This window comes from Pseudomonas sp. NPDC090755 (genome assembly GCF_044769005.1).
Taxonomy (GTDB): domain Bacteria; phylum Pseudomonadota; class Gammaproteobacteria; order Pseudomonadales; family Pseudomonadaceae; genus Aquipseudomonas.
The window spans coordinates 111981-204138 of sequence record NZ_JBIVXC010000011.1 but is presented as its reverse complement, the minus strand read 5'-3'; the positions used below and the strand labels follow the sequence as shown (position 1 = coordinate 204138).

The following is a 92158-nucleotide window of genomic DNA, read 5'->3' as shown; positions in this document are numbered from 1 at the left end:
GTGTGTCAAGCGTTTATTTTGAAGTTTTTCGTTTAACTTCAACCACTTGACTCGCTGCGATCTCTCGTCAGCGGGAGGCGAATTCTACAGCGTTTAAAGTCGCTGTCAACTGCCTTTTCACCGCTGCCGATCTTTCGATCGAAGCCCTTCCGGCACCACCTGAAACATTCAACTCTTTGATTCTCAAGGAGTTTTCCGTTTCGACTACGCCGGAAGTGGGGCGAATTATAGAGAGATAAAACGGGGCGTCAACCACTTATTCTGGCTTTTGATGCAGAAGCTGTTTTCCGGCCCGATAACCGCGGAATCCGCTGCGACAACAGCGGAATCCGCAAGACCAGGAGAAACACACCAATAGCTGCATAAATCGCCCACTCCTTGAGGTCTGCCCGCACCACCCAGAGAAAGTGCAGCAAGCCCAGGGCGAGAATCGCATAGACCAACTTGTGCAGCTTCTTCCAGCGAGCACCCAGGCGACGCTGGCTATATCGGTTGGACGTTACAGCCAGCGTCAGCAAACCGGTCAGCCCCAGAGCTCCGACGATGATGTAGGGTCGCTTGCTCAACTCCACGCCCAACTGCCCCCAGTCCAGCCCGAGGACGAAGACCATGTAGGCAGTCATGTGCATCACTATATAAGCAAAGCACCACAACCCCAGCTGCCGACGGGAGACGATCCACCCCGCCCAACCGGTCAGGCGCTGCAGGGGCGTCATGCTCAAGGTGATGAGCAGGAAGATCAGCCCACCCAATCCAAGGCGATCGACCAGGATCTTGCCCGGGTCCGGACCCAGTGCATTCATGGCTGCCTCATACAGCCACCATAGGGGCCAGATACTCGCCAGGACGAAGATGCCGAGACGAAACAATGGGTAGCGCATCAGTAGTTCTTCCGCAGATCAAGGCCGTTGTATAGCCCCGCCACTTCTTCGGCGTAGCCGTTGAACATCTGGGTCGGCCGCACGTTGGGGCTGAACAGGCCGCTGGGTAACCGCCGCTCACGCGCCTGGGTCCAACGCGGGTGGTCGACCTCGGGATTGACGTTGGCATAGAAGCCATACTCTTCCGGCGCAATCGACTGCCAGGTGGTGCGCGGCTGCTCGGCCACCAGGCTGATGCGCACGATCGACTTGATACTCTTGAAGCCGTACTTCCATGGCACCACCAGACGCAGCGGCGCACCGTTCTGGTTGGGCAGCTCTCGCCCGTACATCCCCACTGCCAGAATCGCCAGTGGGTTCATTGCCTCGTCCAGACGCAGCCCCTCTATATAGGGCCAGTCGATCAAGGCAAAGCTGGAGCGTTGCCCGGGCATGCTCTTTGGGTCCTGCAGGGTTTCGAACCGAATGAAGCGGGCCTTCGAGGTCGGCTCCACCTGCTTGAGTACGGCGGCCAGGGGAAATCCGAGCCAGGGGATGACCATCGACCAGGCCTCGACACAGCGCAATCGGTAGATGCGTTCCTCGAGCTGGTAGGGTTTGACGAAGTCCTCCAGCGCATAGCGCCCGGGCTTGCCCACCTCGCCGTCGACCACCACCGTCCAGGGCTCGGTCTTCAGGCTGCCGGCATTCGCCGCCGGATCCCCCTTGTCGGCGCCGAACTCATAGAAATTGTTGTAGTGGGTTGCATCCTTGAACGGCGTGATCGCCTCACCGGGCGCCGTAACGGCCTGCCAGCGGGTGCCCCCCAGCTTTTCAGCGAACCAGGCCGGACTGGCGCCCGCCTCGACATCCGCATAGCGCGACATTTCGGCCGCACTGGCCCAACGCGGCAAAGCCGATACCGCCAATGCGGCAGCAGAACCACCGAGCAATGCTCGACGCGAGAAGTAAAGGGATTGGGGGGTGACGTCCGATTCGTGGCAATCGGAGGCTTTGGACAGCTTGATAAGCATGGGGGCTCCGTAGAACTGGAGGACTGATGCACCAGTAGACTACGGAGCCTGAGTGAAATTACATCACTCGACGCTTTTCCGCCGCCGGATGCGCAGCAGGTACTGCACGGGGCCGGAAGCCGCATAGCCGAGGAACACCAGCAGCAGGATGCGTGGTGGATCACTGAAGACTACCGCGAACACCAGCACCACCGCGAGGATCGCTACGAACGGTACGCGGCCCTTGAGGTCCAGCTCCTTGAAGCTGTTGTACTTGATGTTGCTGACCATCAGCATGCCCGCCGCAGCCACCAGCAGTGCCACTAGGAACGACAGCTTGGAACCCTGGATGCCGTAGTCGCTGAAGGCCCAGACGGTACCGGCCACCACACCCGCCGCTGCCGGACTGGCCAGGCCGATGAAGTAGCGCTTGTCGGCCTTGCCGACCTGGGTGTTGAATCGCGCCAGACGCAAGGCGGCGCCAGCAACATAGATGAAGGCAACCATCCAGCCGACCTTGCCCATGTCACCCAGGGCCCAGCCGAAGGCCAGCAGCGCAGGGGCAACGCCGAAGGCGACCATGTCGGACAGTGAGTCGTACTCGGCACCGAAGGCGCTCTGGGTATTGGTCATTCGCGCCACACGGCCGTCGAGGCCGTCGAGAACCATGGCGACGAAAATGGCGATGGCGGCAATGGCGAAATACTTGCTCGCTTCGCGTGGATCGCCCGCATTCAATGCCGCCTGGGCACTCATGGAGTTGATGATGGAGTAGAAACCGGCGAACAGGTTCGCGGTGGTGAACAGGTTGGGCAGCAGATAAATGCCGCGATGCCGAACCTTGCGTCCTTCGGCGTCATGCCCTTCTTCAACATGCTCATCGATCGGTAGCAGGCTTTCGGCGTCAGAGACCTTGTTCGGCTCTTCGGGACGTTCGCTCATTGACATTACCTTGCAACGGTGTGGAAAAGATTCGACAGAGGTCTGCGACGTGGGTTCGCCGACAGACGATGAAGCTTTATACCAGAAGCTGACCGTCTAAACGAAAAAACCCTGTAGGAACGGACTTGTCCCACTCAAGTTAGTTGCTCTTGGAGTACAGCCACAAAAAAACGCGGCCGAGGCCGCGTTCTTTTATCGCATCAGGACCCAATCAGTTCTTGGTCTTGTCAACGATCTTGTTGGCTGCGATCCAAGGCATCATCGAGCGCAGTTGCTCGCCGATGACTTCGATGCCGTGAGCGGCGTTGTTACGACGCTTGGCGGTCATCGATGGGTAGCCGGTAGCACCTTCGCTGATGAACATCTTGGCGTACTCGCCGTCCTGGATGCGCTTCAGGGCGTTGCGCATGGCCTGGCGGGATTCGGCGTTGATGACTTCCGGGCCGGTCACGTACTCGCCGTATTCGGCGTTGTTGGAGATCGAGTAGTTCATGTTGGCGATACCGCCTTCGTACATGAGGTCAACGATCAGCTTCAGTTCGTGCAAGCACTCGAAGTAGGCCATTTCTGGCGCATAGCCAGCTTCGACCAGGGTTTCGAAACCGGCTTTGACCAGCTCGACGGTACCGCCGCACAGAACGGCCTGCTCACCGAACAGGTCGGTTTCGGTCTCGTCCTTGAAGGTGGTTTCGATGATGCCGGTACGGCCGCCGCCGACGCCGGCAGCGTAGGACAGGGCGACGTTCTTGGCGTTGCCCGAAGCGTCCTGGTAAACGGCGATCAGGTCAGGGATGCCGCCGCCTTTGACGAACTCGGAACGTACAGTGTGACCCGGCGCTTTTGGCGCGATCATGATCACGTCCAGGTCAGCGCGTGGCACAACCTGGTTGTAGTGGATAGCGAAGCCGTGGGAGAAGGCCAGGGTAGCGCCCTTCTTGATGTTCGGCTCGATTTCGTTCTTGTACAGCTGGCCTTGGAACTCGTCCGGGGTCAGGATCATGACCAGGTCGGCGGCAGCAACGGCAGAAGCCACGTCGGCCACTTTCAGGCCATGGGCTTCGGCTTTGGCAACGGTAGCCGAACCTTTACGCAGACCGACAGTGACATCCACACCGGAGTCTTTCAGGTTGCACGCCTGAGCGTGGCCCTGGGAGCCGTAACCGATGATGGCAACTTTCTTGCCCTGGATGATCGAAAGATCGCAGTCTTTGTCGTAGAAAACTTTCATGAACTTACCCCTGTTATCTCGGCCCGTTGGGGCCATCGCTAATTTTTTGATTTAGATGCTGAGTACTTTGTCGCCACGGGCAATGCCGGTGACGCCGCTGCGTACTGTTTCGAGAATGGACGCGGTTCCGATAGCCTGAATGAAGCTGTCAAGCTTGTCGCTGGCGCCAGTCAGCTGGACGGTATAGACGCTGCTGCTGACATCGACGATCTGCCCACGATAGATATCGGTGGTGCGTTTGATCTCGGCACGCTGTGCGCCCGTGGCCTTGACCTTCACCAGCATCAGTTCACGTTCGATGTGCGCGCTTTCCGAGAGGTCGACCAGCTTGACGACTTCAACCAGCTTGTTCAGGTTTTTGGTGATCTGCTCGATCACCTCATCATGACCGACCGTGGTCAACGTCAGACGCGACAGGGTCGGGTCTTCGGTCGGCGCTACGGTCAGGCTTTCGATGTTGTAGTTACGCTGCGAGAACAGACCAACCACGCGAGACAAGGCACCGGGTTCGTTTTCCAACAGCAGGGAAATAATGTGCCGCATGATTAGGTACGCTCCGTCTTGCTCAGCCACATGTCGCGCATGGAACCGTCTTTGATCTGCATCGGGTAGACGTGCTCGCTGTTGTCGACCTGGATATCGATGAACACCAGGCGGTCTTTCATGGCGAACGCTTCCTCGAGCTTGGGCTTGAGGTCCTTCAGGCTGGTGATGCGAATACCTACGTGACCATAGGCTTCGGCCAGCTTGACGAAGTCAGGCAGCGATTCCATATAGGAATGCGAGTGACGGCTGTTGTAGGACATGTCCTGCCACTGGCGGACCATACCCAATACACCGTTGTTCAGGTTGACGATCTTCACCGGCAGGTCGTACTGCAGGCAGGTCGACAGTTCCTGGATGTTCATCTGGATGCTGCCCTCACCGGTGACACAGGCAACGTCCTGGTCCGGGAAGTTCAGCTTGACGCCCATGGCCGCCGGGAAACCGAAGCCCATGGTGCCCAGGCCACCGGAGTTGATCCAGCGATTGGGCTTGTTGAAGCGGTAGTACTGCGCCGCGAACATCTGGTGCTGGCCGACATCGGAGGTGATGAAGGCGTCGCCCTTGGTAACTTCGCACAGGGTCTCGATCACGGTCTGTGGCTTGATCACGTTACCGTCGCCCTTGTCGTACGGGAACATGTCGCGACCACCGCGCCATTCTTCGATCTGCTTCCACCAGGCATCCATCGCCGCTTTTTCCGGCTGTTCGCCGATTTCGCGCAAGGTGGCGAGCATTTCGGTCAGGACACTGTCGACCGGACCTACGATCGGTACGTCGGCCTTGATGGTCTTGGAGATCGAGGCCGGGTCGATGTCGATGTGGATGACCTTGGCGTTCGGGCAGAACTTGGCCGGGCCGTTGACCACGCGATCATCAAAGCGCGCGCCGACAGCGAAGATCACATCGGCATGGTGCATGGCCAGGTTGGCAGTGTAGCTGCCATGCATGCCGAGCATGCCAAGGAACTGGCGGTCGGTGCCCGGATAGCCGCCCAGGCCCATCAGGGTGTTGGTGACCGGCAGGTTGAGCATCTGGGCGATTTCGGTCAGGGCTGCGGAGCCGCCGCCGAGGATCACACCACCACCGGCGTAGACGACTGGACGCTTGGCGGCCAGGAGCATTTCGGCAGCCTTGCGGATCTGGCCCGAGTGACCACGCACAGCCGGGCTGTAGGAACGCATCTTGACCTTTTTGGGGTAGACGTATTCGAACTTTTCCGCCGGGTTGGTCATGTCTTTCGGGATATCGACAACGACCGGGCCTGGACGGCCGGATTGCGCAAGATAGAAGGCTTTTTTCAGGACTTCCGGGATTTCCGACGCATGTTTGATCATGAAGCTGTGTTTCACGATCGGCCGGGAAATACCGATCATGTCGGTTTCCTGGAAGGCATCGGTACCGACCATGGTGCTGGGCACCTGACCGGAGAGAATGACCATTGGAATGGAGTCCATGTACGCGGTGGCAATACCGGTGATGGCATTGGTCGCGCCGGGACCTGAGGTCACCAGTACCACGCCGGCCTTGCCGGTGGCACGGGCGTAACCGTCAGCCATATGGGTAGCGGCCTGCTCGTGACGAACCAGGATGTGACTGACTTCCGGTTCCTTGAACAAGGCATCGTAAACATGAAGGAGAGCACCGCCAGGGTACCCGTAAATGTGCTTAACGCCTTCGTCACGCAAAAAGCGGACGACCATCTCAGCGCCAGATAAAAGCTCCACGTTGTTCACCTCTAAAACGCCAGAATACCGCCCACGGTGGACGGGTCTTAATAGGTTTACTGCCAAGCAGAGCATGAGCGATTGAATCGCCGACTACGTCAGCACTGACTGAGCAAGTATTGGGAGCGCCCCAGAGTGTTGCGGGGTTTTCCCACCCAGCGCGAGGTAACGCGTTGCGGGGTGTAACAGGTCGGCGCGGGTGTGCGCCTCATGATCTGCTTAGCGGGTCTGCTTCTGGCAGTCCCTCTACAGCGGAATCTGGATTCTTCTGATTCGGCGCGCACAAGTCAAGAGAAATTATTGCCAATTTCTCGCAAGGACGCCCCGCTGCCACCACGATTCCTGTAAGCAGCAGCAGAAAAACGAAGAATACAAACAAAAAGAGCCACAATCTGTGGCTCCAAGAGGGAAAAGAGGGAAATTCAGGCAGATGGACTGATCAATTGGTCAAACTCTGCTAGCAGCCTGCGTAGCTCGCGACTTTCCTCCGGGCGATCGACGTATACCGTTTCAGCCATGACCAGGATGCCGGAGGCATTGGGCAGCGGCAGGCCCTTCTCGAGAATCTCTTTCATCTTCGGCAGGAAGATCCACTGCAGCCACTGATCGAAATTCATGCTGTCGACGGCAAAGGGCACGGTGCTGGCCAGCGCTTCGGCACTGGGTGCCGTGTCGCTCCACCAGCCCTGCACGTGCAGCTCACGCTCGATCAGCAGCAAGTGATCGGCGATTTCCAGAATGCGCGGCTCCATCACAGGTTGACCTGGGCTTTCTGCCGCGCCAGCGCCGCACCGGCGGCGTCGCCTTGTTTGTCGCGGGCCTGGGCGATGATATTCCACAGGCCTGCCTGCAGGTCAGGACGGCCGTTGGCATAGGTCAGGGCGCGCCGGGCCAGCTGTTCGGACTGGGCGGCATCGCCCTGGGCCAGGCGCACCTGGGCCAGGCGGTAGAGGACCTGCGGCTCACGTGGGGCGATGCGCTGGGCACGCTCCAGGCTCGACGAGGCGCCGTTGTAATCGCCACTGCCCTGCTGTTGCTGGGCAGTGGTCAGCAGTGCCAGTACCGGGCCGTCGAGTTGCTCGTCGGCCGACAGGCCACCCGTGGCGGCCGCGCTGCGCGGGATGCCGGTAGGAGCGCTCGAGGTGCTGCTGGGCATAGTGTAATTGCCGTTGTTCACCGGATTTACCGGCGCACTTTCAAACGGTGCCGAGCTGGTCGGGCCCGGGGTGATCGGACCGGTGCTGATCGGCGCCGCGCCGGTCGAGGCCGGGAAGGTCTGGATCGGTGCCGCGCCCGCCCCTTGCGGGACCATCACGGTCACACCGGAGTCCTGGGGCACCGCCTGGGCCTGGCGTGTGCCGGTATTGACCGTAGCGCCGCGACTGGCCGTGACCCGCTCGCTATTGGACACGCGGGTACTCGAGTCGACCACAGGGATTGAGCCACGCTGTACGCTGGCGCAACCGTTGAGCAAAGCCAGTGCCGTCACGGCAGGAATCCACCACTTGTTCACTTCACACCCTCTTGCCTAGTGCTTAATTCATCCAGCCCCGGACCCAGTCCATCACGGACTCGGCGGGGTCCTGTGTGCCGCCACAGGCGGCGCCGGCAGGCGGTTCACTGCCTCGAATATACGGCATCTGCACCGCACCCGGGCAACTGCCGTCAGAGCCTTGCCCGGTGTGCGAATCGACCCAGGCCTGGACCACGTTGTCCGGCTGCGGCATATCCAGCGGCAGCGGGTCGGCCTTGCGCATGAAACTGGTCCATACCTGCAAGGCACCGGTGGCGCCGGTGAACGGCGTCTTGCCGTTGTCGTCACGGCCCAGCCAGACCACCGCCAGCAAATCCTGGCTGAAGCCGGCGAACCAGCTGTCACGGGAATCGTTACTGGTACCGGTCTTGCCCGCCAGGTTCAGGGAGCTCGGCAACACGCTGTAGACCGAACGCCCGGTACCCTCGCGCATGACCCGCTGCATGGCGTTCTGTACCAGATAGATGGCCCCCGGATCGAAGGTCTGCTGGATCTGGAACGGATAACGCTTGAGCGGCTCGCCCTCGGCGGTCAGCACACTGCGGATGCCGCGCATCGGCGTATTGAAGCCACCGTTGGCCAGGGTCTGGTACATGGTCGCCACTTGCATCGGCGACATCCCGCCAGCACCCAGCAGCATCGACGGGAACGCCGGCCAGTCGACATTCACACCCAGGCGTCCAATGGTTTTGATTACATTGGGCACGCCCAGTTCCAGGCCGAGCTTGGCCGTCGACAGGTTGTAGGAGTTGGCCAGGCCCTGGTACAGGTAAATGGTGCCGTGGGAGCGACGGTCGTAGTTCTGTGGCCGCCACACCTGGCCATCCCCCCCCTTGACCGCAAACGGCTCATCCTGCACCCAGCTGGTCAGGGTGTACTTGCTCGGTTTTTCCAGGGCGGTCAGGTAGACCGCTGGCTTGACCAGCGAGCCGATTGGCCGCACCGCATCGATGGCCCGGTTGAAACCGGCAAAGCCTGCCTGGCGACTGCCGATCAGCGCTTGCACTTCACCGGTCTCCGGGTTGGTGACCACCATCGCGGCCTCGACCTCATCGGCACCCTTGCGACCGCCCAGGCGCTTGAAGGTCTCGGCCATGGCCGATTCGGACTTCATCTGCAGGATCGGGTCGAAGCTGGTGAAGATGCGCAGGCCTTCTTCGGTCAAGTCTTCGTCGCGGTAGTCCTGGCGAAGCTGACGCTTGACCAGGTCGAGGAAGCCGGGGAACGAGCTGTCGGCCAGGCTGCCGCGCTTGGTCACGCCCAGTGGCATTTTCTTCGCCGCGGCGACCGCCTCCGGCGTGGCGACACCCTGCTCGGCCAGCAGGTCGAGCACCAGGTTACGCCGCACGGTGGCGCGCTCCGGGTAACGACGCGGGTTGTAGTAGGACGGCCCCTTGACCATGCCCACCAGCAAGGCCACCTGATGCAGTTTCAGTTCCGACAGCGGCTGGCTGAAGAAGAACTGGCTGGCCAGGCCGAAACCATGCACTGCACGCTGGCCATCCTGACCGACGAAGACTTCGTTGAGGTAGGCCTCGAGAATCTCGCGCTTGTCGTAATGCAGCTCCAGCAGCACCGCCATCATGGCTTCGGTGAGTTTGCGGCTGAGGCTGCGCTCGTTGGTCAGGTAGAAGTTCTTGACCAACTGCTGGGTCAGGGTACTGCCACCCTGGCGCATGGCGCCCGCGGAGGTGTTGACCCAGACCGCACGGGCGATGGACTTGGGCGATACGCCGAAGTGGTTATAGAAGTCGCGGTCTTCCACGGCAACCAGGGTTTCCAGCAGGTACGGCGGCACTTGGTCGAGCTTGATCAGGATGCGGTCTTCCAGGTTCTTGGGGTACAGGCCGCCGATCAGCAAGGGCTCCAGGCGCACCACATCGAGCTTGCCGCCATTGGCCCCACTCAGGCCCGCCACATAGTCGCCGGAGAAGCGCACTCGCACTGCCTGCGCCTGTTCCATGCCTTCATAGAACTGGAAACCACGGGTATTGAGGTCGACCGTGTTGCCATTGACCGAGGCCGCGCCCGGTCCATTGGCAACGCTTTCGCGGCGATAGCCCAGGGCATCGAGCTCGATCAGGAAGTCGTTCTTGCTCAGCTTCTGGCCGACGAACAGCTCCAGCGGCCGGGCATAGACCTTGGCCGGAATGGTCCAGCGCTTGCCGGAGAACTTCTCCTGGACCACGGCATCGAGGTAAATGGCGAAGCCGGCCAGCACCACCAGGCCGACCAGGCTGAGCTTGATGGCCCAGCCAAGCCAGGCGCCAGAGCGGCCGGACGGGCGTTTATTCGGGGTGCGGGGGGATCGGGTACGAGTCATGGCGGCGGATTATACGCACTTTATCGATCATCGACAGGCGCCCTCCGGCGGTTTGCAGCCGCGTCGCTTGCCGCCATAATGGCCGATTCGAAACCATGTCCCAGAAGGACCGCCCGTGAGCCAAGCCTTGATCACCGCGCTGCAGAACCCCGCCCTGTTCCCTCACCCGGTGAAGGCGTTTCAACTCATCGAGACGCATATCTCCTGGGTCCTGTTGACCGGCGAATTCGCCTACAAAATCAAGAAGCCGATGAACTTCGGCTTCCTCGACTTCACCGAACTGTCCCAGCGCGGGCACTTCTGCGCCGAAGAGCTGCGCTTGAACCAGCGCCTGACCGACGGTTTGTACCTGGAGGTACTGCCGATCACCGGTACTGCCCAAGCACCGCAACTGGGCGGCGACGGCGAGCCGATCGAGTACGCCCTGAAAATGCGCCAGTTCCCGCAGGACCAGATGCTCAGCACCCTGCAGGCCAACGGTGAACTGACCGCCGAGCATATCGACCAGATGGCCCGGCAGATCGCCGGCTTCCACGTGCAGGCGCCCAAGGTCCCGGCGCAAAACCCGCTGGGCAGCCCGGACAGCGTCATGGCGCCGGTGGAGCAGAACTTCGAGCAGATCCGCCCGTTCCTCTCCGACAAGGCCGACCTGCAGCAACTCGATGCCCTGCAAGCCTGGGCCCAGGACAGCTTCAAGCGCCTGCACGGCCTGCTCGAAGCCCGCAAGGCCGAAGGTTTCATCCGCGAGTGCCATGGTGACATCCACCTGGGCAACGCCACCCTGATCGATGGCAAGGTAGTGATCTTCGACTGCATCGAGTTCAACGAACCCTTCCGCATGACCGACGTCTATGCCGACGCCGCGTTCCTGGCCATGGACCTGGAAGACCGTGGCCTGAAGTCGCTGTCGCGCCGCTTCATCAGCCAGTACCTTGAACTGACCGGCGACTACGCGGGCCTGGAACTGCTGAACTTCTACAAAGCCTATCGTGCCCTGGTACGGGCCAAGGTCGCCCTGTTCAGCATGCCGGCCAACGCCGATGCCGTGCAGCGTGCTACTACCCTGCGCACCTACCGCAACTACGCCAACCTGGCCGAAAGCTACAGCGCTATCCCCTCACACTTCCTGGCCATTACCCATGGTGTGTCCGCCGTGGGCAAAAGCCATGTGGCCATGCGTCTGGTCGAAGCCCTGGGCGCCATCCGCCTGCGTTCGGACGTGGAGCGCAAGCGCCTGTTCGGTGAGCAACAAGCGGCCACAGCCGGTCAGCTGGAGCAAGGCATCTACACCCAGGACGCCAGCCAGGCCACCTATGCCCGCCTGCACGAACTGGCCGGGGTCATCCTGCGTGCCGGCTTCCCGGTGGTGATCGATGCCACCTACCTCAAGCAGGCCCAGCGCCAGGTCGCCGCCAGCATTGCCGGCGAGACGGGCGTGCCCTTCCTGATCCTCGACTGCAATGCCCCGGATGCTGTCATCGCCAGCTGGCTGGCGCAGCGTCAGGCCGACCAGACCGATCCGTCGGATGCGACCCTGGAAGTGGTCAAGGCCCAGCAAGCCAGCCGTGAGCCGCTCAGCGCCGAAGAGCTGCTGCAGAGCAAGCGGGTGGAAACCAACGAAAGTGGCAGCCTGGACCAATTGGTCGAGCAGATCCGCAAGCGCCTGCCGAAGCTCTGATTACCCCGGGACGTGAAGCAGTCGACACTTCTGGCCTGAACCCGGACGCCCCACCATGATGGCACTATAGTGTCATCATGGATCTCACAGGGAGGCGCCTTCATGAATCAGCCACGGCAACTGGACAGCGCCCTCTATGCGCTGGTGCATGACGAACAGATCGCCAGCTTCAACCGCGAACGGCCCAAGGACACTGTCATCGATTTTCGTGGCGGGGATTTTCGCGGCCTGGACCTGCGCAACCTGGACACCACTGGCATCGACTTCACCGGCGCCTACTTTCGCGCCGCCGACCTGCGTGGCCTGGACCTGCGTGACAATGGACTGGAAGGTGCGAGCCTGGCCCATGCCCAGATTTCCGGCACCTGGTTCCCCAGCGAGCTGAGCGCCGACGAGATCCTCATGTCGGTGAATTTCGGCACCCGGCTGCGCTATCGCACGCGCTGAGTCCCCTGACCCAAGCCCCGCCAGCCGGGGCCTGGCGGGTGGTTCGCGGCTACCCGTCGGCACCCGATGGCAAATCGCCGCGTATTTCCCAAGTGCCGCTACACTGCTCATTGACCTGCCAGCGATTCCTAACTCAGACCCGTTCAGCCGTCGCAAGGAGGCTTGATGAACGATGAACTTCAGCATCTGAAAAACCTTGGCAAGACTTCTGCGCAGTGGCTGCATGCGGTCGGCATCCACAGTGCGTCGGACCTGCGTCGACTGGGGGCCGTGAACGCCTACCAGGCGGTACGCACCCGGGGCTTCCGGGCCTCCAAGGTGCTGCTGTATGCCATCGAGGGCGCCCTGCTCGACATGCACTGGAATGACATCCCCCCTGAGCGCAAGGAAGCACTCAACCAGCAACTGGATGCCAAGACCCTGCGCAAAAATAATTGAAATTAGTGTGTCACGGTGATTGACACCGTAATGAGAATCGTTATGATTATCACAACTGGTCGCGAGACTGGTTGGATAAACTGAAAGCCCCTGGTTCGGACTCTCAGATTATCTCCTCATCAGGCTAATCACGGTTATTGACCCGGCTCTTTGCCGGGTCTTTTTTTGCCTGGCGTTTTTACCACCGGGTGGTATAAATCGCTCGACAGGGCGTTTGCGTCCCATTCGATTCCTGCTGCATTCGAACGTCGCACTGCTGCTGCGACCTCAGGTAACCATCCGCCATGCACTTTCTTTGTTCGCCCGACCAACTGGCAGAAGGCCACAGCCGTGGCTTCATGGTCGGGGAGACTGCACTGTTCGCCGTACGCCGCGCCGGCAAGGTCTACCTGTACCGCAACCGCTGCCCGCATCGGGGTGTTCCTTTGAACTGGGAGCCCGATCAGTTCCTCGACGACAGTGCCAGCCTGATCAGCTGCGGCCGACACGGCGCACTGTTCCTGATCGAATCCGGCGAATGCGTGGCCGGCCCCTGCGAAGGTGAACAGCTGACAGCCCTGGACTGTCGGGAAGACGCCCAGGGCATCTGGCTCATCAGCTGAGCAATACCGGCAGCGGCCTGTCGATGTAGATCTGCTCGGCATCGATACGCGTGCCATAGGCCAGCACCTCGACGCCCTCCGCCACGGCCGCGCGCAACGCGCTCGCATAGGCCGCGTCGATCTCGTCGGCCGGGCGCACCGCTTCGATTGAACTGAGGTTCACACAGTACAACTGCACCGCCCGCACGCCCTGGCGCGCCAGCGCCGCCAGCTCGCGCAAGTGCTTGGCGCCGCGCTGGGTCACTGCATCCGGGAAAGCCGCCACGGTCGAGCCGGCATGGCCCAGGGTCACGCTTTTGACCTCGACATAGGCAGGCCCATGGGCAAAGTCCAGGCGAAAATCAACGCGGCTGCGCTCCTCACCATAGGGCACTTCGCGCTTGAGCCCGGTAAACCCGGCCAGCTCGGTAATGACACCGGCATGCAGGGCTTCCTCGACCAGGGCATTGGCTCGTCCGGTGTTCACACAGGCCAGCCGCCCCTGGGGGGTTTCGCTGATTTCCCAGGTGCCCGGCAACTTGCGCTTGGGGTCGTTGGATCGGCTGAACCAGACCTGCCCGCCTTCGACCATGCAATTGAGCATCGAGCCGGTATTGGGGCAGTGAATGGTGATCTGCTCACCGCTGGCCAACTCAATGTCGGCCAGAAAGCGCTTGTAACGGCGCAGCAGGCGCGCGCTTTCGAGTTCGGGAGAAAAACGCATCAGCCTTGCCAGCTCCGCAGGCCCCGGGCAATCCGATCGACCGCTTCCTGCAGGCGCGGCAAGCTCTGGGTGTAGGCAAAACGCACATGATGACCGGCCTGGTGGCGACCGAAATCCAGCCCGGGCGTGAAGGCGACATGCTCGGTTTCCAGGAAATGCCGACAGAAGGCGAAGGCATCCCCGCCAAAGGCGCTGATATCGGCGTACAGGTAGAACGCCCCCTGCGGCTCTACGGCGATGCGAAAACCCAGCTCGCGCAGGGCGGGCAACAGGAAGTCGCGGCGAAGGGCGAATTCAGCCCGGCGCTCCTCGAGGATGGCCAGGGTCTGTGGCTGGAAGCAGGCCAGCGCAGCGTGCTGGGCCATGCTCGGGGCGCTGATGTAGAGGTTTTGCGCCAACTTCTCCAGATCGCCCACCGCCGATGGCGGCGCCACCAGCCAACCCAGGCGCCAGCCGGTCATGCCGAAATACTTGGAAAAACTATTCAGGACGAAGGCCTGGTCGTCGACCTCCAGCACGCTGGGGGCGTCCATGCCATAGGTCAGTCCGTGGTAGATCTCGTCGACCACCAGGTGTCCGTTGTGGGCGCGGGTGGCCGCGGACAGGCTACTCAGTTCGCTGCGATCGAGCACGGTGCCGGTCGGGTTGGCCGGCGACGCGACCAGGGCGCCGACGGTGTCCTGGTCCCAATAGCGCTCGACCAGGTCGGCGGTCAGCTGGTAATTGACCTCGGGGCCTACAGGCACCAGTTGCGCACCGCCTTCGACCAGACGCAGGAAGTGCCGGTTGCACGGGTAGCCCGGATCGGCGAGCAGCCAGTGCTTGCCCGGGTCCACCAGCAAGCTGCTGGCCAGCAGCAAAGCGCCGGAGCCGCCCGGGGTGATGAGGATGCGCTGCGGGTCGATGTCCAGCCCGTAGCGCTGGCGGTAGAAGCCGGCAATCGCTTCACGCAGCGCCGGCAGGCCTCGCGCGGCGGTATAGCGGGTGTGCCCGGCGGCCAGCGCGGCCTGGCCGGCCTCGACGATCGGCGCGGCGGTGGTGAAATCCGGCTCGCCGATTTCCAGGTGAATCACGTCGCAGCCGCTGGCTTGCAGCTCATTGGCGCGGGCCAGCAGGGCCATGACGTGGAAGGGTTCTATGGCGCGGCTGCGCGCACTGTAGGACTGGGCCATCAGCCTTCTCTCAAATGGGTCTAGACTATTGATTCTACCTGCGTACCGTAGCGAACGTGTGGCTAAACCTGCGGTCAATAGCGAAGACACCCGGGAGTAGCGCGCCCCGATTCGATCTGGTAAGTTCGGCGGCTCGCAGTCGCAGGGCCGGCGGGCGCCGGAGATGGAGCAGCCTGCGCAATGGATTACAAGAGTGAGAGGCGGTCTATTCATGTCCACCCTAGAAAAGCAAAAAGCCATTCAGACCATGTACGGCGTCGAGCCCTATAAGGAAACCAAGGGCGAAGAGTACATGGGCGACCCCATGCGCAAGCACTTCGTCAAGCTTCTCGGGGCATGGAAGCAAGAGCTGATGACCAGTGTGGACCGGACTGTGGACCACATGAAGGACGAAGCGGCCAACTTCCCGGACCCAGCCGATCGCGCCAGCCAGGAAGAAGAGTTCGCCCTGGAGTTGCGTAACCGCGATCGCGAACGAAAGCTGATCAAGAAGATCGACAAGACGCTGCAGAAGATTCAAGACGAAGAGTACGGCTGGTGCGACGCCTGCGGCGTAGAGATCGGCCTGCGACGCCTTGAAGCCCGTCCGACCGCCGACCTGTGCTTCGACTGCAAGGAATTGGCGGAGAAGAAGGAAAAAACCGTCGGCAAAGGCTGATAGCCGACCGACCTGAACGGGGCGCCACGGGCGCCCCGTTTCATTTGTGCACTACTGACTTTCCGGCGTTGCCATGAACCCCACCAGCTATGTCGGGCGATTTGCCCCCACCCCCAGCGGTTTCCTGCATTTCGGCTCACTGGTCGCCGCCCTCGCCTCCTGGCTCGATGCCCGCGCCGTGGGCGGCCGGTGGTTGCTGCGCATGGAAGACATCGACCCGCCGCGTGAAGCCCCCGGCGCCCAGGCGGCGATTCTGCACACTCTGGAAAACTATGGCCTGGAATGGGACGGCGAGGTGGTCTATCAAAGCCAGCGCCATGGGGCCTATGCCGATGTGGTCGAGCACCTGTTCCGCCAGGGCCTGGCCTACACCTGCACCTGCTCGCGCAAGCAGCTGGAAGGGTACAACGGCATCTACCCCGGCCTGTGCCGCAACGCCGGGTATGCCCGCGATGAAGGCGCCATCCGCCTGCGCGTGCCGGAATTGACCTACCGTTTCGAGGATCGGGTCCAGGGCCTGTTCGAGCAACACCTGGGACGCGAGGTCGGTGATTTCGTCATTCGCCGCCGCGACGGGCTCTATGCCTACCAGTTGGCCGTGGTGCTGGACGACGCCTGGCAAGGGGTGACCGATATCGTGCGCGGCGCCGACCTGCTGGACAACACCCCGCGCCAGCTCTATCTGCAGGAGCTGCTCGGTCTGTCGCAACCACGCTACCTGCATGTGCCGCTGATCACCCAGCCCGATGGGCACAAGCTGGGCAAGAGCTACCGCTCCGCGCCACTGCCCACCGAGCAGGCCACACCGCTGCTGTTGCGTGCCCTGCGCGCCCTGGGCCAGGCTACCGATGGCGGCATGGCGCAGGGCTCGCCGGCCGAAGTACTGGCGCATGCCGCCAGACACTGGAACCCCGACGCCATCTCCCGGCGCCTGAGCGTGCCTGAAGCGGACCTTCACTGAACGGGTAGGAGCGGGCTTGCCCCGCGATTGCGTACAGTCAGCAGCACATATCGCGGGGCAAGCCCGCTCCTACAGCGCCAGGGAAAGCCCAATAAATTCAAAACTTTGGCTAAATTGCGCCAGCCCGTTTGCAGCCGTCAGCCCATCCGTTACCATCGCCGCAGCCATTTGCGCCAATAATAAGTTCAAGCCGCAGCGCCCTAACCTTTGAGGCCAGCATGTATATCTATCGTTTGGTCCTGCTTCTGGTCGTGGGGATCTACCTGTTCTCCCCGGCCATCATGGACTGGTGGATCGAGCCAACCGGTGCCTGGTATCGCCCTTACCTGCTCTGGCTGATCCTGATCGTCGTGACCTTTATCCTGCAGAGCCAACGTGATGCCGATGAGCTTTAGCCTGACCCAGATGATCCTGATCAGCGCCGCCTACCTGCTGGTGCTGTTCGGCGTGGCCTGGGTCAGCGAACGCGGCATGATCCCGCGCTCGATCATTCGCCACCCCCTGACCTACACCCTGTCGCTGGGTGTCTACGCCAGTGCCTGGGCCTTCTACGGCTCGGTGGGCCTGGCCTACCAGTACGGTTATGGCTTCCTGGCCTGTTACCTGGGTGTTTCCGGGGCCTTCCTGCTGGCGCCAGTGCTGCTCTACCCGATCCTCAAGATCACCCGCACCTACCAGCTTTCGTCACTGGCCGACCTGATCGCCTTCCGCTTCCGTAGTACCTGGGCCGGCGCCCTGACCACGGTGTTCATGCTGATCGGCGTGCTGCCGCTGCTGGCCCTGCAGATCCAGGCAGTGGCCGATTCGATCAGCATTCTCACCGGTGAACCGGTCAAGGCCCGGGTGGCCCTGGCCTTCTGCGCCCTGATCACCCTGTTCACCATCTTCTTCGGCTCCCGGCACATCGCCACCCGGGAAAAGCACGAGGGCCTGGTGTTCGCCATCGCCTTCGAATCGGTGATCAAGCTGCTGGCCCTGGGTGGCATCGGCCTGTATGCCCTGTACGGCGTGTTCGGCGGCCCGCATCAACTGGAGGTGTGGCTGCTGCAGAACCAGACGGCCCTGGCCGCCCTTCACACGCCCTTGCAGGAAGGCCCGTGGCGCACCCTGCTGCTGGTGTTCTTCGCCTCGGCCATCGTCATGCCGCACATGTACCACATGGCCTTCACCGAGAACCTCAACCCGCGCTCGCTGGTCAGCGCCAGCTGGGGCCTGCCGCTGTTCCTGCTGCTGATGAGCCTGGCCGTGCCGCTGATCCTCTGGGCCGGCCTGAAGATGGGCGCCAGCACCAGCCCGGAATACTTCACCCTGGGCCTGGGCATCGCCGCCAACAACCAGGCCCTGGCCCTGCTGGCCTACGTCGGCGGGCTTTCGGCCTCCAGTGGGCTGATCATCGTCACCACGCTCGCGCTGTCGGGCATGGCCCTGAACCACCTGGTGCTGCCGCTGTACCAGCCACCGGCCGAGGGCAACATCTACCGCTGGCTGAAATGGACCCGCCGCGCCCTGATCGTCGCCATCATCGCCGCCGGTTTCGGCTTCTACCTGACCCTGGAAAGCCAGCAGGACCTGGCCAACCTCGGCATCGTGGCGTTCGTCGCCACCCTGCAGTTCCTGCCGGGCGTGCTCTCAGTGCTGTACTGGCCGACCGCCAACCGCCGCGGCTTCATTGCCGGGCTGCTGGCCGGGATCCTGGTGTGGATGGTGACCATGCTGTTGCCACTGGTAGGCAACCTGCAAGGCTTCTACATCCCGCTGCTGAACATGATCTACGTGCTCGACGACACCAGCTGGCACATGGCGGCCATCGCCTCGCTGGCGGCGAACGTGCTGCTGTTCACCCTGATCTCGTTGTTCACCAACGCCAGCAGCGAGGAAGTCAGCGCCGCCGAAGCCTGTGCCGTGGATAACGTGCGTCGCCCGCAACGTCGCGAGCTGCACGCGGCCTCGCCCCAGGAGTTCGCCACGCAACTGGCCAAGCCGTTGGGCGCCAAGGCTGCACAGAAGGAAGTGGAGCAGGCCCTGCGCGATCTCTACCTGCCCTTCGACGAGCGCCGTCCCTACGCCCTGCGCCGCCTGCGCGACCGGATCGAAGCCAACCTCTCGGGCCTGATGGGGCCCAGCGTTGCCCAGGACATGGTGGAAACCTTCCTGCCCTACAAGTCGGGCAACGAAAACTACGTCACCGAAGACATCCACTTCATCGAAAGCCGCCTGGAAGACTACCACTCGCGCCTCACCGGCCTTGCCGCTGAACTCGATGCCCTGCGTCGCTACCACCGCCAAACCCTGCAGGAACTGCCCATGGGCGTCTGCTCGCTGGCCAAGGACCAGGAAATCCTGATGTGGAACAAGGCCATGGAAGAGCTCACCGGGATTGCCGCCAAGCGCGTGGTCGGCTCGCGCCTGACCACCATCGGCGAACCCTGGCGCGGGCTGTTGCTGGGCTTCATCAACGTGCCCGATGAACACTTGCACAAGCAGCGCCTGGGCCTGGACGGCCAGACCCGCTGGCTGAACCTGCACAAGGCGGCCATCGACGAACCCCTGGCGCCGGGTAACAGCGGCCTGGTGCTGCTGGTCGAAGACCTCACCGAAACCCAGGCCCTGGAAGACAAGCTGGTGCACTCCGAACGCCTGGCCAGCATCGGTCGCCTGGCCGCCGGGGTGGCCCACGAGATCGGCAACCCGGTCACCGGCATCGCCTGCCTGGCGCAGAACCTGCGCGAAGAGCGCGAGGAAGACGGCGAAATCACCGAACTGAGCAGCCAGATCCTCGAGCAGACCAAACGCATTTCGCGCATCGTCCAGTCACTGATGAGCTTCGCCCACGCCGGCAGCCACCAGCACAGCGACGAGCCGGTGTGCCTGGCCGAGGTGGCCCAGGACGCCATCGGTCTGCTGGCCTTGAACCGACGCAATTTCGAAGTACAGTTTTTCAACCTGTGCGACCCCGAGCACTGGGTCGAAGGCGACCCCCAGCGCTTGGCCCAGGTATTGATCAACCTGCTGTCCAACGCCCGCGATGCCTCGCCTCCCGGCAGTGCCGTGCGGGTCAAGAGCGAGGCCAGCGAACATACCGTCGACCTGATCGTCGAGGACGAAGGCAGCGGTATTCCGAAAAACATCATGGATCGTCTGTTCGAACCCTTCTTCACTACCAAGGACCCGGGCGAAGGTACCGGACTGGGGCTTGCTCTGGTCTATTCCATCGTGGAAGAGCATTATGGACAAATCACCATCGACAGCCCGGCCGATACCCAGAGCCAGCGTGGCACCCGGATCCGAGTGACCCTGCCGCGTCATGTCGTAGCGACGTCCGCTGTGAACTGAGACCGTCGAGAGAATTGAATCAATGCCTCACATTCTGATCGTCGAAGACGAAACCATCATCCGCTCGGCGCTGCGTCGACTGCTGGAGCGCAACCAGTACCAGGTCAGCGAAGCCGGCTCGGTCCAGGAAGCCCAGGAACGCTTCAGCATTGCCACCTTCGACCTGATCGTCAGCGACCTGCGCCTGCCTGGCGCCCCGGGCACTGAACTGATCAAGCTCGGCCAGGGCACCCCGGTGCTGATCATGACCAGCTACGCCAGCCTGCGCTCGGCCGTCGACTCGATGAAGATGGGCGCGGTGGACTACATCGCCAAGCCTTTCGACCACGACGAGATGCTCCAGGCCGTCGCGCGTATCTTGCGCGACCGCCAGAACGCCCCGGCCATGCCGACCGAGGCGCGCGGCAACGGCAAGACTGCCAGCGTCGACAAAGGTGCCAGCAACGCCGCCAATGGCGAGATCGGCATCATCGGCTCCTGCCCGCCGATGCAGGACCTGTACGGCAAGATCCGCAAGGTCGCCCCCACTGATTCCAATGTGCTGATCCAGGGCGAGTCGGGTACCGGCAAGGAACTGGTGGCCCGAGCCCTGCACAATCTTTCGCGCCGGGCCAAGGCACCGATGATCTCGGTGAACTGCGCGGCCATTCCAGAAACCCTGATCGAGTCGGAATTGTTCGGCCACGAAAAAGGTGCGTTCACCGGCGCCAGCGCCGGTCGTGCCGGCCTGGTCGAAGCAGCCGACGGCGGCACGCTGTTCCTCGATGAAATCGGCGAACTGCCCCTCGAAGCCCAGGCCCGCCTGCTGCGGGTGCTGCAAGAAGGCGAGATCCGCCGGGTGGGCTCGGTGCAGTCGCAGAAGGTCGATGTGCGCCTGATCGCCGCGACCCACCGTGACCTGAAGAACCTGGCCAAGCTCGGCCAGTTCCGTGAAGACCTTTATTACCGCCTGCACGTCATCGCCCTCAAGCTGCCCGCCCTGCGCGAGCGCGGCGCCGACGTCAACGAGATCGCCAACGCCTTCCTCGCTCGCCAAAGCGCGCGCATCGGCCGTAACGACCTGCGCTTCGGCCACGATGCCGAACAGGCCATTCGTCACTACTCCTGGCCAGGTAACGTGCGTGAGCTGGAGAACGCCGTGGAGCGTGCGGTGATCCTGTGCGAGAGCCCGGACATCTCCGCCGACCTGCTGGGTATCGATATCGAGCTGAGCGACCTGGACGACGACGAGCCGTTCGCCAGCCTGCCCGGCAACGGCAGCCCGGCCAACACCACCAGCCACGAACCGACCGAAGACCTGTCGCTGGAGGACTACTTCCAGCACTTCGTCCTCGAGCACCAGGATCACATGACCGAGACCGAGCTGGCACGCAAGCTCGGGGTCAGTCGCAAGTGCCTGTGGGAGCGCCGCCAGCGCCTGGGCATACCGCGGCGCAAGAGCGGTGCCACCAGCGACAGCTGATCCCTTTCAGCTGTCACCGGGGGGTGTCAGCGGTAACACCGTCGTTTCGCGACAAACTGTTACCCTGCCACAATCTCGTAACAAAAACCGGGGCTTACGGTAACGAAGCCCCGGTTTTTTTTCGCCCCAAATAGCCCCCAAAATCGTCGCAACCCCTTGTTTTGCTGGGGTTTGCAAAAGTTGGCACGGCACCTGCTATATGTTCGGTACAAGAACAATAACAAGCACTGCAAAAGACAATAAAAATAAGACGAATCGGCTCACGCACAATAAGAACAAGACGGCGGAGACGCAGCTAACTGATTCTTTTGGAGAGGAGTTGTTTTTGGGGCTTGCCCCACAACCAGGCAGAGAACAACAAAAACTGCACTCTAGCAGAGCCTGAACTGGTTGGATCGCATGATCATTGCAACCTCAGCGACCAAAGCAATCCGTTTGCTCTTGATCCCGGTTAGGGATACCGCCCACAAGCTTTCTTTGTGGGCAGGGCGCTCAACAAAAACAAGAAGCCCGGCAGAAAAACAATAAGAGCACGCAACTACTTCTTGGGGAGCTTCGGCTCCCCTTGTAGTTTCTCCCCCGCGCCCCTTGACGCGACCGCCTACACCATCTCCCCAGTAAATGCTAGAATCCCCGGCCATCATGCGGCCATTCCTGATTCCTTGGCCGAACATTCCTTCAAACAGTGCATCCCATGCTGAAGAAGCTGTTCCAGTCGTTCCGTCCTCCCGTACGTGGTCCGCACCACAAGCGCACCACGCCTGAAGTGATCAATAGCGGTCAACATTCGCTGCAACGTGGCCAGTTCAGTCGTCATGCGGTGAGCATCGTCGAGCGCCTGCAAAACGCTGGCTACCAGGCCTATCTGGTCGGTGGCTGCGTGCGCGACCAACTCCTGGGCATCACCCCCAAGGATTTCGACGTCGCCACCAGCGCCACCCCTGAACAAGTCCGCGCCGAGTTTCGCAATGCGCGCATCATCGGTCGCCGTTTCAAGCTGGTTCACATCCACTTCGGCCGTGAAATCATCGAAGTCGCCACCTTCCGTGCCAACCACCCGGAAAGCGAAGCAGAAGACAGCCACACCTCGTCGCGTAACGAGAGCGGGCGGATTCTGCGCGACAACGTCTATGGCACCCTGGAAGAAGACGCGCAACGCCGTGACTTCACCATCAATGCCCTCTACTACGATCCGGTCAGCGAGCGCATCCTCGACTACGCCAACGGCGTACACGACATCCGCAACCGCCTGATCCGCCTGATCGGCGACCCGACCCAGCGCTACCAGGAAGACCCGGTGCGGATGCTGCGTGCCGTGCGATTCGCCGCCAAGCTGAACTTCGGCATCGAGAAGCACACCGTGCAGCCGATCCGCCAGCTGGCACCGATGCTGCGCGAGATCCCGGCAGCCCGCCTGTTCGAGGAAACGCTCAAGTTGTTCCTGTCCGGCCAGGCTGCCGACACCTTCGAGATGCTGGTCGACCTGCAGTTGTTCGATCCGTTGTTCCCGGCCAGTGCCGAAGCCCTGGAAGAACACCCGACCTATACCCACACCCTGATCAGCCAGGCCTTGATCAATACCGACCTGCGCATCAAGCAGGGCAAGCCGGTGACCCCGGCCTTCCTGTTCGCTGCCCTGCTCTGGCCGGCCCTGCCGGGTCGTGCCCTGCGCCTGCAGAGCCGTGGCATGCCGCCGATCCCGGCGATGAACGAAGCCGCCCACGAGCTGATTGCCGAGCAGTGCCAGCGCATCGCGATCCCCAAGCGTTTCACCATGCCGATCCGCGAAATCTGGGACATGCAGGAGCGCCTGCCACGGCGCAGCGGCAAGCGTGCCGACCTGCTGCTGGACAACCCGCGCTTCCGTGCCGGCTACGACTTCCTCTTGCTGCGCGAAAGCGCAGGCGAGGAAACCGATGGCCTGGGCCAGTGGTGGACCGACTACCAGGACTGCAACGACAGCGAGCGCCGCGACATGATCCGCGACCTGGGCAGCCGTGACGAAGGCACCGGCGCCGCACCGCGCAAACGCAAGCGCAGCCCGAGCAAGCGCAAGCGCGCAGACGGCGCAGGCGAATAACCATGGAACGCGTGTACATCGGCCTGGGCAGCAACCTGGATGAACCGCAGGAGCAACTGCGCAGCGCCGTCGAGGCGCTGGGCGAGCTACACGCAACGACGGTGACGGCAGTTTCCGCGTTCTACAGCAGCGAATCGCTGTCGCCCGGCCAGCCGCGTTACACCAACGCCGTCGCCGCCCTGGACACCCACCTGGCGCCCCTGGACCTGCTCGACGGCCTGCAGACCATCGAAACGGCCCAGGGCCGCGTGCGCCTGGAGCGCTGGGGCCCGCGCACCCTTGACCTGGATATCCTCCTGTACGGCGACCAGGTCATCGACATCCCGCGCCTGAAGGTGCCGCATTACCACATGCAGGCACGACCGTTCGTCCTCTATCCCCTGGCCGAACTGGTCGCGCAAGACTTCGTCCTGGCCGACCAGCGCAGCCTTGCGCAGTTACTGGCAGATTGCCCGTTCGTCGGCCTGGAACGCCTGTAGCCGGGCGTTCGCCCACGCGGTAACGCCCGTAACGGCGTAATCGTAACAATGCGGTAACAGGGTAATTGACTTCAGCCCCCTCCCTCACGACTATAGGCGTCCCGTGGCGCCTGCGCGCCGCAAAAAGGCGTATATAGGCCTGGAACAGGTCGTAACCAAAACACCACGATCGATGATGTGCTGTTCCAGAAGATGAATACATGCGTTGTACGCAGTCGTTTTTCACAGCGCCTGAACGAGGATTCCTTTTCATGCCAGAAGTAACCCTGACCACCCTGCAGAGCCTCAAGGCCAAGGGTGAAAAAATCACCATGCTGACCTGCTACGACGCGACCTTCGCCCAGGCCGCCAGCCGCGCCGGCGTGGAAGTCCTGCTGGTGGGTGACTCCCTGGGCATGGTCCTGCAGGGCCATGACAGCACCTTGCCGGTCACCACCGCCGAGATGGCCTACCACACCGCGTGCGTCAAGCGCGGTAACGAAGGGGCCCTGATCCTCGCCGACCTGCCATTCATGGCCTATGCCACCGCCGACCAGGCCTTCGCCAACTGTGGCACCCTGATGCAGGCCGGTGCCCACATGATCAAGGTCGAAGGCGCGGCCTGGCTGGCCGAGACCATTCGCCTGCTGGCCGAGCGCGGCGTACCGGTTTGCGCCCACCTGGGCCTGACCCCGCAGGCGGTCAACATCCTCGGCGGCTACAAGGTCCAGGGTCGCCAGGAAAACCAGGCCCGGCAGATGCGCGCCGACGCCATAGCCCTGGAGCAGGCGGGCGCGGCCATGCTGCTGCTCGAATGCGTGCCGAGCGAACTGGCCGCCGAAATCACCCAGGCGGTGAGCATTCCGGTCATCGGTATCGGTGCTGGCAGTGCGACCGATGGTCAGGTACTGGTGCTGCACGACATGCTGGGGCTGTCGCTGACTGGTCGGGTGCCCAAGTTCGTGAAAAACTTCATGGTCGGCCAGAGCGACATCCAGGGTGCGCTCAAGGCCTATGTCACAGCCGTCAAGGACGTCAGCTTCCCAGGCAGCGAACACGGGTTCAGTGCATGAATACAGTCAAGACCGTCCGCGAACTGCGCGCCGCCGTAGCGCGTGCGCGCAGTGAGGGCAAACGCATCGGTTTCGTACCGACCATGGGCAACCTGCACAGCGGCCATGCCGCACTGGTGACCAAGGCGGCGCAACGCGTCGATTTCGTGGTGGCGAGCATCTTCGTCAACCCGCTGCAGTTCGGCCCGAGCGAAGACCTCGACAAATACCCGCGGACTCTCGCCGCCGATCAGGAGACACTGCTCCAGGCCGGTTGCCACCTGCTGTTCGCCCCGACTGTCGAAGAGATGTACCCCGACGGTATGGCCGGCCAGACACGGGTCAGCGTGCCACAGCTGTCCGAAGGACTCTGCGGCGCCAGCCGCCCGGGGCACTTCGAAGGTGTGGCGACCGTGGTCAGCAAGTTGTTCAACATGGTCCAGCCGGACCTGGCCGTGTTCGGCCAGAAGGACTTCCAGCAACTGGCGGTGATCCGCGCGCTGGTACGAGACCTGAACATGCCGATCCAGATCATTGGCGAGCCCACCGTGCGCGCTGAAGACGGCCTGGCGCTGTCGTCGCGCAATGGCTACCTGAGCCAGGAACAGCGCGATATCGCCCCGGCACTCTATCGGGTGCTCAAGGGGATGGCCCAGGCCATCGAACAGGGCGGGCGCGACTACCCGGCACTGATCGCCCAGGGCCAGGCGCAGCTGGTTGACGCCGGCTTGCGCCCGGACTACCTGGAAATCCGCCAGGCCCTGAGCCTGCGCGCGGCCACGGCCGAAGACCGCGATCTGGTGATCCTGGTGGCTGCCTTCCTCGGCGCCACCCGCCTGATCGACAACCTGCACCTTAATCTGGACGACAAGTAAGCGGGTCGTCAGCTGCCCCTCTCCCGGTAAATCAGGCTGCATGCCTATAATTGGCATCAGCCTGCTAACAGGTCGCTTTTTCCAGTGTCCAAGGCAGTTCAAGCAATAAGGAAACCTGCAGCGATGGCGTATTACCGCACCCCTCACGATGTCACGACCTTGCCCGCATGGCAGGCACTCGAACAGCACCGCGAAGCCATGCAGGACTTCAGCATGCGCGACGCGTTCAATGCCGAACCCAAACGCTTCGAACAGTTGTCCCTGAGTACTTGTGGGCTGTTCCTCGATTATTCGAAGAACCTGATCAACGACCAGACCCGCAGCCTGCTGGTCAACCTGGCCAATGAAGTCGGCCTGCAGGAGGCCATCAAGGCCCTGTTCGCCGGCGAGATCCTCAACGCCTCCGAAGGCCGCCCGGCCCTGCACACCGCCCTGCGCCGCCCGGTGGGCGACAAGCTGAGCGTGAACGGCGTCAACGTGATGCCCGAGGTGCACAAGGTCCTCAACCAGGTCACCGAACTGGTCGGCCGCATTCACGACGGGCTGTGGCGCGGCTACAGCGAGAAGCCGATCACCGACGTGGTGAATATCGGTATCGGCGGCTCGTTCCTGGGCCCCGAGCTGGTCTCCGAAGCACTGCTGCCTTACGCCCAGCGCGGCGTGCGCTGCCACTACCTGGCCAATATCGACGGCAGCGAGTTCCATGAGCTGTCGGCCAAACTGCGCGCCGAGACCACGCTGTTCATCGTTTCGTCGAAATCCTTCAACACCCTGGAAACCCTGAAGAACGCCCAGGCGGCGCGCGGCTGGTACCTGGCCCAGGGTGGCTCGGAAGCCGAGCTGTACAAGCACTTCATCGCCGTGTCCAGCAACAAGGCCGCCGCCGTGGCCTTCGGTATCCGTGAAGAGAACATCTTCCCGATGTGGGACTGGGTTGGCGGCCGCTATTCGCTGTGGTCGGCCATCGGCCTGCCGATCGCCCTGGCCATCGGCACCGCCAACTTCAAGGAACTGCTGTCCGGTGCCTACACCATGGACCAGCATTTCCAGAACGCCTCGTTCGAGCAGAACATGCCGGTCCTGCTGGCCCTGCTTGGGGTCTGGTACGGCAACTTCTGGGGCGCGCAGAGCCATGCGATCCTGCCGTACGATCACTACCTGCGCAACATCACCAAGCACCTGCAGCAGCTGGACATGGAGTCCAACGGCAAGAGCGTTCGCCAGGACGGCACGCCGGTCAACCACGACACCGGTCCCGTGATCTGGGGCGGCGTCGGCTGCAACGGCCAGCATGCCTACCACCAGTTGCTGCACCAGGGCACGCAATTGATCCCGGCGGACTTCATCGTCCCGGTGGTCAGCTTCAACCCGGTGGCCGACCACCACCAGTGGCTGTACGCCAACTGCCTGTCCCAGAGCCAGGCACTGATGCTCGGCAAGACCCGCGCCGAAGCTGAAGCCGAGCTGCGCGACAAAGGCATGAGCGAAGCCGATATCCAGAAACTGGCGCCGCACAAGGTGATCCCGGGCAACCGTCCGAGCAACACCCTGGTGGTCGAGCGCATCAGTCCGCGCCGCCTTGGCGCGCTGGTGGCGATGTACGAGCACAAGGTCTTCGTACAGAGCGTGATCTGGGGCATCAACGCCTTCGACCAGTGGGGCGTGGAACTGGGCAAGGAGCTCGGCAAGGGCGTCTACCAGCGCCTGACCGGTGGCATCGAGGAGCCGGCCGAAGACGCCTCGACCCAGGGCCTGATCAACTTCTTCCGCAGCCGTCACCGCGGCTAGCCAGATCGGCACATCGCGGGACAAGCCCGCTCCCACCGGTGGGAGCGGGCTTGCCCCGCGTTGAGGTCTACACTGTCCTGATGCTCACGACGCGACAGGACCCCGCCATGTTCGATATCAGCGACTACCCCCACGCCGCTGCCACCTGCAAGGCAGCGCAACTGAGCCAGGCCGACTATGAGCGCCTGTACCGCCAGTCGATAGACAACCCCGACGCCTTCTGGGCAGAGCAGGCCAAGCGCCTGGACTGGATCAAGCCTTGGAGCATCGTCCAGCGAAGTGACATGAAGACCGGCCAGGCCACCTGGTTCGAGGGCGCTCAACTCAACGTCAGCTACAACTGCATCGACCGCCACCTGGCCACCCGCGCCGATCAGACGGCGATCATTCGCGAAGGCGATGACCCCACCGACGCCGGCGTGATCACCTATCGGGAGCTGCACGACAAGGTCTGTCGCCTGGCCAATGTGCTCAAGCAGCGCGGGGTGAAGAAAGGCGACCGGGTATGCATCTACATGCCGATGATCCCCGAAGCCGCCTACGCCATGCTGGCCTGCAGCCGTATCGGCGCCATCCACTCGGTGGTGTTTGGTGGCTTCTCTCCCGATGCCCTGCGTGACCGCATCCTCGACGCCGACTGCCGCACGGTCATTACCGCCGACGAAGGTGTGCGTGGCGGCAAGACCATCGCCTTGAAGAACAACGTCGACAAGGCCCTGGCCAACTGCCCGAACGTCAGCAGCGTAGTGGTGATCAAGCGCACTGGCGGCACCATCGAATGGCGCCCGGGCCGCGACCTCTGGTATCACGAGGCGATCGACCAGGTCAGTGGCGATTGCCCACCCGAACCGATGGACGCCGAAGACCCGCTGTTCATCCTCTACACCTCCGGCAGCACCGGCAAGCCCAAGGGTGTGATGCACACCACCGCCGGCTACCTGCTGCAGGCGACCCTGACCTTCAAGACGGTGTTCGACTACCGTGACGGCGAAGTGTTCTGGTGCACGGCCGATGTCGGCTGGGTGACCGGGCACAGCTACATCGTCTACGGGCCGCTGGCCAATGGCGCCATCACCCTGATGTTCGAGGGCGTGCCCAACTACCCCGACGCCTCACGCTTCTGGCAAGTGGTCGACAAGCACCGGGTGAACATCTTCTACACCGCGCCGACCGCCCTGCGGGCCTTGATGCGCGAAGGCGCCGGGCCACTGAAGAACACCTCGCGCAAGAGCCTGCGCCTGCTCGGCAGCGTTGGCGAGCCGATCAACCCGGAAGCCTGGGAGTGGTACTTCGAAGCCGTGGGCGAGAAGCGTTGCCCCATCGTCGACACCTGGTGGCAGACCGAAACCGGCGGCATCATGATCAGCCCGCTGGTGGGCACCCGGCGGATCAAACCTGGTTGTGCGACGCAGCCCATGTTTGGCGTGCAACCGGTGCTGCTGGACGACAAGGGCAAACTGATCGAGGGCCCAGGCAGCGGGATGCTGGCCATCAAGGCCAGTTGGCCGGGGCAGATCCGCAGCGTGTACGGCGATCACCAGCGGATGATCGACACCTACTTCAAACCCCTGCCCGGTTACTACTTCACCGGTGACGGCGCCCGCCGCGACGCCGACGGCGACCTGTGGATAACCGGGCGCATCGATGATGTGATCAACGTCTCCGGGCACCGCATCGGCACCGCCGAAGTCGAGAGTGCACTGGTGCTGCACGATGACATCGCCGAAGCGGCCGTAGTCGGGTACCCTCACGACCTCAAGGGCCAGGGCATCTATGCCTTTGTCACGCCCATGAACGGCGTCACCCCGGATGACAGGCTAAGGCAGGAACTGCTGGCCCTGGTCAGCAAGGAAATTGGCAGCTTCGCCAAACCCGAACTGATCCAGTGGGCCCCGGCCCTGCCCAAGACCCGCTCAGGCAAGATCATGCGCCGCATCCTGCGCAAGATCGCCTGCAATGAACTCGACAACCTGGGCGACACCTCGACCCTGGCCGACCCCAGCGTGGTCCAGGGCCTGATCGACCAGCGTCTCAACCAGTAAGTGGCAGCCTTGCAGCGGCTGCCACCCGACAAGGTAGCCATGGAAGCGATTCGCCGCCGTATCGAAACCCAGGTGATGAGCCTCACCGGTTTGTCCCTGGGCCAGCTGGACCTGGAAAACCCCAAAGGCGATCCCGGGCTGTTCGGCCCGGACAGCATCAGCTGGCGCGTGCACGGGGATTTCCCCAGCATGCTGGTCGGCGGCATCAGTGCCCTGCTCCTGCAGCTGCTGCACCCGCTGGCGCTGTCCGGGGTCTGGGACCACTCCAACTTTCGCCAGGACCTGCTCGGGCGACTGCGCCGTACCAGCCAGTTCATCTCCGGCACCACCTTCGGCGCCACCGCCGATGCCCATTGGCTGATCGGCAAGGTCCGCACCATTCACCTGCAGGTGGTGGGTACGGCTGCCGACGGCCGTCCCTATGCCGCCAGCGATCCCGACCTGCTGACCTGGGTGCATGTGGCAGAGGTCAGCAGCTTCCTCGCCGCCCACCTGCGCTACCGCAACCCGGGCATGCCGGTTGCCGAGCAGGATGCCTATTACGACGAGATTGCCCTGATTGCCGAACGCCTGGGCGCCCGCAACGTCCCCCGCTCGCGCCAGCAGGTGACTGACTACCTGCACGCCATGCGGCCACAGCTGCGGTGTGATGAGCGCAGCCATGAAGTGGTGCAGGTGCTGCTCGATGCACCTGCCCCCAGTCGTCTGGCCCAACCGGTGGGAGCCTTGATGCTGCGCGCCGGTATCGACCTGCTGCCGGACTGGGCCAGCGCCCTGCTCGGCCTGGGCCAGCATCCACTGCAGCGTCGCTTGATCCGCCTGGGCATCAACAGCACCGCCCCGGTGCTGCGCTGGGCCATGCGCGACGGCTCGGCGCAACGGGCGCGACGGCGCATGGGTATCGGCTGATCCGTGCGCCAATAGCGGCCGGCCGATCAACTATGCCACCATGCGTGTCTAGCCAGGCCTTCGGGCCTGTACCGTTCTGACGCCAAATCCAATAAGAGTGAGGACCCGCGCCATGCAAGATGTCGTAATCGTTGCCGCCACCCGTACCGCCATCGGTAGCTACCAGGGGGCACTGGCCAATATTCCTGCCGTCGACCTGGGCGCCGCCGTGATTCGCCAACTGCTGGCCCAGACCGGTGTGGCCGGTGAGCTGGTCGATGAAGTCATCCTTGGCCAGGTACTGACCGCCGGTGCCGGGCAAAACCCTGCGCGCCAGGCCGCGATCAAGGCCGGCCTGCCCCATGCCGTGCCGGCCATGACCCTGAACAAGGTCTGCGGCTCCGGCCTCAAGGCCCTGCACCTGGCCTCCCAGGCCATCCGCTGCGGTGACGCCGAGGTGATCATCGCCGGCGGCCAGGAGAACATGAGCCTGGCCAACTACGTGATGCCGGGCGCCCGCACCGGTTTGCGCATGGGCCACAGCCCCCTGATCGACAGCATGATCAGCGACGGTCTGTGGGACGCCTTCAATGACTACCACATGGGTATCACTGCCGAGAACCTGGTGGAGAAGTACGGCATCAGCCGTGAAGACCAGGACGCCTTCGCCGCCGCCTCCCAGCAGAAAGCTGCCGCGGCCATCGAAGCCGGGCGCTTCGTCGATGAAATCACCCCGATCCTGATCCCCCAGCGCAAGGGCGACCCGCTGGCCTTCAGCACCGACGAGCAACCACGCGCCGGGACCACGGCCGAGTCCCTGGGCAAGCTCAAGGCGGCCTTCAAGAAGGACGGCTCCGTCACCGCCGGTAACGCCTCCTCGCTCAACGACGGCGCCGCCGCCGTGATGCTGATGAGCGCAGCCAAGGCCCAGCAGCTGGGCCTGCCGGTGCTGGCACGGATCAAGGCCTATGCCAACGCCGGCGTGGACCCGGCGATCATGGGCATCGGCCCGGTCAGCGCCACCCGTCGCTGCCTGGACAAGGCCGGCTGGCAACTGGCCGACCTGGACCTGATCGAAGCCAACGAAGCCTTCGCCGCCCAGGCCCTGTCGGTGGGCAAGGAACTGGGCTGGGATGCCGCCAAGGTCAACGTCAACGGCGGCGCCATTGCCCTGGGCCACCCGATCGGTGCCTCGGGTTGCCGGGTGCTGGTGACCCTGCTGCACGAAATGATCAAGCGCGACGCCAAGAAAGGCCTGGCCACCCTGTGCATCGGTGGCGGTCAGGGCGTGGCCCTGGCCATCGAGCGCTGATCGATGCGGGAGGGGCCGCAATGGCCCCTCCCCTGGCATCTGCTGGTAAACTGCACGTCCGCAAACCAAGGCCACGTGCATGTCCCTCTTGAATCAGGCGCTGCGCGCCGCCCTCGATGCCCGCCAGGGCCTTCTCAACGAACTGCATGCCCAGGGCACCGATTGCTATCGCCTGTTCCACGGCAGCCAGGAAGGCGCCGGTGGCCTGACCATCGACCGCTACGGCCCGCAATTGCTGGTGCAGAGTTTTCACCAGCCACTCGAGCGCGATACCCTGCTGGCCCTGCACGCGTGCATCGAAGCCGAACTCGGCCTTGAGCTGCTGCTGGTCTACAACGACCGCTCCCAGGGCAACAGCCGCATCGACCGCCGCGACCCGGTGTATGCCGCCAGCGAAGCGGCCCTGGCCGATCATGTCGGTCACGAGTGGGGCCTGAACTACCGAGTGCGTGGCCGCCACGCCGGGCAGGACCCGCTGCTGTTCCTCGACCTGCGCAACGCCCGCGGTTGGGTCAAGCAGCACAGTGCCGGCAAGCGTGTGCTGAACCTGTTCGCCTACACCTGCGGGGTCGGCTTGAGCGCCGCAGCCGGCGGCGCGAAGGAGGTTTGCAACCTCGATTTCGCCGAAGGCAACCTGGCGGTGGGCAAGGAAAACGGTGAGCTGAACCCACAGCTCAAGCCCATGGCGTTCATCCAGTCCGACTACTTCCCGGCGATCCGCCAGTTGGCCGGCCTGCCTGTCAGCCAGCGCCGCGGGCACAAGTTGCCGCCTTACCCGCGCCTGCAACCGCGTCAGTTCGACCTGGTGTTTCTCGACCCGCCAGCCTGGGCCAAGAGCGCCTTCGGTACCGTCGACCTGTTGCGCGACTACCAGAGCCTGCTCAAGCCGGCGTTGTTGAGCACGGCCGAGGATGGTGTGCTGATCTGCTGTAACAACCTGGCCAAGGTCAGTTTCGACGACTGGCGTGAACAGGTGCTGCGCTGCGCCGAGAAAAACGGTCGCCCGGTCCGCGATTGGCAGGTGCTCAAACCGGCCAGTGACTTTCCGTCGCAGGACGGCCAGCCCCCGCTGAAGACCTTGATCCTTCAGCTCTGAAACAATATTTGGCTATTTCGGGAGGTATCTTCGGAACCGTTTTTACGTGCCATACTCCAACCACTCCCGACCGAGACAGACGACGCCACACATGCCCAAAGGATTGAAACGCGCCCTCGGCGCCATGCTGGCCGCAGTAGCCCTGTACAGCCTGCTTGGCTTTCTGATTCTCCCAGGGGTGGCCCTGCGTATCGCCAACCAGCAGTTGGCCAACTACGCCACGGTGCCCGCCCACTTGCAGCGCATCGAGCTCAACCCGTTCAGCCTGGAACTGACCCTGTGGGGCCTGAAGATTGGCGAGCCGGGCAAGGAACAGGTCGGATTCGAGCGCCTGTACGCCAACCTCGAACTCGACAGCCTGTGGACTGGCGCCCTGAACCTGGCGAGCGTCGAGCTGGACAAGCCGCGTACCGAACTACTGTTCGCCAAGGACGGCGGCCTGAACCTCACCCAATTGTTCAAACTACCGCCCAGCGAACCCAAGCCTGAGACGCCGCCCAGCGACCCGTTTCCGGTACGCATCAGCAGCATCAAGCTTCATGAAGGCTACCTGCACTTCCAGGACCTGCGCCCCAGCGAGCCGATCGAGTTTCTCTACGACTCGATGAACCTGGAACTGAAAAACCTCAGCACCCTGCCCGACGACAGTTCCGACATGACCCTGGTAGCGATAGGCCCTCACGGTGGTCGCATCGACTGGAGCGGCACCTTCAGCCTGGTGCCCCTCGCGTCCGAAGGCACCCTGAAGGTTACCGACGGCAAGATGAAGGCCTTCTGGCCCTACGTCCGCGATGCCGTGCCACTGGTGCTGGAAGAAGGCGTGTTCAGCCTCGATACCCACTACAAGCTCAACCTGTCCAAAGAAACCGAACTGCTGCTCGACAACACCTCGGTGAGCATTGTGCCCTTTGCCATCAAGGCGCCGGATGGCCGTCAACTGGCGCGCCTGGCCCGCCTGGATGTCAGCGAAACCTCGGTGGACCTGGCCAAGCAATTGGTCACCGTCGGCAAGATCCGCAGCGAAAAGCTGGAAACCTGGGCCGCCCTGGAGTCCGATGGCCAACTCGACTGGCAAAAGCTGTTCGCCAGCCAGCCCGCCAAGGCTACGCCCAAGGAGAAAGCCGAGCCTGCTGCCGCTGAAGAGAAGGCTGCCACCGACGCGCCAGACAAACCCTGGCAGGTGCTGCTCAAGGACGTGCAACTGCGCAATTACCAGGTGCACCTGGCCGACCGCTCGCAGAAAGAGCCGGTGGCACTGGATGTCGGCCCGCTGAACCTCGACCTGCAGAACTTCGACAGCCTCAACCAGTCGCCCTTCACCCTCAAGCTCGATACCGGCGTGGGCAAGCAAGGCAAGCTGCAGGCCGCCGGTGAAGTCAACCTGGCGCCAGTGACCGCCAAGCTCAAAGTCAGCACCCAGGATATCGACCTGCGCGTGGCCCAGGCCTACATCAGCCCCTTCATCCGCCTGGAATTGCGCAGCGGCATGCTCGGCAGCGACCTCAATGTCGATCTCAAGAGCACCGAGCCGCTGGCCTTCACCGTCGACGGCAAGGCCCAGGTCAACCAGTTGCACACCCTGGACACCATCAAGGACCGTGACTTCGTCAAATGGCAGCAGTTGAACCTGGACGGTCTCTCCTACCGTCATGGCGACGCCCTGAGCATCGGTAAAGTCAGCTTCAAGCAACCCTATGCGCGCTTCATGATCAACGAAGACCGCACGACCAACATCGATGACCTGCTGATCCCCCAACCCGCCACTGCGCAGACCCAGGCCAAGAGCAGCGCCAAACCCGCGGCCAAGAGCAGTGACAAGCCGCTGGGCATCCGCATCGGCGCCATCGATATCGACGACGGCTCGGCCAACTTCGCCGACTTCAGCCTGACGCCCAACTTCGCCACGGCCATCCAGCAGCTCAACGGCCAGATCGGCACCATCGACAATCGCCAGCCCAAGCCGGCCAAAGTCGATATCAAGGGCAAGGTCGATCGCTATGCACCCGTGACCATCAAGGGCGCGCTGAATCCCTTCGACCCGATGGCCAGCCTGGACATCGCCACCAGCTTCAAACGCGTCGAGCTGACCACCCTGACGCCCTATTCGGGCAAATTTGCGGGCTTTCGTATCCGCAAGGGCCGGCTGAACATCGACCTGCACTACGTCATCACCCAGGGCCGCCTCAAGGCCGAGAACAAGGTGGTGGTCGAGCAGTTGCAGCTGGGTGAGAAAGTCGACAGCCCCGATGCGGTCGACCTGCCGATCCGCCTGGCGGTAGCACTGCTCAAGGACACCGAGGGCAAGATCTCCATCGAGTTGCCGGTCACTGGCGACTTGAACGATCCTCAGTTCAGCGTCATGCCGATCGTCTGGCAAACCCTGCGCAACCTGGTGCTGCGTGCCGCCCAGGCACCGTTCAAGTTCATTGGCGGCCTGGTCAGCGGCGGCGACGCCCAGGACCTGGGCAGCGTCGCCTTCGCACCCGGCTCCAGCGACCTGGCCCCCGATGCCCAGGGCGCCCTGGACAAACTGGCCGCCGCACTCAGGGAGCGCCCGGCCCTGCGCCTGGAAATCGAAGGCACCAGTGCCCAGACGAGTGACGGTCCGTTGATTGCCCAGCAGCGTCTGGAGCGCGAGTACCAGAGTACCTACTACAAGATCCTTCAGCGCCGCGGCGACAAAGTACCGGCACAAGCGTCGGATCTGAAGGTGCCCGACAGCGACAAACCCGCGATGCTCGAAGGTATCTACCGCACCCGACTCAAGCAGCAACCACCGGCCGCGTGGGAGCAGCTGGATCGTGAGCAACGTACCACCCAACTGCGCGAGGCAGTGCTCAAGTCCTGGGCTGAAAGCGCCCTGCTGCTGCGTCAGCTGGGGCAGGCGCGAGCCAGCAGCATCAAGGACTACCTGGTCGACAAGGCCAAGCTGGAAGATGAGCGGGTGTACTTCATTGATGCCAGCCTGGGACAGGCCGAGTCTGATGGCCGGGTGATCACCCCGCTGCACCTGGACGCGGAGTAACACGCTATCGCCGGCAACGCCGGCTCCCACAATGGTCTGTGAGTGACCTTAAACCCTGTGGGAGCTGGCATCGCCAGCGATTCAGGCGCCGCGCAGAACCTGACATGACGCAAACCCCGAAGCCCCGGCACAGGTGCCGGGGCTTCAAGGGTTTGTGCTTATTCGGCTTTCAAGCCATCAGCCGACACAGCCTGCACGCCTTTGATCTTCTTGGTGATCGCCACCGCAGTCTCTTTCTGCGTTTTGGTCAACATCACATTGGAAGACAGGGAAACCACGCCTTTGTTGGTCTCGACCTTGATGTCAGTGCCCGGAATACCTTTTTCGGTCATCAGGTCGGCTTTGACCTTGGTAGTGATCCAGGTATCGGAGGTCGCTTCTTTTGCCTCGGTCATTTCACCGGCCGCGAGGGTCAGTGGCGCCTGGGCAGGCTGTTGGGCGAATGCCGCGTGGGCCAGGGTCAGGCTCAGGGCGGTGGCAGTAGCGGCAGCAATAGCGAACTTCTTCATACGAGACACTCCTGTTTTTCGAAAAGTCTGCGCCTTCAGTCCTGGCAGCAGGGGTACAGATACTGTAGCAGGGCCTGTGCCAGCTTCCCCTTAACCGCGAATTCCTTTGAAATCAGTAAGTTACCTTCAAGTCAAAAAAACAGGGTCATGCATTTTGCAATGCCAGGGCGAAATCCTGCGTGCAAGATGCAAGTCTCCAAGGCATTTCCTGCCGGCATAAAAAAAGGACCCCGAAGGGTCCTTTTTCAACACATCGCGCTTAGACGCCGGATGCCTTGGCAGCAGCCACGTCCTTGATCGACAGCTTGATACGGCCGCGGTTGTCGACGTCCAGTACCAGTACTTCGACTTCCTGACCTTCCTTGAGGATGTCGGTCACTTTCTCGACGCGAGCATCGCTCAGCATGGAGATGTGAACCAGACCGTCCTTGCCCGGCAGGATGTTGACGAAGGCACCGAAGTCAACGATGCGCTCGACCTTGCCGACATAGATCTTGCCGATCTCGGCTTCTGCGGTAATGCTCAGAACGCGCTGGCGAGCAGCTTCAGCGGCGTCTTTGGTCTCACCGAAGATCTTGATCGAGCCGTCGTCTTCGATATCGATCGAAGCCTTGGTCTCTTCGCAGATGGCACGAATGGTCGCGCCGCCTTTACCGATGACGTCACGGATCTTGTCGGTGTCGATCTTCATGGCGATCATGGTCGGAGCGTTTTCCGACAGCTCGCTACGGGACTGACCGATGATCTGGTTCATCTGACCGAGGATGTTCAGGCGCGCTTCCAGGGCCTGGCCCAGGGCGATTTCCATGATCTCTTCGGTGATGCCGTTGATCTTGATGTCCATCTGCAGCGCGGTAACACCCTTGGCGGTACCGGCAACCTTGAAGTCCATGTCGCCCAGGTGGTCTTCGTCACCGAGGATGTCGGTCAGGACGGCGAACTTCTCGCCTTCTTTGACCAGACCCATGGCGATACCGGCAACTGGCGCCTTCATCGGTACACCGGCGTCCATCAGGGCCAGGGAAGCACCGCAGACCGAAGCCATGGAGCTGGAGCCGTTGGACTCGGTGATTTCCGATACGACGCGGATGGTGTACGGGAACAGGTCGGCGGCAGGCAGCATAGCCTGGACCGAACGACGGGCCAGACGGCCGTGACCGATTTCGCGACGGCCAGCGCCACCCATGCGGCCACACTCGCCCACCGAGAACGGCGGGAAATTGTAGTGCAGCATGAAGGGGTCTTTCTTCTCGCCTTCGAGGGTGTCCAGCAGCTGGGCGTCACGGGCAGTACCCAGGGTCGCAACGACCAGGGCCTGGGTTTCGCCACGGGTGAACAGCGCCGAACCGTGGGTCTTTGGCAGAACGCCGACTTCGATGTTCAGCGGACGTACGGTCTTGGTGTCGCGACCGTCGATACGCGGCTTGCCGTTGACGATGTTTTCGCGAACGGTGCGGTATTCGATTTCGCCGAAGATCTCTTTGACTTCGCCGGCCGATGGTTGGCCTTCTTCACCGGAGAACTTGGCAATCGCCTGATCGCGCAGTTCGCCCAGGCGAGCGTAACGGTCGGCCTTGACGGTGATGGTGTAGGCCTGGGAAACGGCTTCGCCGAGTTCGGCGCGGATGGCGTTCAGCAGTTCGGTGTTGGCAACGGCTGGTTTCCAGTCCCAGGTAGGCTTGGCAGCTTCGGCGGCCAGTTCCTTGACAGCCTGGATGACCGCCTGGAATTCGTCGTGGGCGAACAGTACGGCGCCCAGCATCTGGTCTTCGGTCAGCTCTTTGGCTTCCGATTCAACCATCAGAACGGCGTCGGAGGTACCGGCAACGACCATGTCCAGGCTCGAGGCAGCCAGTTGCTCGTAGGTCGGGTTCAGCAGGTAGCCGGTGCTTTCGTGGAAAGCGACACGGGCGGCGCCGATCGGGCCTTCGAACGGAATGCCGGAGATGGCCAGGGCAGCCGAGGTACCGATCATCGCAGCGATGTCCGGATCGGTCTTCTTGCTGGTGGAAACGACGGTGCAGACAACCTGCACTTCGTTCATGAAGCCTTCAGGGAACAGCGGACGGATCGGACGGTCGATCAGACGCGAGGTCAGGGTTTCTTTCTCGGAAGGACGGCCTTCACGCTTGAAGAAACCACCAGGAATCTTGCCGGCGGCGTAGGTCTTTTCCTGATAGTGAACGGACAGGGGGAAGAAGCCTTTGCCTGGATCAGCCTGCTTGGCACCGACCACGGTCACCAGCACGGTGACATCGTTGTCGACGGTGACCAGCACAGCGCCGGATGCTTGGCGGGCAATGCGGCCCGTCTCGAGGGTAACGGTCGATTGACCGAACTGGAACTTCTTGATTACCGGGTTCACGGTTTCCTACCTTCTTCAGTGGCTCTGGGGGAACGGGTTCTTGCGAATTCTTGGGCAGAACGGGGAATCGGCCCCATTGACCGTCCAGATAAAACTAGAGGTTGGTAGCCTGCCCTGCCCTTGCGGTAAACCGCTCAGGCGAGACAGACAGCCAACCTCATAGATACGCGCGGCGTGTTCATCGCTTTCAACGCCAGGCATCGAAAGCGAAGCATGCAACACGCCGTGCACACCACTGGCCAGGACGCTATTAGCGACGCAGACCCAGACGACCGATCAGGGCGCTGTAACGAGTGGTGTCTTTGCCTTTCAGGTAGTCCAGCAGCTTACGACGCTGGTTTACCATACGGATCAGGCCACGACGGGAGTGGTGGTCTTTACCGTTGGCCTTGAAGTGGCCTTGCAGTTTGTTGATGTTGGCGGTCAGCAGTGCAACTTGCACTTCCGGGCTACCGGTGTCACCAGCAGCTTGCTGGAATTCGCCAACGATCTTTGCTTTTTCTTCAACGCTGAGTGCCATCTGGCTTCTCCAAATCAAGGGAAACCGAACAAACGGTTTCCAATAGGCCAGGGACTGCTCCCTGTATTCATAAAGTGAGGCGTGACCGTGCCTATTAACAGCCATCCTCTTTGCCGCCAGCGCCAGGCCGGAGCCTGACGCCGAAGGTTTCGATCATTCCGACCGAATCAGACGACGTGGCGCAATGCGCCCGTCTTCGCTCACTTCACCGATACCGATGAAGCGACCGTTGTGATCCTGTACCCGCACCATGCCGAACTTCGGCGCGTCGGGAGCCCTTACCGGCTGGCCGTGCAGCCAGTAGAAGGCGCTGTGCTCGGAGAACTGCAGCAGAGGCCAGTCCTGCAGACCGCTGTCAGACGGCATCAGGAAGCGATCGACCGCTTCGTTGCCACCTTCGGCATGGACCTGCTCGAGTTCCTCGAGGGTCACAGTCTGGGCCAGCTCGAAGGGACCGGCGTGGGTCCGGCGCAGTTCGGCGACATACGCACCACAGCCCAGCAACTCGCCGATATCCTCGACCAGGGTGCGGATGTAGGTGCCTTTGCTGCAACCGACCGACAGGCGGACCCGGGTGCCTTCGCACTCGAGCAACTCCAAGCGGTTAATAGTAACAGAACGCGCCTCGCGCTCCACTACTTCCCCTGCACGTGCCAACTTGTACAACGGCTGGCCATCGCGCTTGAGGGCCGAGTACATCGGCGGTATCTGACTGATTTCACCACGAAATTGTGGCAGAACCGCTTCGATATCGGCGCGACCAACGGTCACCTCCCGGGCTTTGAGCACTTCACCTTCGGCATCGCCGGTGGTGGTGGTCTGGCCCAGTTGCATGACCGTCTCGTAGCCCTTGTCGGAATCGAGCAGGTATTGCGAGAACTTGGTCGCCTCACCGAAGCACAATGGCAGTACGCCGCTGGCCAGTGGGTCGAGGCTACCAGTGTGCCCGGCCTTTTCGGCGTTGAGCAGCCAGCGGACCTTCTGCAAGGCAGCGTTGGAGGTGAACCCCAACGGCTTGTCGAGCAGGATGATACCGCTGACGTTACGACGGATACGCTTGACCTGAGCCACCGCTTACTCCTTGGTGTCCAGGGGCGTGTCGGAAGGCTGGTGCAGCTTGTCTTCGGCGACGGCGCGTTCGATCAGGGCCGACAGGTGGGCGCCGCGACTGATGCTCTCGTCATAGTGGAAATGCAGTTGCGGCACGCTGCGCAGTTGCATTTCTTTGCCCAGGTGCACGCGCAGGAAACTGGCTGCGCCGTTGAGCACCTTGAGGGTCTGCTTGATGTCGTCCGCGCCTTCCTGGCCCATGGAGGTGATGAACACCTTGGCATGGCCGACGTCGCGGCTGACATCCACAGCGGTAATGGTGACCACGCCGACGCGCGGGTCTTTGACTTCACGACGGATCAACTGGGCCAGCTCGCGCTGAATCTGATCGCCAATGCGTTGGGTACGGCTATATTCTTTTGCCATTTTTGCTACCTGTAACTAAAGCGGCAAACGCCCGACCAGGCTTGAGCCTGACCGGGCGTTGCGTTCAGGGTCGCTGGCGACCGCCTTGCGGCGGGCGTTTCGCGCCTCCCATGCTCGATGCTTAGAGCGTACGAGCCACTTGGACTTTCTCGAAGACTTCGATCTTGTCGCCGACCTTGACGTCGTTGTAGCTCTTCACGCCGATACCGCACTCCATGCCGTTACGCACTTCGGAGGCATCGTCCTTGAAGCGGCGCAGCGATTCCAGTTCGCCTTCGAAGATCACCACGTCCTCGCGCAGTACGCGGATTGGACGGTTGCGGTACACGGTACCCTCGATGACCATACAGCCGGCGATGGCGCCGAACTTCGGCGAACGGAACACATCACGCACTTCGGCGACGCCCAGGATGTTCTCGCGAACATCGCTGCCGAGCATGCCGGTCAGGGCTTTCTTGACGTCTTCAATGATGTCGTAGATCACGTTGTAGTAACGCATATCCAGACCTTCCTGCTCGACGATCTTGCGCGCGCCGGCATCGGCACGCACGTTGAAGCCGAACAGTACTGCATTGGAGGCCAGCGCCAGGTTGGCGTCGCTCTCGGTGATACCACCGACGCCGCCACCGATCACACGAACCTGCACTTCGTCGTTGCCCAGGCCGCCCAGGGAGCCCTGCAGGGCCTCGAGGGAACCACGCACATCGGTCTTGAGGACGATGTTGAGGGTCTTCTTCTCTTCCTGGCCCATGCTCTCGAAGATGTTCTCGAGCTTGCCGGCATGTGCGCGAGCCAGTTTGACTTCGCGGAACTTGCCTTGGCGGAACAGCGCAACTTCACGGGCTTTCTTCTCGTCAGCCACTACCGACAGCTCGTCACCGGCATCCGGGGTGCCGTCCAGGCCGAGGATCTCGACCGGAATCGACGGACCGGCTTCCTTAACAGGCTTGCCGTTTTCGTCGAGCATGGCACGTACGCGGCCGTAGTTCGAACCGCACAGGACCATGTCGCCCTGACGCAGGGTACCGTCCTGGACCAGCACGGTGGCTACCGGGCCACGGCCCTTGTCCAGACGCGACTCGACCACCACGCCACGACCCGGGGCCGATGGAGTGGCCTTGAGCTCGAGGATCTCGGCCTGCAGCAGGACAGCTTCGAGCAGTTCGTCGACGCCGGTACCCATCTTCGCCGATACCTTGACGAACGGCGTGTCACCACCCCAGTCCTCGGAGGTAACGCCTTCGACAGACAGCTCGTTACGGATGCGATCGATGTCAGCACCTGGCTTGTCGATCTTGTTCACCGCGACAACCAGTGGAACGCCGGCAGCCTTGGCATGCTGGACCGCTTCACGGGTTTGCGGCATCACGCCGTCGTCCGCCGCGACCACCAGGATGACGATGTCGGTGGCCTTGGCACCACGGGCACGCATGGCGGTAAACGCAGCGTGACCAGGGGTGTCGAGGAAGGTGACCATGCCGCGGTCGGTTTCCACATGGTAGGCACCGATGTGCTGGGTGATACCACCGGCTTCGCCAGCGGCAACCTTGGCACGACGGATGTAGTCGAGCAGCGAGGTCTTACCGTGGTCAACGTGACCCATTACGGTCACGACCGGTGCACGGGTCTCGGTCTCGCCTTCAAACTTCAGCGATTCGGCCAGGGAGTCTTCCAGGGCGGTGTCGCTGATCAGGGTGACCTTGTGGCCCAGCTCTTCGGCGACCAGCTGAGCGGTCTCCTGATCGAGCACCTGGTTGATGGTCACCGGGGTGCCCAGCTTGAACATGAACTTGACGACTTCAGCAGCCTTGACCGACATCTGGTTGGCCAGGTCGGAAACGGTGATGGTCTCGCCGATCTGCACGTCGCGGATAACCGGACCGGTCGGGTTCTGGAAACCATGGGCGTTGCGCTTCTTCGGCTTGCCCTTGCCACGACCGCCACGACGGAAGCCATCGCTTTCTTCGTCGGTGGTACGTGGAGCGGCACGCGGAGTTGGCGCCTTTTCCTTTTCCTTGACCTTGACCGACACGCGTGGCGCTTCGTTGCGACGCTCGCCGCCACGACGCTCTTCGTCACGCGACTTGTCGTTGCGACGCACGTCGTCCTTCTTGCGCTCGGCAACCGGCGCCGGCGCGGCGTCGGCCACTTCGATCACTGGCGCAGGCGCAGGCGCTGCAGCAGCGACAGACGCAGGTGCGGCAGCGGCTGCAGGTGCAGCGGCTGGCTGGCGACGGGCTTCTTCCTCGGCACGCTGACGTGCTTCGGCCTCGGCCTTTTCACGCACAGCGTTTTCCGCTGCACGGCGCTCTTCCAGCTCGCGCTTCTGCTCGGCCTGGATCTCTTCCGGGCTGCGCTGAACGAATACTTTCTTCTTGCGTACTTCTACGCTGATGCTCTTGCTGCCGGCGACACGCAGGGTGCTGGTGGTCTTGCGCTGCAAGGTAATCTTGCGCGGCTCTTCCACCTTCGCCTTGTGGCTGCTCTTCAGATGAGCCAGCAAAGCCTGCTTCTCATTGTCGGTCACTACCTGACCGGCGTCGGTGTGCGGCAGACCTGCCTCACGCATCTGCTGCAGCAGGCGCTCTACCGGTGCAGCGACCTCTTGGGCCAATTCTTTCACCGTGACTTGCGTCATGCACTTCTCTCCTCAGGCCGCGCCTAATTACTCGAACCAGTGGGCTCGGGCGGCCATGATCAACTTGCCGGCACGCTCTTCGTCGATGCCGTCGATGTCGAGCAGGTCGTCAATCGACTGCTCGGCCAGGTCTTCGCGGGTAACTACGCCGCGCACCGCCAGTTCCATCGCCAGATCCTTGTCCATACCCTCAAGCGAGAGCAGGTCTTCGGCCGGATGGGCGTCTGCCAGCTTTTCCTCAGTAGCGATGGCTTTGGTCAACAGGCGATCCTTGGCACGAGCACGAAGCTCGTTGACGATGTCTTCGTCAAAGCCGTCGATGTTGAGCATCTCTTCCAGCGGTACGTAGGCAATCTCTTCCAGGCTGGTGAAGCCTTCATCGACCAGCACCTGAGCCAGCTCTTCGTCGACTTCCAGCTCGTCGATGAAGTTGCGCAGGATGTCACCGGTTTCAGCTTGCTGCTTGGCCTGGATGTCCGATTCGGTCATCACGTTCAGGGTCCAGCCGGTCAACTGGCTGGCCAGGCGCACGTTCTGGCCACCACGGCCGATCGCCTGGGCCAGGTTGTCGGCGCCGACGGCGATATCCATGGCATGGGCGTCTTCATCAACGATGATCGCCGCGACTTCAGCCGGCGACATGGCGTTGATGACGAACTGCGCAGGGTTGTCGTCCCACAGGACGATATCCACACGCTCACCACCCAGCTCACCCGATACAGCCTGGACACGCGAACCGCGCATGCCGATGCAGGCGCCTTGTGGATCAATGCGCTTGTCCTTGGAGCGTACGGCGATTTTGGCGCGCGAACCCGGATCACGGGACGCGGCCATGACTTCGATCAGGCCCTCGGCGATTTCCGGCACTTCGATGCGGAACAGTTCGATCAGCATCTGTGGCGCGGTACGCGACAGGATCAGCTGCGGGCCACGGTTCTCGGTGCGGATTTCCTTGAGCAGGGCACGCAGGCGCACACCGACGCGGAAAGTCTCGCGGGAGATGATGTCTTCGCGGGCCAGCAGCGCTTCGGCGTTGTTGCCCAGGTCGACGATGACGTTGTCACGGGTGACCTTCTTGACGGTACCGGAGATGATCTCGCCCAGACGCTCGCGATAGGCGTCCACCACTTGGGCGCGCTCGGCTTCACGGACCTTCTGCACGATGACCTGCTTGGCGGTCTGGGCAGCGATGCGGCCGAACTCGATCGATTCGATCTTCTCTTCGATGACGTCGCCGACCTTGGCATCAGGATGAGTGTCCTGAATCTTGGCCAGCCAGGTTTCGATTGCCGGATCGTCCAGATCCGCTTCGTCGACGACCGTCCAGCGACGGAAGGTTTCGTAGCTACCGGTGTGGCGGTTGATTTCCACACGCAGGTCGACTTCGTCGTCAAAACGTTTTTTGGTTGCAGTGGCCAGTGCCACTTCCAGCGCTTCAAAAATCACGCCGGCCGGTACGCCCTTTTCGTTGGATACCGACTCAACAACCAGCAGTACTTCTTTGCTCATCGTACGCCTCGCCTTTCGCAAGCCATTGGATCCGCGCGGTCCGCCGGACCCGGCACGTCTCAGTCAAAACTGGGAATAATGTTGGCCTTGTCGATCGAATCGATCGGCAACAGGAACTCGTGGTTGTCTACCTGGACAATCACATCCTGCTCCTCCACACCACGGAGAAGGCCCTGAAAGTTACGACGACCTTCAAAGGGCGTACGCAGCTTGATCTTCACTTGTTCGCCGGCATGCGAAGCAAACTGTTCCAACGTGAACAGTGGGCGATCCATGCCAGGAGAGGACACTTCAAGGGTGTATTCGGAACTGATCGGATCTTCGACGTCCAGAATGGCGCTGGCCTGACGACTGACGGCTTCGCAGTCGTCAACCAGGATGCCGCCTTCTTTGTCGATATAGATACGCAGTACCGAATGCTTGCCCTGAGAGATGAATTCGATCCCCCAGCATTGATAGCCAAGAGCCTCGACCACCGGGGCCAACAAGGCCTGCAACTGTTCTAGCTTGCTCGACACCTGAACCCCCTCGTGCATGCTGTGCAAATAAAAAATGGGCAAAGCGCCCATCCCTGATACGTCGTTGAATACCGACGCTATGACTGTTCAGCCAAGAAAAAGCCCCTGCAAAAGGGGCTCCGCTGAAACTGGTTGCGGGGGCTGGATTTGAACCAACGACCTTCGGGTTATGAGCCCGACGAGCTACCAGACTGCTCCACCCCGCGACAAAGCTGGGGCGAAAGTATACGACCGAACCCCAACAGGGGTCAATCTAACCTCCACCTACAAGAAAGCCCGCTGTAGCGGGCTGTCTTGTTTCAATTGGTACCGAGAAGGGGACTCGAACCCCTACACCCTATGGGCACAACCACCTCAAGGTTGCGTGTCTACCAATTCCACCACCTCGGCAATACTACTTTGAAACCCGTTACTTCTGCTCTTGAGCGGGAGGAACATCGCCAGTCTTAGTGGCTTCGCTCTTCTGCTCCTGGAGCACCGGTACATCATCTGTTGCCGGCTTTTGCTGCTTTACTTCCAATACCGCTGGATCTGGCAACCCTACTTGAGTCAGCTCGTGAGCTTTCTCCTTAGCAAAGTATCCTAACCCAAGAGCAGTTAAGAAGAAAGAGGCAGCTAGTATAGCAGTAAACTTACTCAGAAAGGTAGCAGAACCTTGGCTTCCGAACACAGTATTTGAAGCACCTGCGCCGAAAGATGCACCCGCTTCCGCACCTTTACCCTGTTGCAGCAACACCAGCACTACCAAACCCAGTGCGCCCAACAGATGAAACACAACAATCACTGTTTCCAGCATTTTTCAGTTTCCTGCGGCGCGACAAATTGCACCGAATTCGTCTGCGTTCAAGGAAGCCCCACCAATCAGGCCTCCATCGATATCCGGCATGCCGAACAGTTCAGCCGCATTGGCCGCCTTCACGCTGCCGCCGTATAGAAGCCGCACATTCTTCGCGACTTCAGCATTCTCTGCCGCCAACTGTGCGCGGATGGCTGCATGCACATCCTGCGCTTGCTGTGGCGTGGCCGTCAGACCCGTACCGATGGCCCAGACAGGCTCATAGGCAATCACCGCATTGGCGAAGGCTTCAACACCGAATGCTTCGATGATGCTGCCCAGCTGACGCCCGACAATCTCAAGCGTTTTACCCGCTTCGCGCTCTTCGAGGGTCTCCCCTACGCAGAGCACCGGCTTCAAACCACAAGCCTGTGCCGCAGCGAACTTGCGATTGAGGACTTCGTCGTTCTCGCCAATGATCTGGCGGCGCTCCGAGTGCCCAATCAGTACCAGCTCGCAACCTGCATCGACCAGCTGACTCGGTGCAATTTCACCGGTCAGTGCGCCTTGCTCAGGCTCTACCGCAGAATTCTGAGCGCCAACGGCGATCGACTTCCCTTGCACGCCATCAATCACCTGATTGATGTACAGCGAGGGTGGAAACACCGCGACCTCAACACCGCTCGGCAGGACTTGATCACTCAAGCCCTCGATCAGCTCAGCGACGCTGGCGCGGGTACCGTGCATCTTCCAGTTACCAGCTACCATAGGGCGACGCATGCTGTACCTCGTCGGTCAAAGTGGGCGCAGATGTTACCCAACCCGATCACTGCTGGCAAGCATATTTCAGACGCAAACTTCACTTACCAGTTTGGCCAGGGTTTCGGCATGGGCGCGCACCTGGTTTTCGTCATCGCCTTCGACCATGACCCGCACCAGAGGCTCTGTTCCGGACTTGCGCAGCAACACGCGACCACGACCGGCCATTTCCTCGGTGACCCGGGCACTGGCTTCCTTGACGGCCGGATGCTCCAGCGGATCGACCTTGCTGGCACCGAAGCGCACATTGATCAGCACCTGCGGGCACTTGCGCAGGGTCTGGCGGGCCTGGGCCAGGGTTTCGCCACGGCGCTTGAGGGCCATCAGCACCTGCAGCGCAGCGATGATCGCATCGCCCGTGGTGGTGTGGTTGCAGCACACGACGTGACCGGAGTTCTCGCCCCCGATCACCCAGTCGCGCTCCAGCAGCTCAGCCATCACGTAGCGGTCACCGACCTTGGCACGCACGAACGGAATATCGAGGTCCTTCAAAGCCAATTCCAGACCCAGGTTGCTCATCAGGGTGCCGACTACGCCACCCTGCAGCTTGTTCCGGTCCTTCAAGTCACGGGCGATAATGTACAACAGCTCGTCACCGTCGACGATGGCGCCGGTGTGATCGACCATCAGCACGCGATCACCGTCGCCGTCGAAAGCGATGCCCAGGTCGGCATGACCGACCAGCACGGCAGCCTGCAACGATTCGATATGAGTCGAACCGCAGTTTTCATTGATGTTCAGGCCATCGGGCTGGGCCGACAGTACCGTGACGTCGGCACCCAGCTCGCGGAACACGCTCGGCGCCACCTTGTAGGTCGCACCATGGGCGCAATCGATCACCAGCTTGAGACCGGCAAAGTCGGTGCTGGTCGGCACACTGCTCTTGCAGAATTCGATGTAGCGGCCGGCTGCGTCATTGATGCGCGATACCTTGCCCAGCTTGCTCGACTCGACCACGGTCATGGGCTGGTCGAGCAGCTCCTCGATCATCAGTTCCACTTCATCAGGCAGCTTGGTGCCCTGGCCGGAGAAGAACTTGATGCCGTTGTCGTCATGGGGGTTGTGCGAGGCACTGATGACGATGCCCGCTTCAGCATGGAAGGTGCGGGTCAGGTAGGCGATGGCCGGCGTCGGCATCGGCCCCAGCAGCATCACATCAGCGCCTGCGGCGGACAGGCCGGCCTCCAGGGCCGATTCGAACATGTACCCGGAAATACGGGTGTCCTTGCCTACCAGTACCCGGCAAGCGCCCATCTTGCGGAAGGCCATGCCCGCCGCCCAGCCGAGCTTGAGCATGAAGTCGGGGGTGATGGGGTATACGCCAACGCGGCCACGGATGCCGTCGGTACCAAAGTATTTTCTGCTCATAGGGGCTCCATCACTTATTATTCGGCGGCTTGCACCGCGGCAATCATCCGCACTACATCGGCGGTTTCGGCGACATCATGAACGCGCAATATGCTCGCGCCCTTGGTCATCGCCAGGGCAGCCAGTGCCAGGCTGCCATAAAGACGTTGGTCGACCGGGCGATCCAGGGTCTGCCCGACCATGCTCTTGCGCGACACCCCGACCAGCAATGGACGTCCCAGGCGATAGAGGTCCTCCATGTGCTTGAACAGGCTGAGGTTATGCGCCAGGTTCTTGGCAAAGCCGAAGCCCGGATCGAGGATGATGCGCCCAGCGTCGATACCCACTGCCGCACACGCCGCCATCCGTTGCTCAAGATAACTCGCCACCTCACGGGTGACATCTTCGTAATGCGGATTGTCCTGCATGTCGCCCGGCTCACCGCGCATGTGCATCAGGCACACCGGCAAACCGGTCGCAGCAGCGGCATCCAGGGCACCATCACGACTGAGCGAGCGCACATCGTTGATCAGCCCGGCGCCAAGCCTGGCCGACTCGCGGATAACTGCCGGTGTCGACGTATCGACCGAGATGATCACGTCCAGTTCGCGACTGATCGCCTCGACCATAGGCGCGACCCGCTCGAGCTCTTCGAGCGCAGAGACCGCCCTGGCTCCCGGCCGGGTGGACTCGCCACCGATATCGATCAGGGTAGCGCCGGCCGCGACCATCGCCTCGGCGTGGCGCAAGGCTGCGTCACGCTGATTGAAACGACCGCCGTCGGAGAAGGAATCGGGGGTGATATTGAGGATACCCATGACATGGGTACGGGACAAATCAAGAAGCCGGTTGCCGCAAGGCAACCGGGTTGGGTACTGCTGTGAGGTCATAGAAGCCCTTAGTGTTGCGCCGCCGGGCCGCCGATCGGCGATTCCGGACGATCACCCTGCTGCGCAGTGGTGCTGCCCGATCCACCTTCCCAGTCACGCGGTTCGCGCGGGGTACGACCGGCCATGATGTCGTCGATCTGCTCGGCATCGATGGTCTCGTACTTCATCAGCGCATCGGCCATGGCGTCGAGCTTGTCGCGGTTATCGGTGAGAATCTGCTTGGCGGTGGCATAGCATTGGTCGATGATGCTGCGCACCTCGGAGTCGATCAGCTTGGCCGTTTCGCCGGAGACGCTGGCGTGCTGGGAACCGGCACTGCGCCCCAGGAACACTTCGCCCTCTTCCTCTGCATACATCAGGGGGCCGAGTTTTTCCGACAGGCCCCACTTGGTGACCATGTTCCGGGCAATCTGGCTGGCACGCATGATGTCGTTGGAGGCACCGGTGGTCACGCCATCGAAGCCCAAGGTCATTTCCTCGGCGATTCGGCCGCCGTACAGCGAGCAGATCTGGCTGATCAGCGCACGCTTGGACAGACTGTAACGATCTTCCTCAGGCAAGAACATGGTGACACCCAGGGCACGACCACGGGGAATGATCGATACCTTGTAGACCGGATCGTGCTCAGGCACGACGCGACCGACGATGGCATGACCCGCTTCGTGGTAGGCGGTGTTCTGCTTCTCTTTCTCGGACATGACCATGGTCTTGCGCTCGGCGCCCATCATGATCTTGTCTTTGGCCAGCTCGAATTCCTTCATCTCGACGGTACGCTTGCCACCACGGGCAGCGAACAGCGAAGCCTCGTTGACCAGGTTGGCGAGGTCCGCACCGGAGAAGCCAGGGGTACCACGGGCAATGACCGCCGGGTTGACGTTCTCGCCGATCGGCACCTTGCGCATGTGGACCTTGAGGATCTGCTCACGACCACGGATGTCCGGCAGGCCAACCACCACCTGGCGGTCGAAACGACCGGGACGCAGCAGCGCCGGGTCGAGCACGTCCGGACGGTTGGTCGCGGCGATGACGATGATGCCGTCGTTCATTTCGAAGCCGTCCATCTCCACCAGCAACTGGTTGAGGGTCTGCTCGCGCTCGTCGTGACCGCCGCCCATGCCGGCGCCACGATGGCGACCGACGGCATCGATCTCGTCGATGAAGATAATGCACGGTGCGTGCTTCTTGGCCTGTTCGAACATGTCGCGAACGCGGCTGGCACCGACACCGACGAACATTTCGACGAAGTCGGAACCGGAAATGGTAAAGAACGGCACTTTGGCTTCGCCGGCAATGGCCTTGGCCAGCAGGGTCTTACCGGTACCGGGCGGGCCGACCATCAGCACACCACGAGGGATACGGCCACCCAGGCGCTGGAACTTGCCCGGATCGCGCAGGAACTCAACCAGCTCGCCCACTTCTTCCTTGGCTTCGTCGCAACCTGCGACGTCGGCCAGGGTGGTCTTGACCTGGTCTTCGGACAGCAGGCGCGCCTTGCTCTTGCCGAAGCTCATCGGCCCGCCCTTGCCACCGGCGCCACCTTGCATCTGGCGCATGAAGAACATGAACACGGCAATGATCACCAGGATCGGGAAGCTGGCAACCAGCAACTGGGTCCAGATCGACTGCTGCTCAGGCTGCTTGCCTTCGACCACGACGTGGTTGTCGACCAGATCGCCGATCAGGCCGTTGTCCTGGATCGCCGGACGGATGGTCTTGAAGCTGTCGCCATCGGTACGCTTGCCGGTGATGACATAGCCGTCGACCGCTACGCGCTCGACCTTGCCATCCTTGACCTGCTGAATGAAGTCAGAATAGTTGAGGGTCTGTGGCTCATTCGGGCTGGAGAAGTTGTTCATCACTGTCACCAGGACAGCCGCGATGATCAACCACAGGATCAAGTTCTTTGCCATGTCGTTCAATTAACTACCCTCTGAAGCCGGCTGACGGCGCAGCCGTGCCTCGCATGATATTCACCGGCTTAACTTACTACATTACCTACACATGTGCAGGCGCCGTCTGTAACCCTTTGTGAAACCTAGACTACACGATGTTCATCCAGGTCAGGCAAGGTGTCCCATTGGAAAAAACTATGGGACACCTCGAAAACCGCCGGTCTGGCGCCTGTCACTCGCCGCGATAGCCCCATGCCAACAGGTATTGTTCGCGAGAACTGTCACGTGAAGAGTCCGGCTTGATCATCTGGACTTTGTCGAATTTCTGACGAGCGTCCTTCAAATAGGCATCGAACCCTTCGCCCTGGAAAATCTTGATCAGGAAATTGCCACCCGGCTTGAGTACCCGGGTCGCCAGATCAAGGGCCAGTTCACAAAGGAACATGGCTTTTGGCATATCCACGGCAGGCGTACCACTCATATTGGGGGCCATATCGGAAATCACAAGGTCCACATGTGAATTACCCACGGCTTCGAGGATTTGCGCCAGCACTTCATCCTGGGTGAAGTCTCCCTGGATGAAGGTCACATCGGGAATGCTGTCCATTTCCAGGATATCGGAGGCAATCAGGCGACCCTGGCCGCCGATCAACCGACTGGTGACCTGCGACCAGCCACCGGGCGCCGCGCCCAGGTCGATTACGCTCATGCCGGGGCGGATCAGCTTGTATTTCTCCTGGACTTCCAGAAGCTTGTAGCTCGCACGCGAGCGGTAACCATCCTTCTGCGCCTGCTTCACATAGGGATCGTTGACATGTCTTTTCAGCCAGCCAAGGCTTGTCTTGGAACGCGCCACTGGGCACCTCGATGATAAGGGTCGTGATTAACTGGGCGGATCCACGGGCCCTCGGGTAAAATGGCCGCCATTTTTACAGAATCAGACAAAGGGTCAGATTATGCCGCTCAATAACGAGCAGAAGAAACAGTACAAATCCATTGGTCACGACCTTAAGCCGGTCCTGATCGTGGCGGGCAATGGTTTGACCGAAGGTGTCCTCGCCGAACTCGAGCGCGCTCTGGTCGATCATGAACTGATCAAGGTCCAGGTCAAGCTCGAAGACCGCGAAGAACGCAAGGCCGTGATGGACGAGCTGAGCAAGGTCGGTCGCGCGGAACAGGTGCAGATCATCGGCAAGATGGTGCTGCTGTACCGCAGGAACCCGCAGCCGAACAAGCAACTGTCCAACATCCACCGCTACAAGTAACGGTGACTCCGGTCAGCGGCGCGGCTAACGCGCCCTGGTCGGGACTGGCTGGGCCGCCAGTACGATACCGCTGATCCCCAGGATCACGAAGCAGAACATCTGCCAGCGCTCCCCGGCGGAAATACCGTAGCGCAGGGTGTAGTAGCCGACGCAGGCGGTGAAACCCACCAGCAGCATCTGGCCACTGAAGGTCCGCCACCAGGCCGCCGCTCCCTGCAATCTCGCCAATACGGCCAGCTGGGTCAGCAGGCCGACAGCCGCCACGCCGATCAACCAGCGGTCGATCTGCACGGCAACGTCCTGCACCAGCAACGGAGCCAGGCCACTGACCTTGAGCGCCGGCACCAACCCCACGTGAAACACCCACAGACCGCCAACCCAGAAGACCTGGGCCAGCTGCCAGAAGATCCCTTCGAGGGTTGGCGCCCGCAGGCGCCGGTCAGATGTGCTTGACTTCGACAATCTCGTACTCGACCGTGCCACTTGGCGTCTTGACGACGACAGTGTCACCTTCTTCCTTGCCGATGATGGCACGGGCAATCGGCGCACCGGCCGAAAGCTTGCCCTTCTTGATGTCCGCCTCGTCCTCGCCAACGATCTGATAGGTCACCTGATCGCCGGTCTCGGTGTTCTCCAGATCCACGGTAGTACCGAAGATCACCTTGCCGGTGTGGGCAATGGTGGTCACATCGATCACCACCGAGTTCTGCAGACGGCCTTCGATATCGCGGATACGCGCCTCGACCATGCCTTGCTCCTCACGGGCGGCATGGTATTCGGCATTTTCCTTGAGGTCGCCCAGTTCGCGGGCTTCACCGATTGCCTGACTCAAGCGCGGACGCTCGGTCTTGCTGAGGAAAAGGTGCTCTTCCTCCAGGGCGCGAGCGCCCTGGACGGTCATCGGGTACTTGGTAATGCTCATGCTTTGAGTCCTGCATGCAGATCCTGCAAGCGGCGAACGGTCTTTTCCGGACCAAACTTCAGCGCTTCGCAGATGGCTTCACCGGCCGCAATGGTGGTGGTGCAGTAGATCTTGTGCTGCAACGCATTGCGACGAATCGAGTAGGAGTCAGCGATCGACTGGCGACCTTCGGTGGTGTTGATGATCAGCGACACTTCGTCGTTCTTGATCATGTCGACCACGTGCGGACGACCTTCGGTCACCTTGTTCACGCGACGCACTTTCAGGCCAGCCGCTTCGATGACCTTGGCGGTACCGACGGTGGCGACCACTTCGAAGCCCAGGGCGATCAGGTCACGGGCAACGCCAGCCACTTGCGGCTTGTCGTCGTCACGCACGCTGATGAACGCGGTACCGCCGGTCGGCAGCACTTCGCTGGCACCCATCTGGGCCTTGGCGAAGGCTTCACCGAAGCTGTCGCCGACACCCATGACTTCACCGGTGGATTTCATCTCAGGGCCGAGGATCGGGTCAACACCCGGGAACTTGGCGAACGGGAAGACGGCTTCCTTGACGCTGTAGAAGTTCGGGATGATTTCCTTGGTGAAGCCCAGCTCTTTCAAGGATTTGCCGGCCATGACACGGGCTGCGATCATCGCCAGGGAGGTGCCGATGCACTTGGAGACGAACGGCACGGTACGCGAGGCGCGCGGGTTGACTTCGATCACGTAGATCTTGTCGCCCTGCAGGGCCAGCTGCACGTTCATCAGGCCGACAACGCCCAGTTCCAGGGCCATTTTCTTGACCTGCTCGCGCACTTCGTCCTGCACGTGGGCTGGCAGCGAGTACGGTGGCAGCGAGCACGCCGAGTCACCGGAGTGAACACCGGCCTGTTCGATGTGCTGCATGATCGCGCCGATCACCACGTCGGTGCCGTCACAGACCGCATCCACGTCCATCTCGATGGCGCAGTTGAGGAAGTGGTCGAGCAGTACCGGGCTGTCGTTGGACACCTGGACCGCTTCACGCAGGTAACGCTTGAGCTCGTCCAGCTCGTAGACGATCTCCATGGCGCGGCCGCCCAGTACGTAGGACGGGCGAACCACCAGCGGGTAGCCGATGCTGCCGGCGGCGCGGATGGCTTCGTCTTCGCTGCGCACGGTAGCGTTTGGCGGCTGCAGCAGGTTCAGGCGCTGGACCATCTGCTGGAAGCGCTCGCGGTCTTCGGCGCGGTCGATGGCGTCAGGGCTGGTACCGATGATCGGCACGCCGGCCTCTTCGAGGGCGCGAGCCAGTTTCAGCGGGGTCTGGCCGCCGTAGTGGACGATCACGCCTTTTGGCTTCTCGACGCGCACCACTTCCAGTACGTCTTCCAGGGTCAGCGGCTCGAAGTACAGGCGATCGGAGGTGTCGTAGTCGGTGGAGACGGTTTCCGGGTTGCAGTTGACCATGATGGTCTCGTAACCGTCTTCACGCAGGGCCAGCGCCGCGTGCACGCAGCAGTAGTCGAACTCGATGCCCTGGCCGATACGGTTAGGACCGCCGCCCAAGATCATGATCTTGTCGCGGGTCGACGGGCTGGCCTCGCACTCTTCCTCGTAGGTGGAGTACAGGTAGGCGGTGTCGGTGGCGAACTCGGCCGCGCAGGTGTCGACGCGCTTGTAGACCGGGAAGATTTCCAGCTTGTGGCGGTGACGACGCAGGTTCTTGTCGGTGATGCCCAGCAGCTTGGCCAGACGCTGGTCGGAGAAGCCCTTGCGCTTGAGGCGCAGCATCAGGTCCTTGTCGATGGCCGACAGGGCCAGGGTCTTGACCTTCTCTTCTTCCTTGATCAGGTCTTCCATCTGCACCAGGAACCAGTGGTCGATACCGGTCAGGGCGTAGATCTCGTCGCAGGTCATGCCCGAGCGCATGGCGTCGGCCACGTACCAGATACGCTCGGCGCCCGGTACGGTCAGCTCGCGCTTGAGGATGCTGGCAGCGTCAGGGCTGGCCAGGTCGACTTTCGGGTCCAGGCCGCAGACACCGACTTCCAGGCCGCGCAGGGCTTTCTGCAGCGACTCCTGGAAGGTCCGGCCGATGGCCATGACTTCACCCACGGACTTCATCTGGGTGGTCAGGCGGGCGTCGGCTTTCGGGAATTTCTCGAAGGCGAAGCGTGGCAGCTTGGTGACGACGTAGTCGATCGACGGCTCAAAGGACGCCGGGGTACGGCCGCCGGTGATGTCGTTCTGCAGCTCGTCCAGGGTATAGCCGACAGCCAGCTTGGCGGCGATCTTGGCGATCGGGAAGCCAGTGGCTTTCGATGCCAGCGCCGAGGAACGGGAAACGCGCGGGTTCATCTCGATCACGACCATGCGGCCGGTGTTCGGGCAGATACCGAACTGCACGTTGGAACCGCCAGTCTCGACACCGATTTCACGCAGCACCGCCAGGGAGGCGTTGCGCATGATCTGGTATTCCTTGTCGGTCAGGGTCTGTGCCGGAGCAACAGTGATCGAGTCACCGGTGTGCACGCCCATCGGGTCGAAGTTCTCGATCGAGCAGACGATGATGCAGTTGTCCTTTTTGTCGCGGACCACTTCCATCTCGTACTCTTTCCAGCCGATCAGCGATTCGTCGATCAGCAGTTCCTTGGTCGGCGACAGGTCCAGACCACGGGCGCAGATTTCTTCGAATTCTTCACGGTTGTAGGCGATACCGCCACCGGTGCCGCCCATGGTGAAGGACGGACGGATGATGCACGGGAAGCCGAGCTTCTCGAGCACCGCATTGGCCTCTTCCATGCTGTGGGCGATACCGGAGCGCGGGCACTCCAGGCCGATGGCCTTCATGGCGGTGTCGAAGCGCGAACGGTCTTCGGCCTTGTCGATGGTGTCGGCGTTGGCACCGATCATTTCCACGCCGAACTTTTCCAGGACGCCTTCGCGCTCCAGGTCCAGGGCGCAGTTCAGGGCAGTCTGGCCACCCATGGTCGGCAGCAGCGCGTCAGGACGCTCTTTCTCGATGATCTTGGCCACCGATTGCCACTTGATCGGCTCGATGTAGGTGGCGTCGGCCATGGCCGGGTCGGTCATGATGGTGGCCGGGTTGGAGTTCACCAGGATGACGCGGAAACCTTCCTCGCGCAGGGCTTTGCACGCCTGGGCGCCGGAGTAGTCGAATTCGCAGGCCTGGCCGATCACGATCGGGCCAGCGCCGAGAATCAGGATGCTTTTAATGTCTGTACGTTTTGGCATGGGTATCACTCAATTCCGCAGGTCAGTCGGCAAGCCGCTTTGAACAATCGTGGGGGCGGCACCTGAACGCGGCTTGCACCGGTCCAGGGCCTTCTCGCCAGGTGCTCAGCGGCGCTTGGCCATGGCATCGATGAAACGGTCGAACAGGGGCGCGACGTCGGTCGGACCCGGGCTGGCTTCAGGGTGACCCTGGAAGCTGAACGCGCACTTGTCGGTGCGCTCGATGCCTTGCAGGGTACCGTCGAACAGCGACTTGTGGATGGCACGGACGTTGGTCGGAAGGCTTGCTTCATCAACCGCAAAACCGTGGTTCTGGCTGGTGATCATCACCACGCCGGTATCCAGGTCCTGGACCGGGTGGTTGGCACCGTGGTGACCGTTGGCCATCTTGACGGTCTTGGCACCGGAGGCCAGGGCGAGCAACTGGTGGCCCAGGCAGATACCGAAGACCGGGATCTCGGTTTCGAGGATGTCCTTGATCGCCTGGATCGCGTAGTCGCAAGGCTCCGGATCGCCAGGGCCGTTGGACAGGAACACGCCATCAGGGTTGAGTGCCAGGACTTCGCTGGCCGGGGTTTGCGCCGGCACCACGGTCAGGCGGCAGCCGCGGGCAACCAGCATGCGCAGGATGTTCAGCTTGACGCCGTAGTCGTAGGCAACCACGTGGTACGGCAGCTCGGCGGCGGCGATGGTCGCATGGCTGTCGGTCTTCAGTTCCCAGACGCTGGAGTTCCACTCGTAGCTGTTCTTGGTGCTGACGACTTTCGCCAGGTCCATGCCCTTCAGGCCCGGGAAACCACGAGCGGCGGCGATTGCAGCCTCTTCGCTGATGTTGTCGCCGGCCAGGATGCAACCGTTCTGCGCGCCCTTCTCACGCAGGATGCGCGTCAGGCGGCGGGTGTCGATACCGGCGATCGCGACCACGTTGTTGGCCTTGAGGTAGTCAGGCAGGGACTGCTTGTTACGCCAGTTGCTCGCGATCAGGGGCAGGTCGCGAATCACCAGGCCGGCCGACCAGACGCGGTCGGATTCGGCGTCTTCCGGGGTGGTGCCGGTGTTGCCGATGTGTGGGTACGTCAGGGTAACGATTTGCTGCGCATAGGAAGGGTCAGTCAGGATTTCCTGATAGCCGGTCATTGCGGTGTTGAACACCACCTCACCAACGGTCTGACCGTCGGCTCCAATGGCTTCACCGCGAAAAATGCTGCCATCGGCAAGGGCGAGTATGGCTGGCTTAGTCAAGAAGACCTCCCGTAAATCAAGCCTGAAGGGGCGATCGCAGGTTGCAAAAAAGCGGAATGACGTATAGACACGTCACCCCGCTTTCTTCGTCGAATTATCTGCGCGCTTTTAGTGGACACACTAAAGCTGTAGCTTACAGAAAAACGCTTTTTTGGTCTACCACTGATGTGCCTGAAAGGCGCAGGAATGCGACAGAGCGCATCGGGAGGCGGGAAATCATTGGCCACCCCACAAGGATCGACAATGAACCCTGTGGGAGCTGGCGAAGCCTGCGATGGGCCGCAAAGCGGCCCCATGCAGCAATCAACGCAGGTCGAGCACGTCCTGCATGTCGTACAGGCCAGGCTCGCGCCCGTCCAGCCACAGCGCGGCACGCACCGCCCCCTTGGCAAAGGTCATGCGGCTGGAGGCCTTGTGGGTGATCTCCAGGCGCTCACCTTCGGCAGCGAACAGCACAGTGTGGTCACCGACCACATCGCCGGCGCGCACAGTGGCGAAACCAATGGTCTGGCGATCACGTGCGCCGGTCTGGCCTTCACGACCATAGACCGCCACTTCCTGCAGGTTGCGACCCAGCGCATTGGCAACCACCTCGCCCATGCGCAGCGCGGTACCCGACGGCGCATCGACCTTATGCCGGTGGTGGGCCTCGATGATCTCGATGTCCACGTCATCGCCAAGCACCCGCGCCGCCATGTCCAGCAGCTTCAGGCTGAGGTTGACGCCAACGCTGAAGTTGGCGGCGAAGACGATCGGGATCTCCTTGCCCGCCTCGGCCAGCAGCTGCTTCTCTTCGACACTGAACCCCGTGGTACCGATGACCATGGCCTTGCCCGCCTTGCGGCAGAACGCCAGGTTCTTCAGGGTCACCGAAGGGTGGGTGAAGTCGATCAGCACGTCGAACTCGTCGACCACCTTGGCCAGATCGTCGGACAACAGCACACCGATCCGACCCAGCGCCGCCAGCTCACCCGCATCGGCACCCACCAGGGTGCTGTCCGGACGATCGACCGCGGCCGTCAGGCCTGCGCCCGGCGCTTGCTGCACCGCTTCGATCAGGGTCTTGCCCATGCGCCCTGCCGCGCCCATTACCGCTATACGTCGCATGCCCTATTCCTTCTTACAAGTCGCCGAAGAAGCGTTTCACACCCTCGAACCAGCCACTGGCCTTGGGCGAATGGGAACTGTCACCTTCCAGCGAGTCACGCAGTTCTTCGAGCAGCTCGCGCTGGCGACGGCTGAGGTTGACCGGGGTTTCGACCGCCACCCGGCACATCAGGTCACCGGCACCACCACCGCGAACCGGAGCCACGCCTTTGCCACGCAGACGGAACTGCTTGCCGGTCTGGGTGCCTTCCGGAATCTTCAGCTTGACCCGACCGTCGAGGGTCGGCACTTCCAGCTCGCCACCCAGGGCGGCATCGGTGTAGCTGATCGGCACTTCGCAGTAAAGATGCTTACCGTCGCGCTGGAAGATCGGGTGTTCGCGCACGTTGATCACAACGTACAGGTCACCGGTCGGCCCGCCGTGGGAGCCCGCCTCGCCTTCACCGGACAGGCGAATGCGATCACCGGTATCGACGCCGGCCGGCACCTTGACCGACAGGGTCTTGTACTCTTCGACACGGCCTTCGCCATGGCAGGAGCCGCACGGGTCGGTGATGATCTTGCCCTGGCCGTGGCAACGCGGGCAGGTCTGCTGGACCGAGAAGAAACCCTGCTGCATGCGCACCTGGCCGATACCGCCACAGGTCGGACAGGTCGATGGCGACGAGCCCTGCTTGGCACCGGAACCGTCGCACGGCTTGCAATTGACCAGCGTCGGCACACGGATATTGACCGTGGTGCCACGCACGGCTTCTTCCAGGTTCAGCTCCAGGGTGTAGCGCAGGTCACTGCCCCGCTGGGCACCGCCGCGCGAACCACCACGGCCACCGCCGAAGAAGTCGCTGAAGACATCACCGAAAATATCGGAGAAGTTCGCACCACCAAAGCCCGCACCACCGCCGCCCATGCTCGGGTCGACGCCGGCATGGCCGTACTGGTCGTAAGCCGCACGCTTGCTGGCATCGGAGAGAACTTCGTAAGCCTCGTTGGCTTCCTTGAATTTCTCTTCCGACTCTTTGTCATCAGGATTACGGTCCGGGTGATGCTTCATCGCCAGGCGACGATAAGCCTTTTTCAGGTCCGATTCACTGGAGCCGCGCTCAACTCCCAGAACTTCGTAATAGTCACGCTTTGCCATAAGTCTTTGCACTCTTGAGGACGTTCGGCAAACCTCTGCGCATATCGCGCGGTGCCGCCAGCACCTGCCTCACCCCCTCCAGGAAGCACGACAAATGCTGTAAAAATTCGGGTATTCCAGACACGCCAACGCGGGAGCAAGCCCCCGCGCGGCGACATCCTACCAGCCAACCACTAGAAAGCAGTCAACCGGCCGACAACCTGTAGCAATTACTTGTTGTCTTTGACTTCTTCGAACTCGGCGTCGACGACGTCGTCGTGCTTCGCTTCCTCGGCGTGCTGCTGGGCACCACCCTGAGGCTGCTCGGCCTGCTGCTCGGCGTACATTTTCTGGGCAACCGGAGCCGATACTTTCGACAGCTCTTCGACCTTGGCGTCGATGACAGCCTTGTCGTCGCCTTTTACAGCAGCTTCCAGCGCAACGACGGCAGCTTCGATCGCGGTCTTCTCTTCGGCAGTGACCTTGTCACCGGCGTCAGCGACCATCTTGCGAGTCGAGTGAACCAGTGCGTCACCCTGGTTACGGGCAGCGGCCAGTTCTTCGAACTTGCGATCTTCTTCCGAGTTCGCTTCGGCGTCGCGGATCATCTGTTGAATTTCTTCGTCAGACAGACCGGAGTTGGCCTTGATCACGATCGACTGGGTCTTGCCAGTGGCCTTGTCCTTGGCGCCTACGTGCAGGATGCCGTTGGCGTCGATGTCGAAGGTCACTTCGATTTGTGGCACGCCACGTGGTGCTGGCGGAATCTCGGCCAGGTCGAACTTGCCCAGGGACTTGTTCTGCGAAGCCTGCTTGCGCTCACCCTGCAGCACGTGAATGGTCACGGCGCTCTGGTTGTCATCGGCAGTCGAGAACACCTGCGACTTCTTGGTCGGAATGGTGGTGTTTTTCTCGATCAGCGCGGTCATCACGCCACCCATGGTTTCGATACCCAGGGTCAGCGGGCTGACGTCCAGCAGCAGTACGTCTTTCACGTCACCGGCCAGTACCGCACCCTGGATGGCTGCACCCATGGCAACGGCTTCGTCCGGGTTGACGTCCTTGCGTGCTTCCTTGCCGAAGAAGTCGGCAACGGCCTTCTGCACCATTGGCATACGGGTCTGGCCACCAACCAGGATCACGTCGTCGATCTTGCTGACGTCGATACCGGCGTCTTTCATGGCGATGCGGCATGGCTCGATGGTGCGCTGAACCAAGTCTTCGACCAGCGATTCCAGCTTGGCGCGGGAAATCTTCACGTTCAGGTGCTTGGGACCGGTGGCATCTGCAGTGATGTACGGCAGGTTGACGTCGGTCTGCTGGCTCGAGGACAGCTCGATCTTGGCCTTTTCAGCAGCTTCTTTCAGGCGCTGCATAGCCAGCGGGTCACCCTTGAGGTTCATGCCGCTTTCTTTCTTGAACTCGTCGACGAGGTAGTCGATCAGACGGATGTCGAAGTCTTCACCACCGAGGAAGGTGTCGCCGTTGGTGGCCAGTACTTCGAACTGGTGCTCGCCGTCGACTTCAGCGATCTCGATCACCGACACGTCGAAGGTACCGCCGCCCAGGTCGTAAACGATCACGGTGTGATCGCCCTTGGCCTTGTCCATGCCGTAGGCCAGCGCAGCTGCGGTTGGCTCGTTGATGATACGTTTTACGTCCAGACCTGCGATGCGACCGGCATCCTTGGTAGCCTGGCGCTGGCTGTCGTTGAAGTAGGCCGGAACGGTGATGACCGCTTCGGTGACTGGCTCGCCGAGGTAGTCTTCGGCGGTCTTCTTCATCTTTTTCAGGATCTCGGCGGAGATCTGTGGCGGCGCCATTTTCTGGCCGTTGACTTCGACCCAGGCGTCGCTATTGTCAGCCTTGACGATCTTGTACGGAACCATCTGGATGTCTTTCTGCACGACGTCTTCGTCGAAGCGACGGCCGATCAGACGCTTTACCGCGTACAGGGTGTTGTGCGGGTTGGTAACGGCCTGACGCTTGGCCGACTGGCCGACCAGGATCTCGCCATCGTTGGCGTACGCGATGATCGACGGCGTGGTACGCGCGCCTTCGGCGTTTTCGATGACCTTGACGTTGCCGTTTTCCAGGATCGAGACGCAGGAGTTGGTAGTCCCCAGGTCGATACCGATGATTTTGCCCATGTTAACTCTCCCGAAACTTGAATTTGGTTGCCGCAGCAGTGGTGGCTAACTGCGGTAATACTTGAATGCTTGACACCTAGATGGGGACGCCTGAAGCGATTTCAAGCCTGCTCGTCAATCGACGGCGAAACCGCTGCAGGTGCCTTGCTGACCACGACCATCGCCGGGCGCAGCAGGCGTCCGTTGAGCTGGTAGCCCTTCTGGAACACCTTGAGCACGCTGTTGGGCTCGACCTCGGCGCTTTCCTGCATGGCCATGGCCTGGTGGTGCTCGGCATTGAAGGGCTCGCCGTGCGGGTCGATGGCCTCGAGGTTGTAGCGCTTGAGGGTGTCGTGGAACATCTTCAGGGTCAGCTCGATGCCTTCGCGCATCGGGCGGATGCTTTCGTCGTCGGCACTGGACAGCTCCAGGCCACGCTCCAGGCTGTCGATGACCGGCAGCAGGTCACCGGCGAATTTTTCCAGGGCGAACTTGTGTGCCTTCTCGACATCCTGTTCCGCACGACGACGCACGTTCTGCAGGTCAGCCGCAGTGCGCAGGGATTGATCCTGGGCCGCCGCCAGCTGCTCTTCGAGCACCTGCACGCGGGCGCTCAGCTCTTGCGCGCCAGTGGCTTCGGCGTTCAGATTCTGTTCATCCAGCTGTTCGTCAGCCATAAAATCTCTCCTCTCGAATAATGTCAGCGAGGCGTACTCGCGCTTCTGCCGGCTATATGGGGTCGCAAAACCCAGGTTCAAGGGGTAGAGCGCGCGGCGTGCAGATTCGTTCATAACCCATCGCGATCAACACCCCACCCTGATAACCAAATCGAACTAAGCGCAGCCATTGTCAGCGGATTTGAAAACACTGTATAAATAACCAGACTTCACGCCTGGGAGCCGCCCCAATGCTGGTGCACCTGTCCGTACACAACTACGCCATCGTCGAACACCTGGACCTCGAACTCGCCCGCGGGATGAGCGTCATCACCGGTGAAACCGGGGCCGGCAAATCGATCATGCTCGACGCCCTGGGCCTGACCCTGGGCGATCGCGCCGACAGCGGCGTGGTGCGCCCGGGCGCCGACAAGGCCGACATCCTCGCCACCTTCGACCTCGCCGACATTCCCGAGGCCCGCGCCTGGCTGGCCGAGCGCGACCTGGACACCGACGGCCCGTGCATCCTGCGCCGGGTGATCACCGCCGAAGGCCGCAGCCGCGGCTACATCAACGGCACGCCCTGCCCGCTCGGCGACCTCAAGGCCGTTGGTGAACTGCTCATCGATATCCACAGTCAGCACGAGCACCAGTCGCTGCTGAAAACCGACACCCACCGCCGCCTGCTCGACGAGTACGCCGGCGCCACCGACCTGGCCCGCCAGGTCCAGCTCGCGGCCCAGCGCTGGCGCCAGACCCGCCAGGAGCTGGAAAGACTGTCCAATTCCGGTGATGAGCAGCGGGCGCAGCATCAGTTGCTCAGCTACCAGCTCGAAGAACTCGACAACCTCGGCCTGGGCGAAAACGAACTTGAACACCTGGAGCAGGAACACAAGAGCCTGACCAACGCCGAGGCCCTGTTCGGCATCTGCCGCCAGGTGATCGACCACTGCAGCGAAAGTGACTCGGGCAATGTGCTCAACGCCCTGACCGCCAGCCTCAACCGCCTGACCGCGGTGCAGAATGCGCCCAAGGCACTGGGCGAGGCCGCCAACATGATCGCCACCGCGCAGATCCAGGTCGAAGAAGCCGTGGGCGAACTCAACCGCTTCCTCGATCACTTCGACGCCGACCCCGCGCGCCTTCAGCAACTCGAAGAGCGCCTCGACAGCATCTATACCCTGGCCCGCAAGCATCGCGTCCACCCGACCGAACTGGCCAACCTGCAACAGCGCCTGATGGAAGAACTCGAAGGCCTCAACGCCAATGACGAGTCCATCGAGCGCCTCGGTGAAGAACTGGCCGCCTTTGCCCGTCATTACCAGGACAAGGCCGGCGAACTCAGCGCCCTGCGCCAGCAGGCCGCCAGCCAGCTGGCCGGCGCGGTCGAGCAGGAGATCCAGCGCCTGGGCATGCCGGGCGGGCGCTTCAGCATCGAGCTGCACCGCCATGAGGGCGACGACCTGTCACCCAACGGCCTGGAGCAGGTGGAGTTGCTGGTCAGCGCCAACCCGGGCCAGCCGCTCAAGGGCCTGGCCAAGGTCGCCTCCGGTGGCGAGCTGTCACGCATCAGCCTGGCGATCCAGGTCATCACCGCCCAGACCTCGCGCATTCCGACCCTGGTCTTCGACGAAGTGGACGTAGGCATCGGCGGCCCTACCGCCGAGATCGTCGGCCAATTGCTGCGCCGCCTGGGCGAGCGCGGACAGGTACTGACGGTCACGCACCTGCCCCAGGTGGCTGCACAAGGCCATCACCACCTGTTCGTGCACAAGGTGCGCAACAGCGACGCCACCCACACGGCCGTGGCGAACCTGGGCAAGCGCGAGCGGGTAGAAGAAGTGGCACGCATGCTGGGTGGCATCGACCTGACCAAGGAATCCCTGGCCCACGCCCGCAAGATGGTTGTCACCAGCAGGGCCTGATCCCACCCCTATAAAGCACAAAGGCGACCCCAGGGTCGCCTTTGATGCTGCGCAGCAAGAAACTGTTGCTTACTTTTTCTTGCGTACGTACAGGACCAGATTATGGTCAACCAGTTCGAAACCGTGCTGGGCAACGATTTCCTTCTGACGCTTCTCAATTTCCACGTCGAAGAACTCGATGACCTCACCGGAGTCCACGTTGACCATATGGTCGTGGTGGCCGCCGTCGGCCAGTTCGAACACGGCGTGACCGCCGTCGAAGTTGTGACGCACGACCAGGCCTGCGGCTTCGAACTGGGTCAGAACACGGTAGACCGTGGCCAGACCTACGTCCTCGCCTGCCTCCATCAGCGCCTTGTAGACATCCTCGGCACTCATGTGACGCTGCTCGGTAGAGTCGAGCATCTGTAGAATCTTGACTCGAGGCAGGGTCACCTTGAGACCGGCTTTGCGCAGTTCGCTATTTTCAACCATGGTCAGCTTTCTCGCCGATGCTGCTTCGCAGCTTCTCTGAATACGGGTATGATCGGGGTTTACGTTGTCCAGCCAAGATAGTGGAAGTCGCCCACCGATGCAAAACACCAAGCTCTTGCTAACCAGCCTCACGCTCGTGGGACTGCTCGCACTCGCCGGTTGCTCGTTTCCCGGGGTTTACAAAATTGACATCCAGCAGGGCAATGTCGTTACGCAAGATATGATAGACCAATTACGCCCTGGAATGACCCGTCGGCAAGTACGGTTTATCATGGGCAACCCGCTGATTCAGGATACCTTCCACACCAATCGCTGGGATTACCTGTACAGCCTGCAGCCTGGTGGTGGCCAGCGCCAGCAGGAGCGCATGAGCATTTTCTTCAACGACAACGACCAGCTGGTCAGCCTGTCCGGCGACTTCATGCCGGGCGTCAGCCGCGACCAGGAAATCCTCGGCGGCAGTGGCGATACCAGCGTCAGCCCGGCCCAGCCTGGCACTGCCGAAGCGGTCCAGCCCGTCGAACCCGCCCCGGAAAAGCCGGCCAAGCCAGGCTCCCTGGAAGACAAGATCCAGAAAGAAGTCGATACCATCGAAGCCATTCCGGTACCGACCCCTGCCCCGCTGGAAACCTCGCCGTAACACGCCGGCGACAGGCAAAGAAAAGCCCGGATACTCCGGGCTTTTTTGTGTCTGCGCGCTACCGCTTGGCCTTCTTGAACACCCGCGCCACCTTGGCGGCGCGCTGCTTGCGTACCTCCTTCGGATCGACCAGCAAGGGCCGGTACAACTCGATCCGGTCACCTTCGCTGACCGCCTGTTGCTCGGCGTCGCTGACGACCCTGCCGAAAATCCCCAGGGGACAGCCCTCTACATCCAGGCCCGGCACCTGCCCGACAATTCCCGACAAGCGCACCGCTTCGCGCAGCGTGGTGCCCGGGGCAACATCAAGCGCCAGCAACCACTGCCGCTCGGCAGTGGCATAGACCACTTCGACCTGCACCCTGCTCTCAGCCATTGATTTGCTTGGCCCGCTGGCAGAAAGCGTCGACCAGGGTGTTGGCTGCCTGGTTGAACAGCGGCCCCAGGGTCGCCCGTACCAGTGGCCCGGCATAGTCGAAGGACAGGTCCAGGCTGATCTTGCAGGCTTTATCACCCAGGGGCTTGAAGATCCACAGGCCGTGCAACTGATTGAACGGCCCTTCTTCAAGGTTCATCTCGATGGATTGCCCAGCCACCAGCGCATTGCGGGTGACGAACTTCTGGCTCATGCCACCCTTGGCCACTTCCAGGCTGGCACGCATCTGCGTGTCACTGGTTTCCAGCACGGTACTGGATGAGCACCAGGGCAGGAACTCCGGGTACCGCGCAACATCGTTGACCAGGTCGTACAGCGCCTGGGCGGGATAAGGCAGCAGGGCCGAGCGTTGAATATGGGTAGTCATCCAGGCGTCACTTCCAAAGCTGAGCGGCAAACACAACCAGAATGCCGAGGGGCGCCACATAGCGCATCAAGAAAAAACAGCGCGCATTGTCCGGGATTCACTGCAAGGGCTCAAGCGCACGACTACCCCGTAGCCGACAGCGCGACGACTGCCTATAATGCCGCCCCTATGGCCAAACAAACGAAACATCCGACAGGGACCATCGCGCAGAATAAAAAGGCGCGTCACGATTACTTCATCGAGCACAAGTTCGAGGCCGGATTGGTCCTGTCCGGTTGGGAAGTAAAAAGTCTGCGTGCCGGCAAGGCGCACCTGACCGACAGTTACGTGGTGCTCAAGGACGGCGAGGCCTGGCTGATGGGTAGCCATATCACGCCGCTGACCACCGCCAGCACTCACGTCATCGCCGACCCGACACGTACCCGCAAACTGCTGCTCAATCGTCGTGAGCTGGAGCGCCTTCACGCGTCCGTCCAGCAGAAGGGCTACACCTGTGTGGCCTTGTCGATCTATTGGAGCAAGCACCTGATCAAGTGCGAAATCGCACTGGGCAAGGGCAAGAAGGAATACGACAAGCGCGATACCCAGCGCGAGCGTGATTCCGACCGCGAATTGCAGCGCGCCGTTCGCAACAAGGGCCGCGAAGACTGACTTCTGTCTGACGCGACATTATCGCGGGGCAAGCCCGCTCCCACGGGGTTATTGCGAGCCCTGTAGGAGCGGGCTTGCCCCGCGATCAGTTCAACGCCCGCTACGCCGCTCCGCCCGCGCTGTGCGCTGCACTTCCTCACGCACTTCATCGAGCACTTCCTGCACATACAGAATGTGCCGGCTGGAGACCTCCCGCGCGTCGTCGGCGCGACCTTCGACAATCGCCAGGTACAGCTCACGGTGCTGGCTGATCAGCATGTCGCGGGTTTCCGCACGCTGCTTGTACATGCCGCCGATGTTGGTCACCACATTGCGCTTGAGCAGGTCGAACAGCCCCCGGATGGTGTGCAGCAACACAGCGTTGTGGCTGGCCTCGGCAATTGCCAGGTGAAAGCGCGCATCGGCCGCCCCCTCCTCGGCCCGATCCACCTCGCCGGAGCGGGTGTAGCAGTCCTGCAAGGTATCGAACGCCGCCTTGAGCCGCACCCGGTCCGGCTCGGTGGCACGGATGGCTGCGTAGTAGGCGCAGGACGCTTCCAGGGTATGGCGAAACTCCAACAGGTCGCGCTGGGCTTCCGGGTTGCTTTCAAGCAGTTTCAGCAGCGGATCGCTGAAGGTCGAGCCCAGTGACTCGGCCACGTAGTTGCCGCCCCCCTGGCGACTGACCAGCAAGCCCTTGGCCACCAGCTTCTGGATCGCTTCGCGCAGCGACGGTCGCGACACTCCGAACTGTTCGGCCAGTGCCCGTTCGGCAGGCAGCCGCTGACCGGCGGTCAAGGTGCCCTCGAGAATCATCCCCTCAAGCCGCTCGACAATATCGTCAGACAAACGGCGTTGGCGGACCTGATCAAAAACCATCACATGCTCTCCACGATCCCGAGTGCGTTCGGGGCTGTCTATTCTGGCCTATCCGCACCCTGCCGACACCCATCAGTTGGCAAATTTCCCTGCCGCTCAGCCCCCTTCGCCCATCACGCGCCCGACGAAAGTTTTACCGAGACAAATTGACACACCCACAAAGAGGCTTTTAACCTAGCGCCTCGACATTGTAAATTGGTCTTACCAATTATCCAATGCCAGTGCTCTGACCAACAACAATTAGGGGCCACCCCATATGCAAACCTGGCAACAGCTCTACAGTCCGCTTGGCAGTCTTGGCCTGTCCGCCCTCGCGGCAGTCATCCCGATCGTCTTCTTCTTCCTCGCCCTAGCGGTGTTCCGCCTCAAGGGTCACGTCGCTGGCAGCATCACCCTCGGCTTGTCGATCCTGGTAGCGATCTTCGCGTTCCAGATGCCTGCCGACATGGCCTTCGCCGCCGCCGGTTACGGTTTTGCCTATGGCCTGTGGCCCATCGCCTGGATCATCGTTGCCGCGGTGTTCCTGTACAAACTCACGGTCAAGAGCGGTCAGTTCGAAGTGATCCGCAGCTCGGTGCTGTCGATCACCGATGACCAGCGCCTGCAAGTGCTGCTGATCGGCTTCTGCTTCGGCGCCTTCCTGGAAGGTGCGGCAGGTTTCGGTGCCCCGGTGGCCATCACCGCCGCCCTGCTGGTGGGCCTGGGCTTCAACCCGCTGTACGCCGCCGGCCTGTGCCTGATCGCCAACACCGCACCCGTGGCCTTCGGCGCCCTGGGCATCCCGATCATCGTCGCCGGTCAAGTGACCGGTATCGACGCCTTCCACATCGGCGCCATGACCGGCCGCCAGCTGCCGCTGCTGTCGCTGTTCGTGCCGTTCTGGCTGGTGTTCATGATGGACGGCCTGCGTGGCGTCAAAGAGACCTGGCCAGCGGCCCTGGTCGCCGGCCTGAGCTTTGCCGTGACCCAGTATTTCACCTCGAACTTCATCGGCCCGGAACTGCCGGACATCACCTCGGCCCTGGCCAGCCTGGTTTCCCTGACCCTGTTCCTCAAGGTCTGGCAGCCCAAGCGTTCGTTCGCCAGCGCCAAGGGCAGCGTCGGTGCCGCCGTGGTCAGCGGTGGTGGCAGCCAGCCTTCGCCGTACAGCTTCGGCCAGATCTTCAAGGCCTGGTCGCCGTTCCTGATCCTCACCGTGCTGGTCACCATCTGGACCCTCAAGCCGTTCAAGGCGATGTTCGCTGCCGGCGGTTCGATGTACAGCTGGGTGTTCAACTTTGCCATCCCGCACCTGGATCAACTGGTGATCAAGTCGGCGCCGATCGTCGCCACCCCGACCGCGATTCCGGCCGTGTTCAAGCTTGACCCGATTTCCGCCACCGGCACCGCGATTTTCTTCTCGGCGCTGCTGTCCATGCTGGTGCTGAAGATCAACCTCAAAACTGGTCTGACCACTTTGAAGGAGACCTTCTACGAGCTGCGCTGGCCGATCCTGTCCATTGGCATGGTCCTGGCTTTCGCCTTCGTCACCAACTACTCGGGCATGTCCTCGACCATGGCCCTGGTCCTGGCCGGCACCGGCGCCGCGTTCCCGTTCTTCTCGCCGTTCCTCGGCTGGCTGGGCGTGTTCCTGACCGGCTCCGACACCTCCTCCAACGCCCTGTTCAGCTCGCTGCAAGCCACCACTGCGCACCAGATCGGGGTCAACGACACCCTGCTGGTAGCCGCCAACACCAGCGGTGGCGTAACCGGCAAGATGATTTCGCCACAGTCGATTGCCGTAGCCTGCGCGGCCACCGGCCTGGTCGGCAAGGAATCGGACCTGTTCCGCTTCACCCTCAAGCACAGCCTGTTCTTCGCCACCATCGTCGGCTTGATCACCCTGATCCAGGCCTATTGGCTGACCGGCATGCTGGTTCACTAAAGTGACTGAGGCCGGGCGCGCAGCAGCGCGCCTGGCCACTGCCTCCTTTCACCCAACGCTGCGAGAGCACATGATCATTTCTGCCTCTACCGACTACCGCGCAGCAGCCCAACGCAAGCTGCCGCCGTTCCTGTTCCATTACGCCGACGGTGGCGCCTATGCCGAGTACACGCTGCGGCACAACGTCGAGGACCTGGCCGGCATCGCCCTGCGCCAGCGCGTGCTGAAGAACATGTCCGAGCTGAGCCTCGAGACCCAGCTGTTCAACGAAACCCTGAGCATGCCGGTGGCCCTGGCGCCGGTCGGCCTGACCGGCATGTACGCCCGCCGCGGCGAGGTCCAGGCCGCCCGCGCCGCTGCCGCCAAAGGCATTCCGTTCACGATGTCGACGGTGTCGGTGTGCCCGATCGAGGAAGTCGCCCCGGCCATCGACCGCCCCATGTGGTTCCAGCTCTATGTGCTCAAGGACCGCGGCTTCATGCGCAACGCCCTGGAACGCGCCAAGGCGGCCGGTGTCACCACCCTGGTGTTCACCGTCGATATGCCGGTGCCCGGCGCCCGCTACCGTGACGCCCACTCCGGCATGAGCGGCCCGAACGCGCCGCTGCGTCGCGCCTGGCAGGCCGTTACCCATCCACAGTGGGCGCTGGACGTCGGCCTGCTGGGCAGGCCCCATGACCTGGGCAACATCTCCAAATACCGCGGCAACCCCACCGGCCTTGCCGACTACATCGGCTGGTTGGGCGCCAACTTCGACCCGTCGATTTCCTGGAAGGACCTGGAGTGGATCCGCGAGTTCTGGGACGGTCCGATGGTGATCAAGGGCATCCTCGACCCGCAGGACGCCAAGGACGCCGTGAAGTTCGGTGCCGACGGCATCGTCGTGTCCAACCACGGCGGCCGCCAGCTCGACGGCGTGCTCTCCAGCGCCCGCGCCCTGCCCGCCATCGCCGATGCGGTCAAAGGTGACCTGAAGATCCTCGCCGACTCCGGTATCCGCAGTGGCCTGGATGTGGTGCGCATGATCGCCCTGGGCGCCGACACCGTCCTGATCGGCCGCGCCTTCCTCTACGCACTCGCCACCGCGGGCGAAGCCGGGGTGAAGAACCTGCTGGAATTGTTCGAGAAGGAAATGCGCGTGGCCATGGTGCTCACCGGCGCCAAGTCCATCAGCGAGATCACCCGCGATTCGCTGGTACGCGAACTGGGCGCCTGATAGCGCGCCCGCACGAACACCGCCTGATTGACCGGGGCCCACGGCGCGTCAGATGCCATGCCCCGCGAGGAGATTGCATGAGTCTGCCCGCCGCGTTCCTCGACACGGTTGAACACCTGATCCCCCGCGAGCGGCGTTTCGACGATCCGCTCTCGACCCTGGCCTTCGGCACCGACGCCAGCTTCTACCGCCTGATCCCCAAGCTGGTGATCCGCGTCGAGAGCGAAGAGGAAGTCGCCACCCTGCTCAAGGCAGCCCATGCCCAGCAGGTTGCCGTGACCTTCCGCGCCGCCGGTACCAGCCTGTCCGGCCAGGCCGTCAGCGATTCGGTGCTGCTGGTGCTGGGCGATAACTGGAACGGTCGCGACATCCGCGATGGCGGTGCGCAGATCCGTCTGCAGCCAGGTGTCATCGGTGCCCAGGCCAACGCCTGGCTGGCCCCCTTCGGGCGCAAGATTGGTCCGGACCCGGCCTCGATCAATGCCTGCAAGATCGGCGGCATCGTCGCCAACAATGCCAGCGGCATGTGCTGCGGCACCGCGCAGAACAGCTACCACACCCTGGCCGGCATGCGCCTCTTGCTGGCTGACGGCACCTTGCTCGACAGCGAACGCCCCGAGAGCATCAGCGCTTTTCGCCACAGCCACGGCGCACTGCTCGAACAGCTCGGCGAACTGGGCCGCCAGACCCGCGCCAACGCTGATCTGGCCACGAAGATCCGGCACAAGTACCGGCTGAAAAACACCACCGGGCTGTCCCTGAATGCGCTGGTCGACTACGACGAGCCCCTGGATATCCTCACCCACCTGATGGTCGGCTCCGAAGGCACCCTGGGCTTCATCAGCGCGGTGACCTACAACACCGTGCCGGACCATCCGCACAAGGCCAGTGCGCTGATTGTCTTCCCCGATGTCGAAACCTGCTGCAAGGCGGTGCCGGTACTCAAGCAGCAACCGGTCTCGGCGGTCGAGCTGCTCGACCGGCGCAGCCTGCGCTCGGTAGAGAACATGCAGGGCATGCCGGTGTGGGTGAAAAGCCTGTCCGCCGGTGCCTGCGCGCTGCTCATCGAATCCCGCGCTGCCACGCAATCGCTGCTGCATGAACAACTGGCACAGATCAGCGCGTCCATTGCCGGCTTCCCGGTGGAAAAGCAGGTGGACTTCAGTGAAGACCCGCTGGTGTACAACCAGCTCTGGCGCATCCGCAAGGACACCTTCCCGGCCGTCGGCGCCGTGCGCGAGACCGGCACCACAGTGATCATCGAAGACGTCACCTTCCCGGTGGAGAAACTGGCCGAGGGCGTCAACCGCCTGATCGCGCTGTTCGACAAGCATGGCTACGACGAGGCGATCCTGTTCGGCCATGCCCTGGAAGGCAACCTGCACTTCGTCTTCACCCAGGGCTTCGACTCGTCCGAGCAGGTGGCGCGCTACTCAGCCTTCATGGACGATGTCGCGCAACTGGTGGCCGTGGAATACGGCGGCTCGCTGAAGGCCGAGCACGGCACCGGGCGAAACATGGCCCCCTTCGTCGAACTGGAATGGGGCAGCGATGCCTATCAACTGATGTGGCAGCTCAAGCGCCTGCTCGACCCCGCCGGCATCCTCAACCCCGACGTGGTGCTGACCGACGATCCCCAACTGCACCTCAAGAACCTCAAGCCGTTGCCGGCCGCCGACGAGATCGTCGACAAGTGCATCGAGTGCGGCTTCTGCGAACCGGTGTGCCCCTCCAAGGGCCTGACCCTGAGCCCGCGCCAGCGCATCGTCATGTGGCGCGATATCCAGGCGAAGAAACGTGCCGGTAGCGATACCCGTGAGCTCGAACGTGACTACCAGTACCAGGGCATCGACACCTGTGCCGCCACCGGCTTGTGCGCCCAGCGCTGCCCGGTCGGCATCAACACCGGCGAGCTGGTGAAGAAGCTGCGAGGCCAGGCGGCCGCACATGTGAAAACCGCCGACTGGCTGGCAGAGAATTTCCACACCGCACTCAGTGGTGCGCGCTTGACCTTGAGTGCCGCCAATGGTGCGCGCAAGCTGCTCGGCGCACCGCGCCTGAGCCGTATCAGCGCCAGCGTCAGCCGCCTCAGCCACGGCCGCGTGCCGCAGTGGACGCCAGCCATGCCGCAACCTTTGAAGGCGCTGCATCTGCCGTCTGCCAGCAACGACGCACGCCCCCGCGTGGTCTACCTGGCCGCCTGCGTCTCACGGGTGATGGGTCCGGCCGCCGCCGACCACGAACAGACCTCGCTGCTGGACAAGACCCGCGCCCTGCTGGAAAAGGCCGGCTACCAGGTGGTGTTCCCGGACAACGCCGACAGCCTGTGCTGCGGCCAGCCGTTTGCCTCCAAGGGCTATGCCGAGCAGGCCGAACACAAGCGCCAGGAACTGATCAACGCCCTGCTCCATGCCAGCCGTGGCGGGCTTGATCCGATCTACTGCGACACCAGCCCCTGCACCTTGCGCCTGGTCCAGGACCTGGCCGAGACCCGCCTGGACCTCTACGACCCGGTACGCTTCATCCGCACCCACCTGCTCGACAAACTGGAGTTCACCCCCCAGGACGAACCCATCGCCGTGCACGTGACCTGCAGCACCCAGCACCTGGGCGAGAGCCAGGCGCTGATCGACCTGGCCCGGCGCTGCAGCAAGCAGGTGGTGATACCCGAAGGCATCCACTGCTGCGGTTTTGCCGGTGACAAGGGCTTTACCACTCCGCAGCTCAACGCCCATTCGCTGCGCAGCCTCAAGGACGCGGTGCAGCATTGCAGTGAAGGGATCTCCACCAGCCGCACCTGTGAAATCGGCCTGTCGAACCATGGCGGGATTGATTATCACGGTCTAGTTTATCTGGTGGACCGCGTGACCCGGCCTCGGAGCCTTTGAACGCTGATCGCGGGACAAGCCCCTTTTCCCAAGGCCATCGCGCCAAGGAGATTCACATGAAGCGAACTGCGATTTCCGGACTGTTCATTGCTGCCGCGTTGCTTGCCTCACCAGTGTTCGCGGCTGAAGACCTGTGTACCGCCAACCTGCAGAAGATCAACGACGCCATGGCCATGGCCGGCGCGACCTCCGAAGGCTTTGACAAGTCGATCACCGACGACGTTGAAAAAGCCAAGGCGGCACAAGCAAGCAAAAATGACAAAGATTGCATCGCTATCACCAGCAAGGTCCTGGAGCGCCTGGCCAATATCGAAAAAGGCGGCCAGTAACGAATTCATCGGGCGACGGGAACCGCAGTCGACGTCGCCCGACCGATGGCGTATACTGGGCTCAAGCGTTGAAAAACGCTGCTAGAGCTGCACATGGGGCCGATTAGGATTCGACGCCGGTAGTGAAACTCTAGGTGCATGCCGAGTTGGTAACAGAACTCGTAAATCCACTGTTGCAACTTTCTATAGTTGCCAATGACGAAAACTACGAGGGCTACGCTCTCGCTGCGTAAGCAGCTGAGCCCGCTCTTCTGGTAGCTTCGGCTCCAGCAATCATCAGGGGATGCCTGTAAACCCGAAATGATTGTCATACAGAACAGGATCGCCGCGTAGTACGTTGTGGACGAAGTGGCTAAAACTTACACAACTCGTCCAAAGCACCCTGCCCGTCGGGCGGCTGCGGATTAACTCAATAGACACGGCTAAGCATGTAGGACCGACAGCGGAGCACTGGCGGACGGGGGTTCAAATCCCCCCGGTTCCACCAAACACGCAATACAAAATAGGCACTTGGCGAATCTCGCAAGTGCCTTTTTTGTGCCTGTCCGAAAGGTTCGGACCGGGGGATGCCCGCTTTGTGGCAACCCCACGCCACGGGCAATGCATCTTCCCCGCCTGTCTATACCCTGTTACCAGAGTGCCAGGGTGTAGCTGAGGATCAGACGGTTTTCATCGATGTCGCTGGTGAAGCTGGTGCGGTAGGTCGCATTGCGCCATTTGATCCCGACGTTCTTCAGCGGGCCACTCTGGATCACGTAGCCGATGTCGGTGTTGCGTTCCCATTCCTTGCCGTCGCCTGGCGCGGCCCCCAGATTGACGTTGTCGCCCTTGACGTAACGGGTCATGAAGGTCAGGCCCGGAATACCGATACCGGCGAAGTTGAAGTCGTAACGCGCCTGCCAGGAGCGTTCGTCCTGGTTGGCGAAGTCGTTGATCTGCACCAGGTTGACCAAGTACGGATCGGCACCGTTGACGTTGGCAAAACCGGTATCGCCGCTCATTTTCTGGTAGGTGACGCCGAACGCATGGGCACCCAGCGAGTAGGTGAACATCGCGCCCAGCATCCGGTTGTCGACGTTACTGTTGCCGTCGTCGGTCGCGCTGGACCAGCGCAAATCGGACTTGAGCGACTGGCCCTCGGCGATCGGCCAGAGGTGGGTGAGTGTCAGGAAGTGCTGCTTGTACAGGTCGTCCAGGTGCGCATAGTGATAGCCGGTGGTCAGTGCGCTGGTCCACTTGTAATCGGCACCGATGAAATCGAACTGGTCGGTGGTGGCATTGGCTCCGGTGACGATGTTGCGCCGCGGGCCTTTCATCAGCGTCATGTCTTCGCGGTTCGATGAGTTGCGCTGGCTGACTTGCGTCAGGCGGCCTGCGTTGAAGTTCAGGTTGTCGAGCTCCATCGAATTCAATTGCCCGCCCTGGAACGTCTGCGGCAACAGGCGTGATTCGTTGGGCTGCAAGACCGGCAACTTGGGTATCAGGGTGCCCGCCTTGAGGGTCGACTTGGAAACCCGCAGCTTGCCGGTGAGACCCAGTTCACTGTAGTCATCCGGGGCACGCTTGGATTGCGGCCCTTGGGGCAAAAGGCCGGTTACCCCGGCGCGATCAGGGCTTGAGTCGAGCTTGATGCCCAATTGCCCCAGGGCATCGATGCCCACGCCCACCGGCCCCTCGGTGTACCCCGACTCCATGCGCAGAATGAAACCCTGCGCCCACTCCTCACCTTTGCTTTGCGGGGCGCCAGCCTGGCGGAAGTCACGGTTCATGTAGAAATTGCGCGCTTCCACACTGGCTTTGCTGTCGTCCACAAAGGCAGCCGACGCTGGCGCGCTGACCCCGATAACCCCGGCAATACCAGACCACTGAACAACACGGGCAAAACGAATAACGTCCATATAACTCTCTTTTTTATTGTTGTGGTGATGCGCACCCACGAAGTCCACGCGGGCCCCCGACAGCGATTGCAGCGAATCAGTTGTGGAAGTTGCGGCGACTGAGCTTGAGTACCCAGCCGACAATGCCGACCCGGAACAGCAATACGCAGAGGACGAAGATCATTCCCAGGATCACGTGCACCCATTCCCCCAGCGGGCCGTTGGACAGGTAGCTTTGCAACGTGACCACGACCGTGGCGCCCACCAGCGGCCCCAGTACCGTGCCCACACCACCGAGCAGCGTCATCAGGATCACTTCGCCGGACATGTGCCAGTGCGCATCGGTCAGCGACGCCAGCTGGAACACCACGGTCTTGGTCGAGCCGGCGAGGCCCGTCAGCGCCGCCGAGATGACGAACGCCAGCAGCTTGTGGGCATCGACGTTGTAGCCCAGGGAAATCGCCCGAGGTTCATTCTCACGGATCGCCTTGAGCACCTGGCCGTACGGCGAGTGGATGGTGCGCTGGATGACCGCGTAACCGAACACGAACACCGCCAGCACGAAGTAGTACAGCGTCAAGTTGTTGCTCAGGTCGAACACACCGAACAAGGTGCCGCGCGGTACGCCGTGCAGGCCGTTTTCGCCGCCGGTGAACGGGGCCTGGACGTAGATGAAGAACACCAGCTGGGCCAATGCCAGGGTGATCATGGCGAAGTAGATGCCCTGCCGGCGGATCGCCAGCAGCCCGAACACCAGGCCGAGCACGGCCGATGCCAGGGTGCCGGCGAGAATCCCGAGCTCCGTGCCAAGGCCCGTGTAGTGACTGAGCAAAAAGCCGGTGACATAGCCGCCGGTGGCCAGGAACGCCGCATGGCCGAAGGACAGCAGGCCGGCATACCCCAGCAGCAGGTTGAAGGCGCAGGCGAACAGGGCAAAACACAGCAACTTCATCAAAAACACCGGGTAGATCGCCATGGGCGCCACCAGGGCAACGGCAAACAATGCCAGGTAGAACCCGCGCTTGCGGCGGCTGGCCGCCTGTTGCCGCTCCAGAACGACCTGGGGTTGCAGGCGCGCAGCGGCCGGCTTGATCTGCAGACTCGTCATCTTCATGCCTCCTTTCCGAACAGCCCGGCCGGACGCACGAGCAGCACCAGTACCATGACCAGAAACACCACCGTGTTGGACGCTTCGGGGTAGAACACCTTGGTCAGCCCCTCGATCAGGCCCATGGCCAGCCCCGTGACGATGGCGCCCATGATCGACCCCATCCCGCCGATCACCACCACGGCAAACACCACGATCAGCAGGTTGGCGCCCATGGTCGGCGTGACCGAATAGACCGGCGCCGCCAGCACCCCGGCGAAGGCGGCCAGGGCGGCGCCGTAGCCATAGGTCAGGGTGACCAGCAGCGGTACGTTGATGCCGAAGGCCTGCATCAGCTTCGGGTTCTCGGTGCCGGCACGCAGGTAGGAACCCAGGCGGGTGCGTTCGATCATGAACCAGGTCAGCAGGCACACCGCGAGCGCGGCGACGATGACCCAGGCGCGATAGGTCGGCAGGAACATGAAGCCCAGGTTGAAGCCGCCCTTGAGCTGCTCCGGCATCGGGTAGGACGAACCGGACACCCCGAACAGTTTGACGAACGAGCCTTCAAGGATCAGGGCCAGGCCAAAGGTCAGCAACAAGCCATAGAGGTGGTCCTCACCGGCAATGCGGCGCAGCAGGAAGCGCTCGATGAACACCCCGACCACGCCCACCAGCAGCGGCGCCAGCACCAGCGCGGCCCAATAATTGACGCCCAGGTAGTTGAGCCCCATTACCGCGGCGAAAGCCCCCAGCATGTACTGCGCGCCATGGGCGAAGTTGATGATGCGCAAGAGGCCGAAAATGATCGCCAGGCCAAGGCTGAGCAAGGCGTAGAACGCACCGTTGATCAGCCCCAGGAGCAACTGCCCCGACATGACGCTCAGGGGAATACCGAATATCAAAGTCATGATTCACCACCCGCAGAAAGTCCGTGACGCCCGGCTGACACCAGCCGGGCCAGCAACATCAGTCACGCTTCGCCAATTCTTTGTTCAGCAACTGGCACTTGCTTTCCGAGGCCGGGCGGTACGCCTCGTCACCGGGGATGGTGCGTACGATCTTGTACAGGTCCCACTCGCCCTTGGACTCGGCGGGGGTCTTGACCTGGGCCAGGTACATGTCATGGACCATGCGGCCATCGGCGCGCACCTTGCCGTTCTTGGCGAACATGTCATTGACCGGTGTCGCCATCATCTGCGTGCGCACGGTCTGGGCCTCGTCACTGCCGGTGGCCTTGATCGCGTTGAGGTAGTTGGTGGTGGCCGAGTAGATGCCCGCCGGCACCATGCCCGGCATCTTGCCGAAGCGTTTATGGTAGCGCTGGGCCCAGGCGCGGCTCTCGTCATTCATGTCCCAGTACCAGCCGGTGGTCAGCATCAGGTTCTGCGTCACGTCCAGCCCCATGGCGTGGATATCGTTGAGAAACACCACCATGCCGGCCAGCTTCTGCCCGGACTGGGCCACGCCGAACTGGCTGGCGGTCATCAACGAGTTGACGGTATCGGAACCGGCGTTGGCAAAGGCGATCACGTCCGCCCCGGAGCCCTGGGCCTGGAGAATGTAGGAGGAGAAATCACTGCTCGGGAACGGGTGGCGGGCCTTGCCGACCACCTGGCCGCCATCGGCTTCGACGACCTTGGTGATGTCCGCTTCCATCGCGTGGCCGAAGGCGTAGTCGGCGGTGAGGATGAACCACTTCTTGCCGCCGTCGGCCAGTACCGACTTGGCGGTGCCGTTGGCCAGCGCGTAGGAGTCGTAGGTCCAGTGGATGTGGTTGGGCGAGCAGTATTCGTTGGTCAGGCTGGACGCGGCGGCACCGGAGATCAGCGCCAGTTTGCCAGACTGCTCGACCACCTTGCTCGCCGCCAGCACCACCGAGGAGGCGACCATGCCGGTGACCATGTCGACGTTACGTTCATCGACCCACTGGCGCACGGTGTTGGCACCGACATCCGGCTTGTTCAGGTCATCGGCGCTGAACACGACGATTTTCTTGCCATTGACCTGCCCGCCGAAATCCTCGATGGCCATGTTCAAGGCCTCAAGGCCTCCCGGGCCGGACAGATCGCGGTAGGTCCCCGACATGTCCGCCAGGTAACCGATGCGGATCTCGTCGTCACTGATCTGGGCCTGGGCCGCGCTGGCGATCAGGCTGGAAACGAGGATGGCGCTTGCTGTGTGCTGAAAAACCTTCATGTCATTCACCCACTGTCCAAAATTATTTTTATTGTTCCAGGCAAAGCGGCCCCGGGTCGTCGGGCCCAGGGACTCGGCGACATGCGTCATGCGCGGGGTAAAACGAGGTTCAGACGCCCAGGCAGCGGTGCAGAAGATCCTGCTTGGCGTCCAGTTCAGCGGCGCTGATTTGTTCCACGATCTGACCGTGCTCCATCACGTAATGGCGGTCAGCCAACGGCGCGGCGAAGCGGAAGTTCTGCTCCACCAGGACGATGGTCAGGCCCTTGTTCTTGAGCTTGATCAGCACCTGCGCCAGTTTCTGCACGATCACCGGGGCCAGGCCTTCGGTGATCTCGTCGAGCAGCAACAGGTTGGCGCCCGCGCGCAGGATCCGCGCCATGGCCAGCATCTGTTGCTCACCGCCAGACAGGCGCGTGCCCTGGCTGAAACGGCGCTCGTAGAGATTGGGGAACATCTCGTAGATTTCATCGAGGCTCATGCCGTCACTGCGAACCGTTGGCGGCAGCAGCAGGTTTTCCTCGACATTGAGACTGGCGAAAATGCCCCGTTCCTCCGGGCAAAAGCCGACGCCCAGGCGCGGGATCAGGTGGGCAGGCAGGCCGATGGTCTCGGTGCCGTTGACCACGATGGAGCCGGTACGGCGGCCCACCATGTTCATGATCGCGCGCAGCGTCGTGGATCGACCGGAACCGTTGCGCCCCAGCAAGGTCACCAGTTCGCCACGGCGCACTTGCAGGTCGATGCCGTGCAGGATGTGCGATTCGCCGTAAAAGGCATGCAGGTCGCAAACGCGCAGTTGTTCGAATTCAGGGGTGTGCAGACTGTTCATGCGTGCGCCCCTTCAGCCATCACCGCTTCACTGCCCAGGTAGGCCTCGCGCACCTGAGGGTCGGCGGAAACACTGGCGTAGTCGCCTTCGGCGAGAATCGCCCCGCGGGCCAGCACGGTGATGCGGTCGGACAGCTCGCTGACCACGCTCAGGTTGTGTTCGACCATCAACACCGTGCGCCCCACCGCTGCGCGGCGCACCAGTTCAATGACCATGTTCACGTCCTCGTGCCCCATGCCCTGGGTCGGTTCGTCGAGCAACAGGACACTGGGGTCCAGTGCCAGGGTGGTGGCCAGCTCCAGCGCGCGTTTACGACCGTAGGGCAGCTCGATGGTCTGGGTGTGGGCGTAATCGACCAGACCGACCTCCTCGAGCATCTGCAGGGCCCGCTCGTTGAGGGCGTCGAGGCCACGCTCGGGCTTCCAGAAATGGTACGAATTGCCCTGCTTGCGTTGCAGTGCCACGCGCACGTTTTCCAGCACGCTCATATGGCCGAACACCGCCGAAATCTGGAACGAGCGCACCAGGCCCTGGCGTGCCACTTCGTTGGGCTTGAGGTGGGTAATCGGTTTGCCGAGGTAGAGGATCTCGCCACGGGTTGGCGGGAGAAATTTGGTGAGAAGATTGAAAACGGTGGTCTTGCCGGCCCCATTGGGACCAATCAGTGCGTGGATGTGTCCCTTCTGAACACGCAGATTGACCGAATCAACGGCGGTAAAGCCGCGAAACTCCTTGGTCAGGCCGCGTGTTTCCAACACAAACTCTGGTGACATGTGGAGCCCTCTAACCCTGATTGTTTTTATTGGTTATGGCGCTGCTGACACACTTGCTTGGTTATTAACGTTTACGTAAACGTGACGAAATATACAAAAGTCCTACAGGGACTAAAGAGCCGACTTGTAACAGGATATTTCATTACTGGCATCTAGCCATGCGAAGCGCTCAAGCACGGGCATCCGCGGCCTTAAAGAGGGCTGGAAAACCTTCAAACACCTGTGTGAATCGCTCACTTTGCGGCCCTGGGCAGGCGACCCATGAGGTAAAACTCAGGGTTGGGCGGCGTCCCGGCCAGCGACACCAGGCGATTGGACAGGCTGAAGAACGCCGTCACCGCGCCGATGTCCCAGATATCGTCGAGGCTGAAGCCAACCGCCTGCAGTCGCTCACGCCACTCATCATCCAGCGCGCCACCGGCAAAGCTGAGGTGGAAGGCAAAATCGAGCATCACCCGCTGCCGCTCACCGATGGGGGCCGTGCGATGATTGATCGCCACCTGGTCGGCCAACAGCGGGTCCTTGCTGTAGATACGCAAAATGGCGCCATGGGCCACGACGCAGTACAGGCAGCCATGGCGCGCGCTGGTGGCGACCACGATCATCTCCTTCTCCGCGGCCGTCAGGCTGTCGGACTCGCGTTCCATCAGGGCATCGTGATAGTCGAAAAATGCCCTGAACTCCGCCGGCCGGTGCGCCAGCATCAGGAATACATTGGGGACGAACCCGGCCTTGTCCTGCACCGCCACGATGCGTTCGCGCAGGTCTACAGGCAAATTTTCAAGGGTTTCGGGAAGCGGGAAATGGCTGATGCTTGAACTCATGTGCACGTCCTTGAGCAAAGATCACGGAGGGGGTCGCGCGGGACCCGGTTAATGTTCAGCACCCGAGCTGGCGGATGCATATTTACGTTAACGTTAACGTAAGCACCAAACAGCAACAAGCCCTGTCAGCGGATAAAAGAAAAGGCATCGTGCGCCAGGCGCAGATGCCTTTTGTGGCCTTGATCCGTGATCAAGGTGCGCCAGACCCGCCGCAACGGCCTAGCTCAAGCCGGCATTACCAACCGCCCGGCAACCATCCCAGTGCGCTGGCAATGGCATAGGCCATGCTGCACAGGTGAAAAGCTCAGAACTCCAGACAGATCTTGCCGAAATGCTGGTTACTTTCCTGATAACGGAAGGCCTCGACGATCTGCTCCAGCGCGAAGGTCTTGTCGATCACCGGCTTCAGGCCGTTGGCATCGATCGCCCGGATCATCGCCTGCTGCTGCGCACGGCTACCGACCAGCACGCCCTGCAGACGGATCTGCCGCACCAGGGCCTGCACCAACGGCAGTTGCCCGGCGACGCCGGTCAGGATGCCGATCAGCGATATATGCCCGCCGATGCGCGCGGCGATCATCGATTGCTCCAGGGTGGCAGGTCCACCCACCTCGATCACATGGTCGACGCCGCGGTTGTTGGTGAGCTGGCGCACGGTTTCACCCCAGGCCGGGGTCTTGCGGTAGTTGATCAGGTGGTCGGCGCCCATGGCCTTGAGGCGTTCGAGCTTCTCGTCACTGGAGGAAGTGGCGATCACCGTTGCGCCGGCCAGCTTGGCGAACTGAAGGGCGAAAATCGACACGCCGCCGGTGCCTTGCACCAGCACGGTATCACCGGGCTTGAGCGCATCATCGGCCATCAGCGCCCGCCAGGCAGTGAGGCCTGCGGTGGTCAGGGTCGCCGCCTCGGCGTGACTGTAGCCCTTGGGGGCATGGGTAAAGGAGGTGGCACGGGCGGTCACCTGCTCGCGGGCATAGCCATCGATCCCATCGCCCGGCACCGTGGCAAAGCCTTCCACCTGCGCCTGGCCATCCAGCCAGTCGGGGAAGAAGGTACTGACCACGGTATCCCCCACGGCGAACTCGGTGACACCAGCGCCGACAGCGGTTACCACACCCGCCCCATCGGCCATGGGAATGCGCGCCTCGCTCGGCCCCCACATGCCGCTGACCACGGCAAAGTCGTGATAGTTGAGCGAGTTGGCGTGCAGGCGCACGGTGATTTCGCCGGCCTTGGGCGGCGCCGCATCACAGGTGCCGACCTGCACCTTGTCGTAACCACCGCCCGCCTGGACGTAGATAGCCTTGCTGGTCATGGGAATCTCCTGATTCGATCCGACAAATAGCTCATCAGTCTTTGCCGGGGCCGGGCGCAGGTCAAGCGACCCTACTTGCGAAACATCGGGACAAACCACAATAATGCGACTAATTATCAATTACCACACTGGTCGCACCGTTCATGCCCGCCCCCGATCACGCCGCCCTGCATGCGCTTTACAGTGAACACAACGGTTGGTTGAAGAACTGGCTGCGCGCTCGCCTGGGCAATGCCAGCGATGCCGCGGACCTGGCCCAGGACACCTTTATCCGGGTGCTGAGCGCACGTAATGTCGAGAGCATTCGTGAGCCGCGCAGCTACCTGGGCGCCATCGCCCATGCGCTGATGGTCGACAAATTCCGCCGCAAGGCGCTGGAGCAGGCCTACCTGGCGGAGCTTGCGAGCCGGCCGGAGCGCATGGCCGACTCGCCGGAAACCCGCTTGCTGATCCTTGAAACCCTGGTGGCCGTGGACACCCTGCTCGACGGACTTGGGGAGCGTACCCGACAGATCTTCCTGGCCGTACAGCTGGAAGGCCTGAGCTATGTGGCCACCGCCGAGCGCCTTGGGGTGTCGGTCACCACGGTGAAAAAGCACCTGATCCGCGCCATGACCCACTGCCTGCTGCTGACGGACGACTGAATGGCCCAGCCCCCGGATTACCGCACCCTGGAAGCGGCCGCCACCTGGTTCGTCCAGCTCAACGCCGCCAAGCCCAGCGACGCCCAGCTTCAGGCCTGGCAAGACTGGCTGGGCAAAAGCCAGGCGCATGCCCAGGCCTGGGCACGGGTGGAAAAACTGCAACGGCAACTGGGCAGCCTGCCCGCCGATGTCGCCCTGCCGACCCTGGCCGGCGTGCGCGCCCGTCGCCGTGCCGTGCTCAAGACCCTGGCCATGCTCCTGGCTGTCGGTGCCAGCGGCTGGGCAGTGCGTGACAGCAATCCGGCCCAGGCGTTGATGGCCGAGCTGCGTACCGGCAAGGGCCAGCGCCACAAGGTCATGCTCAGCGACGGCAGCCAGCTGGAGCTCAACACCGACAGCGCCGTGGATATCCACTTTGACGGCCAGCACCGTCGGTTGCGCCTGTACCGGGGCGAAATCATGGTGCAGACCGCCAGCGACCCGGCCACCCGTCCCTTCCTGGTACAAACGGCCGAAGGCAGCGTCCGCGCCCTGGGCACACGCTTCAGCGTGCACAGCGAAGACGGTGTGAGCCGGGTCAGCGTGCTGCAACATGCCGTGGAGATACGCCCGGTGGATCAACCGCAGCTGATGCTACGCCTGGATGCCGGTCAGGCGGTGCGCTTCGATCATCAACACATCGCCCCGGCAAGCGCGGTAGCCCCCGGTACCGGCGCCTGGACCCAGGGCATGCTGACCGTGATCGAGTGGCGCCTGGCCGACTTCATCAGTGAATTGCGCCGCTACCGTCCCGGCATGTTGCGCTGCGCCGAGGGCATCGCCGATCTGCGCCTGTCCGGTGCCTTTCGCATCGACGATACCGACACCATCCTGGAAAACCTCGCGGCGTCCCTGCCCGTCAAGGTCAAGTACCTGACGCGCTATTGGGTGAGCATCGAACCGGCCTGACTATTTTCAGCAAGAGGGTTGCCGATTTTCATTCTCATTCGGCTACGCAGGTAGAGCAGCCCATCCAGCTGCCCCCTCTGCCCAGCCAATCGAAGGAAAACCTGCATGACCCGCATTTGCCCACGGGCGCCCCGCCCCCTGGTTCGCGCCGTCCACCTGGCGTTGTTCGGCCTGACCCTGGCACCGGTGCCCCTGCTGGCATTGCTGCCCGGCCAGGCCATGGCCCAGAGCGCCAGCACCCATTTCCAGATTGCCCCGGGCCCGCTGGGCACCAACCTGAGCCTGTTCGCCACCCGTGCCAACATCACCCTGTCCTTCGATGCACGCCAGACCCAGGGCCGGCAATCGGCCGGCCTGCAGGGCAACTATTCGGTGGAAGAAGGCCTGGCACGCCTGCTCCAGGGCAGCGGCCTGCAGGCCCAGCGCCAAAGCAACGGCGGCTATGTGCTGGTGGCGACGGGCAGCGAAGGCGCGGTAGAACTGGGCGCGACCAGCATCAACGGCCAGCTGCTGGGTGAAACCACGGAGAACACCGGTTCCTACACCACCGGCGCGTCACGGACCGCAACCAAGCTACCGCTGTCGATCCGTGAAACACCGCAGTCGATCACCGTGGTTACCCGCCAACTGATGGACGACCAGGGCGCCCAGAGCATCTCCGATGTACTGCGCAATACCCCCGGTGTCTCGGCCCAGACCTATGACAGCGACCGCACCGAATTCTCCAGCCGTGGCCTGGTGATCACCAACTACCAGTACGACGGGGTCAACACCATCTATGACGGTGTCTATGGCGAAGGCACCGCCCATGTCGACATGGCCATCTATGACCGCGTCGAAGTCCTCAAGGGCGCGACCGGCCTGATGACCGGCTCCGGTGATCCGTCGGCCACCGTCAACCTGATCCGCAAGAAACCCACCGCGCAGTTCCAGGCTTCGCTCAGCGGCAGTGCCGGCAGCTGGGACGACTACCGTGGCGAAGGTGATGTGTCCGGGCCGCTGAACAGCAGTGGCACCCTGCGCGGGCGCTTCGTCGGCGCGCAACAGGACAGGCAGGGCTACCAGGACCACTACCAGCAGAAGAAAGAGGTGTACTACGGCATCCTTGAGGCCGACCTCACGCCCGATACCCTGCTGACCGTAGGCATGGACCAGCAGAACACCACCCCGCGCGGCACCTCCTGGACCGGCAACCCGGTGTACTACAGCGATGGTGGTCGCACCGACTTCTCCCGCTCGTTCAACCCGGGCGCCGACTGGAGCCGCCGCGACTTCCAGAACCGCACCTACTTCGCCTCCCTCGAGCAGGCACTGGCCAACGACTGGTCGCTCAAGCTCAGCCTCAACCAGTTGCAGAGCGACCACGACACCCGCCTGGCCTCGGCCAGCGGTGGCTCACCGGACCGCGCCGGCGAAGGCATGTTCTTCTACTGGGGCCGCTGGGAAGGCCATCGGGTGCAGAACAGCGCCGACCTGAACCTCTCCGGCCCGTTCAGTCTGTTCGGCCGCCAGCATGACCTGGTGGTCGGTTACAACGCTTCCTACTCGCGCCAGACCGGCAGCACCTGGGACACCAGCGAATTCGCCATGGTGCCAGGCAGCATCTTCGACTGGAACGGCCACATCGGCGTGCCGGACTTCCCGAAGAACGGCAAGTACGAACAGAAGAAGAGCCAGACCGGCGCCTACATCGCCACCCGTCTGCGACCTACCGACGAACTCTCGGTGATCCTCGGCAGCCGGGTCAGCACCTTCAAGTACCACGACGACTACGACTACGACGGCCTGAACCCGAACTTCCAGGACAACTCGGCCAGCTACAAACAGCACGGCGTGGTCACCCCCTATGCCGGCGTCGTGTATGACCTGGACGACACCTACTCGGTGTACACCAGCTACACCTCGATCTATCAGCCGCAAACCAACAAGGACGTCAACGGCGTCACCCTCGACCCGGTTGAAGGCGACAGCTACGAAGCCGGTCTGAAGGCGGCCTACTTCGACGGCCGGCTCAATGCCAGCCTGGCAGTGTTCCGCATCGAACAGGACAACGTGGCCGAATCGGTCGGCACCAATCCGGCGACCAACGAAGGCATCTACAAGGCTGTCAGCGGGGCGACCACCAAAGGCGTGGAACTGGAAATCGCCGGCGAGCTGCAAGAAGGCTGGAACCTCTCGGCCGGCTACACCTACGCCCGCACCCGCGATGCCGACGAGCAACGCATGTACGGCTTCCCGATGAGCACCAGCAAGCCTGAGCACCTGGTGCGGCTGTTCACCACCTACCGCCTGCCGGGCGTGCTCGACAAGGTTACGGTCGGTGGCGGCGTGAACTGGCAGAGCGCGTTCTACGGCAAGATCTACAGCGGTGCGGTGAATGATTACACCTACATCAAGCAAGGCGGCTACACCCTGGTCGACCTGATGAGCCGCTATCAGTATGACGAGCACCTGAGCTTCACCCTCAACGCCAACAACGTCTTCGACAAACGCTACCTGACCGGACTGGGCAACTTCGACACCACCTACTACGGCGAGCCGCGCAACCTGATGCTGACGACCCGCTGGGATTTCTGAGGATTGCGCTGTAGCCGCTGCCGCCAGGCTGCGAAGCGGTCGTAGAGGCATTGCGACTGCTGCGCAGTCGATCGCAGGCGGGCGGTGCGCAGCGAAGTCCTGTGGGAGCCGGCAGCGCCGGCGATGGCTTCTGAACGCCAACACCCTGTAGCCGCTGCCGAGGCACGAGGCTGCGGCTACAGATGCCAAGCCGCTACGACGTGAGCAACACCCGCAACGCCCGGCAATCCGCCGCATGCCAATCCGCCAGCTCCGGCCAGGGGTTGTCCGGCAGGTTGACCAGGATGGTCCTGGTACCCGCCGCCTTGCCGCAGTCGAGGTCGAAACGGTAGTCACCGACCATGACCATTTCCCCGGGCGCCACCGACCAGGCATCGGCCAGTTTCAGCAAGCCACCGGGGTGCGGCTTGGGCGGTGCTTCGTCGCGGCCCAGCACGTACTGCTCGGCAAAGCAGTCCGCAAGGCCAATGGCTTCAAGCGTGACATGCGCCAGCTCACGGGCATTGCGGGTGAGGATGCCCAGCTGGCAACCACGGGCAACCAGCTCGCGCACCAGCTCAACCGCCCCGACCGCTGCCGTCGAGCCGATCGCCAGATCGCGTTCGTGCTCCAGCAACCAGGCGTGCTTGGCCGCCGCCTCTGCCGCGGGCAAGGCGGCCAGATGGGTGAGGATGTCGTCGCCTGGCGGAATCTCCAGCGCCTCGCGGATGGCGGCAAAGTCATGCACGGCCACCGTCAGGGTGCCATCCATGTCGAAGACCCAGTGACGGATGTCCTGGAGGCTCATGCCCAGTCCTTGCGCTGACGGATCAGGCCTTCCTGGCAGGACGAGGCCACCAGTTGCCCGGCCTGGTTGTAGATGTTGCCGCGGGAAAAGCCGCGGGCATTGCCGGCCCAGGGGCTGTCCATGGCATACAGCAGCCATTCGTCGGCCCGCAGGTTGCCGTGGAACCACAGGGCATGGTCGAGGCTGGCGACCTGCATGTCCTTCTGCCACACCGATTTGCCGTGGGGTAGCAGCGAAGTGGTCAGCAGGCCGAAATCCGAGGCGTAGGCGAGCATGTACTTGTGCAGCGCCGGCACGTCCGGCAGGTTGCCATCGGCGCGGAACCAGATGTACTTCACCGGGTCGCCCACCTTGGGGTTGAAGGGGTCTTCCTCGGTCACCGGGCGCATCTCGATCGGCTTGGCGCACAGCATCTTGTCGCGGATCGACTCGGGCAGGCGGTCGGCCATGCGCTGGGCCAGTTCCACTTCCGACGGCAGGTTCTGCGGGCCAACCACGTTCGGCATCTGCGTCTGGTGTTCGAAACCTTCCTCGTCGTACTGGAACGAGGCGCTGCAGGTAAAGATCGGCTGGCCTTTCTGGATCGCCGTCACCCGCCGGGTACTGAAGCTGCCGCCGTCACGCACGCGATCAACCGAATAGACCACCGGCATCGTCGCATCGCCCGGGCGCAGGAAGTAGCCGTGCAGGGAATGCACGTGACGCGCCTCTTCGACCGTCTGGCTGGCGGCCGACAGCGACTGCCCCAGTACCTGACCGCCGTACAGCTGACGAAAGCCCAGGTCCTGGCTTCGCCCGCGGAACAGGTTTTCCTCGATGGCTTCCAGACTCAACAGGTCAACCAGATCGTCCAACACGTGGCTCATTCAAGATTCTCCAAAGCGATGCGCACCTGGGCAAATAATACAGGGTTTGTCATCGCTCACCCCTATGTTGTGCCATTCAGCCACGCAAGGTCTGTTGCCACTGGGCGCGAGAGATGCGGTACAGCACATGGGCACGCAGGGGATGACCCTCGGGCAGTTTCGGATGCATGAAGCTGCCATCGATGTCCTGCTGCATGCCGATGGCCTGCATGACTTTCTGCGACGGCAGGTTGCTCTCGGTGGTGAACGACACCACCTGTTCCAGGCCCAACTGGGCGAAGGCGCAACGCAGGCTGGTCCAGGCCGCCTCGCTGGCGAACCCCAGCCCCCAGTGCCGGCGCGCCAGGCGCCAGCCGATCTCCACCGCCGGGGTGAAGTCGGCATCGAAATTGACATTCAGCAGTCCGGTCATGCCGATGAAGGCGCCACTGTCCTTGCGCTCCAGGGCCCATAAGCCGAAACCGTATTCGTTGAAATGGCCACGGATGCGGCCGATCAGAGCGGCGCTTTCCAGGCGTGTCATGGGCGCTGGGAAATAGCGCATGACGTGGGGGTCGGCACACAGGGCCGCGAACTCGCCAAGGTCGTCGTCCTGCCATTGGCGCAGTAGCAGTCGCGCGCTCTCCAGTTCAAGTATGGGGGTCATTCACCGCTCCTCAGTCCATCACCGGGATGATTACAGCGTAGGCAGGTGCAAGAAAGCGAGCGATCAGACCGGAGGAAACCACGAAGATATTTTTCACATCTGCTTCACCTGCTGTCCACGGCTCGCCCCCTAGAGTGCCGCCACTCTTGTGGTACCTGCCCCGCCCGGCTGCCACCCGATCTGATTCCGCGTCATGGAGTAGCAGCATGTTGCCAAGCGAAGCTCACACCACCACCCCGCCAACACCCGAGCGACGACGCCAACTGACTGGCAAAACGAAACTCATCGGCCTGTGCATCTTGCTGGCACTGGCCTCCCTTACCACATGGGCCTCAACGAAAACGCGCATTGTGGACCTGAGTAGCGATACGCAAATGCACAGCCGTGGGGTCTACAAGGCATGGGCCAAGGGTTCGGTGATCGTACTGATCCGTCACGCCGAACGCTGTGATCGCTCGACCACCCCTTGCCTGGGTGATCCGACGGGTATCACCGTAGCCGGCAGCCAGGCTGCCCGGGACGTCGGCAACGGCCTACTGCAACTGGGGTTGAACGACGCCGATGTCTTTAGCAGCCCGGCGGTCAGGACCCGTCAGACCGCTCACTTCATCTTCGGCAAAGCCATCGGTACCCAGGACTGGGTGCAAGCGTGCGACGAAGACTTTGCCAGCACGGCCCTCGCGCACAAGGCACCGGCGCACAATCTGGTACTGGTGACCCACAGTGGCTGCATCGACCACATGGAGCGCCAGTTGAACGTGCCGGGGGCCCTGCGCTCCGCCGAGTATGCCAGCGCCCTGTTCATTTCAGTGGCTGCCAATGGCAAGCCGCGAATCCTGGGCCAGATGAACGCCAGCGAGTGGCAAAAGCTCGTGGACAGTACAAGGACGTGAGCATGCAAAGCGCTTCACGCAAGGCCTTCTACCTGGTCAACCTGGGCATCCCGTTGTTGCTCGCGGTTGTCGTGTTCCTGATGTTCGACCTGACGCACCTGGACCGCTGGATCAGCAACCTGCTGCTCGATCCGGCCACTGGCCAGTTCCCGTTGCTGCACGACCAGTGGTTCGAGAAGGTCACCCACAAGTGGCCGCGAATCCTGCCGAACTGGACTGGCGAGGCGGCAATCATCGGCGCGCTGCTGTCATTCGTCTGGCCGCGCCTGGCCAGGTCCCCCCGGCTCGCCCATAACCCTGTGCTGGAGAAATCGCGGATTGCCCCGCTGTTGCGCTTGAGCACCCGGCATCGGCGTGACTTCCTCTTCGTGGTCGTGGCCTTCGCCTTGTGCACCACGGTCATTCACTACCTCAAGAGCCACACCAGCGTGTACTGCCCGGTGGAGACCACCCTGTACGGCGGCACACAGCTGCGCACCGAGTGGTTCGAACACTTCTCCTGGCTCGACAAGGCCGGGGACGGGCGCTGCTGGCCAGGTGGCCACGCCTCCAGCGGCTTTACCCTGCTGGCACTGTACTTCGTCGCCCGGCGTCATCGCTGGCAACACGCACGCACCCTGCTGATCACGATCCTGCTGTTGGGCCTGGTCTATGGTACGACCCGAGTACTCCAGGGCTGGCACTACATGTCGCACACGTTCTGGGCCGGTATTTTCGTCTGGCTGACCACCTGGCTGACCGCGTTGTTTTTTCTACGGGCGAGAGGCCCTGCAAGCACCTGCCAGGCGCTCGACAAGCACACCGCAGGCGATCGCCATCAGCGCCATGCCAGCAGCACTACGCCAAGAGTGACCAGGCTGATGCCCGCCCACTGGCGCAGGTCGAGCTTCTCGCCGAGCAGGGTCACCCCGAGCACGGCGACCAGTACCACGCTGAGTTTATCCACAGGGGCGACCTGGGAGGCCTGGCCCAGTTGCAGGGCGCGAAAGTAGCAGATCCAGGAAGCCCCCGTGGCCAGCCCGGAGAGC

Annotated in this window: 80 protein-coding genes, 2 tRNA genes, 1 other RNA gene and 1 pseudogene (1 of these 84 running past the window's edge); 33 read left to right on the top strand and 51 right to left on the bottom strand. The window is 62.2% G+C overall.

What is annotated here, in order from left to right:
• Positions 1-248 precede the first annotated feature (248 nt).
• The 9 genes from msrQ to mrcB form a co-directional block, all read right to left on the bottom strand.
• Positions 249-881: a protein-methionine-sulfoxide reductase heme-binding subunit MsrQ gene (msrQ, locus tag ACIQUS_RS17750; protein ID WP_403048994.1), complete on the bottom strand. Its 633-nt coding sequence runs from the start codon at positions 879-881 to the stop codon at positions 249-251.
• Complete coding sequence (msrP, locus tag ACIQUS_RS17745; protein WP_403048991.1) at positions 881-1894, bottom strand: protein-methionine-sulfoxide reductase catalytic subunit MsrP; 1014 nt, start codon at positions 1892-1894, stop codon at positions 881-883. Before msrP ends, msrQ begins: the two co-directional genes overlap by 1 nt.
• A gap of 63 nt (positions 1895-1957) precedes the next feature.
• The gene (pssA, locus tag ACIQUS_RS17740; protein ID WP_403048988.1) at positions 1958-2815 is read right to left on the bottom strand and encodes a CDP-diacylglycerol--serine O-phosphatidyltransferase; all 858 of its coding nucleotides are present in this window, start codon (positions 2813-2815) and stop codon (positions 1958-1960) included.
• A gap of 211 nt (positions 2816-3026) precedes the next feature.
• Positions 3027-4043, bottom strand: a complete 1017-nt coding sequence (gene ilvC / locus ACIQUS_RS17735) for a ketol-acid reductoisomerase (RefSeq protein WP_403048985.1) — start codon at positions 4041-4043, stop codon at positions 3027-3029.
• A gap of 51 nt (positions 4044-4094) precedes the next feature.
• Positions 4095-4586, bottom strand: coding sequence for an acetolactate synthase small subunit (gene ilvN / locus ACIQUS_RS17730; protein WP_028944490.1), 492 nt, complete (start codon positions 4584-4586; stop codon positions 4095-4097).
• Positions 4587-4588: 2 nt separating this feature from the next.
• Positions 4589-6313, bottom strand: coding sequence for an acetolactate synthase 3 large subunit (locus tag ACIQUS_RS17725; RefSeq protein WP_403048981.1), 1725 nt, complete (start codon positions 6311-6313; stop codon positions 4589-4591).
• 422 nt (positions 6314-6735) lie between these two features.
• Positions 6736-7068 (bottom strand): YqcC family protein, encoded by a 333-nt coding sequence (locus tag ACIQUS_RS17720; RefSeq protein ID WP_403048978.1) that lies wholly within the window; start codon positions 7066-7068, stop codon positions 6736-6738.
• On the bottom strand, positions 7065-7826 hold the full coding sequence (locus ACIQUS_RS17715; RefSeq protein ID WP_403048975.1) for a tetratricopeptide repeat protein: 762 nt from the start codon (positions 7824-7826) through the stop codon (positions 7065-7067). Before ACIQUS_RS17715 ends, ACIQUS_RS17720 begins: the two co-directional genes overlap by 4 nt.
• A 22-nt stretch (positions 7827-7848) precedes the next feature.
• The gene (gene mrcB / locus ACIQUS_RS17710) at positions 7849-10170 is read right to left on the bottom strand and encodes a penicillin-binding protein 1B (RefSeq protein ID WP_403048972.1); all 2322 of its coding nucleotides are present in this window, start codon (positions 10168-10170) and stop codon (positions 7849-7851) included.
• A 115-nt stretch (positions 10171-10285) separates the two neighbouring features.
• Here mrcB and ACIQUS_RS17705 point away from each other — a divergent pair, with 115 nt between their 5' ends.
• The 4 genes from ACIQUS_RS17705 (at position 10286) to ACIQUS_RS17690 (ending at position 13335) form a co-directional block, all read left to right on the top strand.
• The gene (locus ACIQUS_RS17705) at positions 10286-11848 is read left to right on the top strand and encodes an AAA family ATPase (RefSeq protein WP_403048969.1); all 1563 of its coding nucleotides are present in this window, start codon (positions 10286-10288) and stop codon (positions 11846-11848) included.
• Positions 11849-11950: 102 nt separating this feature from the next.
• Positions 11951-12295 (top strand): pentapeptide repeat-containing protein, encoded by a 345-nt coding sequence (locus ACIQUS_RS17700; RefSeq protein WP_403048966.1) that lies wholly within the window; start codon positions 11951-11953, stop codon positions 12293-12295.
• Between the two features lie 165 nt (positions 12296-12460).
• Complete coding sequence (locus ACIQUS_RS17695; protein WP_128322987.1) at positions 12461-12733, top strand: TfoX/Sxy family protein; 273 nt, start codon at positions 12461-12463, stop codon at positions 12731-12733.
• A gap of 284 nt (positions 12734-13017) precedes the next feature.
• Positions 13018-13335, top strand: a complete 318-nt coding sequence (locus tag ACIQUS_RS17690; protein ID WP_403048962.1) for a Rieske (2Fe-2S) protein — start codon at positions 13018-13020, stop codon at positions 13333-13335.
• Here ACIQUS_RS17690 and sfsA read toward each other — a convergent pair.
• Positions 13328-14038 (bottom strand): DNA/RNA nuclease SfsA, encoded by a 711-nt coding sequence (gene sfsA, locus ACIQUS_RS17685; RefSeq protein WP_403048959.1) that lies wholly within the window; start codon positions 14036-14038, stop codon positions 13328-13330. The two genes, ACIQUS_RS17690 and sfsA, sit on opposite strands and share 8 nt — an antisense overlap.
• The gene (locus ACIQUS_RS17680; protein WP_403048956.1) at positions 14038-15210 is read right to left on the bottom strand and encodes a pyridoxal phosphate-dependent aminotransferase; all 1173 of its coding nucleotides are present in this window, start codon (positions 15208-15210) and stop codon (positions 14038-14040) included. Before ACIQUS_RS17680 ends, sfsA begins: the two co-directional genes overlap by 1 nt.
• A 211-nt stretch (positions 15211-15421) precedes the next feature.
• On the opposite strand from ACIQUS_RS17680, the gene dksA reads away from it, so the two are divergent.
• From dksA to ACIQUS_RS17605, 15 genes are all read left to right on the top strand, one after another.
• Complete coding sequence (gene dksA, locus ACIQUS_RS17675) at positions 15422-15868, top strand: RNA polymerase-binding protein DksA (protein ID WP_403048953.1); 447 nt, start codon at positions 15422-15424, stop codon at positions 15866-15868.
• A 73-nt stretch (positions 15869-15941) separates the two neighbouring features.
• The gene (gene gluQRS, locus ACIQUS_RS17670; RefSeq protein ID WP_403048950.1) at positions 15942-16829 is read left to right on the top strand and encodes a tRNA glutamyl-Q(34) synthetase GluQRS; all 888 of its coding nucleotides are present in this window, start codon (positions 15942-15944) and stop codon (positions 16827-16829) included.
• Between the two features lie 218 nt (positions 16830-17047).
• On the top strand, positions 17048-17224 hold the full coding sequence (locus ACIQUS_RS17665) for a hypothetical protein (protein ID WP_003250005.1): 177 nt from the start codon (positions 17048-17050) through the stop codon (positions 17222-17224).
• Positions 17208-20162 carry a sensor histidine kinase gene (locus ACIQUS_RS17660; RefSeq protein WP_403048947.1) on the top strand — a complete coding sequence of 985 codons (2955 nt, stop codon included), beginning with the start codon at positions 17208-17210 and terminating at the stop codon, positions 20160-20162. Before ACIQUS_RS17665 ends, ACIQUS_RS17660 begins: the two co-directional genes overlap by 17 nt.
• A gap of 22 nt (positions 20163-20184) precedes the next feature.
• Positions 20185-21624 (top strand): sigma-54-dependent transcriptional regulator, encoded by a 1440-nt coding sequence (locus ACIQUS_RS17655; RefSeq protein ID WP_403048944.1) that lies wholly within the window; start codon positions 20185-20187, stop codon positions 21622-21624.
• A 694-nt stretch (positions 21625-22318) separates the two neighbouring features.
• Positions 22319-23704 (top strand): polynucleotide adenylyltransferase PcnB, encoded by a 1386-nt coding sequence (locus ACIQUS_RS17650; RefSeq protein ID WP_403048941.1) that lies wholly within the window; start codon positions 22319-22321, stop codon positions 23702-23704.
• A gap of 2 nt (positions 23705-23706) precedes the next feature.
• Complete coding sequence (folK, locus tag ACIQUS_RS17645; protein ID WP_403048938.1) at positions 23707-24183, top strand: 2-amino-4-hydroxy-6-hydroxymethyldihydropteridine diphosphokinase; 477 nt, start codon at positions 23707-23709, stop codon at positions 24181-24183.
• 251 nt (positions 24184-24434) lie between these two features.
• The gene (gene panB, locus ACIQUS_RS17640) at positions 24435-25235 is read left to right on the top strand and encodes a 3-methyl-2-oxobutanoate hydroxymethyltransferase (protein ID WP_403048935.1); all 801 of its coding nucleotides are present in this window, start codon (positions 24435-24437) and stop codon (positions 25233-25235) included.
• The gene (panC, locus tag ACIQUS_RS17635; RefSeq protein WP_403048932.1) at positions 25232-26089 is read left to right on the top strand and encodes a pantoate--beta-alanine ligase; all 858 of its coding nucleotides are present in this window, start codon (positions 25232-25234) and stop codon (positions 26087-26089) included. The genes panB and panC overlap by 4 nt, the downstream gene beginning before the upstream one ends.
• 123 nt (positions 26090-26212) lie before the next feature.
• Positions 26213-27877, top strand: a complete 1665-nt coding sequence (gene pgi, locus ACIQUS_RS17630) for a glucose-6-phosphate isomerase (RefSeq protein ID WP_403048930.1) — start codon at positions 26213-26215, stop codon at positions 27875-27877.
• Positions 27878-27984: 107 nt separating this feature from the next.
• A complete protein-coding gene (acs, locus tag ACIQUS_RS17625; RefSeq protein WP_403048927.1) occupies positions 27985-29919 on the top strand; it encodes an acetate--CoA ligase in 1935 nt (644 codons plus the stop codon).
• A 39-nt stretch (positions 29920-29958) separates the two neighbouring features.
• Entirely contained in the window at positions 29959-30828 is an 870-nt protein-coding gene (locus ACIQUS_RS17620) for an oxygenase MpaB family protein (RefSeq protein WP_403048924.1), read from the top strand.
• A 112-nt stretch (positions 30829-30940) separates the two neighbouring features.
• Positions 30941-32119: an acetyl-CoA C-acetyltransferase gene (locus ACIQUS_RS17615; protein ID WP_403048921.1), complete on the top strand. Its 1179-nt coding sequence runs from the start codon at positions 30941-30943 to the stop codon at positions 32117-32119.
• Positions 32120-32198: 79 nt separating this feature from the next.
• Positions 32199-33215, top strand: coding sequence for a class I SAM-dependent rRNA methyltransferase (locus ACIQUS_RS17610; protein WP_403048918.1), 1017 nt, complete (start codon positions 32199-32201; stop codon positions 33213-33215).
• Positions 33216-33306: 91 nt separating this feature from the next.
• Positions 33307-36240, top strand: coding sequence for a DUF748 domain-containing protein (locus ACIQUS_RS17605; RefSeq protein WP_403048915.1), 2934 nt, complete (start codon positions 33307-33309; stop codon positions 36238-36240).
• 158 nt (positions 36241-36398) lie between these two features.
• Here ACIQUS_RS17605 and ACIQUS_RS17600 read toward each other — a convergent pair whose 3' ends face one another.
• From ACIQUS_RS17600 to rlmE, 16 genes are all read right to left on the bottom strand, one after another.
• Positions 36399-36749 carry a BON domain-containing protein gene (locus ACIQUS_RS17600; RefSeq protein ID WP_403048912.1) on the bottom strand — a complete coding sequence of 117 codons (351 nt, stop codon included), beginning with the start codon at positions 36747-36749 and terminating at the stop codon, positions 36399-36401.
• 259 nt (positions 36750-37008) lie between these two features.
• Positions 37009-39114 (bottom strand): polyribonucleotide nucleotidyltransferase, encoded by a 2106-nt coding sequence (pnp, locus tag ACIQUS_RS17595; protein ID WP_403048909.1) that lies wholly within the window; start codon positions 39112-39114, stop codon positions 37009-37011.
• Between the two features lie 250 nt (positions 39115-39364).
• Positions 39365-39634 carry a 30S ribosomal protein S15 gene (gene rpsO, locus ACIQUS_RS17590; RefSeq protein WP_028944521.1) on the bottom strand — a complete coding sequence of 90 codons (270 nt, stop codon included), beginning with the start codon at positions 39632-39634 and terminating at the stop codon, positions 39365-39367.
• A 153-nt stretch (positions 39635-39787) separates the two neighbouring features.
• Complete coding sequence (gene truB, locus ACIQUS_RS17585; RefSeq protein ID WP_403048906.1) at positions 39788-40705, bottom strand: tRNA pseudouridine(55) synthase TruB; 918 nt, start codon at positions 40703-40705, stop codon at positions 39788-39790.
• Between the two features lie 3 nt (positions 40706-40708).
• Positions 40709-41110 (bottom strand): 30S ribosome-binding factor RbfA, encoded by a 402-nt coding sequence (gene rbfA, locus ACIQUS_RS17580; protein WP_403048903.1) that lies wholly within the window; start codon positions 41108-41110, stop codon positions 40709-40711.
• 121 nt (positions 41111-41231) lie between these two features.
• Complete coding sequence (gene infB, locus ACIQUS_RS17575) at positions 41232-43748, bottom strand: translation initiation factor IF-2 (protein ID WP_403048900.1); 2517 nt, start codon at positions 43746-43748, stop codon at positions 41232-41234.
• A gap of 27 nt (positions 43749-43775) precedes the next feature.
• Positions 43776-45257 carry a transcription termination factor NusA gene (gene nusA / locus ACIQUS_RS17570; RefSeq protein ID WP_285861974.1) on the bottom strand — a complete coding sequence of 494 codons (1482 nt, stop codon included), beginning with the start codon at positions 45255-45257 and terminating at the stop codon, positions 43776-43778.
• A 59-nt stretch (positions 45258-45316) separates the two neighbouring features.
• Positions 45317-45775: a ribosome maturation factor RimP gene (rimP, locus tag ACIQUS_RS17565; RefSeq protein ID WP_403049016.1), complete on the bottom strand. Its 459-nt coding sequence runs from the start codon at positions 45773-45775 to the stop codon at positions 45317-45319.
• Positions 45776-45904: 129 nt separating this feature from the next.
• Positions 45905-45981 (bottom strand) — tRNA-Met (locus ACIQUS_RS17560).
• 98 nt (positions 45982-46079) lie between these two features.
• Positions 46080-46165: transfer RNA gene (locus tag ACIQUS_RS17555), tRNA-Leu, on the bottom strand.
• A 19-nt stretch (positions 46166-46184) separates the two neighbouring features.
• The gene (gene secG, locus ACIQUS_RS17550) at positions 46185-46571 is read right to left on the bottom strand and encodes a preprotein translocase subunit SecG (RefSeq protein ID WP_285861973.1); all 387 of its coding nucleotides are present in this window, start codon (positions 46569-46571) and stop codon (positions 46185-46187) included.
• A 3-nt stretch (positions 46572-46574) separates the two neighbouring features.
• Positions 46575-47330, bottom strand: coding sequence for a triose-phosphate isomerase (gene tpiA, locus ACIQUS_RS17545; RefSeq protein WP_403048895.1), 756 nt, complete (start codon positions 47328-47330; stop codon positions 46575-46577).
• 66 nt (positions 47331-47396) lie between these two features.
• Positions 47397-48737, bottom strand: a complete 1341-nt coding sequence (gene glmM, locus ACIQUS_RS17540) for a phosphoglucosamine mutase (RefSeq protein ID WP_403048892.1) — start codon at positions 48735-48737, stop codon at positions 47397-47399.
• 17 nt (positions 48738-48754) lie between these two features.
• A complete protein-coding gene (gene folP / locus ACIQUS_RS17535; protein ID WP_403048889.1) occupies positions 48755-49606 on the bottom strand; it encodes a dihydropteroate synthase in 852 nt (283 codons plus the stop codon).
• 8 nt (positions 49607-49614) lie between these two features.
• Positions 49615-51516 (bottom strand): ATP-dependent zinc metalloprotease FtsH, encoded by a 1902-nt coding sequence (ftsH, locus tag ACIQUS_RS17530; RefSeq protein ID WP_403048886.1) that lies wholly within the window; start codon positions 51514-51516, stop codon positions 49615-49617.
• A gap of 214 nt (positions 51517-51730) precedes the next feature.
• On the bottom strand, positions 51731-52354 hold the full coding sequence (rlmE, locus tag ACIQUS_RS17525; RefSeq protein ID WP_403048883.1) for a 23S rRNA (uridine(2552)-2'-O)-methyltransferase RlmE: 624 nt from the start codon (positions 52352-52354) through the stop codon (positions 51731-51733).
• A gap of 100 nt (positions 52355-52454) precedes the next feature.
• Here rlmE and yhbY point away from each other — a divergent pair, with 100 nt between their 5' ends.
• Positions 52455-52763: a ribosome assembly RNA-binding protein YhbY gene (gene yhbY / locus ACIQUS_RS17520; protein WP_403048880.1), complete on the top strand. Its 309-nt coding sequence runs from the start codon at positions 52455-52457 to the stop codon at positions 52761-52763.
• Positions 52764-52787: 24 nt separating this feature from the next.
• On the opposite strand, the gene ACIQUS_RS17515 is transcribed toward yhbY, so the two are convergent.
• The 8 genes from ACIQUS_RS17515 to grpE all read right to left on the bottom strand — a co-directional run bounded on the left by ACIQUS_RS17515 (position 52788) and on the right by grpE (position 63175).
• Positions 52788-53225 carry an MFS transporter gene (locus ACIQUS_RS17515; protein ID WP_403048878.1) on the bottom strand — a complete coding sequence of 146 codons (438 nt, stop codon included), beginning with the start codon at positions 53223-53225 and terminating at the stop codon, positions 52788-52790.
• Entirely contained in the window at positions 53203-53685 is a 483-nt protein-coding gene (gene greA / locus ACIQUS_RS17510) for a transcription elongation factor GreA (RefSeq protein ID WP_217841715.1), read from the bottom strand. The genes ACIQUS_RS17515 and greA overlap by 23 nt, the downstream gene beginning before the upstream one ends.
• Positions 53682-56903: a carbamoyl-phosphate synthase large subunit gene (carB, locus tag ACIQUS_RS17505; RefSeq protein WP_403048873.1), complete on the bottom strand. Its 3222-nt coding sequence runs from the start codon at positions 56901-56903 to the stop codon at positions 53682-53684. Before carB ends, greA begins: the two co-directional genes overlap by 4 nt.
• Positions 56904-57008: 105 nt before the next feature.
• A complete protein-coding gene (gene carA, locus ACIQUS_RS17500; protein ID WP_403048870.1) occupies positions 57009-58145 on the bottom strand; it encodes a glutamine-hydrolyzing carbamoyl-phosphate synthase small subunit in 1137 nt (378 codons plus the stop codon).
• Positions 58146-58448: 303 nt separating this feature from the next.
• Positions 58449-59252: a 4-hydroxy-tetrahydrodipicolinate reductase gene (gene dapB / locus ACIQUS_RS17495; protein ID WP_403048867.1), complete on the bottom strand. Its 804-nt coding sequence runs from the start codon at positions 59250-59252 to the stop codon at positions 58449-58451.
• 13 nt (positions 59253-59265) lie between these two features.
• Positions 59266-60390, bottom strand: a complete 1125-nt coding sequence (gene dnaJ / locus ACIQUS_RS17490; protein WP_403048864.1) for a molecular chaperone DnaJ — start codon at positions 60388-60390, stop codon at positions 59266-59268.
• A gap of 209 nt (positions 60391-60599) precedes the next feature.
• On the bottom strand, positions 60600-62519 hold the full coding sequence (gene dnaK / locus ACIQUS_RS17485; RefSeq protein ID WP_403048861.1) for a molecular chaperone DnaK: 1920 nt from the start codon (positions 62517-62519) through the stop codon (positions 60600-60602).
• 101 nt (positions 62520-62620) lie between these two features.
• Complete coding sequence (gene grpE / locus ACIQUS_RS17480) at positions 62621-63175, bottom strand: nucleotide exchange factor GrpE (RefSeq protein ID WP_403048858.1); 555 nt, start codon at positions 63173-63175, stop codon at positions 62621-62623.
• Positions 63176-63405: 230 nt separating this feature from the next.
• Between grpE and recN the strand changes: the two genes are divergently transcribed.
• Positions 63406-65079: a DNA repair protein RecN gene (gene recN, locus ACIQUS_RS17475; RefSeq protein WP_403048855.1), complete on the top strand. Its 1674-nt coding sequence runs from the start codon at positions 63406-63408 to the stop codon at positions 65077-65079.
• Positions 65080-65148: 69 nt separating this feature from the next.
• Here the strand turns inward: recN and fur are convergent, their stop codons facing one another.
• Complete coding sequence (gene fur / locus ACIQUS_RS17470) at positions 65149-65553, bottom strand: ferric iron uptake transcriptional regulator (RefSeq protein ID WP_285861957.1); 405 nt, start codon at positions 65551-65553, stop codon at positions 65149-65151.
• 97 nt (positions 65554-65650) lie between these two features.
• Between fur and ACIQUS_RS17465 the strand changes: the two genes are divergently transcribed.
• Positions 65651-66193 (top strand): outer membrane protein assembly factor BamE, encoded by a 543-nt coding sequence (locus tag ACIQUS_RS17465; protein ID WP_403048851.1) that lies wholly within the window; start codon positions 65651-65653, stop codon positions 66191-66193.
• Between the two features lie 58 nt (positions 66194-66251).
• Here the strand turns inward: ACIQUS_RS17465 and ACIQUS_RS17460 are convergent, their stop codons facing one another.
• Complete coding sequence (locus tag ACIQUS_RS17460) at positions 66252-66569, bottom strand: RnfH family protein (protein WP_403048848.1); 318 nt, start codon at positions 66567-66569, stop codon at positions 66252-66254.
• The gene (locus tag ACIQUS_RS17455) at positions 66562-66996 is read right to left on the bottom strand and encodes a type II toxin-antitoxin system RatA family toxin (RefSeq protein WP_403048845.1); all 435 of its coding nucleotides are present in this window, start codon (positions 66994-66996) and stop codon (positions 66562-66564) included. The genes ACIQUS_RS17460 and ACIQUS_RS17455 overlap by 8 nt, the downstream gene beginning before the upstream one ends.
• A gap of 168 nt (positions 66997-67164) precedes the next feature.
• Here ACIQUS_RS17455 and smpB point away from each other — a divergent pair, with 168 nt between their 5' ends.
• Positions 67165-67647: an SsrA-binding protein SmpB gene (smpB, locus tag ACIQUS_RS17450; protein WP_285861953.1), complete on the top strand. Its 483-nt coding sequence runs from the start codon at positions 67165-67167 to the stop codon at positions 67645-67647.
• A 90-nt stretch (positions 67648-67737) separates the two neighbouring features.
• Here smpB and ACIQUS_RS17445 read toward each other — a convergent pair whose 3' ends face one another.
• A complete protein-coding gene (locus ACIQUS_RS17445; protein WP_403048841.1) occupies positions 67738-68505 on the bottom strand; it encodes a GntR family transcriptional regulator in 768 nt (255 codons plus the stop codon).
• A 256-nt stretch (positions 68506-68761) separates the two neighbouring features.
• Between ACIQUS_RS17445 and ACIQUS_RS17440 the strand changes: the two genes are divergently transcribed.
• From ACIQUS_RS17440 to ssrA, 5 genes are all read left to right on the top strand, one after another.
• On the top strand, positions 68762-70429 hold the full coding sequence (locus ACIQUS_RS17440; protein WP_403048838.1) for a lactate permease LctP family transporter: 1668 nt from the start codon (positions 68762-68764) through the stop codon (positions 70427-70429).
• 70 nt (positions 70430-70499) lie between these two features.
• Entirely contained in the window at positions 70500-71645 is a 1146-nt protein-coding gene (lldD, locus tag ACIQUS_RS17435) for an FMN-dependent L-lactate dehydrogenase LldD (RefSeq protein ID WP_403048835.1), read from the top strand.
• 77 nt (positions 71646-71722) lie between these two features.
• Positions 71723-74533, top strand: a complete 2811-nt coding sequence (locus tag ACIQUS_RS17430) for an FAD-binding and (Fe-S)-binding domain-containing protein (protein ID WP_403048833.1) — start codon at positions 71723-71725, stop codon at positions 74531-74533.
• 56 nt (positions 74534-74589) lie between these two features.
• The gene (locus ACIQUS_RS17425; RefSeq protein ID WP_403048830.1) at positions 74590-74862 is read left to right on the top strand and encodes a hypothetical protein; all 273 of its coding nucleotides are present in this window, start codon (positions 74590-74592) and stop codon (positions 74860-74862) included.
• Between the two features lie 95 nt (positions 74863-74957).
• Positions 74958-75349: a transfer-messenger RNA gene (gene ssrA / locus ACIQUS_RS17420) on the top strand.
• Between the two features lie 142 nt (positions 75350-75491).
• Here the strand turns inward: ssrA and ACIQUS_RS17415 are convergent.
• The 8 genes from ACIQUS_RS17415 to ACIQUS_RS17380 form a co-directional block, all read right to left on the bottom strand.
• On the bottom strand, positions 75492-76760 hold the full coding sequence (locus ACIQUS_RS17415) for an OprD family porin (protein WP_403048827.1): 1269 nt from the start codon (positions 76758-76760) through the stop codon (positions 75492-75494).
• Between the two features lie 76 nt (positions 76761-76836).
• Complete coding sequence (locus tag ACIQUS_RS17410; protein WP_403048824.1) at positions 76837-77847, bottom strand: branched-chain amino acid ABC transporter permease; 1011 nt, start codon at positions 77845-77847, stop codon at positions 76837-76839.
• Positions 77848-77849: 2 nt separating this feature from the next.
• A complete protein-coding gene (locus tag ACIQUS_RS17405; RefSeq protein WP_403048821.1) occupies positions 77850-78737 on the bottom strand; it encodes a branched-chain amino acid ABC transporter permease in 888 nt (295 codons plus the stop codon).
• Positions 78738-78795: 58 nt separating this feature from the next.
• Complete coding sequence (locus ACIQUS_RS17400; RefSeq protein ID WP_403048818.1) at positions 78796-80025, bottom strand: ABC transporter substrate-binding protein; 1230 nt, start codon at positions 80023-80025, stop codon at positions 78796-78798.
• A 109-nt stretch (positions 80026-80134) separates the two neighbouring features.
• Positions 80135-80857: an ABC transporter ATP-binding protein gene (locus ACIQUS_RS17395; protein ID WP_403048815.1), complete on the bottom strand. Its 723-nt coding sequence runs from the start codon at positions 80855-80857 to the stop codon at positions 80135-80137.
• Positions 80854-81630 (bottom strand): ABC transporter ATP-binding protein, encoded by a 777-nt coding sequence (locus tag ACIQUS_RS17390; protein WP_403048812.1) that lies wholly within the window; start codon positions 81628-81630, stop codon positions 80854-80856. Before ACIQUS_RS17390 ends, ACIQUS_RS17395 begins: the two co-directional genes overlap by 4 nt.
• 233 nt (positions 81631-81863) lie before the next feature.
• Positions 81864-82454 (bottom strand): peroxidase-related enzyme, encoded by a 591-nt coding sequence (locus tag ACIQUS_RS17385; RefSeq protein ID WP_403048809.1) that lies wholly within the window; start codon positions 82452-82454, stop codon positions 81864-81866.
• 304 nt (positions 82455-82758) lie between these two features.
• Complete coding sequence (locus ACIQUS_RS17380) at positions 82759-83769, bottom strand: NAD(P)-dependent alcohol dehydrogenase (protein WP_403048806.1); 1011 nt, start codon at positions 83767-83769, stop codon at positions 82759-82761.
• A 143-nt stretch (positions 83770-83912) separates the two neighbouring features.
• On the opposite strand from ACIQUS_RS17380, the gene ACIQUS_RS17375 reads away from it, so the two are divergent.
• The 3 genes from ACIQUS_RS17375 (at position 83913) to ACIQUS_RS17365 (ending at position 87938) form a co-directional block, all read left to right on the top strand.
• The gene (locus tag ACIQUS_RS17375; protein ID WP_403048803.1) at positions 83913-84413 is read left to right on the top strand and encodes a sigma-70 family RNA polymerase sigma factor; all 501 of its coding nucleotides are present in this window, start codon (positions 83913-83915) and stop codon (positions 84411-84413) included.
• Entirely contained in the window at positions 84414-85361 is a 948-nt protein-coding gene (locus tag ACIQUS_RS17370; protein WP_403048801.1) for a FecR domain-containing protein, read from the top strand.
• Between the two features lie 105 nt (positions 85362-85466).
• Entirely contained in the window at positions 85467-87938 is a 2472-nt protein-coding gene (locus ACIQUS_RS17365) for a TonB-dependent siderophore receptor (RefSeq protein ID WP_403048798.1), read from the top strand.
• A 193-nt stretch (positions 87939-88131) separates the two neighbouring features.
• On the opposite strand, the gene ACIQUS_RS17360 is transcribed toward ACIQUS_RS17365, so the two are convergent.
• From ACIQUS_RS17360 to ACIQUS_RS17350, 3 genes are all read right to left on the bottom strand, one after another.
• Positions 88132-88725, bottom strand: a complete 594-nt coding sequence (locus ACIQUS_RS17360; protein WP_403048795.1) for an HAD family hydrolase — start codon at positions 88723-88725, stop codon at positions 88132-88134.
• Positions 88722-89591, bottom strand: a complete 870-nt coding sequence (tesB, locus tag ACIQUS_RS17355; protein ID WP_403048792.1) for an acyl-CoA thioesterase II — start codon at positions 89589-89591, stop codon at positions 88722-88724. The genes ACIQUS_RS17360 and tesB overlap by 4 nt, the downstream gene beginning before the upstream one ends.
• A gap of 76 nt (positions 89592-89667) precedes the next feature.
• Positions 89668-90237, bottom strand: coding sequence for a GNAT family N-acetyltransferase (locus ACIQUS_RS17350; RefSeq protein ID WP_403048789.1), 570 nt, complete (start codon positions 90235-90237; stop codon positions 89668-89670).
• A gap of 206 nt (positions 90238-90443) precedes the next feature.
• Here ACIQUS_RS17350 and ACIQUS_RS17345 point away from each other — a divergent pair, with 206 nt between their 5' ends.
• Together ACIQUS_RS17345 and ACIQUS_RS17340 are read left to right on the top strand one after the other, a co-directional pair.
• Positions 90444-91130 carry a histidine phosphatase family protein gene (locus ACIQUS_RS17345; protein WP_403048787.1) on the top strand — a complete coding sequence of 229 codons (687 nt, stop codon included), beginning with the start codon at positions 90444-90446 and terminating at the stop codon, positions 91128-91130.
• A 2-nt stretch (positions 91131-91132) separates the two neighbouring features.
• A pseudogene (locus ACIQUS_RS17340) lies at positions 91133-91982 on the top strand (phosphatase PAP2 family protein).
• Here the strand turns inward: ACIQUS_RS17340 and ACIQUS_RS17335 are convergent.
• On the bottom strand, positions 91948-92158 hold the end of the coding sequence (locus ACIQUS_RS17335; protein WP_403048784.1) for an EamA family transporter. 215 nt of this gene lie beyond the right edge of the window; 211 of the gene's 426 nt are visible here — the last part of the coding sequence; the start codon falls outside the window, past its right edge; the stop codon is at positions 91948-91950. The pseudogene ACIQUS_RS17340 and the gene ACIQUS_RS17335 overlap by 35 nt on opposite strands.

Excerpts from the sequence above, each read along its gene's own strand:
- msrQ (WP_403048994.1), bottom strand. The coding sequence starts at position 881 with ATGCGCTACCCATTGTTTCGTCTCGGCATCTTCGTCCTGGCGAGTATC.
- msrP (WP_403048991.1), bottom strand. The coding sequence starts at position 1,894 with ATGCTTATCAAGCTGTCCAAAGCCTCCGATTGCCACGAATCGGACGTC.
- pssA (WP_403048988.1), bottom strand. The coding sequence starts at position 2,815 with ATGAGCGAACGTCCCGAAGAGCCGAACAAGGTCTCTGACGCCGAAAGC.
- ilvC (WP_403048985.1), bottom strand. The coding sequence starts at position 4,043 with ATGAAAGTTTTCTACGACAAAGACTGCGATCTTTCGATCATCCAGGGC.
- ilvN (WP_028944490.1), bottom strand. The coding sequence starts at position 4,586 with ATGCGGCACATTATTTCCCTGCTGTTGGAAAACGAACCCGGTGCCTTG.
- mrcB (WP_403048972.1), bottom strand. The coding sequence starts at position 10,170 with ATGACTCGTACCCGATCCCCCCGCACCCCGAATAAACGCCCGTCCGGC.
- ACIQUS_RS17700 (WP_403048966.1), top strand. The coding sequence starts at position 11,951 with ATGAATCAGCCACGGCAACTGGACAGCGCCCTCTATGCGCTGGTGCAT.
- ACIQUS_RS17695 (WP_128322987.1), top strand. The coding sequence starts at position 12,461 with ATGAACGATGAACTTCAGCATCTGAAAAACCTTGGCAAGACTTCTGCG.
- ACIQUS_RS17690 (WP_403048962.1), top strand. The coding sequence starts at position 13,018 with ATGCACTTTCTTTGTTCGCCCGACCAACTGGCAGAAGGCCACAGCCGT.
- sfsA (WP_403048959.1), bottom strand. The coding sequence starts at position 14,038 with ATGCGTTTTTCTCCCGAACTCGAAAGCGCGCGCCTGCTGCGCCGTTAC.
- ACIQUS_RS17680 (WP_403048956.1), bottom strand. The coding sequence starts at position 15,210 with ATGGCCCAGTCCTACAGTGCGCGCAGCCGCGCCATAGAACCCTTCCAC.
- dksA (WP_403048953.1), top strand. The coding sequence starts at position 15,422 with ATGTCCACCCTAGAAAAGCAAAAAGCCATTCAGACCATGTACGGCGTC.
- gluQRS (WP_403048950.1), top strand. The coding sequence starts at position 15,942 with ATGAACCCCACCAGCTATGTCGGGCGATTTGCCCCCACCCCCAGCGGT.
- ACIQUS_RS17665 (WP_003250005.1), top strand. The coding sequence starts at position 17,048 with ATGTATATCTATCGTTTGGTCCTGCTTCTGGTCGTGGGGATCTACCTG.
- ACIQUS_RS17660 (WP_403048947.1), top strand. The coding sequence starts at position 17,208 with ATGCCGATGAGCTTTAGCCTGACCCAGATGATCCTGATCAGCGCCGCC.
- ACIQUS_RS17655 (WP_403048944.1), top strand. The coding sequence starts at position 20,185 with ATGCCTCACATTCTGATCGTCGAAGACGAAACCATCATCCGCTCGGCG.
- ACIQUS_RS17650 (WP_403048941.1), top strand. The coding sequence starts at position 22,319 with ATGCTGAAGAAGCTGTTCCAGTCGTTCCGTCCTCCCGTACGTGGTCCG.
- folK (WP_403048938.1), top strand. The coding sequence starts at position 23,707 with ATGGAACGCGTGTACATCGGCCTGGGCAGCAACCTGGATGAACCGCAG.
- panB (WP_403048935.1), top strand. The coding sequence starts at position 24,435 with ATGCCAGAAGTAACCCTGACCACCCTGCAGAGCCTCAAGGCCAAGGGT.
- panC (WP_403048932.1), top strand. The coding sequence starts at position 25,232 with ATGAATACAGTCAAGACCGTCCGCGAACTGCGCGCCGCCGTAGCGCGT.
- pgi (WP_403048930.1), top strand. The coding sequence starts at position 26,213 with ATGGCGTATTACCGCACCCCTCACGATGTCACGACCTTGCCCGCATGG.
- acs (WP_403048927.1), top strand. The coding sequence starts at position 27,985 with ATGTTCGATATCAGCGACTACCCCCACGCCGCTGCCACCTGCAAGGCA.
- ACIQUS_RS17620 (WP_403048924.1), top strand. The coding sequence starts at position 29,959 with ATGGAAGCGATTCGCCGCCGTATCGAAACCCAGGTGATGAGCCTCACC.
- ACIQUS_RS17615 (WP_403048921.1), top strand. The coding sequence starts at position 30,941 with ATGCAAGATGTCGTAATCGTTGCCGCCACCCGTACCGCCATCGGTAGC.
- ACIQUS_RS17610 (WP_403048918.1), top strand. The coding sequence starts at position 32,199 with ATGTCCCTCTTGAATCAGGCGCTGCGCGCCGCCCTCGATGCCCGCCAG.
- ACIQUS_RS17605 (WP_403048915.1), top strand. The coding sequence starts at position 33,307 with ATGCCCAAAGGATTGAAACGCGCCCTCGGCGCCATGCTGGCCGCAGTA.
- ACIQUS_RS17600 (WP_403048912.1), bottom strand. The coding sequence starts at position 36,749 with ATGAAGAAGTTCGCTATTGCTGCCGCTACTGCCACCGCCCTGAGCCTG.
- rpsO (WP_028944521.1), bottom strand. The coding sequence starts at position 39,634 with ATGGCACTCAGCGTTGAAGAAAAAGCAAAGATCGTTGGCGAATTCCAG.
- rbfA (WP_403048903.1), bottom strand. The coding sequence starts at position 41,110 with ATGGCAAAAGAATATAGCCGTACCCAACGCATTGGCGATCAGATTCAG.
- infB (WP_403048900.1), bottom strand. The coding sequence starts at position 43,748 with ATGACGCAAGTCACGGTGAAAGAATTGGCCCAAGAGGTCGCTGCACCG.
- nusA (WP_285861974.1), bottom strand. The coding sequence starts at position 45,257 with ATGAGCAAAGAAGTACTGCTGGTTGTTGAGTCGGTATCCAACGAAAAG.
- secG (WP_285861973.1), bottom strand. The coding sequence starts at position 46,571 with ATGCTGGAAACAGTGATTGTTGTGTTTCATCTGTTGGGCGCACTGGGT.
- tpiA (WP_403048895.1), bottom strand. The coding sequence starts at position 47,330 with ATGCGTCGCCCTATGGTAGCTGGTAACTGGAAGATGCACGGTACCCGC.
- glmM (WP_403048892.1), bottom strand. The coding sequence starts at position 48,737 with ATGAGCAGAAAATACTTTGGTACCGACGGCATCCGTGGCCGCGTTGGC.
- folP (WP_403048889.1), bottom strand. The coding sequence starts at position 49,606 with ATGACCTCACAGCAGTACCCAACCCGGTTGCCTTGCGGCAACCGGCTT.
- ftsH (WP_403048886.1), bottom strand. The coding sequence starts at position 51,516 with ATGGCAAAGAACTTGATCCTGTGGTTGATCATCGCGGCTGTCCTGGTG.
- yhbY (WP_403048880.1), top strand. The coding sequence starts at position 52,455 with ATGCCGCTCAATAACGAGCAGAAGAAACAGTACAAATCCATTGGTCAC.
- greA (WP_217841715.1), bottom strand. The coding sequence starts at position 53,685 with ATGAGCATTACCAAGTACCCGATGACCGTCCAGGGCGCTCGCGCCCTG.
- carB (WP_403048873.1), bottom strand. The coding sequence starts at position 56,903 with ATGCCAAAACGTACAGACATTAAAAGCATCCTGATTCTCGGCGCTGGC.
- dapB (WP_403048867.1), bottom strand. The coding sequence starts at position 59,252 with ATGCGACGTATAGCGGTAATGGGCGCGGCAGGGCGCATGGGCAAGACC.
- dnaJ (WP_403048864.1), bottom strand. The coding sequence starts at position 60,390 with ATGGCAAAGCGTGACTATTACGAAGTTCTGGGAGTTGAGCGCGGCTCC.
- dnaK (WP_403048861.1), bottom strand. The coding sequence starts at position 62,519 with ATGGGCAAAATCATCGGTATCGACCTGGGGACTACCAACTCCTGCGTC.
- grpE (WP_403048858.1), bottom strand. The coding sequence starts at position 63,175 with ATGGCTGACGAACAGCTGGATGAACAGAATCTGAACGCCGAAGCCACT.
- recN (WP_403048855.1), top strand. The coding sequence starts at position 63,406 with ATGCTGGTGCACCTGTCCGTACACAACTACGCCATCGTCGAACACCTG.
- fur (WP_285861957.1), bottom strand. The coding sequence starts at position 65,553 with ATGGTTGAAAATAGCGAACTGCGCAAAGCCGGTCTCAAGGTGACCCTG.
- ACIQUS_RS17465 (WP_403048851.1), top strand. The coding sequence starts at position 65,651 with ATGCAAAACACCAAGCTCTTGCTAACCAGCCTCACGCTCGTGGGACTG.
- ACIQUS_RS17460 (WP_403048848.1), bottom strand. The coding sequence starts at position 66,569 with ATGGCTGAGAGCAGGGTGCAGGTCGAAGTGGTCTATGCCACTGCCGAG.
- ACIQUS_RS17455 (WP_403048845.1), bottom strand. The coding sequence starts at position 66,996 with ATGACTACCCATATTCAACGCTCGGCCCTGCTGCCTTATCCCGCCCAG.
- smpB (WP_285861953.1), top strand. The coding sequence starts at position 67,165 with ATGGCCAAACAAACGAAACATCCGACAGGGACCATCGCGCAGAATAAA.
- ACIQUS_RS17445 (WP_403048841.1), bottom strand. The coding sequence starts at position 68,505 with ATGGTTTTTGATCAGGTCCGCCAACGCCGTTTGTCTGACGATATTGTC.
- ACIQUS_RS17440 (WP_403048838.1), top strand. The coding sequence starts at position 68,762 with ATGCAAACCTGGCAACAGCTCTACAGTCCGCTTGGCAGTCTTGGCCTG.
- lldD (WP_403048835.1), top strand. The coding sequence starts at position 70,500 with ATGATCATTTCTGCCTCTACCGACTACCGCGCAGCAGCCCAACGCAAG.
- ACIQUS_RS17430 (WP_403048833.1), top strand. The coding sequence starts at position 71,723 with ATGAGTCTGCCCGCCGCGTTCCTCGACACGGTTGAACACCTGATCCCC.
- ACIQUS_RS17425 (WP_403048830.1), top strand. The coding sequence starts at position 74,590 with ATGAAGCGAACTGCGATTTCCGGACTGTTCATTGCTGCCGCGTTGCTT.
- ACIQUS_RS17415 (WP_403048827.1), bottom strand. The coding sequence starts at position 76,760 with ATGGACGTTATTCGTTTTGCCCGTGTTGTTCAGTGGTCTGGTATTGCC.
- ACIQUS_RS17410 (WP_403048824.1), bottom strand. The coding sequence starts at position 77,847 with ATGACGAGTCTGCAGATCAAGCCGGCCGCTGCGCGCCTGCAACCCCAG.
- ACIQUS_RS17405 (WP_403048821.1), bottom strand. The coding sequence starts at position 78,737 with ATGACTTTGATATTCGGTATTCCCCTGAGCGTCATGTCGGGGCAGTTG.
- ACIQUS_RS17400 (WP_403048818.1), bottom strand. The coding sequence starts at position 80,025 with ATGAAGGTTTTTCAGCACACAGCAAGCGCCATCCTCGTTTCCAGCCTG.
- ACIQUS_RS17395 (WP_403048815.1), bottom strand. The coding sequence starts at position 80,857 with ATGAACAGTCTGCACACCCCTGAATTCGAACAACTGCGCGTTTGCGAC.
- ACIQUS_RS17390 (WP_403048812.1), bottom strand. The coding sequence starts at position 81,630 with ATGTCACCAGAGTTTGTGTTGGAAACACGCGGCCTGACCAAGGAGTTT.
- ACIQUS_RS17385 (WP_403048809.1), bottom strand. The coding sequence starts at position 82,454 with ATGAGTTCAAGCATCAGCCATTTCCCGCTTCCCGAAACCCTTGAAAAT.
- ACIQUS_RS17380 (WP_403048806.1), bottom strand. The coding sequence starts at position 83,769 with ATGACCAGCAAGGCTATCTACGTCCAGGCGGGCGGTGGTTACGACAAG.
- ACIQUS_RS17375 (WP_403048803.1), top strand. The coding sequence starts at position 83,913 with ATGCCCGCCCCCGATCACGCCGCCCTGCATGCGCTTTACAGTGAACAC.
- ACIQUS_RS17370 (WP_403048801.1), top strand. The coding sequence starts at position 84,414 with ATGGCCCAGCCCCCGGATTACCGCACCCTGGAAGCGGCCGCCACCTGG.
- ACIQUS_RS17365 (WP_403048798.1), top strand. The coding sequence starts at position 85,467 with ATGACCCGCATTTGCCCACGGGCGCCCCGCCCCCTGGTTCGCGCCGTC.
- ACIQUS_RS17360 (WP_403048795.1), bottom strand. The coding sequence starts at position 88,725 with ATGAGCCTCCAGGACATCCGTCACTGGGTCTTCGACATGGATGGCACC.
- tesB (WP_403048792.1), bottom strand. The coding sequence starts at position 89,591 with ATGAGCCACGTGTTGGACGATCTGGTTGACCTGTTGAGTCTGGAAGCC.
- ACIQUS_RS17350 (WP_403048789.1), bottom strand. The coding sequence starts at position 90,237 with ATGACCCCCATACTTGAACTGGAGAGCGCGCGACTGCTACTGCGCCAA.
- ACIQUS_RS17345 (WP_403048787.1), top strand. The coding sequence starts at position 90,444 with ATGTTGCCAAGCGAAGCTCACACCACCACCCCGCCAACACCCGAGCGA.